Below are 112,284 nucleotides of genomic sequence, written 5' to 3' on the forward strand. Positions count from 1 at the left end.
CGACGCCCTTGCCCGCACCGTCCGGGTGGCCCGGGCGGAGCAGAACCTCTCCCTGGTCGGCCTCGCAGAGCGCTCCGGGGTCTCTCGGGCCATGATCGCCCGTATCGAACGCAGTGACGTCCAGCCGACTGCGGCCCTGCTCGCCCGCCTCTCCGCAGGCCTCGGCCTCACCCTCTCCGAGCTCATCGTGCGCGCCGAAAGCGAGGGGTCGCGCCTGCTCCGGGCGGTCGACCAGCAGGTCTGGAGAGACCCCGAGACGGGCTACTCGCGGCGAGCACTGTCACCCGGCACAGCAGCGGCCCTGGAGCTGGTCGACGTCTCGCTTCCGCCGGGCGCATCGGTGCACTACCCCGCAGACGCGTTCCGCTTCATCGACCAGCAGATCTGGGTCACCGCCGGCACTCTCGACTTCACCGAGGGCGCCGACCGCCACACACTCGAGGCGGGTGACTGCCTGCAACTCGGCGAGGCCGCCGACTGCACTTTCGCGAACTCGGGCTCGAGCGACTGCCGGTACCTCGTCGCGCTCGCCAAGACGTCGCGCCCGTAGGTCTAGTCGCTCCCCGCTCGCCGCTCCCGCGCGGAGAGAGGGAGAGCCCGGGTGAGCCGGGGTGCCCCTTGACCTCCAACCCGGCCTACGGGCGGGTGCCTCCGTACGCCACCGGCACGAGATCCAACCGAGCGTCTCCCGTCAGGATCAACTCCAGGATCGCGTCGGCGACCTGCTCGGGTGCATCGAACGTCGCACCGGAGGTCATCGCCTCGGCATCGGCTCGGCCGGCTCGAATCGAGCTGAGGAACTCGGTATTCGTGGCGAACGGGATCATCGTCGAGACGGTCACGCCCGTTCCCTCGAGTTCATTTCGGGCGATCGCCGAGAGCCGCTCGAGAGCGATCTTCGATGCGACGTAGCCGCCCGTGCCGGGAACATCCGCGAAGGTCGTCCCCGAGCTGACGTTGACGATGCAGCCGGCCCCCTGTCGCCGCATCGCCGGAAGCACCGCTTGCATCAGGGCGAGGGGTGCCACCAGATTCAGCTCGAGCACCCCGCGGAAATCGTCGAGCGAGATCTGCTCCGTCGTCGCCTGCAACCCTTGACCGGCATTGTTGACGAGAGCGTCGACGCGACCGAACGCATCCAGGGTGGTCTGCACCATCGCCGCCACCTGCTCCTGGTCGGTCACGTCGCATCGAACGGCGATCGCGCCGTCGAGCTCATCGGCGAGGGCGCTGATGCGATCCTCGCGCCGAGCCGCCAAGACGACCCTCGCGCCAGCCGCCGCCGCCGCTCGCGCCGTCGCCGCCCCGATACCGGACGACGCACCCGTGATGATGACCACCGAGTTGTCGATCTTCATCGTCTCCTCCTTCTCGACCGCCTAGCGGCCGTGTTTTGTAATTACGCTACTCATCAGTAGCGTAACCCCTCGGCACCGCCTAGGCTTTGTTCGTGACCGATTCGAACCGCCCCCCTGACGCCACACAGGTCGGCCGCCCCTTCGATCGTTCACGCGACGCGTTGATTCTCGAGGTGACCCTCGACCTCCTGGCCGAGCGGGCCTACGACCGGGTCACCCTGGATGACGTCGCCGCACGCACGGGCAAGGCCAAGACGACGCTGTACCGCCGATGGGCGACGAAAGACGATCTCGTTCTCGCGGCGATCCACTCCATCGGACTCCCTCCCGAGATCGAGCAGTTACCCGACTTGGGATCCTTGCGTTCCGATCTGCTCGCCGTCGTCGACTCCCCCTGGCTCGGCGGGCCCGATCGGCGCCTCGCCCTGTTTTCCGGCCTCACCTCGGCTGCACGAGCTTCGGAGCGCATCGCCGGGGCCGTCCGGGCGGAGGTGACCGAGCCGTACGGCGAGATCTACCGCCGCCTGCTGACCCGCGCGATCGACCGGGGAGAGATCTCCGCCGAGATGGCCGCGCGGGTGCCGATCGTCGCCGACGTGATCCCGGCGATGAGTACCCACTACCTGACCGCCGCAGACAGACCGGCGCAGCGCGACTTCTTCGTCGCCGTCATCGACGATGTCGTGCTTGCCGCGCTGCAGGTCGGGCGGGGCTGAGATGCAGCCCCGCCGAGTCGAATCAGGCGCACGGTAGGGCACCTCTCGAAAGTCGTCATTGACTCCAGAGTCAATTAGGTTTTTAGAGAGCCGCCTCCCCGCCAAGATTCGCGACAATCTCGCAAGGACCGAGACCATCACTACGGCAGGACGATGACCTTGCCGGACACCCGCCCGGCCGCACCCTCGGCGTGCAGCGACTGCAGCTCGGTCAGCGGGATCCGGCGAGTGACCTCGACCGTGAGCGCCCCCGAATCGACGAGGGACACGAGCTCAGTGAGGCGCTGTCGATTCGGGAGCACGAACACTGTCGCGGCCCGCACCCCTCGGGAGTCGTCACCGGGTGTCGGCATGAACGCGGTGGTGCTCACGACCGCTCCGCCGTCTCGGACCATTGCCACGGCGGCGGCAAATTCGTCGGGTTCGATGGGAGCGAGGTTCAGCAGAACGTCGACCTGCCCCTCGACGGCCTGGAGAACGTCGGTCTCGGTGTGGTCGATCACCTGATCGGCACCGGCGGCCTGCACCGCCGCTGCGCTGCGCGGGCTGGCGGTCGCGATGACGTGCACGCCGGCACGCTTTGCGAGCTGGATGGCGTATTTGCCGACCACACCGCCGGCGCCAACGATGAGCACCCGCTGACCCGCCTCGAGCCGCCCCTCATCGAAAAGCGCCTGCCACGCCGTCAGCGCCACCGACGGCAGTGCGGCGGCATCGGCCAGAGGGATACTCGTGGGCGCCGGCACGACCGCGTCGGCGGGGGCGACGACGTACTCTGCCGCGCCGCCGTCGCGTTCCATCGGCAGGAATGAGATCACCGGGTCACCGTTGGCCACGCCCGTGACACCCTCCCCGAGAGCATCGACCGTTCCGGAGACGTCGTAGCCCGGCACGTGCGGGAGTTCGATCGGGATCGGCAGGAACCCGGCGCGCATGCCGTTGTCGGCTGCGCTGTAAGCGGATGCCGCGACGCGCAACCGAACCTCGCCAGGGCCGGGAGCGGGCTGCTCGATGTCGCTGTAGCGGAGGACCTCGGGTCCGCCGACTTCGCGGTACTGCACTGCCTTCATGATGGATCCTTTCGTCAATTGCTTCGAATTCGAAGCGAATACCGGAAAGCTACCACTGCTTCGAACTCGAAGCAACAGCTACGATGGACACATGCCGGATTCGCCCACCACCCTCACCCCGACTCAACTCAGCGCCTATCTGGCATTCACCGAGGTGGGCGCACTGCTGCGACCGACCGTCGAGAAGCAGCTCCGTGACGTCGGCGGGCTGAGCTATGTGCAGTTCCAGCTTCTGGCGAGGCTCGGCGACACCGCCGACGGCCGTCAGCGCATGACCGACCTCGCCGACAAGGTCGTGTACAGCCGAAGCGGGCTGACCTACCAGGCACAGCTCCTCGAGCAGCGCGGGCTCGTGACGCGATCACCCTCGCCAGACGACGAGCGCAGCACCGTCGTCGCGATCACCGCGGCGGGGCGAAGCGTGCTCGCAGCGGTGTTCCCCGGGCACATTGGCACCGTGCACGACCTGCTGTTCGCTCCAATCACCGACGACGACGCGAAGGATCTCGCCCGCATCCTCGGTCGTATCAGCGAGCGACTCCGCACGAACCCGCCCCGCTCGGCGGCTCGGCGGGGCTCGAAATAGCACATGAACTAGTACCCGAGAGTCACGCTTGATTCCAGAGTCAATTAGCTTTCTTGATAGCCGCTCACCGGCCCAGGCTTCGCGAGAAGCCGATTCGGAACGATCCTGTCCACCAACAGAAGGATCCGGGCCTCCTGGTGATCCGGCCGCAATCGGGCGCCTCGCTGTAGCTCCACGAGGCCGTGCAGGCTCGCCCAGAGCACCTCGGTGAGCATTTCGACGTCGGCATCGCCGGCGTGAGGTTCCACCGCCGCCCTCAACTCGGCGAAGGCAGACGACGGCGCCGGCGACAGCGACGAGGCCGAACCGCTTCCGAAGTGCAGGCGGGAGGTTCGGCTGAACATCGCGTCGTAGACGGCGGGCGCATCGGTCGCAAAGGCGGCGTAGCGATGGGCCACGGCTGACAGCGCATCGCCCGAGGCGGCGGTGACGCGCGCCTCATGAAGGGCCTCGAAGAGCTCCTCGAAGCCCTCGAGGGCGACGGCATCGGCGATGTCGTCGAGCGAGGCGAAGTGCTTGTAGATGACCGGCTGGCTGTATTCGATCTCGGTCGACAGGCGCCTCGTCGTGACGGCCTCCCAGCCTTCGCTTTCGGCGATCGAGCGGGCCGCCGTCGTGATCAGGCGACGTCGCGCCGATCGGTCGCGGGCTCGACGCTCTTCGATTGTCATAGTCAACAGTAGCAGTGCTAGCAATGCGAGCACCAGTCTTGACATGGCGTTGCCGCAGGGGCTAGCGTCGCTAACGGTTAGCAACGCTAGCCATAATGAAGGAGCAGATCAGATGGAATCACGCACACTCGTCGAGACGTATCTCGAAATGCTGAACACCCACAACGCAGACCTCGTCGACGCGTTCATCGCCGACGACTACGTCAACCACAACGTCGTCGTCGCGGACGGCCGCGAGGCGAACCGAGCTTTCTGGAAGAACTTCTTCGCGGGGCTCCCCGATGTCGTCGTGACGATGGAAGACGTCATCGTCTCGGGCGACCGTGTCGTCGGTCGCTTCGTCTATCGAGGTACTCACACCGGCGACCTGCTGGGCATTCCGGCCACCGGCGCCGCCGTCGAGATGCGGAGCATCGACATCTGGCGCGTCGCGAACGGCCTCCTCGTCGAGCACTGGGATGAACTCAACCTCATGGAGGTCTTCCAGCAAGTCGGCGTCCTCCCCCAGCTCGGCGGCTCCGAGGCGGCGACGGCATGATCGCCCTCACGCAGGCTGCGGCACTCCTGGCCATCCTCGGTGTCGGGCTCGTCTGGGGCACGGACGCGTTCTGCGCCCTGGTGCAGCGCCCCGCACTCGCCCGCGTCGACGACGCAGCACTCACCACTGTCATGGGCAATGTGCACCGTTTTGGTGACCAACGGATGCCCGTCCCCGGGGTCGTGGGCCTCGTCGGATCCTTAGCTGCTGCTGTGCTGGCAGCGCTCACGGGACATGCCGCGACTGCGGCCTTGGCAGGCACGGCACTCGTGCTGCTCGTCGTCTGGCTCGTGCTCTACGCGCGCATCAGCGCGCCGATCAACCGCACGTTGACCGAGGCGGCAGACCGAGGCGAGACGCCGGCCAACGCTCGCACGCTGCAGGCGGGCTGGGATCGGATCATCGTGCTCCGCGCCGCCCTGCAGGGCATGGCACTGCTCGCACTCGGCCTCACCCTCATCGTCCTGTGAACGCCCGACGACTAAGCCCTCCGCCCGGTTAGCCAGAAGGAGTCATCAGGCTGCTGCGACAGCCAGCTCCGTGCGGAGGGCGATGAGCCCGTTTCGGAGGCGCGTCTTGATCGTGGCGATCTTCACGCCGAGCCGGTCCGCGATCTGGGCCTGGGTCAGAGTGTCGAAGTAGGCGAGTTCGATCGCCTCGCGCTGGACGGCCGAAAGGTGACACATCGCAGCGCGGACCTCGTCGTTCGCGAAGCGAATGTCGACGGTTTCCGAGACGACGTCGTAAGCCGCCTCCTGATCCCTGATGCCGACGCGCATGTCTCTGTCCCGCGACGACTGCGATGCGCGCACACGATCGATCGCTCGTCGGCGGGCGATCGTCATCATCCACGACCGCGCGTTGCCCTTCGAGGCCTCGAACTTTGCGGCGTTCTGCCACAGCTCGAGATAGACCTCCTGCGTCACCTCCTCCGACTGTGCCGGGTCGCGAAGGCACCGAGTGACGAGACCGAGGATCCGAGGCGCCGTCCGGTCATAGAGATCCGCGAAAGCACGGCGATCCCCACCGGCTATTCGGACAAGAAGATCATCATCGCTGGATCCAAGCGAATCGATCGAGGCCGCTAAGGAAGTCATTGGTTCCCGCCATTCGTCCTCCGCAGGATGGTTAGGGCCACGAGAGGACATCGCACTGGGGAAGATCCCCATAACGATCAGCCTAGAAACGGGCGTGCCGACCTCGTTGACCCCAGAAGAGGGGGCGAGGCGACGGACTGCCCCGGTTTTATGGGGATCTCCGTCCTGCGAGACCGAAATGTGACCGGCAAAATGATGCCTCATAGTCGTATCTGGGCGTCATGAAGACCCCCATCAACCTTCTTGGTCGACATCTCGGCCCGGCGGGGTACAGGCATGTACCCCAAATACGCTGCTGCCAGGGTGCGGCGAGAGCTTCCAGAGGACTGGAACTAGCTGAAGAGGGCAGCGGCAGGTGCGAGCTCGTGGTCCAGGAAGGTCCACATCCAGCCGAGCGCCCGCGCCCGGGTCAGCCCGGGGGCCTTCTGCGCGAGCTGTGTCGCGACACCGTCGCTGTATGCGGCGAGCTTGAGGGCGACCTCCGAGGCGTCCTCGGTCGCAAACACCCCGAGGTCGATACCGCGCCGGACGGCCCGCACGAGACATGCCTCCCAGATACGGATGCGCTCGGAGTACTCCTCAGCGACGGCCGGCTTCCGAGCCACCGCCGTCCAGTAGTCCGACCAGAGCCGCCAATGCGCCTCGGCCTCGTCACTGTCTTCGAAGAGCGGCTCGACCAGCATCCGCACACCGCGCACGGGGTCCGGCTCGGCGTCGACCGCCTTGATGATCGACGCGTAGAACCGATCCGTCTCGAGCACGACGACCTCGTTGAGAATCTCGGCGACGCTTCCGAAGTGATACGTGACGGTGCCGACCGAGACCTGCGCCTCGGCGGCGATGTCACGGAGCGTGGTCGCTCCGAGGCTCTTCTGGAGGATGACCTCCCGGGCCGCCTCGACGATCATCGCGCGGCGAACGGCAGGCTTTTCCCGCCGTGCCACGCTCACGCGGACGTCCGGGGAACGACCTCGTCGAACGAGCGATCTGCGACGAGCACCTCCGCCGCTTCGGGGCCACCGTCGCGCGCCCAGGCCCGCACGGTGTTGACGACGCGATAGGCATCGGCATCTGCCGTCACTCGCGAGGTCGTCTCGAGGCGGGCCCGCCACGACGGCTTCTCGAGGCCAATCGCCCACCGCGACTCGGCCACAGCGGATGTCGGGTCGCCCTCGGTGATCCGGTAGGTCTCTCGGCTGCTCTCGGTGAAGACGAGACCGTCGGGATAGAGGCGGGAGCCGCCGTAGCCCGGGTCGACATCGAGCACCCACTCTCCCGTCTCGACGTCGTGCGTGACGCTTCGCTGCGACAGGGGCGGAGCAGCATCTTCGTCCTCGGTCGGCGGCACGGCCCGGATCGCCATCGGCGTGGAGCGGGTCGCGGGCTCGAACTCCACTCCGTCGTCGTCGGTACGAGTCCATTCGGGGATCGTCACGCTGCTGCGCTCCGGCGACACGATCAGTGTCGCCTCCGCGGCGTGCGGCCAGATCCACGGCCAGTAGGCGCTCGACAGCGCGATGCGCAGCCGGTGCGCCGCGGGGAAGGAGTGCCCTGTCGAGACGAGCGACACTCGCACGACCTCCTCGACGCCGGGAACCATCGGGGTGTTCCCTGCTCGGCCACGTCGCTTGTTGAGGTTCAGCGCCCCGCGCGTGACGAGGGTCGAGCTGCCGTCCGGGGCCACATCGCAGAGCCGCACGACGATGTTGGCGTCGGGCACGTCGCTCGATACAGCTATGTCGACGAGCACGTTGCCCAGGATGTCGAGCCGGCCGTCGACGGGCAGGTCGAAGCACACCGAACGGCCGTCCTCGGCCCGCTGATCCGGTGGCAGATCGGTCGTGTTGCCGAACGGGAAGAAGCGTCCGGCGTCGGCACCGGTCTGCTGCGGCGAACGCACCACGACACCCGAGGTGGGGCGGGCTCCTGCGTCAAGACGCACGGGCGCGGGGCCGGCGAACGACGACAGCCCGACGATTCGAGGTGACGCGCACGATGCCGGTGCCGGCCACGAGGGGGAACCGACCCAGCGCCCGGTCCGCTCTTCGTAGTACGTCGACGGCGGCTCGGAGTCGTTGATCCATGCTCGGAGCGCCGGCTCGCGGGTGACGCCGGTATCGATACCTTTCAGCCACTGGTCCCACCAGCGGAGCGTCTCCTGGAGAAAACCGATCGACGGCCCGGGCGCGAACCCGCGGTCGGGGTACTGGTGCGACCAGGGCCCGATGATGCCCTTGACGGGCGCGGACAGGTTGGCGACGAGCCGCAGCACGGCGTCGCGGTACGGGTCGGCCCATCCCCCGACGGTGAGGACTGCGGCAGAGATCGCGGAGTAGTCCTCGGCGACGCTGCCGTGGCGCCAGTAGTCGTCGCGTTCCTGGTGCGCGAGCCACGTCGGCGTCATAGGCCGGTTGGACTCGAGCCGCTCGCGCCACCGGTCGACCCAGTCGTCGCCGACGACCTCGGGTCGCGGCGGCCGCGAGTTGAACGCGAACATCGTGCCGCCCCAGGCGGCCATGTCGATGCCCAGCACCGCGCCGCCCATGTAGTGCACGTCGTTGTCGTAGCGGTCGTCGGTCGAGCACACCGTCACGATCGCCTTGAGCGCCGAGGGGGCCCGGGCCGCGAGCTGCAGCCCGTTGAACCCGCCCCACGAGATCCCGAATACCCCGACTGCGCCGGTGCACCACTCCTGGGCGGCGATCCACTCGATGACCGCGACCCCGTCGTCGAGTTCTTGCACGGAGTACTCGTCGTCGAACAGGCCGTCCGACGAGCCGGATCCACGGATGTCGACGCGAATCGACGCGTACCCGTGCTCGGCGTACCACGGGTGCCGTTCGCTGTCGCGCGGGGCCGTCCAGTCGTCGAGCCGGTACGGCAGGTATTCGAGGAGCGCGGGGACGGGCACCCCCGACGAGGGAGCCCAGATCCTGGCGTGGAGGCGCACTCCGTCCGGCATAGGAATCCAGACGTCGCGCTCCGTCACCGTCGGCGACGAGGTCGCGTCGGTCATGCGTCCTCCCAGTTCCTGATGCTGTGCCCGTCACCGAGATCCCGCCAACCTCCGCCGGCCGCGTCGCGCCAGGTCGCCACGGCGTCCTGCACGTCCGGCAGCTCGGTCGTGCCGGGTTCGAGCGTCGCGTCGAGCAGCTGCCGAGTGTAGGGGTGGTTCGGTCCGGCGAAGACACGACCGGTCGGCCCGATCTCGACGATGCGACCGCCGGTCATCACGGCCACACGATCGGCGACGCCGCGCACGACGGCCAGGTCGTGGCTGATGAACAGGCAGCTGAGGCCCTTGTCGCGCTGCAGGTCGGCGAGCAGCTGCAGGATCTCGGCCTGCACCCGGACGTCGAGCGCGGTCGTGATCTCGTCGGCGATCACGAGCTGCGGCCCGGCGGCGAGCGCGCGGGCGATACCGACGCGCTGGCGTTGCCCACCCGACAGCTGCGCGGGGAGCCGAGCGGCGAACGACGGAGAGAGCCCGACCTCGGTGAGGATCTCGCCCACACGCTCGGCAGACGCCGTGCCGGTGAAGAGCTTCAGCGGCCTGGCGATGGCCGCTCCGACCGTCCGGCGCGGGTTCAAGGAGGTGTCAGCGTTCTGGAACACGAGCTGCACGGCACGGCGGAGGTCGAGAGACCGCCCAGACACCGGTTCGGCCAGATCTCCGGACACCCCGTCGCCGGCGAATCGGAAGGTGCCGGACTCCGTCGGGATGAGCCCCGCCAGCGCGGTCGCGAGCGTCGACTTGCCGCTGCCCGACTCGCCGACGACGGCGAGCGTCTCGCGCGGCGCGATGGTGAACGACACGTCCTGAACCGCCGCGGGCAGATGCCGGGCGTATCTGATGACGAGGCCGTCGGCCTGGACGACTGGGGGTGCGGGCGCGACGGTTGCCGGGTCGGTTTCCGCGGATCCTGCGCTCTCGGCGAAGCCGTTGGCAAGAGCCGGCGCAAGGGCTGCCCCGGGGATGGCCGCCAAAAGTTCCCGGGTATAGGCGTGCTCCGGCGTGGCGAAGAGGTCGGCCGTGGGGCGGTGCTCGACGACGACACCGTCGCGCATCACGGCGATCTCGTCGGCCATGCTCGACACGACGCCCAGGTCGTGGCTCACCAGCAGGATCGCCATCTCGAGCTCCACCGCGAGGTCTCTGATGAGCTCGAGCACCGCGGCCTGCGTCACGACGTCGAGCGCGGTCGTCGGCTCGTCGAGGACGAGCACCTGCGGCCGCGCGGCGATGGCCATGGCGATCGCGATGCGCTGCTGCTGGCCGCCCGAGAGCTGGTGCGGGTACCGCAGGACGATGGATTCAGGATCCGGGAGCCGCACTCGTCGCACGAGCTCCTGCACCCGGTCGTCGCCGCTCGGCAGCCCGTGGCTTTCGAGCGCTTCACTGAGCTGTCGGCCCACGCGCATGGACGGCGTCAGCGCTTGCCCGGCGTTCTGGGCGACGAGAGCAGCTGTGCCGCCACGGAGTGCCCTGGTGTCGACGGGGGAGAGCGCGAAGACGTCATCTCCGGCGACCTCCACGCTGCCGGAGACGATCCGCGAGCCGCGACGGAGGTGCGCGAGCAGTGCCCGGGCGACGGTCGATTTGCCGCTGCCCGACTCCCCCACGAGGCCGAGGGCCCGGCCCGGACGGATGTCGAAGCTCACCCCGCGCACCACTGGCACATCGGTGCGTCCAGCGGTGTACGAGATCGCGAGGTCATTCACCCGCACGACGAAGCCGGTCGTGGTCGGTACGTCGTCGACGGTCGTCGTCATGATGCGGCCCCCTGCTGTGCGCGGTCGATGCCGAGGGCCTTGCTGAGGCCGTCGGCGCTGAGGTTCAAGCCGATGACGAGAGTCGCCAGAGCGACGATCGGTGCCAGCGTGCCCATCGGAACCACGGTGAGCGCGGTGCGGTTCTCCTGCACCATGAGACCCCAGTCGGGCGTCGGCGGGTTCGCCCCGAAGCCGAGGAACGAGAGCGTGGAGATGAGGAGGACGATCCACGACGCCCGCATGGCGTACTCGACGAGCACGACGTCGAGGACGTTGGGGAGGATCTCGCGGAACACGATGCTCAGCGGTTTCTCGCCGCGCGCCCTGGCGGCGGTGACGTAGTCCTGCGTGATCACGGTTCGGGCTGCCCCGCGGACCACCCGGGTCACGGCGGGCGCGTAGACGACCGTCACCGCGAGCACGATGACCCAGAGTCCGGAGTCGAACACCGTCACGACGACGAGGAGGGCGAGGATCGACGGCACGCTCAGCAAGGCGTCGACGACGCGCATGACGACTTCGTCGAACCAGTTGTCCGCGTAGGCGGTGACGGCACCGAGCACCGTTCCGATGGCGACCGCGATGGTCGTGGCGAGGAACGTGACAAGCAACGCGTACCGTCCGCCGTTCAGCACGCGCGACAGGATGTCGCGGCCGTACTGGTCGGTGCCGAGCCAGTGCGACCACGTCGTGCCCGAGAGCACGTTCGTGGAGTCGGTCACGACGGGATCGTGCCCGGCGATGACCGGCGCGAGGAGCGCGAGGACGACGTGCAGGGCGATGAGGCCGAGGCCGATCGACAGCGCGGTCGAAGCGCGAAGCGGAGTCGTCCATCCGCGCAGACGGCCGCGGAAGCGGGTCAGCGGTGATGACTGAAGTGCGGCGGTCATGCGCGATCCTTCCTTGCGCTAGAGGTGTCTGCGGTAGCGGTGCCGACACTGGCCGCCGCGAGGGCGGCCGGGCGTCGAGCGGTACCGCGCGGTCGCGCACGGCGCCCCCGCTGCCTGGTGCGAAGCCGAGGATCAAGGGCCAGCGCGACGAGGTCCGCCGCCAGGTTGCAGACGACGTAGATCAGGGCGCTCAGCAGCGCGATCGCCTGGATCGTCGGGAGGTCTCGGTTGAAGACCGACTCGAGCATGAGCTTGCCCATACCCGGGTAGTTGAAGACGTTCTCGACGACGACCACGCCGCCGAGCAGCCAGGCGACGTTCAGCGCGACGACGTTGAGCGTCGGGAGGAGCGCGCTCGGGACCGCGTGCCGCCAGACGATCTGCCGCGTCGACAGGCCCTTGAGCTCGGCTGTCGTGATGAACTCCGACGCCATCACGTCGATGGTCGAGCTCCGGGCGGTGCGCACGATGTAGGCCGCCATCGCCAGTGTCAGAACGATCATCGGGAGCCACACCGACGGCAGGAGCTGCAGCACGGTCGCGTCACTCCCCCGCAGGACCACGGCGGGGAACACCGGGATTGCGATCGCGAACACCAGCACGAGGACGGTGGCGACCATGAACTCCGGCACGCTCATGACCACGAGGCTGATGAGCGAGATCACGTGGTCGCTCGCTCGTCCCCGACGGACCCCCGCGACGACTCCGAGGGTCAACGACACGGTGACGCCGATGAGCATCGCGGGAACGGCGATGAGCATGCTGTTGCGGAAAGCGACGAGGAGGGAGGGCCCGACGGGGTCGCCGCTCACGAGCGACGTGCCGAAGTCGCCGTGCGCGGCGCCGATCAGCCAGTTGCCGTAGCGGAGCCAGACGTTCTGGTCGAGCCCGAGCGACTCGCGGAGCGCCTTGACCGCGTCCGGTGTGGCGTTCTGGCCGAGGAGCTGCTGCGCGACGTCTCCGGGGAGCAACTGGATCGCGAGAAAGACGAACAGCGAGGCGAGAACGATCGTGAGGATCGCGGTGCCGATTCGTCGGAGGACGGTTGTCAGTACGGTCATTTGCGCAGTCCGATCCGGAGGTAGTCGAACTCGAAGCCGAACTCCCGGTAGTTGACGACGTCCCGGGATATCCCCACCAGCCGGTCACCGAACATCGGGGTCATGTCGGCCCCGTCCTCGATGATCACTCGCTGGGCGTCCTGGTAGAGCATCCGTCGACGATCGTCGTTCATGGTGGCGCGGGCGTCGTCGAGCAAACCGTCGAAAGCCGCGTTCGACCACGCCGACTCGTTGTAGCTGGAGCCCGTGCGGAAGATCTGGTTGAGCAGCTGGTCGATCGGCCGGCCGGTGAACCAGTAGCTCACCATGAGCGGCTTCTGCATCCAGATCTCGGTGTAGTACGAATCCGACGAGGCGTTCCGGACGGTCAGGTCGATACCCGCCGCCTTCACCTGGTCGCGGTACGCCACGGCCATCGGCGTGAACACCGACTCGTAGCTCGACGTGTAGATCGACGTCTTCATGTCGGAGCGCCCGGCTTTCTTGAGCAGCGCCCTCGCTTTGTCCGGATCGTAGACGCGCCGGTCATCGTCGAACGCCGCGAGGGTGGGCGGCACCGGGTTGTCCCACCCAGGTGAGCCGGTGCCCTGGAGTGCCGTCGCGACGATCACCTTCGGGTCGTAGGCGAATTTCATCGCCTGCCGGACCATTGGATCCTTGAATTCGGTGCTCGTCGCGAGCATCGGGATCGTGTACCACTGGGCGTTCTTGACGCGGGCCACTGTCGCGCGGCTCGACGCCGAGACGACCCGGGCCGTGGCGAAGTCGAGGTTCGTCTGCGAGATCAGGTCGATCTGCCCGGCGAGCAGGGCATTTACCCGGGCGGTGGTGTCTTGGATCGACGAGAAGTCGATGCCGTCGAGCGCGGGGCGGCCTGCGAAGTGGTCGTCGAACGCCTCGACGCTGCCGGAGCCGGCCGGCGCGAACGACGAGAGCTTGAACGGCCCCGTGCCGATGCCAGTCGTACCGATCGTCGCGATCTCGCCAGCCGGCACGATGTAGCACTGGTAGGCCGTGAGGAGCGACGGGAACTCCGCGTTCGGCTTGGTCAGGTCGAACCGGAGCGTGTACGGATCGGGCGCCGACATGCTGTTCTTGTCGAGCATGTCGCCGAGCACGCCCCCCTGCGGCGACGCGGTCTTCGGGTCGAGGATGTGCTCGATCGAGGCGATCGCGTCGACGGCCGTGAAGGTTTTGCCGTTGTGGAAGCGGACGCCCTTGCGGAGCCGGAACGTCCAGGTCGTCCCGTCGGGGGTCGCGCTCCACTCCTCCGCGAGGTCGGCGACCGTTTCACCCGCCTGGTTCTGCTTGACGAGGCGGTTGTAGAGCGCGCCGAGGTACTCGTACGCGGAGAGGCTGCTCGCGGAGTCGAGAGTCTCGGCGGCAGACGCAGCGGGGCGCGCGATGCGGAGGCGACCGCCTCGAGCAGCGATACCGGTCGCGGCACCCTCGGGGATGGTGGTGGACCGGGCACCGCTGGTGCAGCCGGTCAGCGTGAGAAGACCGAGACCGGCAAGACCTGCGGCACCGGTCAGCAGGGTTCGGCGACTCGGGCCGCGCTCGTGGTCGTTCATCGGGGAAGGGACGATGGGTGGCATTGGGGAGAACCCCTCCTGTCAATCGTTCTTGTGAACGATAGATGACATGAGCACCCGTCACCAGCCGACTTTGAGGCGTGCGCGTGCCACAGAGGGCGCCTCCGGTGCGCTCGGTGCCCCGCCACTGCACCGATCCAGGCGTGCTGGAGTGCTGAGATCGGCACGTCCTGAGTATTTACGAAAGCGTTACACCCGCGCTTCGTCAGACTGTCGTGACGCGCCAGGGGCGTGGCAAGCTGCGTCCATGGAAGACTCTCCCATCGCCCGATCGACTCTGTTAGATCAACACCTCGGCTCGGCCACCACCGTGTCTCACGTGGAAGTGCGCCGAATCTCGATCTCACCCTTCACAGTCGGCGGCGCGCACACGCACAACGGCCCCGTGTTCGGAGTGATCGAAAGCGGTTCCGCCACTTTCCAGATCGGCCAGGAAGACCAGATGATCCTGCGGGCCGGCGACGTCTTCTATGAGCCCGCCGACGTCGTCATCTCTAAGTTCGACACCGCCGACGAGGCTGTGGTCTTTCTCGGCTACTTCCTTCTCGGTGAAGGCGCAGCGCCCGAGATCACCTTCTCCCCGTAAGTGCCACGGGCCCTACAGATCCGGGTTGCCCACGGTGGGAATTAGATGCCTAGCGTCCATTTTTAGTCCACCATCCGCATCCATCACGCAAAGTACCGGTTCACCCCCGCGCAGGCAGCCATCGCTGTTGGGCCTATACAGGCGTCAATGGGTGTCGTAGACGTCGCGACGGTGACCGACGGTAACCACGACAACTAAGAGGACGTCGTCCTCGATTGTGTAGATGATCCGGTAGTTCCCCACCCGCACCCGCAGCCCCACCCGACCCTGCAACGCTTTCGCCCCGGGGGGTCTCGGGTTTTGCCCCAGGAGCGCGATGGCGCCCTGAACTCGACGGGCGTCTTGAGGGTCGATCTTGCGAAGCGCTTTGACGGCGGCCGGCCGCAATTCGATCCGGTACGTGCTCATTGCCAACCGAGGTCGGCCTTGACCTGATCCCAGGGTATGTTCGGCCCCTCATCAGCCATGGCCTCATCGAACGCGTGCACATCCTCGACGTCTTCGAGGGCGTCCATCAACCGGTCGTACTGCGCCGGGCTGATCATCACCGCCGCCGGTTTGCCATGCCGTTCCAAAAACACCGCCTCCGTGTGGGCGGTTTCTATCACTTCGGGCAGCTTCCCCCGGGCATCACTCACGCTGATCGTCGACATGTCCCCACTGTACAAAATGAGGGCAGTTTTGTACAAGCAGCGGAATCCTCGTTGCGTGATCGTGACTCGCGCGAGAGCGCCGATGGGTGACGATGGTGCTGTGCTGAAACGACGTACCCGACTCACTGCTACCGCGGTACTCTCTCTGGCTTTCCTGCCTCTCCTCTCGGCATGCAGCAGCACCCCCGCCGACCCCATCGCGGCGGCCCGCACTCTCGCGGATGCCCCCGGCTGGGTCAGTGCGCCCACCGGCACCGACTGCGGCGACGTCGATTTGACGGCCGATCGCGGCCTTCCCGACAAGGCCCTCAAATGCCTTTCCGATGCGCGATCCGCGGGCGACGAGGCTCGTCTCGCGTGGATCGAACTGACGACGGAGGGTGACCCGGTTCCCTACTTCGCCAAGACCGAGGAGTCGGGCCTGACTGTCGTGTCGACCTCGGCATACGACAGCCTCGGCCAGGGCGGGTGGAGCGAGAACGAGTGCGCTGGGATCGCAGCGCTCCGGACTTGCCTGGCCGACGCCGAGTAGAGCGGCCGGAGACGAGCGAGGTCGGAAATCAGCGCCCGGCGGGCCGGAGCTCGGGTGCCGGGATCCTTGTGTCTCTCGAAAAGAGGCTGAGTCACAGGGCCTCACCGAGCTGACGCTCGATGGGCACCGTGCCCTCGACGATGACATCGCCCGTGTGTGCGGTGGTGACGGTTTCGATGAGCACGATCTCGACCTCCTCGTCGGCGACGGGGTTGTGCTGCACGCCTCGGGGCACGACGTAGAACTGGCCCGGGGTGAGCGCGACCTCCTGGTCGTCGGGAAGCTGAATGCGGAGGGTGCCTGACACGACGAGGAACATCTCGTCTTCGGCGTCGTGGGCGTGCCAGACCAACTCGCCGAGGAGTTTCGCGACCTTCACGTATTGATCGTTCACCTTGCCCACGACGCGCGGGGTCCAGTGCGCGTCGACCTGCTGGAGTTCGCGAGCGACGTCGGTCTCATGGGGAGTGGTCATAGATCCATCGTGGGCCATGGGGCGCTCAGACGGTGATGCACCTGCCGAGGAGCACAAAGAAGTCGGGCGCAGGAGGCACTGTTGTTAATTCACTGTGAAGTGTTCTCATAGTGAAGCTAATGCGGTCGATGTGGGTGATGCTGAGTCCCTGCCCAAACGAAAGCGATCCGAGATGACATCACGCCACCAGCCCAAGCCCCGAGTCCTGATCACAGGAGCGAGCATTGCCGGCCCAACCCTCGCTTGGGGGCTAGAAAGATCTGGCTTCGAGGTCACCCTTCTCGAGCGATCGCCCCAGCAACGAGAGACCGGACAGAACATCGACATCCGAGGTATCGGCCGAGACGTCATTGCGCGAATGGGCATCCGAGACACCGTGATGGCCAACCTCACCGGGGAAGAGGGCACCCGCTACGTGGACGACCACGGACACCCGTACGCGCGCTTCGCGAAAGAGGAGGGCGAAGACGGCCCCACCGCGGAGATCGAGATTCTTCGTGGAAAGTTCGCCCAAATTCTCGTCGAGCTCCTCCCGTCCACTGTGGAGCTGCGCTACGGCGACTACATCGTCGGCGTCGAGCAAGACGCCTCGGGCGTCGACGTGACATTCCACGGCGGTGCCTCAGAGCGATTTGATGTCGTCGTCTCGGCCGAGGGGCGAAGCTCACGAACACGCCGCCTTCTGTTCGCCGACGAGACCGAGTATCGAGACTTCGGTGTCAGCATCGCTTACGGCACTCTCGACCGGGTGGTGGACGACGTCGATCAGTGGGACTGGTACACCGCACCCCGGGGTCGGGTCGCCTCGATCCGCCCTGACAACGAAGGCACCATGCGCGCGAGCATGTCGTTCGAATCCGAACCAATGGGCTTCGAGAAGCTCCCCGTCGAGGCGCAGCTCTCGATTCTCCGGGAGCGCTTCCGGGGAGCCGCGTGGAAAACGGAACGGATTCTCGACGGGTTCGACGCTCGGGCCAACGAGTTCTATACGCAGCGAATGGAGCAGGTCGTCGTCTCCCGGTGGAACAAAGGCAGAGTCGTGCTCCTCGGCGACGCTGCGTGGGGTTCCGGTCCGACGGGGATGGGCACCACCCTGTCTCTCGTCGGCGCTTACATCCTCGCGGGCGAACTCGCCAAGACACTCGTCAACCGTGCCGACACCCCGCAGCTCGCCTTCGCCCGCTATGAACGACTCCTCCGCGGCTACGCCGACAGCGCTCAGGGTCTTCCTCGCGGCGGGGCAAAACTACTGCACCCGTCCACCAGGGCAGGCGTCAGGGCCATGCAGACCGCGCATCGGATCGCTGCGTCGAAACCGGTCCGCCGGTTCGCGACAAACCACCTTCTCACCAGCGAGAAGAACGTCCCGGAACTGCCGAACTACCCGTCACTTCGACTCTGACCGTGCGCGCCGGCTACCGACCCACTGACAGCGTCTCTGCGGAGGTCCTCCTTGTCGCGATGGCCGTGACATTGACCTCCCATCCACAGAACCCGGAAGAATCAACGGCATGACTGATGTCAAAGCCCACGTTCTCGAGGCGTTGCGCCACTACGCGGTGAGCTACCAGGAATCCGCACACCACCTCGCAGAATGGATGGACCTCCCCAGCACCGACGGCGCCGCACTCGGAGAGATCCTCTGGGCGGAAAACGCAGGGCGCCCCCTTTTTCCGGCACAACTCAAAGACCGAATCGGGCTGACATCCGGAGCCACCAACGCGCTCGTCAACCGGCTGGAGGCACTCGACCTCGTCACCCGCAGCCGAGAAAGCAATGACCGGAGGATCGTCAGCCTCCGGGTCACGCAAAAGGCGCGAGACCGCAGCGACGGCTTCATTCGCAAACCTGCCCGAGAACTCGAATCCGCCCTCGACGAGTACACGCCGGAGGTTCTCGAAACGGTGCGGGGCTTTCTAGAGCGATTTGCGGCCATCCTCCCCACCGGCACGGATCACCGGCGGGAGTCGGGCGACGAGAACGCACCTGCGGCTGGGGCGCCGTAGCGCACGCCCGACCCCAGCCGGACCGCCTACCGCCGAGTCGAGAAGATCAAGGCCGTGGTATCACGCCACGTGCGGGATCGTATCGTTGCCGCGCCGCTGCCGAAGCCGACGACTACCGGGCCGCGCGCGCTACCCACTCGGCGATCAGCACCGCCGACGCATCGGTGATCTCTGTCACTGCGTACGACGTCGGCCACAGACCGGACTCGTCGTCGAGCGCAGCCATCCCACTGAAACCCAGGGTCGAGTATCGGGCCTTGTCGTCGATTCCACTTCGAAAGAACACGACCACCTTGCCGGCCTTTGCCCATCCGGGTTGGCCGTAGTACAGCTTGGGCATCAGATCCGGGGCGACTTCACCGACAATGACACCCAGCCTCTCGGCGAGAGACCGGTCAGGATCGCTCATCGCCGCTATCTTCTCCGCCACCGCATGCGAATCAGCAGCGGCTCGTGCTTCGGCGCTGAGCCGACGAGCGTCTGCCCTGTTCTCGGTGGCCCGCTGTGTGATGGCGGCTTTCTCTTCGGCCGAAAAGCTTTCTGACCCTGATCCGTTCACGAGAGGCCCTCCCTAGGCGTCAGCCCAGCATGCCCCGTGGAGAGGCGAATTCTCTGCACATTGACGCCCGCTAGGTCCGAGCTGCCCTCCCGGCACCTCTCGTGCCGAATTCTCTGAACCCAAACGCTCTGGCGAACGACGATTACGAAAGGGACGACGGCCGAATGCTCGTCACGTTCTCCATCAGGAGAGCGTCTAGGGCACGGTAGAGGTCGTCGGGATTGCCGTCCCAGGTCTCGTCGACGATCCAGGAGTTGGTGATGTGAGTCGCCTCGGTGGTGATCCGGCGGGCTTCACGGGTGATCTGCGCCTCGCCGAGTCGGGTGCCGAAGAACAGCCGGATCCTCGACTCCACCCGGGAGACGATGAACGGCCCCATGCGGGCATCGATCTTCTGGGCCATCGCGCCGATGCGCAGAGCCCGATAGAACAGACGCCGCTTCGCGTAGTGGTGAGCGAAGGCACTGAGAGGGGGCGTGTCGGAGGCCTCGATCTCGAACGTCGAGAGGTCGCGAATGCACGCGTCGAGGGCAGCCTCCACGAGGAGCTCGTCGGTCGAGGCGAAGGCGTCGACGACAGTCGCTTCATCGACACCGGCAGCGGCGGCAATCTCTCTCGCAGTAACCGCGGGAGTCCCCTCGCGCTCGACCACCAGGATTGCCGCGTCGAGAACGGCGGAACGGATCGCCGGGTCGATCGCCCCGGAAGGCTCGGCAGAAGTGACCATGTCGATCGACCCTCCCCCTGCGCCGCCGCGCTCGCATGAGCCGGACGGCACCCAACGCTAGAACCCTCCCGACGCGACGACAAGGTCGACCGCCCACCCAGTTGGAGGGTGGCAGGGCCCCCCTAAGCGTTTCCCGGGCCGGACGGTGCGTTTACAGTCGCGTCTTCGCCCCGCTCCAGCGCCGTGCGGATGTGGCCGAGCAGGGGAAGGGCATCTCGGAGCGTGCCCTGTTCCGCCGGAGTCAGGTCGCGCAAAATGCTGGTGAGAAGACCTTCGGCCGCCGAGTCGTAGACGTGGAGTTGCTCCCGCGCAAGATCCGTCAGGCCCACTTTGGTGCTGCGGGCATCCGCTTCGTCTGCGCGTCGCGAGACCAGACCGCTCCTTTCCATGGCAACGACGAGGTTGCTGACCGTCGGGCGCGCGAGTCCCAATTGCCGCCCGAGCACTGTGGGGCTCACCCACTTGTCGGGGAAGAGCCGGCGGAGCACCTCGATCTGGGCGTCAGGAATCAAGGGCAGGCCGGCGAGGGCCCGGGAGCTGTTCAGAAGCGTCCGGCGGAATGGACCGATCTCGTCGCTGAGGCTCCGCGCGATCGCGCTCAGGCCCGTCGGGTCTCCGGAATCGTCCACGCAGAGAGAATACGCGACCACAACAAAATAGGTTTGTAACAAACGCATTTCTGGGTGATAGTGGATTTATGAGTATTCACACCAGCGTCGCCAACCCCACCCCCGAGCAGGGTCTGGACGCAATCATCGGCCACCGGTTCATCTACACCTACGCGAACGGATGGCAGTACGAGATGTACGTCAAAAACGCCACCACGATCGACTACAGGATCCACTCCGGCATGGTCGGCGGTCGGTGGGTCAAAGATCAGCAGGTGGACCTCGTCGGCCTCGGCCGCGGGGTGTTCAAGGTGTCGTGGAACGAGCCGACCGGCACCAGCGTGGTGGTGAACGTCGTACCGGAAGACAGGGTTCTGCACGGCACCATCTTCTTCCCGCACTGGGTCGAACTCGACGGGTCCAAGACAGTCCTTTTCCAGAACGACCACCTCGAGCAGATGCGACGGTTCCGTGACGAAGGCCCGACCTACCCGATCTACGTCGTGCCCGAGTTCGCGCACATCACCCTCTTCGAATTCGTCGGAATCGACGACGAGACCATCATCGACACGGCACCCGGAGACCTGCCGGACGGCTTCGCAGACAGGAGCAACTGAGATGGGCGCCCGTGATGCCGAGGTGGCCCCCCTCACGCTCGCGCACAATGGGCACGTCATCCGCGGCCACGAATTCCGCCCTCGCGAAACCACCGCCGACGCCCCGTCCGTCCTAATCGTCCACGGCTTCGGCGACTCCCACGTCGGCCCGCAGCGCCTCTTCGTCCAGGTCGCCCGACGCCTGGCAGACGCCGGCGCGGTCGTCCGCGCCTACGATCGCCTCGGGCAGGGCACAAGCGACGGCGACTTCGCAGACATCACCCTCCGCGACGAGATCGATCAGGTGATCGTCATGGTCCGCGCATTCGCCGACGACCGCTCCGCCCCGGTTCATCTGGTGGCACACAGTCTTGGCGCCGTCGAATCCGCCATCGTCGCAGCCCGGCTCCCCGACCTCGTGGCCAGCGTCACGCTCTGGTCACCCGCGGGCGTCGTGGTCGACGACATCACGGTGAAAAACGAGATCCAGGGGCAGTCGCTCGAGTCCGTTGCCGAGAACGGCGGTTTCGACTTCGGCGGCCTGTGGCTCGGGCAAGCATTCATCGACGATGTCCGGAATGACCTCGACGTCTACGCCGAGGCGGCAGGCTACAGCGGCGGCCCCGTCGAGGTACTCCACGGCACCGCCGACCAGATCGTGCCGCTCGAATACGGGCAGCGTTACGCGGAGCTCCTCCCCGGGGCCTCCTTCACCGCCATTCCGGGCGCCGACCACGCCTGGTCGTCACGGCAACTGCGCGAGCAGCTCCTCGAGCACCTGCTGCCCTTCCTGAAACTGTCCTAGGACGGCAGCCCGATGCACGCCGCGCTCAGCTGGTCGGAACCACATCCCAGTGCTCGCGGATCAGACCGGCGTCGACCCGAAACAGATCGGCCGCGAGCAGGGGATCGCCCGGCTTGGCCCCGACCGTCTGCGAGAAGGTCCACACGATATCGCCGTCGGAGAGCGAGATGACCGACTGCTGCGCCGGGAACTGCGCACCGCTGCCGAACAACTGCTTGAGCGCCGCAGTACCGTTCGGCGCCACGGGATTGTGCTGCAGGTAGGCCGGATCGAAAGAACGGTCGAGCACGGAGACGTCGTGGTCACGGAACAGCGTGTCGTACGCCGAGACGGCGAAGGTCCGGTTGCGCTCCTCCTGCCGCTCCGACGGCGCCTTGGTCGGCTTCGCGGGTCGGTAGAGGTCGCTGAACATCGTGTTCGTGTTGCCACTGGCGGGCGTGCCGGTGGCAATCGGCTGGTCAAGCGACCAGTGCTCGACGACCTTTCCGTGGCGCATCCGGAAGAGGTCGACGGCAGCCTCGCCCCGCCGTTCGTCTCGCGGGTCGGGAGCGATCTGCCAGTGCACCGCGACCAGGTCGCCGTCGGCTGCCAGGTGTTTGACGACGGCGTGCGCGCCGGGGACGCGCTTTCGGTCTGCGGCGAATTGTGCGAGGAGACCTTCCGACCCCGACGTCGCGCCGGTCCCGTGGCCGACTGCGCCGGGGGCCACGAGCGCGGCCGCAAGACGCCGAGCGCTCGAGCTAGAAGGATCCGCGAACCCCCGCGAGAGGAGAGCGCGGATGGCGCAGGCGTTTCGCCGCTCGGCCGGGGCGTCCTGCCGATCGCCGCTCGTTCCGCCGCGCGCGGAATCGAGGGAGGCTGCGCCGGACGAATGAGCCACGGCAGGCGCGGCAATCGCGGTTCCGGAGACGACCAGTCCGGAGAGGAGGGCGGCACCCGTAATCACGGCGGTGCCGTACGCGCGGAATCGGTGCTTGATCATGGACTCTTCCTTCTCTCGTGTGGCTCGGAGGGAGGGATCCGGTCTCGCTGGTTGGCAGCGGCCGCAGAACCCCGGGCCATCGCGACGACGATAGAGCGCGACACCTCCCCCGCGGAAGGTACGTACCTTTTCGTAAGCTACTGACATGGACGTTGGAAACACGGCATCGCGGGCATCGACCGAAGCAAAATTGCAGACTTTCGCGAGGTTCCCCGCGGCGTGTCCAAGTCGAGTCGTCCTCAGTCATGTCACGAGCCGCTGGGGCGTGCTCGTCCTGCTCGCCCTGGAGCCGGGAAGCATGCGATGGGGCGAACTGCGCCGCACCATCGAGGGAATCAGCGAGAAGATGCTCGCCTCCACACTCCGCACTCTCGAACAGGACGGCATCGTTCATCGCGCCGCCCAGGCGAGCATCCCGCCACGCGTCGACTACTCCCTGACCGAGACCGGGACCGAACTCGCCGCCCGGCTCCTTCCGCTGATGGACTGGATTCTCGACAACGCGGATGCGATCGTCGCCCGACCTACTGTCACCACACCGGCCACAGACCCAGGAAGTCAACTCCACCAGTAGGCGACCCGCGGCAGTGTCGGGAGAAAGGCGCTGTGGGGAGAGAAAAAGCAAGGGGGGAGGAAAAAGCGAAGCCCCACACTCCTTGGAATGCGGGGCTTTGCCTTACTGCTGTCTCAACTCAGTTCTACTGTGTCACTTAGACACTGTGCGCTCGAAGGGACTCGAACCCCCAACCTTCTGATCCGTAGTCAGATGCTCTATCCGTTGAGCTACGAGCGCGCATTACTTTCGGCCGAATGGCCAGAGGAAACATTACACGAGGCCTGCCCCCGACGCCAATCGAGTCGGCCAGGCGAGCCAGCGTGAGCGGCCGCGCCGTCGGATCCTTGCGTTTTACCTGAACGTGGGCGGTGCAGTTGCTCACCGAGCATTGGGGGTCCGGGCAGAGGCAGTTGTCAGGGGGCGTGCGATTGGATGAGACAGTGAACGCCACCACTCTGCCTGCCTCGACGACTGCCCGTCGCCCGGTTCCGGCTCGGTGGATGCTCACGAGCATCGGATCGGCCGTCGCCCTCGGTGGCGTCTACGCCGTCGCGGTACTGACGAAGCCCGGTCAAGAGATCGAAGACTCCATCCTTCGATCGGTTGATGGCGGCACGCTCCTCAAATCCGGTCGGGCGCTCGATGCGATCTCGATTCCGGCGATCCTCGTGGTCGTCGGCGTCGTCGTGCTCATCGCTTTCGTGCGCCGCCGGCCCGGAGCGGCCTTCCAGTCGGCGTCCCTGATCGTAGGATCCATCGCGACCGCCCAGATCATCAAAGCCATTGCACCGCGCCCCGAGCTCACCGAGTCGACCCTCAGCAACAGCTTTCCCAGCGGCCATGTCACGATCGCCGTGGCCGGTCTCTTGGCTCTCTCGACTGCATTCGGGCGTCACCTCCGGCCGCTCATCATGGTGGTCGGGACCGCCTTCGCCGCCCTCGTCGCCGAGCAGACCGTCGCCTACGGCTGGCACCGCGTCAGCGACGTCTGCGGGGCATGCGCGGTTGCTCTGCTGTGGCTCGGCATCGTGCGGAGCGCCGCGGCCGTCTGGTCGCGCGACCGCCGCGACACCGTGGGCAAGAAGGCGCACGGCTTCACCTCGGCCGTTCTCGGGCTGGCACTCGTCGCGACACTGGCTGCCGCCGGCGCGATCTTCTCGATCGGCATCGGTGCCGACATGACTGTCACCATGTCGACCGGGCCAGGAGTGCTCGTCGGGGCGCGGCTGCTCTCGGCCGGCGTCGTCATCGCGACCGCCTGGCTGGCCTGGAAGCTCGATCGGTCGGTGTAGGTCGCTGGTGCTCTGGTCTGCCGCCCTGCCGCCCTGCCGCTCTGCCGCCCTGCCGGCTCGCTGCCGGCACGGGCTCGCCGAGATCGCACTAGTGGTCGCCTCGACCCGACCGTTAGTGCGATCTCGGCACCCCGGGCCCCGCGAGATGGCCACAAGTACGTGAAACGCGACCCCGCGTCGTAGTTCGGGCCACCTCACGCGGGCGGCACGAGCGTGAGCCCTACGCGGCCCCGAACAGCAACCCGAGCGCGTACGTCACAGCGGCGGCCCCGTAGCCGATCGCGAGCTGCCGCAGCGCCCGGCGGAGCGGCGACGTTCCCGAGAGCAAGCCGACCACGGCGCCGGTGCCGAGCAGAGCCAGCCCGACGAGCACCGCCGCGACCACGATCACGGTGAGCCCGGATGCCCCGAAGAACAGCGGGATCAACGGGATGATCGCCCCCGACGCGAAGAAGCAGAAGCTCGACACCGCAGCGCCGAGTCCCGACCCGATGGCCTCGTGCTCATCGACAGGCGAGTCGGCGGACGCCCGCGGCGCAGAATCAGAAGCAGAAGCAGAAGCACCCCCGACAGACGGCGCCACGACGGGCGCAACCAGCACATCGACCCCAGGATCCGGCACAACCCCGATCGCCCCAGTCCGCACCTGCAGTGCGCCGAGCACGTCCCGCGCGTGCGCCTCCGCCTCCTCGGGAGCCATTCCCCGCGCCCGATATACGAGCGCGAGCTCGTTGGCATCGACGTCGAGGTCGGGCAGCACGTGCTCGGCTTCGGGGTCGGGCGTCGACGCCGCGAGGAGTTCGCGCTGCGAGCTCACCGACACGTACTCCCCGGCGCCCATCGACAGCGCACCGGCCAGGAGCCCCGAGAGCCCGGTCACGAGCACGACAGCGTGCGACGCCCCGCTCGCGGTGACCCCGAGGATCAACGCCAGGTTCGACACGAGCCCGTCGTTCGCTCCGAAGACCGCCGCACGAAACGTGCCCGACAGCCGCGATCGCCCCCGCTCGGCGAGACCGCGCACGACCTCGCCGTGGATGCGCTCGTCGGCTGCCATCGCCTCGGTCGCGTCGGCGTCGGTCGCATACGGCGACCGCGCCTCGGCGCTCTGCACGAGGGCGAGCACGAAGATCGAGCCGAAGCGCCGGGCGAGAAACCCGAGGATCCGAGTGCGCAAGTCCGTCCGCACGGACCGCCCCACGCGGTCCCCCAGCAGGTCGCGCCAATGCTGCTCGTGCCGCCCCTCGGCGTCGGCGAGCGCCAGCAGGATGTCGCGCTCCTCGCCGGTTCGGCGCGCGGCGAGGTCGCGGTAGACGGCACCCTCGGCCCGTTCGTCGGCGAGGTAACGGCGCCACCGCCGGAGATCTGCGGGGCTGGGTTCCCTCACGGGCGTGGTCGCGCTCATGGGGTCAGGGTAGCGGTGCGCGGGAGGGGTGGTGCGGGGCTCGGCAACGCGGATCCTCGAGTTTTTGCATTTCGTGCACCTTCTTGCCGAACGCCCAGCTTCGGTGTTACGTTGCCCGAGGCCCACCCGAACGGGCCCGCCTGTGGCCCTTCCATCTGGGGGGAGGACGACGACGCAACGACGCTCATCTCCACTGAAGGATCACTCTGTGAAATCTTTGTCTCGAGGCACGGCGTTCGCCGTTCCGACCGTTCTCGCCATGACGTTCGGTGGGCTGTTGCTCGCCGCGCCGGCCCATGCCGCTGACGCCTTCGCCGTCACGACGCCCGCTCCCGGTGCGACCGGAGTGGCGCAGACGTTCCCGAACGTCGTTCCGTTCGAAGGCACCGGCGCTCCCGCCGGCGACAACGTGACCGTCAGCTACCTCGACGCCAACGGCGCCAGCCACAACGCGACCTTCGGCGGCTCGACCGTCGATGCCGCGACGGGACAGTGGAGCGGCAACGAGAACTTCGCCCAGCTCAGCCCCGGCCAGACCGCCGTGGTGGCGACGGTCACCGCAGTCAACGCGGGCGGCACCGTCGACTTGACCACGACGACTTCGTTCGAGCTCGCCGTCGCGCCGAACTCGTTGACGCCGTTCACGGTCACGAAGCCAGTGTCGAACTCGACCACCCCGGTCGAGAGCACGACGCCGACCTTCGAGGGAGCCGGCCAGGCCGGTGACACCATCACGATCACCTACGGCGCCCGCGCCGCGAAGACCGGCGTCGCCGCGACCACAGTCGTGAAGACCGACAACACCTGGTCGACCACGACCGACTTCAGCCAGCTCGAGCCGGGCGCGACCGAGGGCAGCGCTCTCGTCAACGAGACCGACCCCGCCGGCAACCCCGTCCCCGGCGCCGACCAGAAGCGCATCAATTTCGTGTTCCCGTCGGCCCCCGCTGCCGCCGTGCCCGCGTCGATCGCCGTGACGCCGACCAAGACCAGCGTGCTCGAAGCCTCGACCACCGGCGTCGCCGTCTCGGCCGAGGGCTTCAGCCCCGACGAGCAGGTCGTCGTCGCCGTCACCGATGCCAAGGGCACCGTAATCCCCCTCGCCGGCGATCGCCCCGCTCAGACATTCGCCAGCGACACTGACGGCTCGTACGCCGACGTTCTGCGTCTGCCGGCCAACCTCGTGGGCGGCACCTACACGGTCACCATCGTCGGCGTCCGCAGCGGCGTCTCCGTCAAGTCGTCGTTCTACGCTCTCGGTGCCCCGACGATCACCTCTCCGACCAACGGCCAGAGGCTTGTCGGCTCGACGGTCACCTTCGCCGGAACCGGAACCCCAGGATCCGACATCGGCGTGATCGTCCTCACCACGAAGGCGTACAAGGCCGCTCTCGCCCAGGCGAAGGCCGCTGAAGCCAAGTCGTCCGCATCGGCTTCGCGTCTGGCCTCGCCGCGCGCCGGAACCACCGCGACGCCCGCCGACCCGACCGCTCGCATCATTGTCGGCGCGAACGGCCGCTGGAGCGTCACCCTCGCCGCCAAGCCCGGCGACTACACGGCCGTCGCGATCTCCGCGCTGCTCGACGCGAACGGCGACCCGGTCGTCGACGCCGCGGGCACCCCGGTCGCGGCCGGCCCGAGCGCTCCGGTCGAGTTCACGCTGACCGCTGCGGTCGTCGCGCCGGCCGCCGCTGGCACGGGCGTGGACGGCGACGGAACGACGACGCTGGCCTACACGGGCTCCGACACCGCGCCGCTCGCGATCGGTGGCAGCCTCGTGCTGCTCGTCGGCGCCGGCCTGCTGCTGGCGGCTCGCCGTCGCCGCTCGGTCGAGGTGTAGTCGGTCGCACTGACTGCCGGAGGGCCCGTCTCGCGCGTTCGCGCGGGGCGGGCCCTTTCTTCGTTGCGGAAGGGCTCGTCGCGCGCGGCACCCGCCGAGATCGCAGTTGCGGTCGGGTGCAGGCGACCCCTACTGCGATCTCGGCGACGCCGCAGCCGCATCCGCAGCACGCCCTGCGCCCACCGCCAGCGCCTACGCTCAACTGATGCTGTACGTAGGAGTCGACCTGGCCTGGGGCGAGGGCAGCGACGCCAAGCCGGCGAACGAGACCGGGCTGTGCGCACTCACCGCAGAAGGACGCATCGTGGCGGCCGGGTGGGAACGCGGTGTCGAGGGCGTGGTCCGGTGGATCCTCGGGGTTGTCGCAGAGGCAGAGGCAGCAACCGGCCCGGGCGTCGCCATCGCCGTCGACGCCCCGCTGGTCGTGCCGAACGCGGTCGGCATGCGCGAGTCCGAGAAGCAGGTCGGTCGCGCCTACGGCCGGTGGAAGGTGGCGGCCAACCCCACGAACCAGGCGCTCGGCTGGCTGGCCGGGGTGCGGCTTCGCGACGCTCTCGAGCAGGCAGGGTTCGTGGTGGTGTCGGGTGTGCCGGATCCTGAGCCTCGTGACCGCGTGATGTTCGAGTGCTATCCGTACACGACTCTCGTCGGGGTCGAAGAACTCGGCTACGACGTCGAACGCCCGCGCTACAAGCGGCTCGACAAGGCGCTGCCGGCCGCTGAAGCGAGGGCGGCGCGTGCTGTGGCGACAGACGAGCTGGTGCGCCGCATCGGGCTGCTCGATACGTTCGATCCGCCCCTCGAACTCGCGTCGCACCCGGTCACCAAGGCGTTACTCGACGAGCCGTCACCGCTCTCCGGCCCCGGGCACAAGCACCGCGAAGACCTGCTCGACGCAGCCTTGTGCGCCTGGACGGCTTCGATCTGGCACCGGCACGGGCTGTCGCGGGTGCAGGTGCTCGGGCGGGACGAACCGAAGGATCCCTCGGGCCGACCGGCAACGCTCGTCGCGCCGTGCCGCCCGTCGCAGCGTCTGCCGTAGCGTCGCGGCGCTCGGCCCTGGCAGCTACAGCGCCTTGATCATCTCGTTCTCGAAGCCGTGCGGCGCAAGCTCGTACGGCAGCTTCCGCCCCGTCTCGGTAAAGCCGCGCCCCGCGTAGTAGCGGATCGCCCGCGCGTTGTCTTCGTGCACGTGCAGCGCCATCGCATTCGCGTGCCCCTTCGCCCAGGCCTCCACCGCGTCGAGCAGCGCATCGGTCACTCCGGCGGCGCGGCCCCGATGCGACGGCGCCACGTAGACGCCGACGAGCAGCGGGAATCCCGTCTTGGGCAGGTAGCCGCCCATCGTTCCGACCCAGGATCCGGTCGACTCGTCGATGGCAGCGAACGACGCTGACCCCTCGTCCGTTCCTCGGCGACCCCGCAGGCGCCATTCGGCCTCGGGGTGGTTCTCGGCCGTCGCCAGGGTCTCGCCGAACGCGATCGGGGTGTCTCGGAGCATCTCGAGCCGCAGCGTCCGGACCTCGCGCCAATCGGCTTCGGTGACGGGGCGGATGGTGACGGTGGTGCTGGCCATGTGTTCAGCCTAGGCGGGGGCCGACGTACTCGACCCGCGCCCACCCCCTCGAACGGCACAAACCCGCCCGGCCGGCACAAACAGCCCGGCTAGGCGGGGTGTTCGTGCCGATCGAGCGGGTCTGTGCCGCTGTGGCGGGTGGGGCTAGGCGGGTCGGGCTGCGCGGGTCGAGCTGGGCGGGTCGGGCTAGGCCTTCGAGCGGAGAACCGTGAACGAGGCGTCGCGCACGATCAGAGTCGACACGGGCGAGGCCACGTGCTGCTCCGGGTCGCTCGACGACGCGAGCTCCCACTCGCCGAAGGGCGCCTCGGGCACGGTGAACTCGACACCGTTCTGCGCCGCGTTCATCAGCACGGCAAAGGAGTCGGCTCCCTCGTGCCCGAGCACGAACATGACCGCGCGGTTCTCCGGATCCTGCCAGTCGGCCTCTTCGAACGGACGAGCGTCGGCCCGCAGGATCTCAACGGTGCGGGGCGAGTCGCCGGGCGCGGTGCGGAACCACGACGGGCGCAGTGCCGGCGCCGACTGACGGAGCGCGATCAGCGACGTGGTGAACTCGAGCAGGTCGCGGTCGACGGCCTTCCAGTCGAACCACGAGATCTCGTCGTCCTGGCAGTAGGCGTTGTTGTTGCCACCCTGGGTGCGGCCCATCTCGTCGCCGCCGAGGATCATCGGCACACCGGCCGACAGCAGCAGCGTCGCAAGCAGGTTGCGCTGCTGACGACCACGCCACTCGAGCACGGCCGCGTCGTCGGTGTCGCCCTCGATGCCGCCGTTGAACGACGCGTTGTTGCTCTCGCCGTCGTTGTTGTCTTCACCGTTGGCCTCGTTGTGCTTCTCGGCGTACGAGGTGAGGTCGCGGAGCGTGAAGCCGTCGTGCGCGGTGACGAAGTTCACGCTCGACAGCGGCGAACGGCGGTCGCCCTCGTAGACATCGGGGCTACCCAGCACACGCTGCGTAAAGGTGCCGAGCACGTCGCCCGAGCCCCAGTACTCGCGGGTGTCGTCGCGGAACTTCCCGTTCCACTCCGACCAGTCGGCCGGGAATCCTCCGACCTGGTACCCCGCGGTGTCCCACGGCTCGGCGATGAGCTTGACCGGGGCGAGCACGGGATCCTGGTGGCACAGATCGAGGAACGCCGAGTGCTTCTCGGCGTCGCCGTCCTGGCGGGTGAGGGTCGTGGCGAGGTCGAAGCGGAAACCGTCGACGTGCATCTCGGTGACCCAGTAGCGAAGCGAGTCCATGATGAGGCGAAGGGCGGCCGGGTGCCCGACGTTGAGCGAGTTGCCGGTGCCCGTGGTGTCGAAGTAGCTTCCGCGGTCGTCTTCGACCAGACGGTAATACGAGGCGTTGTCGATGCCCTTGAACGACAGCGTCGGGCCCTGGTGGTTACCCTCGGCCGTGTGGTTGAACACCACGTCGAGGATCACCTCGAGGCCAGCGGCGTGGAACGCCTTGACCATGGCCTTGAACTCGGCGACCTGCTCGCCCGCCTGACCCGACGACGAGTACTCGTTGTGCGGCGCGAAGAATCCGATCGAGTTGTAGCCCCAGTAGTTGCGCAGCCCCTTCTCGGCGAGAGTGTCTTCCTGGGCGAACTGGTGGATCGGCAGCAGCTCGACGCTGGTGACCCCCAGGTCGACGAAGTGCTTGATGGCCGCGGGGTCGGCGAGACCCGCGTACGTACCCCGAATGCTCTCGGGAACCTCGGGGTGCTGCTTCGTGAAGCCCTTCACGTGCACCTCGTAGATGACGGTCTCGTCGAGCGGGACGCGCGGAGCCTTGTCGCCCTCCCAGTCGAACGACGCGTCGGTGACGATGCACTTCGGCATTGCCGATGCAGAGTCGTCGTCGTTGCGCGTGAACGGGTCGTCGAACTCGTGTGAGAACAGCGCCTGACCCCACTCGAAGCCACCCTCGATGGCCCGCGCGTGCGGGTCGAGCAGCAGCTTGGCCACGTCGTGGCGAAGACCGTTCGCAGGATCCCACTCACCGTCGACCCGCAGACCGTACCGGGTGCCCACTTCGATGCCGGGCACGAACGCGTGGAACACGTAGCCCGTGCGCTCATCGAGCTCGTGCCGCGTCTCGGAGCCGGCCGCGTCGGATCCTTCGCCCGCAGAATCGAAGGTGCAGAAGTAGATGGCGGTCGCGGTCTCGGAGTAGACGGCGACGGTGACGCCACCGTCGACGACGGAGACGCCGAGGGGATAAGGCTGTGAGAGGGTCATGCCTTTAGTTCTACGGGTAACGGCTGTGCATCGGAACGCCGGCTTGTCCCCCGAAATGCCCCCATTCCGAGGTACCTCCGACCCGATCGTGCCACTCTCGGGGCATGAGCAAAGACAGTTCCTTCTCGAGTGATGGCCCCGTACTCGCCGACACCGTGCCGATCGACCTCCACGAGCTCCGCGCACTGCTCGACGAGGGTGGCTCGGCGGCGCTCTGAGGTTCGGCTCTGCAGTCTTCTGTCGGGCTGCTCCGGGGTTGGCTAGTGCGGTCGCCCGCTGAGATCCCGCAGCGTCACCGAGCGATACGCTCATCTGATGCCTGACTCTCGGCCGGACGCCCTCCGCATCGCTCTCGTGTGTCTGCACACCTCGCCGGCGTCCGACCCCGGCATCGGAGACGCCGGCGGCATGAACGTCGTCGTGCGCAACCAGGCCGCAGCGCTCGGCGCACTCGGCCACCACGTCGACGTTCTCACACGCCGATCGTCGCCCGACCAGCCCGCCACTAGCGACCTCGGCGAGAACGTCGTCCTGCGGTTTCTCGACGCCGGGCCGCCCGAGCCCGTCGCGAAGGGCGTGCACGAGAACTTCATCGGTGAGTTCCAGCAGGCCATGGAGCCGTTCGGTCCCTACGACATAGTCCACTCGCACCACTGGTTTTCGGGCATGGCCGCCCTTCCCTTCGCGCGGGCGCGAGGCCTGGCGCACCTGCAGAGCTTCCACTCGATCGCCGCCGATCACTCGACGCCCCTCTCGGAGGGCGAACGGCCCGAATCGCCCGGTCGCCTCACCGGCGAGGCCTGGCTCGCGAAAGAATCCGACGGGGTCATCGCCATCAGCGCCGCCGAAGCCGAGACCGTCGTGCACCGGCTCGGGGCCGATGCCGAGAACGTGCACGTCGTCTCGCCCGGAGTCGACGCCACCGTGTTCCGACCGACCACGCCGGGCTCGGTTGCCCCCTCGCCCTACGTCGTCGCCGCCGGTCGCCTCGACCCGCTCAAGGGCTTCGACCTGGCCATCGCGGCGGTCGCGGCGATCCCCGAGAGCATTCGCCCCGACCTCGTGATCGCCGGCGAGGAGTCGGTCGACTACCGCAGCTATCCCGACGAGCTTCGCGCCCTCGCCGAGTCGCTCGGCGTCGCCGACCGGGTCCGGTTCGTCGGCCCGCAGTCGCGCTCGGCTCTCGCCGCACTCCTCCGAGAGGCACGAGTCGCCGTGGTGCCGTCGCACTCCGAGACGTACGGCCTCGTCGCCCTCGAGGCCGCTGCCAGCGGCACACCGGTCGTGGCGGCGGCCGCCGGAGGCCTGCGCGAAGCCGTCGTCGACGGGGTGACCGGGATCGTGCTGCGGTCGCGCGAACCGGCCGTGTGGGCAGACGCGATCGCGGGGATCCTCGGCGAACCGGTCTATGCCGCCGCCCTCTCGACCGCCGCCCGCGTGCGGGCCGCCGGGCTCAGCTGGGCGCACTCGGCCGACGGGCTCGTCGCCTGCTACCGGTCGCTCGCGCGGTAGCTCGCTTCGCTAACCGTTTCACGCATCGCTTACCGTTTTTTCGGTTAGTCGTGCGTAAAACGGTGAGCGACGCTGCTTGCCTTCCAACTAGTCGCGTTTCGCACGTTTAGTCGCGGTAAAGCGCGACTAAACGGGCGAAACGCGACTAAGCGCCAGCGGGCGGGCCGGAGCCAGCCCTACTGGACCGCGGCAGTGAGTCGGCAGACGTTGTCCAGGATCCTCGAGAGCAGGGGCCGGTCGAGCCACTCGACGAGCGAGAGCTCTCGAGACTGAGCCCGGTAGTCGTCTTGCACCCGCGCGAGCTCCGAGACGAAACGGCGGCCGCGGATCATCACCGACACCTCGAAGTCGAGGCTGAAGGAGCGCATGTCCATGTTGCTCGACCCGACGACGGCGACATCGGAGTCGACGGTGAAGTGCTTGGCGTGGAGCACGATCGGCTTGCGGTACAGGAAGATGCGCACGCCGGCGCGCAGCAGCGTCTCGTAGTACGAGCGCTGCGCGTGATAGACCATGAACTGGTCGCCGATTTCGCATGCGAACAGCTGCACCTCGACTCCGCGCTGGGCCGCCGTCGTGATCGCGTAGAGCATCGAGTCGTCGGGCACGAAGTAGGGGCTGACGATGACGAGGCGTTCTTGCGCGCCGTAGACGAGCGCGTTGAACAGGCGCAGGTTGTTCTCGCCCTCGAAGCCCGGGCCGGAGGGCACGATCTGGCAGTCGAGCGTGTCGGGCTCTTCCACGTTGTGGATCGGGTCGGCTTCGCGCTGCAGGAGTTCTTCGGTCTCGGCGAACCAGTCGGTGATGAAGATGGCGTTTACACCGGCGACCACGGGGCCTTCGAGCTTCAGCATGAGGTCTTTCCACCGAAGGTGGCGTCGCTTGTTGGAGGCCTTGTTGTAGTCGGGGTCGACGAGGTTCTGCGATCCCATGAAGCCGACGGTGCCGTCGATCACGACCACCTTGCGGTGGTTGCGGAGGTCGGGGCGGCGCCGGAGGACGGTTCGCGCGTTCACCGGCAACATCGCGCGGTTGGGGATGCCGGTGCGCTCGAGCCACGCGAGGGTGTCTTTCGAGGCGGGGTTTCGCATCGTCGTCCAGTGGTCGTACAGCACGCGGACGGTGACGCCCCGCTTGTGCGCGTCTTCCAGCGCCTTACAGAACTCGACCGTGGCCTTGTCGTAGGCGAAGAGGTAGAACTCGACGTGCACGTAGCGCTCTGCCTTGCCGACGGCATCGGTCATGGCGCGCATCGTGGTGCCGAAGTCGGCCAGGATGTGCGCGTCGTTGCCGCCGACGAGGGGCATGGCGCCGAGCTTGCGGTTCAGGTCGACGACGGAGCCGAACCAGCGCGGCCAGCTCTCCTCTTTCGTCACGAGGTCGAGGCCCGATGTCGTGTCGATGATGAAGCCGTTGATCTCGGCCTGCTTTTCACGGCGCCCCTTCGGCAGGAGGGTCGAGCCAAAGAGGTTGAGCGCCATGACGCCGGGGATCGGCGCCGCGAAGATCGCGAGCAACCAGGCCAGCGCAGTCGTGGGGCGACGGTTGCGCGGCACCTGCATCACCGAGGTCACGCGCAAGAAAAAGTTGATCCCGACGACGATCTTGGCGATGGTCTTACCGAGGCTCTTCCACGTCATGGTCTGAGGCTAGCGCGGCGCGCGGAGTCGACAGGCTCGTCTGGCCGCAAAGCGCACGGGGTCTGGCCTGGAAGCGACTGCAGTCGGACTGCGTCTGTCCATTTCCGAGCGATCCGGGGTCGCGGTCACACCCGTTACACCTGACAGCGCACTGTGGCGGCGGATCACTCTCGAATTGGCACCGGCACACACGCTCACGCCTCCGACACCCGCCCGGCCTCCACCCGCCACTGCCGGTCGAGCCGAACCGTCTCGAGCATGCGGCGGTCGTGCGTGACGAGCAACAGGGTGCCTTCGTACGTGTCGAGGGCCTGCTCCAGCTGCTCGATCGCGGCGAGGTCGAGATGGTTCGTCGGCTCGTCGAGCACGAGCACGTTCACGCCGCGCGCCTGGAGCAGGGCGAGGCCGGCGCGAGTCCGCTCGCCGGGTGACAGCTCGTCGACGGGACGCCCCACGTGGTCGGCTTTGAGGCCGAACTTCGCCAGGAGTGTGCGGACCTCCGCCTGGGTGACGTCGGGAACGAGACCCTCAAAGACGTCGGCCAGAGGGCGTGGGCCGGTGAACACGCTGCGTGCCTGGTCGATTTCGCCGACAGCGACGGAGGAGCCGAGTGACGCGGTGCCGGACGTGGGCTCCTGTGCGCCTAGCAGCGCGCGCAGCAGCGTCGACTTGCCGGCGCCGTTTGGCCCGGTGATGCCGATGCGATCGCCGCCGTTGATCTGGAGCGAGACCGGGCCGAGCGTGAAGTCGCCCTGGGTGAACGTCGCGTCGGAGAGCGTCGAGACGACCGCCGACGACCGCGGCGCCTGACCGATCGTGAATTCGAGCTGCCACTCTTTGCGGGGCTCGTCGACCTCGTCGAGGCGGGCGATTCGGCTCTCCATCTGGCGCACCTTCTGCGCCTGCTTCTCGCTCGACTCGGACGCCGCCTTGCGCCGGATCTTGTCGTTGTCGGGTGACTTCTTCATCGCGTTGCGGACACCCTGACTCGACCACTCGCGCTGCGTTCTCGCACGGCCGACGAGGTCGGCTTTCGTCGCCGCGAACTCGTCGTAGGCGTCGCGCTTGTGCTGACGGGCGATCTCACGCTCGTCGAGATAGGAGTCGTAGCCACCGCCGAACAGCCGGTTCGACGCCTGCGCGAGGTCGAGTTCGAGCACGCTCGTGACCGAGCGGGCGAGGAACTCGCGGTCGTGGCTGACCAGGACGACGCCACCGCGGAGCCCGCGCACGAACTCCTCCAGCCGGGCCAACCCGTCGAGGTCGAGATCGTTGGTGGGCTCGTCGAGCAGCACGATGTCGAAACGCGAGAGAAGGAGGGCCGCCAACCCCACCCGCGCCGCCTGCCCGCCTGAGAGCGACGTCATCAGGGAGTCGGTGGTGACAGTGGTCGACGTGCTGCTGCCACTGCCACTCCCGCTCCCACCGATCGCGAGGCCCAGCTCGGCCAGCACGACGGGAATGCGCTCGTCGAGGTCGGCGGCCCCTGATGCCAGCCAGCGGTCGAAGGCGGTCGAATAGGTGTCGGCTGCCGCGTCGGAAACCGCAGGATCCGCGAGCGCGACCGCAGCAGCATCCATCTCCGCTGTCGCCGCCGCGCATCCCGTCCGCCTGCCGATGTAGTCGGCCACAGTCTCGTGCGGAACCCGCTCGTGCTCTTGTGGCAACCAGCCGATGAACGCGTCGGCCGGCGCGAGAGACACCGTACCTGCGAGAGGTTGCTCGACGCCGCCGAGGAGCTTGAGCAGAGTCGACTTGCCGGCGCCGTTGACACCGACCACCCCGATCACATCGCCGGGAGCGACGGTCAGGTCGAGGGAGTCGAAGAGCGTGCGGGCGGCATAGCCTCCGGCCAGCCCCTTGGCGACGAGTGTTGCGGTCATGGATCTATCGTCCCATCCCGGGCGAGAACGCCGGGGCGGTTTTCCACAGGTGCGGGCTAGCTGACCAACTTGTGCTCGACGAGAAGTCGATGGATCGCTTCTCGAACCAGTTCGCTCTGACTCCGACCGCTCTCTTCTCCCAACCGGGTGAACGCGTCGAACTCAGCCTCGGAGATCCGCGCCCGGACAGTGGGGGACGCTCCTTTCGGCGCGGTGCCGACTCGCGGCCGGCCTGATCTACGCATCGCTTCTTCGAGCGCGCTTTCGCTGCCGTACTGCTTCAGCATCAGGGCCCGGCCTCGCCGGGCCGCCGCGGCGCCCGTCGCCGTGTCAGCCGCCGCAGGCGTGGGCATCGAGGGATCGGTGAGACGACTCGCGAGCGCATCGAATTCATTGTCGGTGACTTCAGGCATTGCCATGCTCCTCTCGGCGACGACGAAACTTGGGGCCGAGCTCCATCGCGTGAAACACGACGGCCTCGCGTCCGTCGTCGTAAACAGTGACCAAAATCTCGATTTATCGATCGGTGTGGGCGTGCGGATGACCCAGATACAGCCAGACTTCACCCTCGTCAAGACTCTCTCCCGGCAATCGCTCGGTATAGGTCGCGTTGACGAGAGCGAAGATCTGATCAGTGCGGGGTATGCCGTGTTTGTCTGCAGAGTTCATCCAACGGGGTGCCATGCCGTGCACCTTAAATTGTAGCCGCTAATGACCGCTACGAATTTCCACAGGGGCGCCACAACCACCGAGCGGGGTTACAAGAAAGCGGACGGCCGCGTCAGCGACGCACGTGCAGCGGAATCCCCGCCGCGACGTCGCGCGCATCCGCCTCGGCGTCGCGCCCGATGCCGAGGATCGGCTCCACCACGCTGTCGATCACACGTGCGACGAACGCCTCGTCGAGCGGCAACTCGCGCTGGGCGGCGTGCTCGACGGCGAGCGCGTGCACGGCACGGGTGACGAACGCTGCGTCGTACCGCACCGGTTCTGCCTCGCCGCGCGCCACCCCGCGTCGCACGACCACGGTCAACGAGCGGGTGCGCTCGGTGTGGGTCGCCGCGTCGTAGGCACGCCAGATGTCGGGATCGCGCGAGATCGCGGCGATGACGTGGCGGAACTCGGCTGGCGGGTAGCCGATCGGGCTCACCCAGGTGCGCACGAGGGCTTCGAGGTCGGTGCGGAGTGCGCCCGTGTTCGGGATCGTCGTGTCGACATCGAACGCCGCCACCGCGTCTCGGACCAGCGACCGCTTGTCGTCCCATCGCCGGAAGATGGTCGCCTTGCTCGCCCCGGCCCGCTCGGCAACCCGGTTCATGGTCAGAGCGTCGATGCCGATTTCGGCGATCAGCTCTTGCGTCACACGCAGCAGCCGCTCTTCGACGAGCGGGTCGCGAGGCCGACCGACCTTGCGCGCTCCTCCGGATTCCACGGTCCAAAGCCTAGACCGCAGCCCCGGCACGCCAGAGACCAAAGGATCCGGCGGCCCCGTTCCCCAGACAACCCCAAGGCCGCACCGACCGAACTCGCCCCGGCCCGCGGCTCGGCCCGCCTCGTGAGTCGACCTTGCGAGGCCGGTGCCTACGTGCTCCCGGCGAATCGCGATCGCCTGCCTCTGGCGTTCTCGGTGGTGGCGCGCAAGGGGGTGTGATGAGGGGCCGGAGGGACGGCTGGTTTCGTCCTGGCGGATGACGTTCGGGCCGGATCCTGATCGATAGCGTCAAGACGTGGGAATCACCAGGAGAACGCTGCTCGTCGGCGCAGGATCAGCCGCCGCGCTCGTGGTTGCCAGTGGAGCTGCAGTCGAGGAACGACTTCTGCCCGGGCGGTCGACGTTGCACCGGGTGCTCGGATTGAACGGTCAGCCGGGAGCCGTGCCGGCAGTCGAGACAGGCCAGCTCGTCAGCGGCTCGTTCCAGTCGCAGGCTCGTCTCGGGCGGGAAGTCGGCTGGTCGGTGGCGTATCCCCCGGGCTCGTCGGCGAGCGCGGAGCTGCCCGTTACCATCGTGCTTCACGGATACAGCGGCACTCACGCGAACGCGTTCGGGGCCGGCCATCTCGGGCTCGACCGCTTTCTGGCCGCTCATGTCGATGGCGGCGGGCGCCCGTTTGCACTCGCCTCGATCGACGGCGGCAACACGTACTGGCACCGACGCTCGACCGGCGAGGACGCCGGAGCGATGGTGGTCGGCGAGTTCCTGCCCCTGCTCGCCGCCCGCGGTCTGGACGTGTCGCGGATCGGACTTCTCGGCTGGTCGATGGGAGCCTTCGGCGCGCTCCTCCTCGGGTCGCAGCTCGGTCGGACGAGGGTCGCCGCGATCGCCGCGGACAGCCCGGCTATCTGGCATGAGGCGTCGCAGGCCGCCTCGATCGCGTTCGACGGTGCAGCGGATTTCGCGGCGCACACCGTGTTCGGCCGCCAGTCGTCGCTCGACGGGATCGCCGTGCGTGTGGACTGCGGAACGGGCGACGGCTTCTTTCCGGCCGCGCGCGATTACGTGGCCGGGTTCGCGTCGCCTCCTGCCGGCGGCTTCGAGCCGGGTGGGCACGATCTCGACTATTGGCGGCGCATGGCTCCCGCCCAGATCGCTCACCTCGCCCACCACCTCCCCTAGCCGCGCGAGGAGGCTCGAGGCACCCCCGGCTGGCCAGACAACCCCCGGATGCCAGGCTCATTCTGGCCATCCGGGGGTGCGTCACGGCCGTGCGCGGGCACCGGGCACCGGCACCGGCACCGGCACCTAGCGGGGCAGCTTGATCAGGGTGTTCAGCACCCGCGTCGTCTGCAGCGGCCCGAAGTTGTCGTCGCTGATGAGGCTGATCTTGATGGTGCCGCCGGGGCCGCGACCGGTCAGCGCCATGCCCTCGTAGTTGTCGAGCAGCGGATTGGCCTGTGACTCAAGCGCCGTTGCACCCAACGTCGGCCCCTTGACGAGATCCGCCACGAGCGTCTTCGACAGGACCGCCGAGGCAGGCGCCGTCGACAGGTTCGCCACCCGGCTCACATCGGTCGCCCGCGCAAGCCCCGACACCGCGTAGAGCTTCACCGCATTGCCGCTGTCAGCCGCGAACGAGGCCTCCTCGACGACCAGGCGGTCGTCGTCGACGGCGACGATCTCGGGAATCCTCTGGCCCGCGCCAGCGCGGTAGCCGACCTGCTTCGCCAGAGACCAGGATCCATGGCTGCCCGCCTTGTACACCAGCAACCGGTGCGATCGGGTGTCGCCGTTCGCCGACACGTCGCCCGACAGCGCACCCTCCATTGCGGCCACGATCGTGCGCCCCTAGGGCGAGATGCTCAGTCCCTCGAGGGTGGCGTTCGAGGTCGCCTCTCCGGCGACGGCGGCACCGGACAGTCCGGCACCGCTGAGGGTCGTCCCCGTCACGGCGAAGCGCCCAGGCACCCGAAGCTGTGATTTCTGGACTCCATCACGGCCGAAGATTCGGATGGAGGGCTCGGTCTCGGAGCTGACGAGGTAGTCACCGTTCGGCAGCACCGCGAGGCCCTCGTTGTCGGCGGTCAGCCCCGTGTACGGGTCGCCGGTCGGAGTCTTGAGCACCAGAGGGGCTCGAACGACGGCGGGCTTTGCGAGGTTCCGCCCGATGAACCAGATGCGCGACGGGTCGGAGGCGTGGTTGTCGACGGCCGAGATCCACGACTTCGAGCGCGGGTCGTACGCCAGCGACGACAGCCCGCCCACGGTCGCGCCCTGGTAGTCGAGCTTGTCGAGCGAGTCGGAGTACCCCGTCGCGACGCCCTTCGGCGGAATGACGGCCGACTGCGGCTTCGGGGTACCGAAGAGTCGAACGACCTGCGGGTCGTGGTCGCTCACCTGGTCGGCGTACTCCGAGTTGGTGTGGATCACTTCGTACTGCGGGATGCCGACGCCCTTGCTGACCAGGATGTGGTCGAGCACCTCGCTGACACCCTGGTAGTCGTAGGTGTACTGCTCGTTGGCGGGCAGTGTGGTGATGAGGTCGGTCAGCGCAGTCTTGCCGTCGGCCTGGCCCGTCAGGGTCTTCATCGCCGGGCTGAACTGGTAGTCGTTCAGATCGCCGGCAACCACGACCGCGGCGCGCTTGTCGCGGGCGAGCACGGCGTCGACGAAGGAGTTCACCTCAGCGGCCTGGGCCTTGCGCTGCACCGCCGATGACTGCTCGGGGTATTGGAACCGCCCGTCTTGGCTCTGGTCGCCGCCTTTCGAGGCGAAGTGGTTGCCGACGACGAACACGCTCTTGCCCCGGAAGGTGAACTGCCCGACGAGCGGCTTGCGGCTCGACTTCCAGGCCGCGCTTCCCGGGTCGATGCGCCCCGGTGAGAAGGAGAGGCCGGGCTTGCCGTGCGTGCTCGTCACCGCTGTCGCCGTCGTCGCACGGTCGACGCCGCGTCGGCCGGAATCGACGAAGCTGACCCGCTTCGGGTTGAAGAGGAACACGATACGAATGTTGCCGCCCGGCTGCCCGCCGTCGGCGTCGTTCACGGGGTCGATCGAGCGGGTCGAATAGGCCGGGCCGCCAGCTGCCGTGATCGCGGCGGTGAGCTTGGCCAGGGTCTGGTCGGACGCCACTGTGCCGTCGTCGGTTGCTCCGGTGTTGTCTTGCACTTCTTCGACCGTGACGATGTCGGGCGAGGCGAGGTTCGTGACGATGCCCTTGCCGAGCGCGGCGTACTTCGCTGCGGAGTCGGTGGGGGTGAGGTTCTCGACGTTGTAGGTCGCGATCGACAGCTGGTCGCTCTTCGGCTTCGAGGCGACGCTCGGCTTCAGGTTCGCCGAAGCGACCGGGCCGAGGGTCGTGGCCGCGATGAGGTATCCGCCGTACTGGGAGTAGTCGATCGGCCCGACGGTCTCGCCGGTGAAGACGTCGCCGACGCTCACACCCGGGTTGCTGCCGTCGGTCGGGACGACCTCGAGTCGGCCGGAGGGCGTCGCGTTCTCGGCCGTGAGCAGCGCACCGCCGCGCTTCGAGCGCAGTTGATCGGGCTTGGTGGTGATGTACTGCTCCCCGTAGGCGTCGGACGGACCGATGACGCGGGCGTCGTCGACCCGGACCCGCATTCCCTCGACCGACTCGTAGTAGTCGAGGGCGGAGCGCGACGGCGTCAGCGCCGTCGTCTCGATGTTCGCCCCGCCGAGGTCGGGCGCGTAGGTGGCGGGGACGGTCGTCGGCGTGATGACGATCGGTGCCGGAAGCTCGTTGCCCGACGAGACGACAGTGGCCGTCGCCGAGGTGAGCTCGGTCACCGAGAGGTACGAGGTGGTGGCGAGCGTGGTGCCCGAGGCGATCGCGCGAAAGTCTTTCACGGTGGCCGAGACGAGGACCGAGTCGCCGACGCTGACCGTGGGGGCTTTGCCGGTGTACACGAACACGCCCTCGCTCGTGAGGGGATCAGCGTCTGGTGCGGGATCCTGCACCCAATAGCCCCTACTCGAACCGGTCGCCCTGATGGCCGTGACGACGCCGGGCACGTTGTCGACCTTCTGCCCGTCGAGAGGCGAGATCCAGGAGGCGCCCTGGATGTCGTGGATACGGACGCTGCCCGGCGAGGTGGCGGCCGATGCGGGATCGCCGCCGGGCGTCGCTCCGACGAGCACACCCCCGACGAGAGCCACCGCCCCGATCACCGCGCCGGCGACCGTTGACCCCTTGCGCGCCACATGACGCACCGAGCGACCGGGCTCGACCGGAGTCGCGCCGGCCATCGAATCGAAACCGACCTGTGGTTGTCGCATGACTCTCCCCTGAGAACCTCGAACGTGCTGGTTACAGACGATCAAAGCGCCTCGGGGTGAACCGCGGGTAGCCCCTCCACAGATTTCGTCCAAACTGGCCGAGCCGAGCGGCTGTGGAGGCGAGGATGGAGCCAGCGCCCGGTGGGGAGGTGGCGAGCGGGGCTAGGCCGGATCCTTGGGGTCGAGTTCGGCCTGGAGCTTCTGCAGCTTGGCCTGCTTCTCGTAGAACTCGATCTCGCGGTCGAGGTCGGCGAGCTGCTGCTCGGTCGTCGAAACCCGGTGGTGCCTCACGTCGACCGCGGTCGCGCCCGATCCGGGCGAGTGACGGCGCGCGTCGCCCAGCGGCACGTACTCGGGGCGCGGCCCGTAATCACGCCCCGCGACGAACCACGCGATGCTCCCGATCACGGGCAGCACGACCACCAGGAGGATCCAGATCAGCTTCGGCAGATGCTGCACCTGCGAGTCGGCACGCGTGATGATGTCGATGAGGGCGGCCGCGACCAGCAGAAAATAGAACGCGGAGAGCACGAGGTACATGCCGCTGATTCTATTGAACTGCTGAGAATCAGCTATCCCCCGAGCGGGTGAGAGCGGTTGTGGCCTCCGGGTGACGCGAGGGCAAGATCGCAAGTATCTCGGCGAGTTCCGTGACCGTCTCTCCAGACCACTCAGGATCCGCGGCACCGCCCTGATTGCCCGGGTGGTTGAGCCAGACAGCTCGCATGCCGAGGTCGGCCGCCCCGGGCAGCTCGGTGCTTCCGCCATCGCCGACATAGACGCACTGCTCCGGCGCCACCCCGAGGGCATCGGTTGCGACGCGATACAGCTCGGCGGCGGGTTTCTTAATGCCGTGCACCGCCGAGAACGCCGCCACGTCGAAGCGCTCGGCGAGGGCGCTCTCCGGCCAAATCAGCGCCGTTTCGATCGAGCAGTCGCTGACCAACCCGAGCGAATATCCACGGGCGCGAAGCTCGTCGAGCACGTCGAGGGCCCAGGTGTCGGCGAGCAGTCCGGCGGTCATCTCGGTGCGTCGCCCGGCGGCGCGAGTGAGGTCGTCAGCGCTCGGCGACCCGCCGAGCCTCGATGCGAGAGTGGCCAGGGTCTCTTCGAGAGTGCCGAGCTGACCGAGGGTGCGTGCGCGGAATGTCTCGCCGATGGCGGTTGCGAACGCGTCGGGGTCGACGCCGAGATCGCGGGCCACTTCGAGTGACACGTTGTCGCGGAGTTCGCGGGTGCCTCCCGGGGCGAGAGTGCCGAAGAGGTCGAAGAGTACGGCGCTGTATTCCATGCTCACATCTTGTCAGCCGCGCTGCCCCGTGTCGCCGCGTGACTGTCCCCTTTCTGCGAGTCCAGGGCCACCCACATCAGCACATCACGGACACCCGCCCACCGCGGCAAACGTGAATGCGGCGGGAGCGGCGAGGAGATAAGCGGCGCTGGCCGCACGTCCGCGGAGCGGACCCGACAAACACGCACAGCGCTGAAGGCGCGCAGCGCCGCGAGGCGCGCAGCGCCGCGAGGCGCCCGAAGAAACTGGCGCTGGCGAGAGGTATGGGTGCTTGCACCCTTACACGGAGAATCCAGTGCGGAGCCGGTGGGATTTGAACCCACGGTGCCCAAAAAGGGCACTCCACCTTAGCAGGGTGGTGCACTAGGCCGAACTATGCGACAGCTCCTTGACGCCCGCTTTGCGAACGCACGGCCTCTACTATACCGGGTGCCGAGTACGAACCGAGCCCATCGGATCCTCGGAGCCGTGTCCGCACTTATGCCCACAATTTTGCCCCCCGATTTGGGTGCGATTGTCCCCTTGTCCTCCTTTATGCGGACCCATAGAGTTTTGGTTACCAGCTGTTCACCCCGATGGTGAACCCCAAGGCCATGACCGCCCGAATCGGTCGAGGCCCACCAGAACGGCTGGTTCGCTCAGCAACGATGCTGTCGGCGCATAGCGCCCTGCGAGGCCGTTCACCCCTGATCTCGGCCTCGCAGGGTCTTCGCTCCCGCCTCCCCCGGGCGGTTGAGTGAGACACCGGGCCGCCCCGCGAGTTGGTTACTCGCGGGGCGGCCTTCTCTCGTGAACTCTGCCTAGAACTTGTAGGCCACCGAGCAGGTCTGGTCGGCTGCCGTCTGCCCGGTGAGGCCCGAGATCTCGGTCGCAGCCGGTGCTTTCGTCGCCGGTGTGGTGGGGGTGCTCGACGGCGTCGACGGAGCCGGTGGTGACGAGGATCCGGCCGCCCCGCCCGAGGAACCCGTCGACCCTGCGGCCCCCGACGACTCCGACCCGATGCCGGTGGAGCCCTTCGGAATCTTGAATTGCTTATCGGCTCTGATCGAGTCGAAGAGCAGCCCGGCCGTGGCGACATCGGGCTGGACCTTGCCGGCGTAGACACCGGTGCCGCCGGTCGACCCGGGGTACTGCACGAAGTTCACGTTGCCGAGCGGGAGGTCTTTGAGTGCCAGCCCGATCTCGATGAGCGTGCTCGGGTTTTTCAGGCTGTTGGAGAGGACCATGTTGCTCGTCGCGGCGCGGGCGAGCTTGTACAGCTTCGTCGGGCTCGACAGGGTGCCCGCCGACTTGATCGTGCGGAGCATCGACGAGAGGTAGACCTGCTGGCTCGAGATTCGGCCGAGGTCGGAGCCGTCGCCGATTCCGTGGCGGGTCCGGAGGAAGGCGAGCGCCTCGTCGCCCTGGAGGGTCGACGTACCGGCCGGGAGGTTAAGGTCGGTATAGGGGTCGGAGATCGGCTTGTTGACGCAGACCGGCACCCCGCCGATCGCGTTCGACATCTCGATGACGCCGTTGAACGAGATGAGCCCCGCGAAGGGGATGTCGAGGCCGGTGAGTCCCTTGACCGTCTGCACGACGCAGTTGAGCCCGCCGTACGAATAGGCGGAATTGATCGGCTGGGCGCTCATCGCGCTGTTCGTGCCGGTGCCGTCTTCTTTCTCGCAGGCGGGGATCGGTACGACGAGGTCGCGCGGGATGCTCACGGCCGTCGCGTTCGTGTGGTCGGCCGAGACGTGCAGCAGGATATTGACGTCGTTGAGGGTTGCGTCACGCTTGCCGAACTCCGCCGTGCTCTGCTTGGCGTCGTTGTCGGTGCCGACGATGAGGATGTTGAAGCCGCCCTCGTACGCTCCGATGCCGGTGCCCTGGAGCGCGGGCTCGGTCTCTTCGCCGGTGAGTGCGACGCCGTCGCCGATGTCGCTCTGGATCTGCTGGAGGGCGATCGCGCCGACCGAAACGCCGCTGACCAGGACGACGGCCGCGCCGACGGCGATCGTCTTGAGCACGAAGCCGGCCGGGCCGCGCCGGCGGAGGCGACCGTGACGGGCGAGGCCGTCGGTGGCAGCGGGGAGGCCCGGCGAGGCGGCGGCAGCCTGGCGGGCTGCGGCTTCTTCATGCGCTCGGCGAGCGGCACGACGGGGGCTCTCGGAGCGGTGGTTGTCGCTCACGGGGGTCCTTTCCTTCGGCGGCGGCGCGCTCCGGAGCCCAGAGGCTCTGATGCTGTGGCCGGACCCGAATCCGTACCGCAGAAGTCGCGCCGCTCGGTGGCGGCAAGGGTTGAGATTGTAGCGGGAGGGCCTGGCGTCCTGTCGAGCCCTCCAATCCAATTGGTCACCATTGGCGCTGTCGTCGCCTGCCCGAGGACGACATGATGAGGGAATGTCTCCCCGCGACCGCCTTCTCGCTGCTCTCGTCGCTGTCGCGTGGGGTCTCAACTTCCCGGCCACGGCACTGGCCCTCGAGCACTACCCGCCCTTCTTCATGGTGGCGCTCCGGTTCGCGCTTCTCGCCGTGCCGACGATCTTCCTCATCCCGAGACCGGCCATTCCGGTTCGCTGGCTCCTTGCGGTTGGCGGCTGCCTCGGGATCCTGCAGTTCGCTTTCCTGTACCTGGCGATGAATGCCGGGCTCGCGAGTGGTCTCGCGTCGATCGTGCTGCAGGCGTCGGCGCCGTTCACCGTGGTGCTCGCCGGGTTCCTCCTCGGCGAGCGCATCACGAAGCGTCAGGCGATCGGCATCGGCATCGCCGTGCTCGGGCTTCTGGCGATCGCGCTGCACCGGGCGCAGGTCGCGGCGATCCTGCCCGTGCTGCTCGCGCTCTGCGCCGCCCTCGGCTGGGCGCTCGGCAACGTCGCCTCCCGCCGGGCCGCCGCACCGAATCCCCTCCACCTCACCCTGTGGATGTCGGTCGTGCCGCCGCTGCCGATGCTCGCGCTCTCGCTGCTGTTCGAGGGCCCCCGCCGCATCGCCGAGTCGCTGGCGACCGCGTTCACGGCGGAGGCGCTCCCGGCCCTCGGCGGCCTCCTTTACGTCGTGATCATCGCGACGATCGTCGGCTACGGCATCTGGAACACACTGCTGTCGAAGTACCCGTCCAGCACGGTCGCCCCGTTCTCCATGCTGGTGCCGGTGATCGGCGTGCTGGCCTCCTGGCTCGTCTTCGGCGAGATCCCCGACGGGATCGAACTCTTCGCCGGGGCGTTCGTGGTCGGCGGAGTGCTCTTCGCCAGCTACCGGCGCCGGACCAAGCGCGCATTACCCGGTGTGACCTCGCCCGATGGGAATGGCACGGGGCCCGTTACTGTTTCGTCAGAAGCTTCAGGGACGGTGTGATTCCGTACCGGCGGTGACAGCCCGCGAACCCCGTGCGATCACGGGGCCGAATCGGTCAGTCGCTCTCGTTCGCGGGGGCGATCATTCCGGTGCCGACAGTGGGGCGGACGACCTCGTCGGGGCCGTCCGGCTCAGACAGTCTGGATGAGAGAAGCTCCCCCACAGGAGAACCATGAGCGCCATCCACTGGCTGTTCGACGCGACATTCACGATCCACGATCAGACCGTCCTCTGGCGCGAGGTGATCGGCAACCTGTTCGGCCTCTTCTCGGCCCTCGGCGGCATGCGTCGCAAAGTGTGGGCCTGGCCGATCGGAATCGCGGGCAACGCCCTTCTCTTCACCGTCTTTCTCGGTGCGGTCTTCGAGACGCCCAACCCGGTCAACCTGCTCGGGCAGGCCAGTCGGCAGATCATGTTCATCGTCGTCTCGATCTACGGCTGGTACCGCTGGAAGCACGCGCGCGACGGAGGCGGAGACGCGGTCGAACCCCGGTGGGCAGGTGGCCGGGCGCGGATCCTTCTCGTCGTCGCCCTCATCGGCGGCACCGCGGTCGTGACACCGATCTTCACCGCTCTCGGCTCGTACTCGCCGGTCTGGGCCGACGCGTGGATCTTCGTCGGCTCGCTGCTCGCCACCTACGGCATGGCGAAGGGCTGGGTCGAGTTCTGGCTCATCTGGGTCGCCGTCGACGTGGTCGGCGTGCCCCTGCTGCTCGGCGCCGGCTACTGGGCATCGGCGATCATGTACGTCTTCTATGGGGCCTTCACGCTGACCGGATTCTTCGTCTGGGCGCATACCCGGCGCGTGGCAGCGGTGCCGGTGCTGCCGGATCCTGAGCCGGTCCCCCTCGCCCGCTAGGTCGTTGTCGGGGGTCGGGCGTACCGTTGCGCGCATGACCAGCCCTTCGCTCACAACGGTCGGCGAGCTCCGTGCTTCGGGCCACGCCCAGAAGACCGTCCGTGCCGAGATCCGAGACAACCTCCTAGACGCCCTTCGCGAGGGCCGAGACCCGTGGCCGGGGTTGCACGGCTTCGAGTCGACCGTGATCCCCCAGCTCGAGCGAGCGCTCATCGCGGGGCACGACATCGTGCTCCTGGGCGAGAGGGGGCAGGGCAAGACAAGGATCCTGCGGACCCTGTCTGGTCTCCTCGACGAATGGGCGCCGGTCATTGCCGGCTCCGAGCTGGGCGAGCACCCCTACGAGCCGATCACCACGGTGAGCATCCGTCGAGCCGCAGAGCTCGGCGACACTCTGCCCATCGAGTGGAAGCATCGCAGCGAGCGCTACGTCGAGAAGCTCGCGACGCCCGACACGAGCGTTGCTGACCTGATCGGCGACGTCGACCCGATGAAGGTGGCCGAGGGCCGCAGTCTCGGCGACCCCGAGACGATCCACTTCGGGCTGATCCCGCGGAGCCACCGAGGCATCGTCGCGATCAACGAGCTGCCCGACCTCGCCGAGCGCATCCAGGTCGCGATGCTCAACGTGATGGAAGAGCGCGACGTGCAGATTCGCGGTTACGTGCTGCGCCTGCCCCTCGACGTCCTCGTCGTGGCCAGTGCGAACCCCGAAGACTATACGAACCGCGGTCGCATCATCACTCCGCTGAAAGACCGGTTCGGCGCCGAGATCCGCACGCATTACCCGACCGAGCTCGACGACGAGATCGCCGTGATCCGGCAGGAGGCCGAGCTGGCCGCCGAGGTGCCCGACTACCTGATCGAGATCCTCGCCCGATTCACCCGCAACCTTCGCGACTCGAGCGCCGTCGACCAGCGGTCGGGGGTGAGCGCCCGGTTCTCCATCGCGGGCGCCGAGACGATCGCCGCAGCCGCTCTCCACCGGGCGACCCGGCAGAGCGAGCCCGAAGCGGTCGCCCGACCGGTCGATCTCGAAACGGCCGTCGACGTGCTCGGTGGCAAGATTGAGTTCGAATCGGGCGAAGAGGGGCGCGAAGACGAGATCCTCGACCACCTGCTGCGCACGGCCACGGCCGAGACGGTGCGCGCGCACTTCCGCGGGCTCGACTTCGACGTGCTCGTCTCCGCCATCGAGAACGGCGTCATGGTCACGACCGGCGAGCAGGTGGCCGCTCGCGACTTCCTGGCGGGGTTGCCGTCGCTGGGCGAATCCGAGATCTACGACGACATCTGCGCACGCCTCGACGCCACCACCGACGGCCAGCGCGCCGGCGCCATCGAGCTGGCCCTCGAGGGCCTCTACCTCGGCCGTCGGGTGAGCAAAGAGTCGGGCGGGGGCGAGACGATCTATGGCTGACGCCGTGCTCACTCCCGTTGACCAGGTGCGGACGGTATCGCATGCCTAGAGCAAATCGGCGTCTCACGCGCGACTCTCGCTACGGTCGCTACACGGGTGGGCCGGATCCTCTGGCTCCCCCGGCCGACCTGACCGAGGCGCTCGACGCGATCGGGCAAGATGTGATGGCCGGCTACTCGCCCGAGCGGGCCCTCCGCGAGTTCCTACGCCGTGGTGGGGCCGACCGCCCCGGGCTCGACGACCTCGCCCGCCGGGTGGCCGAGCGCCGCCGTGAGCTCACCCAGAAGAACAACCTCGACGGCACGCTGCGCGAGGTCAAGGAGCTGCTCGACAAGGCCGTCCTGGCCGAGCGAAAGCAACTCGCCCGCGACGCCCTACTCGACGACACCGACCGCGCCCTCGCCGAGATGCAGCTCGACAGCCTGTCGCCCTCGCCGGCCGCCGCCGTCAGCGAGCTCAGCGACTACTCGTGGCAGAGCGCCGAGGCCCGTCAGAGCTACGACAAGATCAAAGAGCTGCTCGGCCGCGAGATGCTCGACCAGCGGTTCGCCGGCATGAAGCAGGCGCTCGAAGGTGCCACCGAAGCCGACCGCGAAGCGATCACCGCGATGCTCGGCGACCTCAACGCTCTTCTCGACGCTCACCGCGAAGGCGTCGACACCCCCGAGATGTTCGACGACTTCATGGCGAAGCACGGCGCGTTCTTTCCTGAAGGGCCCCAGAACGTCGACGAACTGATCGACGCCCTTGCCGCGCGCGCCGCCGCCGCCCAGCGCATGCGCAACTCCATGACGCAGGAGCAACGAGACGAACTCGACGCCCTGGCACAGCAGGCGTTCGGGTCCCCCGAGTTGATGCAGGCGCTCGGGCAGCTCGACGGCAACCTCCAGTCACTCCGCCCCGGCGAAGACTGGGGCGGGTCCGAGCGGATGGAAGGCTCCGAAGGGCTGGGGCTCGGCGACGGCACGGGCGTCTTCCAAGACATCGCCGACCTCGATGCGCTGGCCGACCAGCTGGCCCAGTCGTCGAACGGCTCACAGCTCGACGACCTCGACCTCGACGCGCTCACCCGTCAGCTTGGCGATGCCGCATCGGTCGATGCCCGCGCCCTCCAACAACTCGAGAAAGCACTGCGCGACTCGGGCGCGATCCAACGCGGCACCGACGGCCAGCTTCGCCTCACCCCGAAGGCCATGCGCCAACTCGGCAAGGCTCTTCTCCGCGACGTCTCGGAGGCACTCTCGGGGCGTCGCGGCAACCGCGACGTGCGACGCGCCGGCGCAGCGGGCGACCTCTCTGGCGCCTCGCGCGAGTGGGAGTTCGGCGACACCGAACCGTGGAACGTCACCCGGACGATCACGAACTCGATTACTCGTACGGCCGGTGCGGGGCTTCCTGCCGGCTCGCACGTGCGGATCGAGGTCGGCGACATCGAAGTGCTCGAGACCGAGGCCCGAACTCAGGCCTGTGTCGCCCTCCTCGTCGACACGTCGTTCTCGATGGCGATGGAAGACCGCTGGGTGCCGATGAAGCGCACCGCTCTCGCGCTTCACACGCTCATCACGAGCCGGTTCCGCGGCGACGACCTGCAGCTGATCGGCTTCGGGCGCCAGGCCGAGGTGATGGAGATCGAGAAGCTCGTCGGGCTCGAGGCCATGTGGGACAAGGGCACGAACCTCCACCACGCGCTCCTGCTCGCGAACCGCCACTTCCGCAAGCATCCGAATGCCCAACCGGTGCTGCTGATCGTCACCGACGGCGAGCCGACCTCGCACCTCGAGCCCGACGGCGAGGTCTACTTCAACTACCCGCCCGATCCGCTCACCGTCGCCTACGCCGTCCGCGAGCTCGACAACTCCATGCGGCTGGGCGCCCACACGACGTTCTTCCGCCTCGGCGACGACCCCGGCCTGGCGCGCTTCATCGCGTCGATGGCCAAGCGCGTCGGCGGTTCCGTCATTGCGCCGGAGGCCGACGACCTCGGCGCCGCGGTGGTCGGGTCGTACCTCGGGTCGCGGCAGGCGGGTGGCGCGGGTGGGTTCGGGGCCGGCGGGTTCGGGGCTGGTGGGTTCGGGGCCGGTGGCCTCAGCGACTATCCCGGCCGTTTTGGTGGGCTGTTCTAGCCGCGTGCGGCGCTGAAACAGCCCGATCGGCACAGACCCGCCGCCGAGTGCCGCCTAATGCTGCAGCAGATTGACCCCGCCCGACAATTGCCGCCACTCGCGGCCCGGCGTGGCGGCGGTCGCAGCGCCGGGCGGCCGAGGCCCGGCGTGGCAGCGGTCGCGCCGACCGGAACGTCGCCGAGTGCCGCCTAATGCTGCAGCGGACGGACCCCGAACGACATTTGCCGTCACTCGCGGCACGGCGCGACCGCGGTCGCAGCGGCGGGCGGCCGAGGCCCGCACGAGGCCCGGTGCCGCGACCGCCGCCGCGCCAGAGGGGCTAGAACAGAGGCCAGGGCACGGCCGGCATGTGCCCGTGCGGCGCCGGGAACCGACCCCGGGCGAGAAGACGATCGCAGCGGGCGGCGAGCGCGTCGACCTCTCTCACGCTGAGCAGCCCGTCGAGCGCTGTGCCGAGTTCGCCGCCGAGACCCTCGCGGATCCTTGTGGCGCCTGCCCGCTCGTCGTCGCTGAGTTCGTCGTCGATCCACCCCCACAGCACCGTGCGGAGCTTGTGCTCGACATGGAAGGTGAGGCCGTGGTCGACGCCATACCGGTGGCCGCCCGGCATCGCCAAGACGTGCGCCCCCTTGCGGTCGGCGTTGTTGACCAGCACGTCGAACACGGCCATGCGACGGAGTGCAGCGGTGTCTTCGTGGATCAGCGACACCGGTCGGTCTTCTTCGTCGTCACCGTCGAAGACGTGACGCCACCCGTCGCCCGGCACGGCGTCGGTGGGAACGAGGTCGACCGGGTCTTGCTCAGGGTCAATGTCTTGCCAGAGCTGCACCATGCCTTCACCGAGCGGCCCCTGGCCCAGCCACGTGTGGGGCACGATGTTCCAGCCGAGCGCCTCTGAGACCACGTAGGCCGCGACTTCTCGGTGGGCAAGGTTGCCGTCGGGGAAGTCCCATAGCGGTTTCTCGCCGGCGATGGGCTTGTAGACGACGGCCGTCTCGCCGATGGTGCCGAGGAAGGTGGCGTTCGACGCCGTTCGGATGCGGCCGGCGAGCTCGAGCTCACCGACCGGCGGTTCGACGGCGTTGGTGGTCACAGCAGGTCGTCGAGCGGAGGGCACGTGTGCCCTCCAGGATCCATCGGGGTCGCGCACAGAGGACAGAGCGGCCGACCCGCACCCACGACCTCGATCGTGCGCTTGGCGAATGCCCGCGCAGTCCCCACGGGGATCTTGACCCGCAGCACCTCGCTCGGCGGTGTCGCCTCGCCGAACTCGTCGCTGTCGTCGAAGCCGTCTTCGGAATCGTCGTAGGGGTACGCCTCGATGACGACCTGGGCGGTCGAGGGATCCCACCCCAACGTGATCGCCCCGATGCGGAATTCGGGCTCGACGGGTTGGTCGAGCGGCTCGTTGTCGACGAGCTCGATCGGCGTCGTGGCGGGGATCGTAATCGGGTTGCCCTCGGCGACCATCAGCTCGTCGAGGATCTCGTCGATCTTCGCGGCGAGAAGCTCGGACTGCTGCTTTTCGAGCGCGACACTGGTGACTCGCGAACCGGCGCGGGCCTGGAGGTAGAACGAACGGGCTCCGGGCTGGCCGATTGTGCCGACCACCAGCCGGTCGGGCCAGTCGAATCCGTGGACGATTGTGGGCATGCTGTCATCCTACGAGCGTCCGCCGACACTGGTTCGCAGTCGGGTTGACGGTCGAGTTTCACGAGCACCTGCAGCGTGATCGGCGGGTGCCCGAGCGGCCCGCCGCGCTGGCCGAACGGCCTGTCTCAGGCGGCTGGGTGCCCCGCGCCGCCGCCGACTGCGGCGTCGGCGTCCGGCTTGGCGACGCGAAGCCAGCTGAGATCGCCGGAGTCGGTGTTCGTCGCCATGACTTCGGGGCGGCTCGATCCGTAGCGGATGATCGAGACCGAGGCCGGGCCCACGCTGATGCGCTGGAACAGATCGAGATGCATGCCGAGGGCATCCGCCAGGATCGACTTGATGATGTCGCCGTGACTCACCGCCGCCCACACCGCCTGCGGCCCGAACTCAGCCTCGAACGCGGCGTCGTGCCGACGGATCGCCGCCACCGATCGCGCCTGCATCACCTGCATCGACTCCCCGCCGGGGAACACGGCTGCCGACGGCTGCGACTGCACGACCGACCACAGCTTCTCGCTCGCCAGTTCTTTCAGCGGCCTGCCCTGCCAGTCGCCGTAGTCGCACTCGGTAATCGCGCGATCGAGCGGCGTCTGCGGGTCGAAACCCTGGGCTCGCTGCGCCTCTACGACGAACTTGGTCGTCTGACGACACCGCTCGAGAGGGCTCGAGACCACGCCGACGAGGGGAACATCGGACAGGCGCTCGGCGGTGCGGAAGGCCTGCTTGCGTCCTACGTCGTCGAGTCGCACGCCAGCGGTGCGCCCGGCGAGGATGCCGCTCGCGTTCGCGGTGGTGCGCCCGTGCCGCACGAGGATCACTGTGGCCATTTGATCGACTCCGGCTTCTGGTCTGCTGGTGCGGAGGGCGTGGGATTCGAACCCACGAGACATCTCTGCCCACTTGTTTTCAAGACAAGCTCCATCGGCCGCTCGGACAGCCCTCCCGGGCGCGACCCTCGAGTCGCGACCATGACGATCTTATCCGACGTGCCTGCCGCTCCCTTCAAGAGGACCAGAGTTCGGCCCAGGAGGAGATCGCAGCAGGTCTGACCCTGCAGGCAGGAGGGCACGGCCGTGACGTTCCTTTTGACAGGAGCACCTCACCGCGGGGCCTTTCGGAAGGACCGACTAGCGCAGGGTGGCAAGCGCCGACGCGAGACCGTCGTCGACGTCGCTGCCGGTGCGCTCGGAGGCCACGTCGAGCACGTCGTCGGGCGCTTGGCCCATGGCGACGCCGCGACCGGCACGGGAGGCCCAGGTGAGCATGTCGATGTCGTTGCGGCCGTCACCGACCGCCATGACGCGCTCGGCCGGGATGTCGAGCCAGGTGCGCACACGCTCGAGCGCGGTCGCCTTGGTGACGCCGAAGGGCGCGATGTCGAGCCAGGCAGTCCACCCGACGTTGTAGCTGACCTTGTGAAGGCCCATGCTCTCGACGATCTCGAGAAACTCGTCGAGGCTGTGAGACGGCGACATCACGACGACACGGGTTGCCGCTACGCCGCAGAGCTCAGCGAACGTGGCCTCGCGGCTGGTCGGGGTGAGGGCGATCTCGGGGAACGCGCCGAGGTAGAGCATGTTGCCGTGGGCGTCTTCGACGGCATAGCCCGCACCTTCGAGTCGACCGTCGATGGTGGTCAACACCTCAGTCGGGTCGAACTCTTCGACAAAGACGGTCTTGTAACCATCGGAAGAGGTGTCGTCGCGCCCGAGGGTCATGGCACCGTTCGAGCAGACGACGTAGTCGGAGTCGAAACCGAGACGCTCGATCACGGGCAGGGTCATCGCGACGGAGCGCCCGGTGGCGATCATCACTTCGTGCCCGTCGAGCCGGAGACGCGTGATCTCGTCGGCCACCGCATCGCTGATCTGCCCGCCCTCGGTCATGATCGTGCCGTCGACGTCGAGTGCGACCAGCCAGGCGTCGTCACGACGCGGCCGAGGAGCGGGCGAGATGGTGGGCACGGAGAACGAGAGCTGGGACTCTGACGAATCGTGGCTCACGCGACCGGCTCCAAGACTTCGAGACCGCCCAGATAGGGCTGCAGGGCTGCCGGCACGACGACCGACCCGTCTTTCTGCTGGTGCGTCTCGAGGATCGCCACCATCCATCGGGTCGTCGCCAGGGTGCCGTTGAGCGTCGACACCGGCGCCGTCTTGCCCGACTCCGTGCGGTAGCGCGTGTCGAGGCGTCGCGCCTGGAACGTCGTGCAGTTCGAAGTCGAGGTCAGCTCGCGGTACGTGCCCTGCGTCGGCACCCAGGCCTCGATGTCGAACTTGCGGGCGGCACTCGACCCGAGGTCACCGGCAGCGACGTCGATCACGCGGTAGCTGAGCTCGCAGGCCTGCAGCATCTGCTCTTGGAACGACACCAAGCGCTCGTGCTCGGCCTCCGCCTGATCGGGGTGAATGTAGCTGAACATCTCGAGCTTGTTGAACTGGTGAACCCGCAGGATCCCGCGGTTGTCTTTGCCGGCAGCACCGGCCTCGCGCCGGTAGCAGGTCGACCACCCGGCGTACCGGATAGGCCCGTTCGAGACGTCGAGGATCTCGTCGGCGTGATAACCGGCGAGAGCCACCTCGCTGGTGCCCGTCAGATAGAGGTCGTCGGCGGGCAGGTAGTAGATCTCGTCGGCGTGCGAACCGAGGAACCCGGTGCCCGCCATGACCTCGGGCCGCACCAGCGTGGGTGTGATGAGGGGGGTGAAGTCTTCGGCGATGGCCTTGTCGAGGGCCATGTGCATGAGGCCGATCTCGAGGCGGGCGCCTACGCCGCGCAGGAAGTAGAAGCGCGAGCCCGACACCTTGGTGCCGCGCTTGATGTCGATCGCGCCGAGCTTCTCACCGAGGTCGGCGTGGTCGAGCGGCTCGAAGTCGAAGGTCTTCGGTTCGCCGTGAGTGCGGAGCGTGACGAAGTTCTCTTCACCCCCGGCAGGAACACCCTCGATGATCGGATTGGCGACCCCGCGCATCGCGACGTCGAACGCCTCGTCGGCCGCGGTCGATGCCGCCTGGGCCTCCTTGACGCGCGCAGCCAGCTTCTGCGCTTCGGCGACGAGCTCTTTCTTCTCCTCCTTGGGCGCCTTCGCAACCGTCTTGCCGAAGGCGTTCTGCTCGGCGCGGAGGTCTTCGTAGACGGCGATCGCGGCCCGACGCGCGACATCGGCGGCGAGCGCGACGTCGACGGCCTCGGTGGAGTCGCCGCGGGCGAGCTGGCTCTGCTTGATGCGGTCGGGGGCGTCGCGGAGGAGCTGGGGATCGATCACCCAGTCAGTCTAAGGAGTCCTCGCCCGGCGTCGAGGCGGAGACGATCGACCTGTGGGCAAGTCGTGGTCTTGGCCGCCGTTAACACCCCCGCCACACGACGGAGGCGCCCGTCGAATACGGTTGTGCCATGAGCCACCCATCCCCCGCCACCGCTGAAAGGGATGACGAGATGCACCCGGCCTCGCCCCGACCGGTCGCCGCAGTCGTGTACAACCCCATCAAGGTGTCGCTCGCCGACATCAAGAAGTCGGTCCGCCGTCACCAGCAGAAAGCCGGCTGGGGCGAAACCCTCTATTACGAGACCTCGATCGACGACCCGGGCGGCGGCATCACGCGCCAGGCGGTCGAGGCCGGCGCCGACATGGTGATAGCGGCGGGCGGAGACGGCACGGTGCGCTGTGTCGCCGAGGCGCTCCGCGGATCCTCGACGGCTTTGGGGTTGCTCCCCTCGGGCACCGGCAACCTGCTGGCGCGCAATCTCAAGCTCAGCCTGGACCACCTCGACAACGCGATCTCGACTGCGTTCAACGGCGTCGAACGCCAGATCGACCTCGGGGTCGTCGACATCGAGAATCCGGATGGCACGCGCGACCGCTCCTGCTTCGTCGTGATGGCCGGGCTCGGGCTCGACGCGCAGATGCTGGCGAACACGAACGACAAGCTCAAGGCGCGCGTCGGCTGGCTGGCCTACGTCGACGCCATCGCGAAAAGCCTCCGCGACAACAACTCCATCTCGATCCGCTACGACCTCGACGGCCTCGGCCGGAAGACGATGAAGACCCACACGATCATCATCGGCAACTGCGGGCTGCTGCCCGGCAACCTGATGCTGCTTCCCGACGCGGCCGTGGACGACGGCGTGTTCGACATCGTCGCGCTCCGCCCCGAACGCAAGATCGACTGGGTCGGCATCTGGCTCAAGATCGTGTGGGAGAACGGGATTCTGCGGCGCTCTCGAGCGGGTCGTCAGATCATGCGGCTCGCGCCCGACCTCAAGACGGTCCGCTATATGAAGGGCTCCGAGATCGTCGTGCGACTCGACTCCCCGCAGGATTTCGAGCTCGACGGCGACTCCCACGGCATGGCGGTGGCGATCCGCGCGTGGATCGACCCGCTGGCGCTGCGGGTGCGCGTTCCGGCGTAGGGCTGCTCGGCGCGGAGCCGCGGCATGATCCGACGCGGATCGGCCGAAGCGACCTGGCGCGCCGGGTCAGTACGGCCGAATCGCGTCGTGTCGCGACGCATCGCCGAATGCGGCGACTAGAGCTGCTCCGGCTCCCCCGCCACGAGACCGCGCAGCCAGTCGCGCGCCTCGACGAACGCCTGGTTGTCGTACCGCGGCGTGACCGTCACCTCACGTCGGTCGGCCCGCGGATATGAGCCGAGGAAGATCACGTTCGGACTGAACCGCTTGAGCCCGAGCAGCGCGTCGGCGACCCGCTCGTCGAGGATGTGCCCGTCGAGGTCGATCACGAATCGGTAGCGACCGAGGGCGTCTCCGATGGGGCGCGACTCGAGCAGGCTCATGTTGATGCCGCGCGTGGCGAACTGCTCCAGCATGTCGAGCAGGCCTCCGGCTCGGTCGTCGGGGAGCTCGGCGATGATCGACGTCTTGTCGGAGCCGGTGGCCGGCGGCACCGCCGACACGCGCCCCACGAGCACGAAGCGGGTGACCGCGTTCGGGTTGTCGCCGATTCCGTCGGCCAGCACCTCGAGCGGGTAGTGCTCGATGATTCCGGGTGGGGCGATGGCCGCGTCGGCCAGGCCGCCGACGACTTCGCCGGCGCCGACCGGTGGCAGCAGGGCGGCGGCGGCGGCGACGTTCGAGGTGGCCGGCAGGTGGCCGTGGTCGGGCAGCGCCCTCTCGAGCCATAGCCGGGTCTGCGCGTAGGCGACCGGATGCGCGTTGACGACCTTGACGTCTGCCAGCCTCGTGCCCGGTCGGGCCACGAGCACGAAGTCGACTTTGACGAGATACTCCCCGACGATCCGCAGGCCCGGAACGTTGGCCAGGGCATCCTGCGTCGCGCTAACCCCTCCGTCGATCGAATTCTCGATCGCGATCATGGCGGCCACACTGCGACCGGCGACGACGTCGGCCAGAGCCTCGCCCACGTTGTTGACGCTCCGCCAGCTCTTGCCCCGAGCCTCCGGAACCTGCTTCAGCGCCGCCTCCGTGAAGGTGCCGGCCGGGCCCAGGTAGCTGTAGGTCTCGAGCGGGTCGGGGGCGTGGTCGATCGCTGACATGGCTCAGAGCCTAGGGCAGGGCGACGAGCCCACGGATCCTTGTCTCCCCAGCAAAGACAGACACGAGGATCCGCCGCCGCACCTGTGGACAACCACGACACACGTCTGCCGTCAGTGCCACTATTGCTCACATGACCGATCGCGCCGGCACCTACGCCACCCCCGAAGACCTCATCAACCCCGAGGCCGTCTCGGCTGCCTATTACGAGCTGATCCCCGACGTGTCCGACCCCTCGCAGAAGGTCGTGTTCGGCACGTCCGGTCACCGCGGCTCATCGCTCGACGCCGCCTTCAACGAGGCTCACATCGCCGCCATCACGCAGGCGATCGTCGAGTACCGCACGGCGCAGGGCATCACCGGGCCGCTGTTCATCGGCCGCGACACGCACGCGCTCTCGGGCCCTGCCGAGCGCACAGCCCTCGAGGTGCTCGCCGGCAACGGGGTCACCGTGCTCGCCGACGCCGAGGGCGGCTATGTGCCGACGCCGGTCATCAGCCACGCGATCCTCGTCTACAACAACGACCCCGAGCACACCGATCGGGCCGACGGCATCGTCGTCACGCCGAGCCACAACCCGCCTCGCGACGGTGGCTTCAAGTACAACCCGCCGCACGGCGGCCCGGCCGACAGCGACGCGACGTCGTGGATCGCGAACCGTGCCAACGAGATCATCGCCGGCGGGAACGTTGAGGTGAAGAAGAGCATGGTGAGCCCCGGGCGCCACGACTTCCTGCGCGGGTATGTGATCGACCTCGCCAACGTGATCGACTTCGAGGCAATCAAGAAGGCCGGCATCCGCATCGGCGCCGACCCGCTCGGTGGTGCGAGCGTCGAATACTGGGCCGCCATCCGCGACGCGTACGACCTCGACCTCACCGTGATGAACCCTGGAGTCGACCCGACCTGGCGCTTCATGACCCTCGACTGGGACGAGAAGATCCGGATGGATCCGTCGAGCGCTTCCGTCATGGCGAGCGTCGTCGAGCGCAAGGACGAGTTCGACATCGTCACCGGCAACGACGCCGACGCCGATCGCCACGGCATCGTCACGCCCGACGAGGGGCTGATGAACCCCAACCACTACCTGGCCGTCGCCATCGATTACCTCTACAGCCACCGTCCCGACTGGCGTGCCGACGCCGCAATCGGCAAGACGCTGGTCTCGTCGTCGATCATCGACAAGGTCGCCGACTCTCTCGGTCGCCGACTCTGGGAGGTGCCGGTCGGCTTCAAGTGGTTCGTGCCCGGTCTCGTCGACGGCAGCGTCGCGTTCGGCGGCGAGGAGAGCGCCGGGGCGTCGTTCCTGCGCCGCGACGGCTCGGTCTGGACCACCGACAAAGACGGCATCATCCTCGCCCTGCTCGCCAGCGAGATCCTAGCGGTAACCGGCAAGACGCCGTCGGTGCTCTACAAAGAGCTCACCGAGAAGTATGGAGACCCGGTCTATCAGCGCATCGACGCAGCCGCCTCGAAAGAGCAGAAGGCTCGACTCGGCAAGCTGAGCGGCGACGACATCACGGCGACCGAGCTCGCGGGCGACCCGATTATCGCGAAGCTCAGCGAGGCTCCCGGCAACGGTGCCGCGGTCGGCGGGCTCAAGGTCGTGACCGAGAAGGCGTGGTTCGCGGCGCGGCCGTCGGGCACCGAAGACGTCTACAAGATCTACGCCGAGTCGTTCGAGGGTCCGGAGCACCTGAAGCGCGTGCAGGCCGAAGCGAAAGAGATCGTCGACGCGGCGCTCGGCGCCTAGTTCGGGGGCTGCCCGTCGGGCGGGTGCTCCGCTCTGGCGGTGCTCCACTCTGGCGTTGCGCCGAGTGCCGGCAAATGCGGGTGTGGCGGTCAGCCGAGCTGCGATTGGCGGCACTCGGCGGTGTCGCCGCCGGTGCGCGGGGCGGAACGACGCTGAGTGGCGCCAAATGCGGGCGTGGCGGCCAGCAGCGCTGCATTTGGCGGCACTCGACGATGTCGCCGCCGGTGCGCGGGGCGGGCTGACGCTGAGTGGCGCCAAATGCGGGCGTGGCGGCCAGCCGAGCTGCATTCGGCGGTGTCGTCGGGGGCGGGGCGGAGGAGGCGCACGAAATGGCCTGCGTGCCGAGATCCCGCAGGCGGGAGCGGAGATCAGGCCACCTGGCGCGGGTGACGCCGGGAGTGAGCGGGGGCGGGCCGGATCCTGCGTTCCTTGCAGGAGAGAAGCACCCGGCCCGGATGACGGGCCCGGGGAACCTCAGCTCAGAGAACGTTCGGCTGCTGCGCCCACCAGGCGGTGATGGTTCCGGCGACCCCGCGGGCCTGCTGCTCGCGCATCGCCAGGCCGTAGTCGCTGTCGATCGCTCCGGCGATCTTGACCGCCAGCGCCCGATCGCGCACGCCATGGCCGAGTTCGATCAGGATCGGCCGCACCAGGTCGTCGTACTCGCCGTCGGCGACGCGCGCCGGGCCGACGCCGATCGGATCCCACTGCCCCACGATCTCGGCCAACTCGAGTTCGAGCACGGTGAATCGGCTCCGGTCGGCGTTCGATCCACTGGCGGTGCGCATCCCGACAGTCTGCCGCATGCCAGAAGGTGCGCCGCGACGGAACCCCTCGCGGGCATACGCCAAACGGACTACCCGACCTGCCGCGGCAGGAGGGGTAGTCCGTCAGACGTGGTGCGGCGTAAAGGCGCCGAGCCGCAGCGGCGCAGCGACGCAGAGGCGCAGCCCCGAACTACTTGCCCGTCACCTTGCCCGGGTTGAAGTTGCGCTTCGGGTCAGCCGAGTCGAGCAAGCCCTGCATCAGCGCGAGGCCGGGCTGCGAGACGTCCTGGCCGAGCCAGGGGGCGTGCTCGAGACCGACACCGTGGTGGTGCGACACCGTGCCGCCCTCGGTGATGAAGGCGTCTTGGATCGCCTTCTTGACGATGTCGTATTGCTCGAGCGGCTGGTCGCCGTGCTCGAACGCGAACGTGAAGTAGAGGCACGCTCCCGAGTGATACGAGTGCGACAGGTGCGCCATGATGAGGCCCTGCGCGCCGATCTTCTCGAACGCGCGGTTCGCCGCGGCGTAGACGCCGTTGTACAGCGGGAGCAGCTTCGACCAGGGTGCAGCGGTCTCGGACACGTCGGCTGCGCCGCCGTGGTCGAGGAAGAAGTCGCGGAGGTACGGGGTGTCGAACTTCTTCTGGTCGTAGAGCACGCCGGGGCCCTTGCCGACGCCGAAGCCGCCGTGCTTCTTGACGATCTTGGCGACCAGCTTCTCGTTGCGGTCGACGTGCTCGTCGGAGCCCTCGTAGCCGATGAACGACAGGCAGATCTTCGAGAGGTCCCAGCCCTTCAGCTTCATGAACTTCTGCACGCCCTGGTTGAGGAGAGACGCGATGCCCTTGCTGGCCTTCGACGTCGCGAGCGACATCTCGGTCTCGAACTCGTTCGACACGCGCGTGATCGAGGGGTTCGCGTCGCTCTCGGCGATCGCCTGCATGGCCTGCAGGCCGGCCTCCCAGGTGGGGAAGAAGTAGGCGAGGATCTCACGCTTCTCGGGGATGCGGTGCACCTGGACGGTGACCTCGGTGATGATGCCGAGGCGTCCTTCGGATCCGATGATCATTTCTCGAAGCGACGGGCCCGTCGATGCCGACGGGACCGCGCGGATCACGACGACGCCGTCGGGCCGCACCATGCGCAGGCCCTTGGTGATGTCGGCGATGTCGCCGAACTTGTCGGACTGCATGCCCGAGGAGCGGGTCGCGACCCAGCCGCCGAGGGTCGAGTGGGTGAAGCTGTCGGGGAAGTGGCCGAGGGTCCAGCCCTTGGCGTTCAGCTGCTCTTCGATGGCCGGGCCCTGCGCTCCGGCCTGGATGCGAGCGATGCGTCCGTCGTCGTCGATGTCGAGCACGCGGTCGAGGCGCCCCATGTCGAGCGAGATGACGATGCGCTCTTCGGTGGGCATGGGCTCGAGCGAACCGACGATGTTGCTGCCGCCGCCGAAGGGGATGAGCACGAGGTCGTGCTCGACGGCCGCGGTCACGATCTTGGCGATCTCCGACTCGGTGGCCGGATAGACGACGGCGTCGGGGGTGCGCGGGAACACGCCGTTGCGGATCCGGATCAGGTCGCGGATGCTCTTGCCGTAGGTGTGGACGACGCGCTCCATGTCGCCGAGCACGACGTGGCCTTCGCCGACGATCAGCGAGAGGGCGCTCGAGACGTCGGCGGTGATGCGCGAGGCGGGGATCTCGAGATCGTCGAAGGCCGGAACGGCGGTGACCTCATCGGAGTGCAGGTCGACGCCGACCATCTTCTTCACGAACGGAGCGAACGCGGGCTTGTCTTCGTGGTGGAAGGCGACCCCCTCGACACCCCAGCCCCACCACTTCATGTGCTTGACGTCGGGCCCCTCGTCGGGGGCGGACGTCTGGCGGGGTTTCAGGTCGGTCACGGGCGGACTCCTTTGGACGGATCGGACTGACCGAGGATATCGGCCGAGTACTGGTTTCGAATGCGAAGAATCTCGTCGCGGAGACGTGTCGAGAAAGCGATGGCGGTCTCGTCGGGCTCGGGGCGCATCGGATCTCCGAATGCGACGCCGACGGGGAGGCGGCCGGGGCGCGGCCAGTGCGCTCCACGGGGGTGAGCGATATTGGCCCCGATCAGGGCGAGAGGCACGATAGGAACGTCACAGGCTGCCGCGAGACGAGCGGCGCCCGGCTTGAACGATCCCATCTCGCCGTCTTTGGAGCGCGTGCCTTCGGGGAACACCAGCACCGGAAAGCCCCGCTGGAGCAACGAGACCGCACTCACGGAAGGGTTCTCTCGGGCGGGCTTGGCGCGCTTCTTCGAATCGCGACGGCCACCCCGCTGAATCGGGAACGCGTTGAAGAAGAGAGAGGTCAGGCCGCGACGCCACCAGACGTCGAAGAAGTAGTCGGCGGCCGCTCCGGTCGCGAGGTAGCGCGAGAGCTTGCGCGGCAGGGCACTCACGATGAGCGGCGCATCGAGGTGGCTGGAATGGTTCGCGATAAGCACGAAGCCACCCTCGAGACCGATCAGCCGCTCTCGCCCGATGACCGTCACGTCGGTGATCGACCAGATCGTCGGCTTCATCACCCAGCGCTGGGCCACGAAGCGCACCGAGGCGTGCATGCGCGAGTTGAACCGGTCGCGGACGTCTTCCGCCGCTTCGCCGAGACGACCGCGCACGTCGGCCGCGGTGTCGTTGACCCGACCGGCCACCGCCCCGATCACCGACGCCGCGGTCGGCTCCGACCCGTCGGCGGCCTTCTCTTCGGGCAGGGCCTCAGGATCCGGGCGTTCGCCCTTCGACTCCTCCACGCTCATGCCTCCACCGGTTTCTTGCGGCCCGACGAGATCGCCGCCGAGACGCCTCGCACGGCGCTCTTCGGTGCGTGACGGAGCAACCCGACGAGCACTTTGTACCGAATGGTGGGTATGGAGATCACTTTGCCCCTGTCGACGTCGCGCAGACACGCGGTGACCAGTTGTTCGGCGTCGAGCCAGAGGGAGTTTGGGATGCTCGACGTGCGAATGGCGGCGCGCTGATGGAATTCCGTCCGCACCCAGCCCGGCAGGACGGCGGTCACAGTGACGCCCGTCCCCTTCAGTTCGACGGCCAGCCCCTCCGAGAACGACGTGACCCACGCCTTGATCGCCGAGTAGGCCCCCATCGCGAGCAGGCCCGCCGTCGACGAGACATTGACGATGCGGCCCTCTCCGCGATCGCGCATCGAGCGTGCCGCCGCGGCCGAAAGCACGAGCACTGCGCGGCACATGACCTCGAAACCGAGATCGAGACCTTCGACGTCGTGCGAGGTCAAGGGGATGTGCATGCCGAAACCGGCATTGTTCACCAGGAAATCGATCGGCCGGGCTGGATCCTCGAGCCGTGCCGCCACGCGGTCGACGTCTGCGCGCTGCGAGAGGTCGGCCGGAAAGAGCTCGACGCTCACGCCGAGACCGCGGAGGTCGTCAGCGGTCGACGCAAGCCTCGCCTCGTCTCGAGCGACGAGAACGAGGTCGTATCCCCTATGTGCGAGCTGGCGGGCAAATTCGGCTCCGATGCCGGACGTGCCCCCGGTCACGAGCGCTACAACCATGCCGCTTACGATACGGTGCCTACGGGGAGATTCGCGCATCGATCCCGGCTCAGACCCCCTCCGGAGGCACACGTTTCATGACCGACAGCCCGAATTCCGAGGCGGCAGGCCCCTTCGACATCCGTGAGTTCACACGGACGGCGCAGGGCAACTTCCGCGCCGACCTCGACCTCACCTCCTACGAGGCGCATCCCCTCGACGCCGAGACCCTCGAACTGGTCCGCTATCTGTCGAGGCTCGAGGCAGCGACCATGGAGCACCTGCGCAACCTGCTCGTCACGGCGACCCATAAAGACGCCCGCGTCACCGCGTTCCTCGTCACCTGGGCGTTCGAGAAGTTCTGGATGGCCGACGCCCTCGACGCCGTGCTCGGCGCGCACGGTCTCGATCGCACCCGCAACGTCGACGAGGGACCTCCCCGCACGGGTGCCGACGAGGCGATCCAGCGCTCCGGTCCGATCCGACGCGCCATCGCCGCCGTCGGGCTCGGCGCTCCCATCGTGGCCACCCACATGACCCTCGGACTGGTCGACGAGTGGATTCTCCGCGCGGCATATGATCATCTCCGCGCGACGACCGACTCGCCCGCGCTCCGCGACACGATCGGCAGGATCCAGATCATCAAGCAACGACACGAGGCCTTCTTCGCAGACGAGACCGAGTGGCGCCTGAGCGACTCCAAGCGCGCCGCCCGTCAGACGCGCGCGGCTCTCGCGACGGCGGCCTGGCCCATCGGCGGGGTCGAGCGCGCCGCCGCCGACCGCGACCGGTTCGAGGCATTCGTCTTCGCAGGATCCGACGGCTCGGCTCGTGCGGACGACATCGGGCGCCGCGTCGCCTCTCTCCCCGGCATGGATGCGCGCATCGGCCAGACGACCGCAAAGAAGCTGACCCCGTGAGTGCACTCGACTTTCCCGATTTCTCGACCGACCTCGGATCCTCGCATGTGTTCCTCACCGGCGGCACTGGCTTCGTCGGTCAGGCGATCCTCGAGCGGCTCCTCGCGAGCCACCCGGGCACCAGGATCACCCTGCTCATCCGTACCAAGGGGAGCACCTCGGGCGTCGACCGTCTTCGTCACGTACTGCGCAAGCCCGTCTTCGCCTCCTGGCGCGAGAGTGTCGGCCCCGACGGGGTCGAAGACGCGATCCTGAACCGGCTGAACGTGCTCGAAGGCGGTCTCGATGCCGTCCCCGAGCTGCCGGGCGACCTCGACGTCGTGATCCACTCCGCGTCGAGCGTCTCGTTCGACCCGCCCATCGACCAGGCCTTCGAGACGAACGTCGGCGGTGCCGTCGGCCTGTACGAGGCGCTGATCGCCTCGGGCACCGACCCGCACGTCGTCCACGTCTCGACCGCCTACGTCGGCGGCCTCCGCAAGGGCATCTTCCCCGAGGCCTCGCTCACCCACGAGGTCGACTGGCGCACCGAGTTCGAGGCCGCCCGTGCCGCTCGCTCCCGCGTCGAGCTGTCGTCGCGCCAGCCGGAAGTGCTGCGCCGCTTCATCGCCGAAGCCCGGGCCAAGCACGGCAAAGAAGGACCCCTCGCAGTCTCGCGCGAGGCCGAGGAGCGCCGCGTGGCCTGGGTCAAGGCGAAACTCGTCGACCACGGTCGCGCCCGCGCCGAGAGCCTCGGCTGGACCGACGTCTACACGCTCACGAAGGCCTTCGCCGAGCGCGCGGCCGAGCAGATGTGGGCGGCTCGCGGTCACCGCCTGTCGTTCGTGCGCCCGGCGATCGTCGAGAGCGCGCTCCGCCACCCGTACCCCGGCTGGATCGACGGCTTCAAGGTCGCCGACCCGCTGATCATGGCCTACGGCCGCGGCATGCTCCCCGAGTTCCCGGGCGTGCCCGACAGCGTCCTCGACGTGGTGCCGGTCGACTTCGTCGTCAACGTGATCGTCTTGGTCGCGTCCAACCCCGCGGCCGCTGGCGAGCCGCAGTTCTTCCACGTGTCGTCGGGCGCCAGCAATCCGCTGCCGATCCACCGGATGTTCACGAACCTCAGCATGTTCTTCACGGCCAATCCGCTGCCGACCGCCGACAGCGGCTCCATTGCCGCCGCGACCTGGCGCTTCCCGGGCGGGCGCAAGGTCGAACGCGCTGTCCGGCTCCAGGCGCGTCTCAATGATGCGCGCGAATCGGTCTTTCTGCGGCTGCCGTCCACCGACCGGACGCGAGAGGCCCTCGCCGGAGTCGATCGTCGCCGCGCCGACCTCGAGTCGTTGCAGAGCCTGACCGATCTCTATCGCCACTACATCCAGTCGGAGATCATCTTCGACGATCGCCGCACGAAGGCGCTTCAGGCCGCTCTGGTCGCCACCCAGCCGACCGAGGTGTCGGGCGACATCGGCTTCGACATGGCCGACATCCAGTGGGAGGACTACTTCCAGACCGTGCACTTCCCCGCGGTCACGACGATGACCCGGGCGTTCAGCGTTCGGCCCGCCTCGTCCGGCCCCGCGCTCGATCGCGAGCTGCCCCGCCGTAAAGACGTCGTGGCGATCTTCGATCTCGAGGGCACCGTCGTCGACTCGAACATCGTCGAGCAGTACCTCTGGGTGCGCGGCTCCGGCTTCGGCAAGGCGGCCTGGCCCGCCGAGGTGGCGAGTCTCCTCGCGTCGCTTCCCGGCTACCTTCGCGCCGAACAGCGCGATCGAGGCGAGTTCATTCGCGCGTTCCTCCGTCGATACGAGGGCATGCCGGTGACCCGCCTCGAAGAGGTCGTAGCTCGCGGCTACGCCCAGACGCTTCTCAAGCACACGATGCCGGAAGCCCTCGAGCGCATCGCCGCCCACCGCGCCGCCGGGCACCGCACCGTGCTCGTCACGGGCTCCATCGGAACACTCGTCTCGCCTCTCGCTCACCTGTTCGACGAGGTGGTCGCCGGGACGATGCATGCCCGTGACGGCATTTACACCGGATACCTTGCTCAGCCCCCGGTGGTCGACGAGGCACGAGCAGCCTGGCTGCGCCAATACGCCGAGCGGAACAGTGTCGATCTTTCAGCTTCGTACGGTTACGGTGATAGTCACGCCGACCTCGTCTGGCTCGAAATGCTCGGAAATCCAAGCGCCGTCAACCCGGATTCCAATCTGTCTCGTGAAGCCCTCCGAAGAAAGTGGAGAATCCGCGATTGGAAGCGCGGGCCGATCCAGCTAACCTCGAGTCACCTGAGGTCAGCGGGAGAAACCCCCGCAGGCGGCACCGACTAGGCACACCCGAGAGGAGTGGAAGAGGCATATGCCTCTTCCGACATACGATGGCATTCGATATCGACAAGTACGCTGCAGGCTCTGAACGCCTGGGCTGGGACGACCTCGATCTCGAGCACTTCCGCGAAAACCCGCTCTCGCCCGAGACGCTCCGCACTCTCCGCTACATGGCCGACGTCGAGTACCACACGGTCTGCTACACCCGCGATCTGCTCACGACCCCGTCGCATAAAGACGGCGAGATCTCGACGTTCATGACGATGTGGAACCGCGAGGAGTTCTGGCACGGCGAGGCCCTGGGCGCCGTCCTGGCTGTCCACGGAATCACCGTCGACTACGACGCCCTCCGCGCCTCCCGCCTCAAGCTCGGCTGGCGTGACCGCCTCGACCCAATCAAGCAGTCCATGCTCGGCAAGATCGTCGGCAGCGACTTCGTAGCCGTCCACATGTCCTGGGGCGCCGCAAACGAGTGGTCTGCCGTGAGCGCCTACAAGCGCATGGCCGACCTCGAGACCGACCCCGTGCTGGGCGAGCTGCTGCGGCGCATCGCCAAGCAAGAGACACGGCACGTCGCCTTCTACGTCTCGCAGGCTCGCGAGCGCCTCCTCAAGAGCAAGCGTGCTCAGAAGCTCACCCGCCTCCTCCTGTCGAAGTTCTGGGCCCCGGTGGGCTCGAGCATCATGGAGCGCGACGACGTCCAGTTCGTCTTCGGCCAGATCATGGGCGGCGTCGAGGGGCGCAAAGAGATGAAGAAGCTCGACAACAACATTGCGAGCCTTCCCGGCATGCAGGGCCTGACCATCTTCGAGAAAGCCCTCGACGGCCTCGGCGTGGCGGCGTAGCGCCTTCCTCCACGCAGGCGGTCTTTCCAGCGCGGACGAGTTGTCCACAGGGCTGACCTATGCCGCAGAGCCCCCGGTCGGAATCGACTAGCGTCGAATCCATGCCCACCGACACCGAGCTACCCGAGAGCGACGCACGACCGCGTCCCAACTCGGGTGCGCGTCGGCTTCCGGTCGCGGGCATTCTCGCCGTCGTGCTCGGTCTCCTCGTCGTTATCGGCAGCGCCTTCGGTGGCGAACTCCGATTCTCCGGCCCGCGCTGGAGCCTCGGGGGCTTTCCCACCGCCACACCGCCCGCCCCTCCGTCGCAGCCGGCTGACAACCCCACGGCATCGCCTCCGGCGACCAGCGGAGCATCCACGCCAGACCTCACTTGGCTCGTCGTCGTCGTGGCGTGCCTCGCCGCACTCGCCCTCGCGATCGTGGTCATCCGGTGGTGGCGCTCCCGTCGCCGCGATCGGCCTGCCGCTACCGCCGCGTCGCTCGACGAGTTGAGCGACCCCTCACCCCTCGCCGACGACCCGTCGATCGAGACCAGCGCCCCCTATCTGCGCCGGGGCCTGCGCCTTGCCCTCGATCTCCTCGACGGCGATCGCGCGCCGAACGACGCCATCGTCGCCGCCTGGCTGGGCCTTCAAGAGGCCGCCGAAGACGCCGGCTACTCTCGCCTCGACTCCGAGACTCCGACCGAGTTCACAAGCCGGATCCTTCGCCTGACCGGGGTCGACGGGGAGTCCCTCGGCACGCTCCGACGCCTCTACCTCGCCGTGCGATTCGGAGACGCCGTCGCGTCGCCTGCCGACAACATCACCGCACGCCAGGCGCTCGTCGTCCTCGAGGCCCAATGGGCCGAGCGTTCCGCCCACCCGGCCGACGACGGCGGTCACGCGTGAGCTTCCGCCGAACCCTGATCCTCTCGTCCGTCGCGGCGCTCGTCGTGGGTGCCATCGTCTACTTCTTCGGCCTCGACGTCGTCGGTTCCGTGGTCGTCAGCGTCGTCGCCCTCGGCGTCCTCCTCGTCATCGGCCTGACCTGGGAGTCGTTCGCCGGAGAGAACGCCCTTGCGTGGCCTCAACCGCCAATCCGCCGAACCCCGGGCGCGCGGCTCGACGTTGAAGAGCTCAGCTGGTCGATGAAGACCCGCGGCGGCGTCCAAGACCGCACCGTCGCGAGGGCCCGAGAGGCGGCCCGTCATCGACTGCTCTTTCTCTACGGCCTCGATCTCTTTGATCCGGGCGACCGACCCGAGATCGAGAAGATCCTGGCACCCGGCGTCGTGCGCACACTCCTGGTGCCGCGCGCCACAAATCTCGACCTGATCTCCTTCACCCGCCTCCTGAATGCCATCGAGGCACTCGGGTCGCCTACCGAGAGGCACACGTGACCACCTCCGCCCCCGCATCCCTCTCCATCGCCGAGGTCGCCTCGCTCAGCAGGCGAGTGCTCGACGAGGTCGGCGAGCTCGTCGTCGGCATGCGCGAGCCGCTCGAGCTCGCGTTCGCCAGCATCCTCGCGGGTGGCCACGTTCTCTTCGAAGACGTCCCCGGGCTCGGCAAGACCCTGGCAGCGCGGAGCATCGCGCAGGCGACCGGTCTCGACTTCCGTCGTCTCCAGTGCACGCCCGACCTTCTCCCCGCCGACATCACCGGCTCGTTCCTGTACGCCCCCGCCACGTCCGAGTTCGTCTTCCGCCCGGGCCCGGTCTTCACAGGCCTGTTCCTCGCCGACGAGATCAACCGCACCTCCCCGAAGACGCAGTCCGCCCTGCTCGAAGCCATGGCCGAGGGCCAGGTGACGGTCGAAGGCCAGAGCTTCCCGCTCCCCCATCCGTTCCACGTCATCGCGACGTCCAACCCCATCGAGTACGAGGGCACCTACGCCCTGCCCGAGGCGCAGCTCGACCGGTTCATGGTGCGCCTCTCGGTCGGCTACCCGAGCCGCGAGGGCGAGCAGAGAGTCCTCCTCAGCCGTGTGGCGCGACGCCGTGAGGTCGGGCGGATCAACGCGGTCATCGATCCCGAGACGCTCCTCGCCATGCAGGCCACGGTCGAGGGCGTGCACGTCGATCCCGACATCGCCCTCTACTGCGTCGACCTCGCCACCGCGACCCGCGAGAACCGCGACATCCAGGTCGGTGCTTCTCCTCGCGGCGCCCAAGGTCTCATGCTCGTCGGCCGAGGTCGCGCGGTGATGGACGGCCGCGATTTCGTCACGCCCGAAGACATCAAGGCGGCTGCCATCCCCGTGCTCGCGCACCGGGTGTCGCTCACTCCCCAGGCCTGGGCCGATGGCGTCGACGCCGCCCAGGTCATCGGCTCGATCGTCTCGCGGGTCGCCGGGCCTCCGGCGGTGGGCCGCGCAAACGACCCCGTCGACTCCTCGACTCCTCGATGAGCGACGCCCGACCCGGCGGGCACGCCGACCGCACCTCACTGCGGCCACGCTGGTCGCTCAATCCGGCGGTCGGGTACGCCGCCGCTGCCGCCGCGCTCCTGGCAGGCCTCGCCCTCGTCACCTCCCGCCCCGAGTTCGCCCTGATCGCCCTCCCACTCTTCGCTATCGTGGCGTTCGGGGTCGAGCGGAGGCCACGCCGCTCCGACGTCGTGACGACCACCACACGGCTGGCGCCCGACACGGATGCCACCGGTGTCGGCTACGACACCCGATTCGACCTCTCCGCCGATGTCGACGCCCTCGCCGTGGTCCTCGCCACCGCCGACGGAACGACGCACCGATTCGCTGTCACCCCCGAAACCGCGAGGCGCCTCATCGGAAAAGTGGCGGTCACGCACTCCGGGCCGCAAGAGATCCTGCGGCTGCACTACTCGGCGCTGGGCGCCGCCGGCGCCGCCTTCACCTCACCTGACGCGGGCCCCGCGAGCTCCCGTCTGGTGCCACCGCCGCGACTCCCCATCGACAGCCTTCCGCTGCCCCACCGAGTGGTGGGCATCACCGGGGCTCACGACTCCGCGACGCCGGGCGATGGCGGCGAGTTCCGCGATGTCGCGCTCTTCGCACCGGGCGATCGGCTCCGGCGAATCGACTGGAAGGTCACCGCCCGGAGGGCGCAGCTCCCCGGCGACCTCTACGTCCGCCGGACGTTCTCGACGGCTGACGCGATCGTCATGCTCGTCATCGACGACCGAGACGAGGTGAGCGCCGACATCTCTCGGTGGTCCGGGTCAAAAGGGCCCCTGACCTCCACGACGTCTCTCGACCTCGCTCGCGAAGCGGCGGCCTCATTAGCTTCCGCCTATCTCGCAGCGGGCGATCGGGTCGGGTTGCGCGACCTCGCCGGCACGGCGCGCTCGGTCGAGCCCGGGGGCGGCACGCGGCACCTGCAGCGTCTCCGGACCACAATCGCCACCGCGGCTCCGACCGGGCGCCCCGTGAAGACGACCCGCACGCCCATCGTCCCCGCCTCGGCACTCGTGGTGGTGATCTCGTCGTTCCTCGACGACCTCGCAGCCACCATGGCGGTGACGTGGGCCTCGACAGGCCATCGCGTTCTCGCCATCGACACACTGCCCCAGGTCGACGTAACCGCCGCAAGCCGCGAGGAGCGCACCGCGTTCCAGCTCCTGATGCTCGAACGCACCAGTCGTCTCGACGGCATGACAGCCTCCGGCGTCGAGCCCGTCCGCTGGGATGCCGCTCCCGGCTCCGCCGTGCCAGCCGTGCGACTGCGCGCCCTCACCCGCCCGCGGCGGATCCGATGAGCGACACGAACCGGGGCCGTGCGATGCCCACGAGCTTTCCCAACATCGGCCCGACCGTTCCCGCCCTCGCCCTCTCCGCTCTGACGTTCATCGCCGGAGCGGGCGCCGGCTTCCTCGTGCTCGGGGTGAGCGGCTGGCTCGTGGTGGCACTGCTGCTTGCGCTCGGTGCAGCGGCCGTGCCCCGCGGCCCCTTCGCCGCGATACTGATCGTGCTCCTCGCGGTCGCGCTGGTGGCGGGCGGTCGGCCCGGCTACGCGCCACCGCTGATCGGGCTGCTGGCAGCGGGGCACCTGCTTGTCGCTGTCGGATCCTTGTCTGCGTGGCTCCCGCGCCGGGCCTCAGTGCAGCTCGCTGTGCTGCGGCGCCCGCTGCTCCGCTATCTGGTCGTGCAGGTGGCAGCGCAGATCGTCGCCTTCGCGGTGCTCGCGCTCGTCCGCCCGGCCGGCGCTGAGGCGGGCTCGGTGTGGCTCGGGCTCGTCGGCGCGATCGCCGCACTCGCTCTCGCGGCCGTCGTAGCACCCCTGCTGCTGCGGCCTGCGCGCTGACGGCCGCTCGCGAGGTCCGTCTCGGCGCGCGAGGCACCCCCGGTTGGCCAGATAACCCCCAGATGCCGGGCCCGATCTGGCCGACCGGGGGTGCGTCACGGCACGTGACCTCCACACGCAGCTACAGCGAGGCGGGCACCTTGTAGAACCAGACCTTCGCGCCCGGGTGATCTTTCGTGATCGCCGTGTCGAGGTCGCGGTAGTCGTAGTCGAGGTTGTGCCCGACGAGCGAGATCTTCGAGCCGTCGATGGCGGAGACGATCATCACGTGGTCAGGAACGTCGTTGTTGTTCCAGTCGAAGTACGCGAGATCGCCGACCGACAGTTGAGAGCGCTGGTCGGCCGTGAGCGGGGTGAATCCGAGCGAGGGGTTGGCCTTGAGGTAGTTGTCGAATGCGGGTGCGTACCCCCACGTCTCGCTGTGGCCCGACGAGTTGTAGTGCCAGGAGTCGTTCTGCGCGAGGCCCCGGGCATCGAGCGCCTGGCTGACGAAGTTCTGGCAGTCGCCGCCGACCGAGTTGAAGTCGAGGTACGAGGCGTTGTAGGTCGGGGCGTTCCAGTGCGCGAAGGCGTACTGCATCTCGCGGTCGACGCCCGACGAGACCTTCCAGGTGTACGACGCGGTGGCGGCGGCACTGACGGGCTTCGACCCCGCGTACGCGACGACGTCGCCACTCGCCGGCTGGTAGTCGACCGAGCGCGGAACGACCGCAGTCACCTTGGAATCGCTGACGACCTTCACATCGGTTGCGTCTTCCGTGCCGATCTTGACGCGATCGACGGCACCGAGGTTCGACCCCGTGAGAGTGATCGTGGTGCCGCCCGTGACTCCGCCCACGACGGGCGAGACCTTCGAGACGGCAGCGGCTGCCGGTGTGGCGGACGCCCTGGGGGTGCCCTGGCCGAGGGTGGCGGGTGCGCTCACTCCGTTCGACCCGGCCGTGCAGCCGGCGAGGAGTGACACGGCGACCACCGTCACGATCAGGGTGGGGGCGATCCTTCTCGGCATACAGCAGACTCCACTCGTTTCGACGCCGTTCGGCGGGCGCCAGGATATCATCGACGGTTTTGCGCCCCCTGGTCTCTCCCCAGGCCATTCGGGCCAAGGATCCCAGCGCTTGCGTGGTCAAATTCCTGGCAGTCATGTAAATTTGCACCGCACGCAAAGATTTGCGCGACCGCAACGCCGGCCGTCACCGGATCAGTCACCACCATCGGATCAGCCACGGCTGCGTCAGTCACCACACCGCGTCAGCCACAGCCACAGCCACAGCCACAGCCACAACCACAGCACCAGTCATCGCCACAGCACCAGAGAGAGTCACATGTCCCGGGCAGATACAGCCGCACCAGAAACGGCACCCGTCGAGAAGCAGGGCCTGATGAACCACAGGCAGATCCTGTTCGTCATCTTCGGCCTCATGGCAGGTATGTTCCTGTCGTCGCTTGACCAGACCATCGTCGGAACGGCGATCCGCACCATCGGCGACGACCTCCACGGTCTCGATCACCAGGCCTGGGTCACCACCGCCTACCTGATCTGCTCCACGATCTCGACGCCGATCTACGGAAAGCTCTCCGACCTCTTCGGTCGTCGGCCGCTGTTCATCATCGCGATCGCGATCTTCATCCTCGGCTCGGCCGCCGCGTCGTTCTCCGATTCGATGTACATGCTCGCCGCCTTCCGCGGCCTGCAGGGTCTCGGCGCCGGTGGCCTCATGGCTCTCCCGCTCGCGATCATGGGCGACATCCTCGCTCCTCGCCAGCGCGCGAAGTACCAGGGCTACTTCCTTGCCGTGTTCGGCATCTCGAGCGTCATCGGCCCGCTGATCGGCGGTCTCTTCGCTGGCGCGGACGAGATCCTCTTCATCACCGGATGGCGCTGGGTCTTCCTCCTGAACGTGCCCATCGGCGTCGTCGCGCTCTTCATCGTGGGCCGGTTCTTGCACATCCCCGGTCAGAGCCGCAAAGACAACATCCGCATCGACTGGTGGGGCGCCGCGATGGTCATCGTGTCTGCCGCGCCTCTCCTGCTGGTCGCCGAGCAGGGCCGCATCTGGGGCTGGGGCTCGCTCAACGCCTGGGTCTGCTACGTCATCGGCGGGCTGGGCATCATCGCCTTCATCGTCGCCGAGCGCATGATGGGCGACGCCGCCCTGATCCCGCTGAAGCTCTTCAAGAGCCGCACCTTCTCGATGGCGACCATCCTCGGCGTCCTGGTCGGTTTCGGCATGTTCGGTGCGCTCCTCACCGTGCCGCTCTACCTGCAGCTCGTCAACGGGTCGACGCCCACCGAGTCGGGCTTCCAGATGCTCCCGATGATCCTCGGCCTGATGATCTCGTCGATCGTCTCCGGTCAGATCATCTCGCGCACCGGGCAGTACAAGATGTTCCCGCCGATCGGAACCGCGTTCATGATCCTCGGCTTCGCCTGGTTCTCGCAGGTGAGCTACGACAAGCCCTGGTACTACCTCTCGATCGGCATGGTGCTGGTCGGTCTCGGTCTCGGTCAGCTGATGCAGACGCTGACGCTCGCCTCGCAGAACTCGGTCGGACCGCGCGACATCGGTGTGGCCACGTCGTCGTCGACGTTCTTCCGTCAGATCGGTGGAACCCTGGGCACGGCGGTGCTCTTCTCGGTGCTGTTCTCCCGTCTCTCGACGACGATTCCGGAGTCGTTCCAAGACAAGACGCTCGCCGCCGCCCAGCAGAAGGCCCTCGCCGACCCGTCGGTGCTCGCCGACCCGAACAACTCGAGTCTCATCGCGCTGCTCAAGAAGGCCGCGTCGGGCGACACCTCGGCTCTCGGCAACGCCCTCAATGGCGACACGTCGTTCCTCAACAAGGCGGCGCTGGCTCTCAAGGCGCCGTTCCTCGACGGATTCGCCAACGCGACGGTGACGGTCTTCACTATCTCGCTGGTGGTCGTGGCCGTGGCATTCGTGCTGAGCTTCTTCCTCCGCCCGGCACCGCTCCGCACACGCTCGGCCCTCGACGAAGCGGCCCACCAGGACGCCACCGACGCTGCGGCATCCGACGCGCGTGACGCCGAAGAGACCGATCGGGCCGCACTTGCCGCGCAATCCGCCGCGAACACGATGGGCTCGCCGGTCTCTCCCGACACAGGAAGCATCCGGCTTCCAGGATCCGGCAGCTCGACCTCACACCACTGACGCTCTCGGCTCGCAAACGACGCCCCGGCCTTCTCCCAGAGCGGCCGGGGCGTCGCTGGTTCGCGGCAGGCGGCAGATGCGGCGGGGCGCGTGCGCCTGAGCTGAGGTGCACGGCGGATTCAGCTGCGGCTGCCGGATCCTGAATTCAGGTGCATTCGCCCTGCTGCCGTCGGCCACGCTCCTGAACTCAGGTGCACTCGCCGAGCAGCCCTGACATCAGGATCGTAGATGCGAATGTCTCCTGAGCTCTTGACGTCTGGGGCGATTTCGGCCTGACATAACGACCAGTGCGCCTGAACTCAGGATTCGCCACCGCCCCGCGAGCCCGGTGCACCTGAACTCAGGACGCCGCACAACGCGGTCCGGCGCAATCAGAACGTAACGAAACAGCGCGTCATTTACCGGCCCGCGAAATCTAGATTCAACAATCGAGTGACAGCATGGAGCAACCGACTCGCGAAGGACGTTCCATGGCTCTCACCCCGTACTCCCCGGATCCGCAGCTTCTGCGGACCACGTTCTCGTACTTCCCGTCCGGCGTCGTCGCCCTCGCCGCCGAGATCGAGGGTGCGCGAGAGGGTCTCGTCGCGTCGTCGTTCACCGTGGGCGTCTCGATGGATCCGCCCCTGGTGCTGTTCTCCGTGCAGAACACCTCGACCACCTGGCCGGTGCTGAAGCGCGCCGAGCGGATCGGCATCTCGGTGCTGGGCGAGACGCACGGCCAGACCGCCCGGCAGATCGCCGCGAAAGACAAGGCGACCCGGTTCGAGAACCTCGAGCTCGAGACCAGCGAGCAGGGTGCCCTTTTCGTTAAGGGTTCCCCGGTGTGGCTCGAGACGAAGGCCTACGCCGAGTACCCCGCCGGCGACCACACGCTGATCCTGCTCGAGGTCACGGGCCTCTACGCCGACGCGAGCGTCGAACCGCTCGTCTTCCACGGGTCTGCTTTCAAGCAGCTCCTGAAGACGGCCTAGAGAAAAGTCGCGCCGGGCAGGCGCTTGCGGATCACGTCGATGGCCTCGGCGTTGCCGTCGACCAGGACGAAGCGCCGCCCCAGTTCGGCGGCCGCAGCGCCGGTCGTGCCGGATCCTGCGAAGAAATCGAGCACCCAGTCGCCCTCGCGGGTCGACGCTTGAATGATGCGGCGCAGGATCCCGAGCGGCTTCTGGGTCGGATACCCCGTCTTCTCACGGCCCGTCGGCGACACGATCGTGTGCCACCAGACGTCGGTCGGCAGTTTTCCGCGTGCCGCCTTCTCGGGCGTGACCAGCCCCGGCGCCATGTAGGGCTCGCGGTCGACGGCCGTCGAGTCGAAGTGATACTTCGCCGGATCTTTCACGTAGACGAGGATCGTGTCGTGCTTCGTCGGCCAGTGGCTGCGGCTTTTAGCGCCGTAGTCGTAGGCCCAGATGATCTCGTTGAGAAAAGACGCCCGACCGAAGAGCGCGTCGAGCAGCACCTTGGCGTAGTGCGCTTCGCGGTAGTCGAGGTGGAGGTAGAGGGTTCCATCGTCGGCGAGCAAGCGCCAGGCCTCGGCGAGCCGGGGTTCGAGAAACGACCAGTAGTCGTCGAAGCGGTCGTCGTACTTCATCAGGTCGCCGCGGATGCGCTCGTACTGGACGCCCTTGAAGCCGGTCACCGCTCCCGTGCGCGACCCGCGGACGGAATGCGTCTCGTGACGGAATTGGCTCCGACCGGTGTTGAACGGCGGGTCAAGGTAGACCACCGTGAATGCGCCGTCGGGAAGGGCGGGAAGAACGTCGAGATTCTCGCCGTGGACGACGAGATCGGGTGACTCGGGGGTCCAGCTAACGGGCATCCCCCTATTGTGGCCGTCTGCGGTGTCAGGGCCGACCACCCCTCATGATGGCTGCGCCGGAGCCTGCTCTCACGACACCGGCGTATCGTTCACGGAATGAGTGTGGAAGTGCGTCACGACGAAGCCCAGAACCAGTACACGATCCTCGACGGAGACCGACCGGTCGGCTTCGCCGCGTACCAGATCACCGGCAACGAAATCGCGTTCACTCACACCGAGGTCGACCCTTCGGAGCAGGGCAAAGGACTCGCAGCGGTGCTCGTGCAGCACGCCCTCGACGACGTGGCGGCAAACACCGAACTCCGCGTCGTGCCCGCCTGCTCGTACGTCGAGATGTTCGTGAAGAAGAACGCGCAGTACGAAGAGCTCACCCGCCGCTAACGGTTCGGGCCCCTCTACCGATAGTGGCAGGAGGGGCACCTCTCCCCGTTCGGGTCGCACCCGATTGCGGACTTACGCACGCATCGCGCGTCGATCAGACTCACAGGGTGACCCTCGCCCATCAGCTCGCTCGTTTCGAGCTCATCCTCTCGTCGATCGACCCGGCTCTGCTCGCCTCGTTCGCGCCGGGCCTCGACGACGCCGGCGTCGAGTCACTCCGAGAGCAGATCGCGCCCAGGATCCTGAGCCCCCAGCTCGAGATCCTGTACCGCTGGCGCAGTGGCGGCCCGCTGCCCCTCTTCTTCGGTCGCGCCCTCCGCTCCCCCGCGCTCATCGCGGCACACGAGTCGGCCGACGACGAGGCCCGTGTCGATGGTGTCGCCGCATTCACCGTGGCGCTCGAACCCCGGCACCGCGATCTCTGCGTGCTGCTCGACGATCTGACAGAGGCAGCGGAAAGCGCAGGATCCGGCGCCCACGCCCGTCGTACCGCCCTGACCTCCGCGGCTCCTCCCGCTCACGAACCCCCCGGTATCCCCGACGAGGCGACCCACACCGTCGAAGAACTCGTCTTGGCGAGCGAGACCACCGACGTGGTCGGAACCGTGGAGGGCCGCATCACCGACCTGTGGAGCGCGACCGGCTACGCCGAATACCGCCTCGCCGACACCAGCGGAACCCTCGTGATCGGCATGCGCGACCTCAAGGCTGCGCCCGCGACCGGTCTCGGCGACGATGTCGTGATGACGGTGCGGATCCGCAAGGGAGCCGCTGCGATCACCGAACCGATCGACCCGCGCAGGCCGTCCATCCTCGGTGCGGTTCCGGCCGAGTACCTCGCCTATCGCGTGGCATGACCCGACCTGTTGACGCCTCGGCCGGGTTGCGCCTCGTCTGCTGCGGTCGGTTGGTGCCTCGCTGACGCGGCCGGTGGGGTGGTCGAAGACGCTCAGGGAACGCGCGCGAGCCACTCCGGCGTCGCGAACTTCGTGCGGACCAGCTCCTCCGCCTGAGCGAGCTCGTCGGCGGTGACGTGGCCCTCGGTCGCTCCGTAGAGTCCGGTGAACGTCTGCTTGAGCCGCTCGATCACCTCGGCACGGGGCAGTCCGGTCTGCGAGCGCAGCGGGTCGACGCGTTTGGCCGCGCTCGTGGTGCCCTTGTCGCTCATCTTCTCGCGGCCGATCCGCAGCACCTGCACCATCTTCTCGCCGTCCATGTCGTAGCTCATGGTCGCGTGGTGGAGGAGGGCACCGTTGCCCAGCCGCTTCTGGGCGGCCCCGCCGATCTTGCCCTTGGCGCTCGTGATGTCGTTGAGCGGCTGGTAGAACGCGTCGACGCCCATCGACTTGAGGCCGGTGATGACCCACTCGTCGAGGTAGGCGTACGAGTCGGCGAAGCTCATGCCCTGCACGAGGTCACCGGGCGCATAGAGCGAGTAGGTGACGATCGATTCGGCGTCCATGAACATGGCGCCGCCCCCCGAGACGCGGCGAACCACCTGGAAGCCGTACTTCTCGGCGTTCTCGGGATCGACCTCGTTCTTGAGCGACTGGAAGCTGCCGATCACGACGGCGGGCTCATTCCACTCCCAGAACCGCAGGGTCGGCCCACGGCGGCCGGCGCCGACCTCCTCGGTAAGCACCTGGTCGAGCGCGAGGTGGGTGTTCGGCGAGACGGGCCCGTCGTGGATGATCTGCCAGTCGTAGTCGCGCCAGGCGGTAGCGCGGCTCAGGCTCCGGCGGATCGCCACGGCGATCGCCTCGGGGCTCACGCCGAGCATGGTCGTGCCCTCGGGCAACCCGCGCCGCACGGCGGCTGCAATGTCGGCCGAGTCGGCTGCAGAGTCGAGCCCGTCAACCGATCGGTTGATGGCCTCCAGCGCCTCGTCGGGTTCAAGGAAGAAGTCGCCGGCGAGCCGGAAGTTCTCGATCCGACCGTCTTTCACGTCGAGGTCGACCACGACCAGCTTGCCGCCTGGGACCTTGTATTCACCGTGCATGCGTCGAGCCTACGACCGGGCGTCCAACCAGTCGATCAGGTCGCGGGTGACCTCCTCCTTGTTCGTCTCGTTGAAGATCTCGTGCCGCGCGCCGTCGTAGACGATCAGCTCGACGTCGGAGAACCCCGCGCGCGAGCGGTACGCCGCGACGAGCTTCTCGGCGCTCTTCGGCCCACCGAGCGGGTCATCGCCGCCGACCATCACGAGTAGCGGCACGTCATGGCGCGGGTTGCGGCTCGGCCGGCCGTAGAGACGCAGAGAGTCGCGCAGACCGAAGAGCGTGAGCACGCTCGCCTCCACAGCCAAAGGATCCGTCGACATCGCCTCGGCGACGGCCGGGTCACGACTGAGCCACTCGAACCCGGTCGTGCCGAGGTGGGCGTGACGTTTGTTCAGATCGCCGCCGTTCATGCTGAGCGGGGTGCGGTAGGCCGTGCCGGTGAGCACGACGGAGTCGTACTCGTCGGCGTGCTGATCGACGAGCATCTGCGCCATCAACGAGCCCCATGAGTGGCCGAGCAGAGTCACGGGGGTCCCCGGATTCTCGGCGCGGGCGAGGTGCGTGAGTTGCCGAACGGCTTCGACCGTCGCCGGATGGCCGCCGACCCCGAGGTGACCGAGGCGGCCGGATCCTTCGCCCCACTGGGCCAGGCCGGTGGCTCCGTGGCCGCGGTGGTCGTCGGCGTAGACGGTGTAGCCGGCCGCGGCGAGTGCCTCGGCCAGACGCTCGTACCGGAGGGCGTATTCGCCGACGCCGTGAGCGATCTGGACGACGCCGCGGGGTTCGGCCGTGTGTCCGGCTGCCGGCCAGACGTAGAACGTGATCGTGACGCCCTGGGCGTCGACGTAGCTGCGGGTGGTGTACACGGCGTCAGTCTGTCAGGAGGCGTGCGCTGCCGCGCTGCGTCGAATGCGCGAAATCCGCCCTCCGCGCGGGTGCGGAGGGCGGAAATCGTGCATTCGGTGGGCTGGCCTGGGGCAAAGACCGAAGGATCCGGGCGTCAGTCGTCGGAGCCGCCGTGTCCCCGCCCGCCACCGCCGTGGCGCCCCGAGTCGCTGCCGTGGTCGTCGTTGGCGTTGTGGGTCGCGGCGTCGGTGCCGTGATCGTCGTTGGCGTCGTGGGTCGCAGCGTCGGCGCCGTGATCGTCGTTCACGTCGTGGGTCGCGGCGTCGTCGCTCGTCGGCGTCGATGCAGCCGGCGCCGCTGTCGGCGCGGCCGTCGGCTGGGTCGCGACCGGCGTCGGGGTCGCGGTCGCCTCGTGGTGGCCGGAGTCGTCAGTGACAGCGTGGGTTGCGGCGTCGCTGCCGTGATCGTCGTTGACGTCGTGGGTGGCAGCGTCGTCGCGGCCGCGCCCGTGGTGGGTGTGGCCCTTCGGCACGGTCGTCGGCACGGCGGTCGGCACGCCGGTCGATCCGGTCGTCGGCACGGTTGTCGGCGCCACGGTCACGCTCGAGGCCGGCGACGGCGTGGTCGCGTCGTCGGCACCCTGAGATGCGAACGCGATTCCGGCCGAGCCGAGCACGAGGGCGGCGGCGGTTGCTCCGGTGACGATGATGAGATTCTTGCGGTTCATGGTGTCCTCCTTGTTGGATGCCATGACCTTCCCAAGAGGCTGCTGAACCGCTTCTGACCTTCCCTGAACGTCCGTTCAGCGCACGTCCGACTCACTCACCCGACTGCTGGCTGGGTGGGCTGCCTGCCATCGAATCCGGGCACGCGATCGGGCGGGGACTCTCGAAAACCGTGATTGACCCTGGAGTCAAATGACACGGGCCTGGAGCGATGTCGCCCGGCGCGCAGTTGACTCCAGCGTCAATGAGGAATTAGGAGACACCCGCTCTCGCCGAGAACGAACGGCGGGCGAGGGTGAGTGTCCACGATCTGCTAATCGTGGAGGCGGAACATCAGCAGATTGTGGACACTCACCCGGCGGGCGCAGGAGCGGGAGCAGGAGCAGGCGCGGGAGCGGGAGCGGAAGCACCAGCGGGCATAGCGGCGTCGACCGGCAGGGTGACCGTGAAGCGGGCACCACCGAGCGGACTGCCGGAGACAGCCACAACTCCACCGTGAGCGGCCACGAGACTCCGCACGATCGCGAGACCGAGACCACTGCCGCCGGATTCCCGAGCACGCGCCTCGTCGAGCCGCACGAAGCGCGCGAAGATACGCTCCCGGTCGGCGTCGGCCACACCCGAGCCGTCGTCATCGACCGTGAGCACGAGCTGTCCGTCCACTTCAGCAAGCGAGAGAGCAACGGTCGAGGTCGCGTGGCGTGCGGCGTTGTCGGCGAGGTTCCGGACGACCTGGCCGAGCATGCCGCGATCGCCGTCGACGCGGACGGGTGCGATGCCGGTCGCGTCGACCGTCACGAGGCCCGCCTTGCGCAGGCGTGCGGCCTCGGCCAGCACAATGTCGTCGACGTCGACCGGATGCATCGACGGCTCCAGCCCACCCTCGTCGGCCCGGGCCAGAATGAGCATGCCCTGCACCAGATCGGCAAGGCGCTGCCCCTCGGTGAGCACCGTGTCGGCCAGGAGCTCGGTCTCGATGCGCCCCGGGTAGGCCTGTGCCACTTCCGCGAGCTGCCGCATCACCGCCAAGGGCGAGCGGAGCTCGTGCGACGCATCCGAGACGAAACGCCGTTGCGCGCGCGCCGAGTCGTCGAGCCGGTCGAGCATGTCGTTGAGGGTGGAGGCGAGTCGGGCGATCTCGTCGTCGCCGCCCGGGCCGGGGATCCGGGTCGCGAGTCGAGCGGCCGTGATCCCCTCGACCTCCCGGCGCATCCGCTCCACCGGCCGAAGCGAGCGTCCGACCACGAACCAGGTGGTCGCCGCCATCACCAGGAGCAGCACCGGGATCACGATGCCGAGAGTCGTCACGGTCGCCCGCTCCGAGACCGCGGCAGCCGCGAGCGAACGACCGGCGACGACCACGAAGTCGACGTCGGCTCCGGCACCGCCATCACTCGCCGCAGTCGAAGAGGACGAAGAAGGAGACGAGGACGACGAAGACGAACCCGGAGTCGGACGTGCCGCGGTCAGCGTCGGCTGTCCGCTTCCGGGCGCGGGGGCGCCGACGTCGTCAGACCCGCCACCACCGGAACCACCGTCAGACCCGCCCCCACCGGAACCACCGCCCGAGCCACCACCTCCGGAGCCACCGCTCGACCCGCCGCTCCCGCTCGATCCGCCACCGGAACCCCCCGAGTCGTCCGACCCGCCGCCGCCCGAGTCGTCGGTGCTCGAGCCGCCGCCGCCGGATCCTGGTGTCGGTTCCGTGCTCCTCGTCGAGCCGTCGCCCGGCGGCGTGATCGTCACGGTCGGCGCCGGAGTCGACTGGTCGCTGCCCGACGACGTCTCGATCGCGTAGTTCTCGCCCGATAGCGACACTGTCCCCGAGCGCGCGGGCTCGGCGAGCGTCTCGTAGGCGCGGACGGCGACGGGGTCGCCCGAGACCCCGAGGATCCGCGAGCCGTCCGCCGACAGAACCGCCGTGACCGCCCCGTCACGCTCGCCCAGCCCGGCCACGGCCGCCGCCGGAGTGGCCCCTGATTCGAGCCGGGCCAGCACGCGATCGGCGTCGCTCACGGCCTCCGCTCGGACGCCCTGAGCGAGCACGGCGCGCTGAACGACCACGTAGACAGCCGACCCGCCGAGCAGCGTGATTCCGACGATCGCCGTGGCCGCGAGGGTGATGCGCAGGCGCAGCGATCCGCGCCGCGGGCGGAGCGAGCCCCTGGGCCCGCGCGAACCGGGTCGCGGCCGCTCAGCCACCGGTCCCCGCCAACCGGTAGCCGGCGCCGCGCACGGTCTCGATCGAGTCGCGCCCGAACGGCCGGTCGATCTTGTTGCGGAGGTGCCTGACGTAGACCTCGACGATGTTGTTGTCGCCCTCGAAGTCGTCGTCCCAGATGCCGTCGAGCATCTGTCGCTTCGTGACAACCTCGCCCGCCCGGCGCATCAAAAACTCGAGCACGGTGTATTCGCGCGTCGTCAACTCGATCGGGGTCTCCCCCCGGGTCACGCGCCGCGATGCCGGATCGAGCGCCAGGTCGCCGGCCGTCAGCACGGTCGGCCGTTCGCGCACGCCGCGCCGCACCAGAGCCCGCAGCCGCGCGAGGAGCACGGCGAACGAGAACGGCTTCGTGAGGTAGTCGTCGGCGCCCGTGTCGAGGCCCTCGACCTCGTCCCATTCGCCGTCTTTGGCGGTGAGCATGATCACGGGCGTCCAGTCGCCGTCGTCGCGGAGGGCGCGGCAGACGCTGTAGCCGCTCATTCCGGGAAGCATGATGTCGAGCACGATCGCGTCGTAGTAGTTCTCGCGCGCACGCCAGAGGCCGTCGGTGCCGGTCGCGGCGTGGTCGACGGCGATGCCCTCGGCTTCGAGCCCGAGGCGCAACCCCTGAGCGAGCCCCTGGTTGTCTTCGACGACGAGCACGCGCACGCTGCCTCCTGCGATCCGTGCCCACACACCGCGGGCACCTCCAGCATGGCGGCGATGCGCTGAAGCGGGGCTGAAATCGGCGCCGCGCCCTCCCCAATGCGCGAAAACCGCCCCCGGCCGCTGCGCCAGGGGCGGTTTTCGTGCACTCGCGGGGACGGACCGCAGGATCCGGCGGCCCCGACCCGAACGCGGCCGAGAGTGCGCACTTCGGCCTCTCGAAGCCTGCCGGACCCCACTTTCGGCACTTTCGGCCGGCCGCGGCTTCGGCGCACCCGCGGCACCAGCGGAACCCGCCGCCCACGCACTAGTGCGCGCTGTACCCGCCGTCGACGAGGTGGTACGACCCGGTGATGAACGAGGCGTCGTCGCTGAGCAGGAAGAGCGTGAGCGCGGCGACCTCGGCGTCGGTGCCGAGCCGGCCGGTGGCGTGCTGCGCCTCGAGCGCCGTGAGCTCGTCGGCGGAGAGCGACGAGCGGACGAGCGGCGTGTCGATGAACCCGGGGCCGACCGCGTTGGTGCGGACGCCCTGGGCGGAGTATTCGAGGGCGGCGACCTTGGTGAGGCCGATCAGCGCGTGCTTCGAGGCGACGTAGGCGGCGTTCTGGGCGATTCCGACGGAGCCGAGCACGCTCGACATGTTGACGATCGCGCCACCGCCGGCCGCGACGAGGGCGGGCAGTTGGTAGCGCAGGCCGTAGAAGACGCCACTCAGGTCGACGCCGACGACGCGATCCCACGCGGCGATGTCGTAGTCGCCGATTTTGGCGGGAGCGGCGCCGATGCCCGCGTTGTTGACAGCCAGGTGCAGCGCGCCGTACGTCTGCTGGGCGAATTCGACGGTCTTCTCGCTGTCTGCGGCGACCGACGTGTTGCCTTCGAATGCGCTGGCCGTTCCGCCGGCCCCGACGATCTCGTCGACGACCCGCTGGGCCGCGTCGAGCTTGATGTCGGTGACGACGACCGAGGCTCCCTCGGCGGCGAGCGCCTTCGAGATGCCCTCGCCGATTCCCGAACCGCCACCGGTGACGATCGCGACCTTGCCTTCGAACTTGCCCATCTCGGATCCTTCTCTCTTGACGACACTTGTTGTTTAAGCCTCAGAGTACGCCCGAGCCGTTTATTTAGCAAAGCTAATTTGTTAGGCTAACCATCGATGTCTGACACGAATACGGGTGCCCTGCGCACCGTTCCCCACGCCCAACTGGCGACCGACGTGCGCCAGGGCGTGCTCCGTCTCTCGCGGCGACTCCGGCAGCAGAAGGCCGACACGCACGTGAGCGACGCGCAGATGGCCGCGCTCGGATTCCTGCTGCAGAACGAGCCGCTCACGATCGGCGCCCTGAGCGAGCACGAGGGCGTCACTCCCCCGTCGATGAACCGCACCGTCAACGCCCTCGTCGAACTCGGCTTCGTAGAGCGCAGCGCCCACGCCGACGACCGCCGCAAAGTGATGCTCTGCACGACCCCCGCCGGCGCGAACTTCGTGCTCGAGACCCGGCGACGCCGCGACGAGTGGCTCGTGCCGCGGCTCGCGAAGCTCAGCCCCGACGAGCGGCGCACGCTGGCCGAAGCGACTCGCATCCTCCGTGAGCTGGGTCGCTCGTGAGCGCCATGTTCCGCTCGCTGAGCCTCTTCAACTACCGGCTCTGGTTCGGCGGCGCGCTCGTGTCGAACACCGGCACGTGGATGCAGTCCACCGCCCAAGACTGGATCGTGCTCACCGAGCTCACCGACCACAACGCGACAGCGCTCGGCATCACGATGGCGCTGCAGTTTCTGCCGCCGATCCTGCTGATCCCGATCACGGGCCTGATCGCCGACCGCTACGACCGCCGGCGCATGCTGATGTTCACACAGGGCGCCCTCGGCACACTCGGCCTCGCCCTCGGCCTCCTCGTCATCACCGGCGTCGTCCAGCTCTGGATGGTCTGGGGCTTCGCCCTCCTGCTCGGCATCGTGCAGGCGATCGACGCGCCCATCCGCCAGAGCTTCGTCTCGGAGCTCGTGCCGCCCGAGCACCTGTCGAACGCGGTCTCGCTCAACTCGGCATCGTTCAACGGCGCTCGTCTCGTCGGCCCCGCCGTCGCCGGCGTGCTCATCGCGACAGTCGGGTCGGGCTGGGTCTTCGTGATCAACGCGGCGTCGTTCCTGGCCGTGCTCGCCTCGCTGCGGTTCCTCCGCGTGAATCAGCTCCAGTTCAAGCCGAAGCTGAAGCGCGCAAAAGGCCAGATCAAAGAGGGCTTCCGTTACGTGCGGGGGCGCCCTGACCTCGTCGTCGTGTTCGTGATGATCTTCATCATCGGCACCTTCGGCATGAACTTCCCGATCTTCACGTCGACCATGGCGACGCAGGCGTTCGGAGTCGGAGCCAGCGGGTTCGGCCTGCTGACCTCGGCGGTGGCGGTGGGTTCGCTGGCGGGGGCCCTCCTGTCGGCCCGGCGTGAGCGGCCGCGGATGCGGATCCTCGTGCTCGCCGCGATCTCGTTCGGCGTCACCTGCACGGTTGCTGCGCTCATGCCGACCTACTGGAGCTTCGCCGCGGTGCTCGTGGCCGTGGGGCTCTCGTCGATCACGCTGATGACCACCGCCAACGGCACCGTCCAGCTCGGCGCCGCCCCCGAGATGCGCGGGCGAGTGATGGCCCTCTACATGGCGATCTTCACCGGCGGCACCCCGATCGGCGCTCCGATCGTCGGCTGGGTCGCGAACACGTTCGGCCCGCGCGCGGCGATCGGCGTCGGAGCCGGCGCCGGGTTCGCGGCGGCCGCCGTCGCGATCGTGTGGCTGGTGCGGCAGCAGCACCTGCGGCTTCGTCACGACGAGGGACTGCACTTCAGGATCCGACACGACGGCGACGGCCTCCCTGCCACGGCCTCCATCACTTTGCCGGCGGAGCCCGCCCGCCGCTGAGGTTGGCCCTGGGGGCGCCTCGGGTCGCTCGGCCCCGAGTGCGCTCCCGCGAGTGCCGCCCAATGCGCGTCCCGGCGTCGCTCGGCCGGCATTAGGCGGCACTGGGGGTTCGGCCCCGCTCAGGTGCGCGCCGACGCCCCCGCGAGTGCCGCCGAATGCGCTCGGCTGGCCCGGGCCGCCGGCATTAGGCGGCACTCGCGAGCCCGACCCCGCCGGCACCGCACGGCCGGGGCTTCCGCGACGCGGCAACTGCGCCTACAGTGCACGCATGACGATCGCTCACGTCAGGATCCGCCCCCACCCGAGCACAGATCCCCGTCGCGAAGGAGCGGCCCATGAGCAAGGCACGCCTCATCGGCACGGTTGCCGGCGTCAGCCTGGCGATCGGCGCCGGCCTCGCGATCTGGGCCTCGCAGACGCTCGGGGCCCAGGGCGCCTGGTCGCCGAAGGGCGTCGCCTCTGGCCACCTCGACTTCATCGTGGCCGTCGTTCTGCTCGTGGGAGTCGCCCTGCTCATCGCGGGCTTCATCATCGCTCTCGCCGCGGTGGCCGAGGCCTGGTCGGAGGCCCAGCGGGAGTCCCGCGAGCCCGCCCCGGATCCCGCCCGGGTGCCCGCCGAGCAGCCGACGCACCCCCGGTCGGCCAAATAACCCCCGGATGCCACCCCGAAAATGGCCAAACCGAGGTGCCTCACCGGCTGCGGGCGGGAGCCCGCGCGAGCCCAGGCGAGCAACCGGCCAGCGCGGGCAACCTAAGCTCGACGGCATGACACTCTTGCGAGCCGGCCTGGCCGTTGCGACCTCCGCCGTGCTGCTCGTCACGATGGGATGCGCCTCGCCGAGGGCGAACGCGCGGTCGTCGGATCCTGCGGTCGCTTCCACCGCGACTCGCACGCTGCCCCCGACGAAGGGCACCTTCGATTACCAGCTCGGCGGGTCGTACGCGCCCGCGAAAGGCGTCACCGTCGTGACGCGCGACAGCACCTCGACGCCCGCGAAGGGCGTCTACTCGATCTGCTACGTCAACGGATTCCAGACGCAGCCGGGGTCAAGCTGGCCGAGCAACCTCATTCTGAAGAACAAGGCGGGCAAGCCGATCGTCGATCCGGGCTGGCCCGACGAGCGCATCATCGACATCTCGACGGCCGCCAAGCGGACCGCCGCGAGCAAGCGCATCAACACCATGACCGACTCGTGCGGGGCCAAGGGCTTCCGGGCCGTGGAGTTCGACAACCTCGACTCGTACTCCCGGTCGAAGGGCAGGCTGACGCTGTCGAAGTCGATCGCGTTCGCGAAGCTCCTGGTGAAGCACACCCACGCGAAGGGTCTGGCGGCGAGCCAGAAGAACACCGGTGAGCTCGGCTCGCGCGGCAAGACGTCGATCGGCTTCGATTTCGTCACCACGGAGGAGTGCGACGTCTACAGCGAGTGCGGCTCGTTCACGAAGGTCTACGGCACGCACGTGCTCGACGTCGAATACACCGACGACCTCCGCGGCACGTTCGCTCAGGTCTGCGCTCGCAAAGACACCCCGCCGCAGACGATCCTCCGCGATCGAGACCTGACGACCCCGAAGAGCAAGGCGTACGTCTACCAGACCTGCTAACCGTCCCGGCGCCCCTACGCCTCGCGGGTGATCTCGACCGTCACGAAGAGTTTCGACGCACCCGAGCCGCCGTAGACACCGCGCAACGGCGGCACGTCGTTGTAGTCGCGTCCGTGCCCGACGACGACGTGGCGCTCTCCGATGTCGATGAGGTTTGTCGGGTCGTACCCGGACCAGGATCCGCAGAAGTACTCCACCCATGCGTGCGATTCGCCGGTCACAGTCTCGCGGAGCTCCGCGGTGGGCTTGGGGTGCAGGTAGCCCGAGACGTACCGCGCCGGGATCCCCGCCGACCGCAATGCACCCAGCGTTATGTGCGCGATGTCTTGGCAGACCCCGGCCTTCGCCTCCCAGGCCTCGGCCGCGGTCGACTTCACGTTCGTAACGCCCCGCAGATACGACACTCGATCACCGATCTCCTCGCAGATGCGGAGGGCGGCGTCACAGGGGGCGTTCGTCGCCGCGACGGCTTCGGCGGCGAGGGCCGCCACCTCGGCCGGCGGCACGGTGAGGGGCGTCTGCTCGAGCTGCTCGACGAACTCGGCCGATCGCGCGGCCGCCGTCACGAGGTCGGCCCACGACAGGTCGTGCGGCAGGTGCGGCGTGCCACGCACCTCGATGAGCGAGGTCGCCGAGAGCGAGAGCTCGGTGTGCGGCTGCAGCACCTCGAACGACGAGACACGCGTGCCCCAGTAGTCGAGGTACTCGTGCGCGCCCGAGTTCGGCTCGATGCGCAAGTGCGACGAGAGCACGAACTGCGTCTCGGTCGACGCCGGCAGCATGCGGGCCTCGTTGTAGCTGGCCTTCGCCTCGCCCAGGTATTGGAACCCGGTGACGTGGCGGATCCGAAGCCGGCTCACGAGCGCTCCCCCACCCAGGTCGGAGCGGCGGAGGTCGGGAAGTAGCGCTGGCGGATCGCCTCCGACGCGGCGGAGGTGGCGGCCTGGACAGCGTCCATGTGCTTCGGCAGATCGTCGAGGATCTCGGCGATCGGCTTGTATTCGAGCTCGGACCGCATCTGTCCCAGGATCCTGACCCCGGTATCTGACGACGAGGTGCGCGCGGTGCCGGGCTCGACCTCGCGCAGGCAGTTCTCGGCACGCGAGATGGCGAACAGCACCGACCGTGGGAAGAGGCGGTCGAGCAGCAGGAACTCGGCGGCGTTGCGCGCGCTCGGCACCCCGCGGTAGGTGCGGAGGTACGCCTCGTAGGCGCCGACCGAGCGGAGGATCGTCGTCCACGACGGGCCCGACGCCTCGGTCAGGGTGCGCGTGGCCAGCAGGCGGGCGGTCATGTCGGCACGCTCGATCGAGCGCCCCAGCGTGAAGAACTGCCAGACCTCGTCGCGGCTCGTCGCCGACTCGATGATGCCGACGGCGAGTGCCGACCGTTCGCGCACCCAGGCGAAGAAGTCGCTGACCTTCTCGCTCGACACCTTGCGCGGCATCCGGGCCCGGGTCGTGTTGAGGCACTCCCACAGCTCCGTCGAGACGATCTCGCGGGCACGCCGGGCGTTCTCGCGAGCGGCGCCGAGCGAGAACGCGATCGAGGCCGGGTTGTGCCGGTCGACCGCGAGCATCGTCAGCACATCGGCTCGAGTGAGCGCTGTGTCGTCGGGAGCCTCCGATCCCATCACCGAGAGGAGCGACCGGCACGCGGCGTCCTCTTCGATCCACGGGTCTTCGAGCAGCAACTGCAGATGGACGTCGAGGATCCGGGCGGTCCCGTCTGCCCGCTCGATGTACCTTCCGATCCAGAACAGGCTCTCGGCGATGCGGCTCAGCATGATGTCTCTTCCGTGTCAGACAGCTGACGTTGCTGTTGTTGGTGTTCCTGCTGCTGCTGCGACTGCTGGTCGCGTTTCGGGTCGTCGGCAGGCGACTGGTCGGGAACGTGCTCGGCGGCGACGATCGGGATCGACGAGGTCTGCGTAGCCTGCTCGCTGACGAGCTCGCCGACGTTGTGACCGCTGGTCCAGGTGCCCGCGTCGAGGCCGACCACCCAGGTGTCTTTCGAGCCGCCACCCTGGCTGGAGTTGACGACGAGCTGCCCCTCCGGCAGCGCGACACGGGTGAGACCGCCGGGGAGCACCCAGATGTCGTCGCCGTCGTTGACCGCGAACGGGCGGAGGTCGGCGTGCCGCGGGCGGAGCCCCTCGTCGACGAGCGTGGGAATCGTCGACAGCTGCACCACCGGCTGCGCGATCCACCCGCGAGGGTCTTTGAGCAGGCGACCGCGCAGGTCGTCGAGTTCGGCCTTCGACGCGGCGGGCCCGACGACGAGCCCCTTTCCGCCCGAGCCGTCGACCGGCTTGACCACGAGCTCGTCAAGGCGGTCGAGCACCTCTTCGAGGGCGCCCGGGTCTTCGAGCCGCCAGGTGTCGACATTCGGCAGGATCGCGTCTTCGCCGAGGTAGTAACGGATCAGGTCGGGCAGGTACGTGTAGACGAGCTTGTCGTCGGCGACCCCGTTGCCCACCGCGTTGGCGATGGTGACGGTGCCGAGGCGCGCCGCCATGAGCAGGCCGGGCGAACCCAGCACCGAGTCGGCGCGGAACTGCAGCGGGTCGAGGAATTCGTCGTCGACGCGGCGGTAGATCACATCGACGCGTTGCGGCCCCGCGGTCGTCCGCATCCAGACACGTCCGCCGGAGCAGTAGAGGTCGCGGCCCTCGACGAGTTCGACCCCCATCAGGCGAGCGAGAAGGGTGTGCTCGTAGTACGCCGAATTGAAGACTCCGGGGGTGAGAACGACGACGGTAGGATCCTCGACTCCCGTCGGTGCGCTCTTCCGCAGCGCATGCAGCAGTCGGTTCGGGTAGTCGCCCACCGGGCGGACCCGCATGGAGACGAAGAGCTCGGGAAGCGTCTGGGCCATCACCCGACGGTTCGAGATGACGTAGCTGACACCGCTCGGCACCCGCACGTTGTCTTCGAGTACGCGCCACGCACCCGCCTCGTCGCGGATGAGATCGATGCCCGAGACCTGGATCCTCACGCCGTTCGCCGGGTCGATGCCCGCGGCCTGACGGTGGAAGTGACTCGACGAGGTGATGAGCGACGCCGGGATCACGCCGTCGGCAACGCACCGCTGGGCTCCGTAGACGTCGGCGAGGAACGCCTCGAGCGCCCGCACCCGCTGCTTGATACCGCGCTCGACGGTGAGCCACTCGGCCTGCTCGATCACGCGCGGAACCGCGTCGAGCGGGAACGGCCGCTCCTCGCCGGCGAAGTCGAAGGTCACGCCCTGGGCGAGGTACGAGTCGGCGAGGGCGGCTGTCCGGCCACGGAGTTCGTCCTTCGTCATGCTCTCGAGAGCGGCATGGATCTCGCGGTACATACTGCGCGGATGCCCGGCCCCCTGGAACATCTCGTCCCATGCCGGTGATGAGCGGCGGCGGGTGTCTCGGCGTGCGACACCGGCGTAACCGTCGAAGAGGTCTCCCATGTCTCGAACCTAGGGGCCCGCTGTTGCGGGAGTGTTTCGAACAGTGGGCGGGGGCGTGACGCCGCGCTCGACCCGGACCGAGCTTGTACCCCGAAAAACTGACACCTGAGAACCTGCAAATGCGCTGTGGACTAGCGTTTCCTCAGTATTCGGGCAATCTCGAGTGCACGAGGCCCTCCGGCTTCGTCAGTCCATCTGGGAGGACACATAATGCGACCGAAATTCGTAGTAATCATCATCATCGCTTTCTTTGCCTACCTGCTGGGCGCAAAAGCCGGTACGTCTCGTTACAAAGAGATCACCAGCGCCTTCACCGGCGTCTGGAACGACCCCAAGGTCAAGAAGGCCCGCAAGCAGGCGAAGAAAGACGTCGCCAAGGGCCGCAAGATCGCCGCGAAGAAAGCCAAAAAGCGCTTCGCGTAATTCCTCACCTACCGGTGACAGCAACCCCACTTAGAAAGAGAGCACCATCGTGAGCTTCCTCGCATTCATTCTTCTCGGCCTCATCTGCGGCGCCATCGCCAAGGCGATCCTTCCCGGCCGTCAGGGCGGCGGCTGGATCGCCACCCTCGTGCTCGGCGTGATTGGCGCCCTCCTCGGCGGATGGCTCGGCGGCCTCATCTTCCACGTCGACTACAACGGATTCTTCTCGATTCAGAGCTGGATCATCGCCATCGTCGGCTCGCTCATCGTGCTCGTCATCTGGGGCGCGATCACCGGCCGCAAGGGCAGCCGCGCGTAGTTCGCACCGCTCGCCGAAGGGCGCCGTCACCTCTCGAGGTGGCGGCGCCTTTCGCCGTTTCATGGGGCGAAGTGACGCAGATCGGCCAATCCGACGCGGCGAGCCGGGTCGATAAGGCCGAAACGCGTCATAAAGCCGGCCTGCGCTCGGCCCCTCCCGGTCAGCCCACCAGGCCGAGCGAGACCTCCCACAGGCGGTCCGCCGAGGCCGAGTCGAGTGCATACGACTTCACTCCGACGCCGGGCTTCGCCTCGTCGAACGGCACCGCCTCATTGGCGTCTTCGAAATAGCGGCCGCTGACTCCCGCGACGAGCGGCGACGCGGCGACCAGCACCGACGTCGATGCGCCCTGCTCGGTCGACTTGAACGCCGGGTTGGGCTTGCCGTCGGCGTCGATCCAGCCCCGACGGGTGAATTCGGCAGGATCCATGTGCCGCTGCAGGTTCGTCATGATGCCACCCGGGTGCACGGCGTTGGCCGTGATCCCGTCGTCGGCCCATCGGCTGCCGGCACCGACCGCGAACAGCACGTTCGCCGTTTTCGACTGCCCGTAGCCGAGCCACGGGTCGTACTCGCGCGCCTCGAAGGCGAGGTCGTCGAACACGACGTCGGAGTAGTGGTGTCCGGTCGACGACAGCGACACGATGCGGGCGCCGTCCGAGGCCGCGGCGAGCGAGTCGTGCAGCGCGAGGGCCAGCGCGAAGTGCCCCAGGTGGTTGTTGGCGAACTGCAGCTCCCAGCCCTCCGGCGTGCGAGTCAGGGGCGTCGCCATGATGCCGGCGTTGTTCACGAGGATGTCGAGCGGAGCGTCGTAGGCGTCGGCGAAGGCGCGCAGGGTGTCGCGCTTCTGCAGGTCGAGGTAGGCGGCGTGAACCCTGTCGGAGCCGGTGGTGCTGCGAATGTCGGCGACCGCGTCGGATCCTGCGCTCTCGTTGCGGACGGCGAGCGTCACGTCGGCGCCGGCTCCCGCGAGCGCGCGAGCCGTCTCGAGCCCGATGCCCGAGGCGCCGCCGGTGACGACGGCGCGCTTGCCGGTGAGGTCAACTCGGTCGGTGATGCTGCCGTCGAGGATCTCGGCGGCCGTGGTCTTTGCCCCGAAGGGCGTGGTGAGACGTGTCATGCCCACAACGCTACGCCCGCGTTTCGGGCTCCCGCTGCCACAGCGTCACCAGGCCGCGGGCGTTCCGCGCCATGGCCAGATAGTGCCCGACGACTCCGAGCACGAACGACGCGAACCCGACCCCGACGAGCACGTCGTGCGCCCCGCTCACGGCCTCGCCGAACAGCAGCAGAAACAGCCCGGTGAACAGCAGCGCCGTTCGCACCTTTCCGACTTTCGACACACGAACGTCGGGCGCTCCGCCGAACGCGACGACGGCCCACGCCCCCGACAGCAGGTCGGGAATGAGCAGGATCAGCACCAGCTGCCACGGCACGATGTTCGACGCGGCGAACGCGGCGACCACGAAGACGACGGTCAGGCGGTCGGCCACCGGGTCGAGCCAGGCGCCGAGATTCGACATCTGGTTGAAGCGGCGCGCGATGAACCCGTCGACGAAGTCGGTGAGGAACACGACGAGCAGAGTGATGATCGCGGCCCAGAACTGGTGGGCGACGAGCAGCACCCCGAAGAGCGGCAACAAGAGGATCCGCACGGCCGAGATCACATTGGGCAGTGTGCGCCAATTGTCCTCGTGGAACAGCCGCTGCAGCAGACTCGATCCGCCCTCGGTGTTCGGGCTCGCCCCGGCGAACGACGAGTCGCCGAGCACACGGCGGATGTCGCCGGCGGTAAGCCGCACGACCACCGTTCGCAGCACCAGGTACACGATGCCGACAGCGATGAGCACGGCCATGACGAACCATGCGCCGACGCTTAGGTACGGCCGCACGATCGGGAACGACGCGCGTGCGAGCACTCCCACGCCGACGTAGAGGAGCGACCAGGCGACCGAGGCCACGACGCTCGCCCGGACGAACCGCGCCGGCGCGATGCCCGACGCGCCGGCGACCGCAGGAGCGAGCGCCCGCGGCACAGGCACGAGCCGCGAGAGCTGCACGGCGAGCGGGCCGTGGCGTTTCAGCGACGAGACGGCGACATCCCAGTGCTGCGCGCCGAGGCGGGCGACGACCGCGGAGTCGCGGGCACCGGCGGCACCACGGGTGCGCCCGAACCGGAAGCCGACGACGTCGCCGACGACCCGGGCGACGGCAACAGCGACGACCAGCCCGAGGATCCCAGGGACGGTCGCCGTGCCGCTCGCCGCAACGATCACTATCGGCCCGGCCGGAACGAACAGGAGGAGCCCCACCCCCGACTCCAGGAACGCCGCGACGACGGCGACAGCGAGGGCGATGCCGAAGGGCAGCACCGCGCGGGAGTCTCCCAGCCAGTCGACGATATTCACGTCGACCATTCTCTCTTCCCCGGGCGGTGCCCGCCGACCGCCCGGGTGCAGATGGCTTGCGCTAGTTTCCATCCGACAAGCGATCTCGTCCAAGCTCCTCCCTGGACCCTGGTCCCTGGGCTGGCCTGGAGCCTTGGGGCTGGACGATGCGACACTCCTCGCCGGGGAGTAGAGGGTCGGGACTTCTGCGGGGCGCAGTTTTCGTACCCCGTTTTGTACCCTACGGCTCTTATACGTCGCTGCCGAGTCGTGTGCAAGTATTGGCAAAAACCCTGATAAAACGCTGGTTTCTACTATTTACGCTGCTGGTGTGGCGTATCTTCGATGTACCCCCTGAAGCATTCGGGTCTTCGGGGAAGCGGGACCGCCATTTGGTTGCGGTTGCGTCTGTTCGGGCGGAACAGCCCCTTGGGTAGGGATCTGTTCCCCCGACCAGAATCCTCTCGTCTATGCACTTGCCTCGAGCGGCATGTCCACGCGTCGACTGGCCAGCACTTCGCTTCATATTGCGATGGGGGGATTGCCCACAGACGGCCCACATGGTGGTTTTCATGTCACGAGGCTGCGCCCGTCGCTGTCGGTGGGCTCGTGAGAAGCGTGTCGAGCAGCCCCTGAATAATGTCGTTGATGTCGACACCTTCCGGGTCGTACAGCCACTGAATCTGTGCGCCGTCCTGGGCCGCGATGAGTGTCCGGGCCGCCTCGTCCGGTTTCACGCCAGGAAGGAGGAGCCCAAGTTCTTGCAGGGCTTGGAACTCCGTCGTCATGTTGAGGACGATCCGTTCGTACCGGGCCCGGAACTGCTCGTGCAGGGGGTGACTGACGTTGGTCGCATCCACAGAAGTGCGAGCGAAGAGCGCTATGAGGCCGGGCACCGACTCGTTGTGCAGGGTGAGCCTGCGATAGAACTCCCGAAAGTCACGACGAGGAACGGACGCGTCGACGAGGCGGTAGACCTGTTGCTCCCGTTCCTCCAGAACGGCCTCGAGGAGCACCTCTTTCGACTCGAAATGATGGAGCAGGGTGGCATGGTTGACACCCGCGCCGGCGGCGATCTCGCGGATGCTGGTGCCGAAGAACCCCTGAGAGCCGAAGAGGTCGCCCGCCGTGGCGATGATGTGCGCGCGAGTATGGGCCCCACGCCGGTTGGTCGGTGGACCACTTCGATGCACGGCAGCGTTGGGACGAGAAACGGTCACCCCCTGAGTGTAGGAGGTGACCGTTCTCAGCCCAGCGGGCGTCGTGCCATCGTTCTAGCGGAGGACCGCCACCGCCTGCTGGCGGATATCAGCGGAAGACGAGCCAACACTAACGGCGGTCTTTCCCGTGGGAGTTGCCCAGACGTCCTTCGCGGAGTTCCAGTACGCGAACGCTCGTGCATTGAGCTTGACCGTGATCGTCTTGGACTGACCAGGACGCAGGGTGACCTTTGCGAAGCCCGCCAGCTTCTGCGGTGACGTCGCGACCGTCTTCGACGGCAGCGTGCCGACATACACCTGCGCGGTCTCGGTGCCCGTGCGGGTGCCGGAGTTCGTCACTCGAACCTTCGCAGTGACCGATGCAGGTGCGCCTCGGGTGACAGTCTTCTTCGAGGTCGCGACCGCGAACTTGCTGTAGCCGAACTTCGTGTAGCTCAGACCGGTACCGAATGCGAACTGCGGGGCGATCTTGGCAGCGCGGTACGCCTGGTAGCCGATGTTGACTCCGTCGACCGTAGCCGTCCTGTCGAGTCCGGGGAACGAGGCCGGTGCCGAAGTCGGAGTCGCCGCGTCGTTCTTGGCGAACGTGACCGGCAGCTTGCCCGACGGGTTGACGTCTCCGAAGAGGACGCGAGCGATCGCGGTGCCCTGCTCTTGTCCGCCGTACCAAGCCTCGAGGACGGACGGTACCGACGCGAGCCACGGCATGTTGACGGAGCCGCTTGTCGTCAGGACGACGACGGTGCGGGGGTTCGCCTTCGTGACGGCCGCGATGAGCGCGTCTTGCTCGTTCGCCAGGGTCAGGGTCTTCTTGTCGCGACCCTCGCCGACGTAGTCGCGGGCGAAGACGACCGCGACGGAGGCTGCCTTCGCAGCGGCGACAGCCTTTGCAACCGCGGGAACGACGACCTGTGACGGGTGAGTCCAGGTCATGACGAGGTCGGCCGAGCTCTCCTGGTCGGGGTCGGTGGCGTCATTGGTGTATTCGACGCGCAGCTCGTGCGCCTCGCCCTTGGCCAGGCGCAGGGTTGCGCCCGTGTCGGTGCGAACCGCGTGAGGATCGGACCCGTCGATGATCTGCTTTCCGTCGAGGAACAGGCTCGAGCTGCCGAAGCCGGTCAGCGACAGGGTGTAGGCACCGTCGGCAGGAGCCGTGATGGTCCCCGTCCAGCGCGCCGACAGCGGGCCGCCGAAGTTGTAACCCGGAACGGCGGGCACAGAGGATCCGTAGAGCCCGGGAATCGCGAGGAAGCCGGCACTGAGCGCGACCTGCTTGTCGGTGCGAGTCACGTTGGGGGTTCCCGAGGTGTCTCGGCCGAACCAGTATTCCGCCTTGAGCCCGGAGGCCGTCGGGTCGGACGCGGGGGCCATCACAGACGACGGAACCGCGGCGCCACTCAAGGAGTGAGCCGGGCCAACCGGATCGGTACCCGGCGTGAACGAGACGACCGCCGAGGATCCTAGACGCTTCTTGATTCCGGCGAGCGGAGTCACCGAGGCGGTCGGCTTCACGACCGAGCTGCCGCCGCCGGTGGCGAGGGCGTCGGCGTCAGCACCGATCACTGCGACCGACTTCGTCTTGGCCGGGTTGAGGGGCAGGACGGCAGAGCGCGATGCGGTGCCCTTCACGGCGCTGTTCTTCAGGAGAACCGCGGACTTCTCGGCGATCTGCCTCGCCGCGGCGCGGTCTGCGCTCACGGTCAGAGGGCTGGTGCCGACGGGTCGGTCGAAGGATCCCATCGCGAACATCGTCCGGAGGACACGGTGGACCTTGTCATCGACCGTGGCGCGAGACACCTGGCCGTTGTTCACGGCGTCGATGAGAGGCTGACCGAAGTAGCCGGCGGCAGGGAACTCGACATCGAGGCCGGAGTTCGCGGCGGCGACGGTGCTGTGAGCTGCGCCGTAGTCCGTCCGAATGAACCCCTTGAAGCCGTAGCTCTTTTTGAGGATGTCGAAGACCTCGGCGCTCTCGCAGGCGTAGACGGTGTTGACCTTGTTGAAGGAGCACATGGCCGAGCCGACGCCGGCCTTGATCGACGCCTCGATGGGTGCCAGATACGTCTCGCGAAGCGCTCGCTCGCTGACGGTGACGTTTCCGTCATTGAGTCGACTGGTCTCTTCGTTGTAGACGGCGGGATGCTTGATGGTCGCGACCACGTCGTGAGACTGCACCGCCTTGATCTCCGGTCCGATGAGCGCGGAGGCGAGGGCGGGGTCTTCACCGAGCGCCTCGAACTGACGGCCCCAGCGAGGATCCCGGACGAGGTCGCCGGTCGGCCCCAGGAGTCCGTTCTGGCCGGTTGCCCGTACCTCCTTGCCGAGCACGTCGCCGTACGCCGATGCCATGGCGGTGTCCCAGGTCGCACCGAGGGCGATCGGGGCGGGAAGAGCGGTCGCCTTGCCGTCGTTCGTCGCCGCGTTCGTGACGCGGACGCCCGATCCTGCGTCCGTCAGAAGCAGTGCGGGGATGCCGAGCCGGGCGAGAGGGGCGATGTAGAACGCCGTCTCTCCGCTGAACTCGCCGTGCAGTCGGGAGACCTTCTCCTCGAGGGTCATCTTGGCCATGAGGAGGTCTGCCCGCTTGTCGGCGGGCAGCTTGCGGTTCATCCAGGTGCCGTCGACGGGAGCCACCTCGGTGATGCGGCCGGACCCGTTGCGAATGGCCTTCTCGGCCTTCGCGGCGTTGGCCGCGCGGCCCTGTGCGGCATGAGCGGGGGCGTGGGAGGGAGCGGCCTGCACGGCGGAAGCGCCGCCGAAGGTGCCGACGAGCACCAGCGCGCAGGTTGTCGCGGTGGCCGCCAGCAGCGACCTCCGCTTGTTTTCGTGAGCCAAGAAAGAGGCCTTTCGGGAGGTGTAAATGTCGCCTGGGGAAGGTGCGACACCGCGGCCGTGGCCGGTAGGGGCTCCCGCTGCTGCGTCTTCGGGTGGCAGCGGCAGAACAAGCCCGATCGCGAGAGGACGACGACCGCCCCCGTTCGGGGCACAGTGAAGTTATCAAGTTTCTATGCGGTTATCAACCAAGCGGTTGATTTCTCTACCTATGAGGCGCATCGAGTTCGAAAGCGCACCGCGGCCTGGTCACGAGTGATGAAATGGCGCCATGGACACTGAGGGACGCACAGAGGACGCTCCGAAAGCAGACCCATTCGATCTGGCTCGATTTGTCTCGGCTCAAGACGACCGTCAGACGTACACGACCGCCCTTCGTGAGATCGGGCGCGGTCGGAAGTCGTCTCACTGGATGTGGTTCGTCTTCCCCCAGGTGGCAGGCCTCGGACGAAGCGCGACCGCGCAGCAGTTCGCAATCAGCTCGCTCGAGGAAGCACGAGCGTTCCTTGACCACCCCGTGCTCGGACCACGATTAAGAGAAAGCGCCCGGGCCATCGCAGCAGCCCCAGGGCAGTCAGCAGATGCTGTTCTTGGGAGTGTCGATGCGCAGAAACTGAAGTCGTCGATGACTTTGTTCCTGCGCGCCGCCCCTGACGACCCGGACTTCGTGGAAGTGCTGGACCGGTGGTTTTGCGGAGACGTCGACGATGCTACCGACCGGCAACTACGCAACCGGTGAGAGGTGTCACGGATTCGAGGCGAACCGGCGCGCTGCGGCCATGATCGTTGTCGCTACGGTTTGCACGGGCTCGTTTCGGTACAACGCAGACGAGAGCTCCCGTTGAAGCTCTGCGTTCTGCTCGGCGCTCAGGCCGGTGGCCGAGATCGAATCGGTTTCGGTGTCGTAACTGATTTTCATGTGCGTTCTCCATTCGCTCGACTCCGGAAATCCCGTCGAAGGGCGTCTAGTTCCACGACGGCTAATCGGGACTCTAGGCACTTGCCTCTCCACGTGCCCGGGGTTGACAGGTGCCCGATCCCGACGCCAAGGTCTGAGACCTGACCTAGACGCGAAAAGGTCCTGAGCGGGAGGTTCGATGGACAGCATCGGTGTCCTCGGACTGGGCCGAATGGGCCTTCCCGTGGCTCTTCGATTCGTGGCTGCGGGATATCCCGTGTGCGTCTTCGACCCCGACACGAACCGAGTCCGGTTGGCGGAGTCGCACGGCGCAGTCGCCGTAGCAGGCGAGTACGAGGTGGCGTCCCGGTCCGACATCTTGGTGACCGTGCTGCCAGGTCCGCCCGAACTTCGCCGCGCCATGCTTGGTCCCGGCCAGGCGGTCACTGGCCTGGAGGCGGGCGCTTGCTGGATCGATCTCACCAGCAACGACCCGAGAGTCGCGACCGAAGTCGCTGCTGCCGTCACGGCGGTAGGCGCGTTGAGCCTGGGTGCGCCCATGGCAGGGGGCCCGGCCGACGCGGCAGCTGGCACCCTTCGCTTCTACATCGGAGGATCCGAAGACGCTTTAGCGCGCGCAGCGCCCGTCCTCGAGGCGCTCGGCGATCCGAGCAACCGCGTGGACACAGGCGGGGATATTGCTTCCGGATACGTCACCAAACTCATGGCGAACACGCTCTGGTTCGGGCAGGTCACCGCCGTCACGGAAGTCCTCCTTCTCGGACAAGCCCTCGGCCTTGACCTTGAGACCCTTCGCAGCGCGCTCGAGACAAGTGCCGGAGGCAGCCACTTCATGACCCATCACCTCGACGCGCTCCTTCGCGGCGACTACATGGAATCGTTCGGTATCGACCGGATCGTGGAAGAACTCGACACCGTCACAGACCTCGCCGCAGCGACCGAAACACCCGCTGGTGTCACCGGGATGGTGGCGACGCTTCACAGGGAGGCCTCTGACCGATTTGGTCCGGTCGACGGGGAGCTGCTCGTTGCGAAGCTCCTCGAACAGCGAGCAGGCCGGCTCCTCCGGGCGAAACTGCCCCGTCCGATCACCGGCGGCGGAACAAGCGCGCCCCAATCTGAATCAGGCGAACCAGAGAGCTAACCCGAAAACTGCGGGAGAAATCAACCCCCCTTCGACATTGGTCTGTCCGAGCCGCGCGCGACGAGTGTGAAGACTTCACCACTTGGCGTGTCCGCGCGGGTGGAATCGACGAAAGGGCCCTCGTGTCCACTTATCTTCCCGAGAACGAACCCGTTTCCTCGACGCCCCTCTACGACCAGGGTGGGTATTCGCAGCCGGTCACCACAGAGGCTCAGGCGTCTGACGACAGCGAATCCTCGTCGTCGACTGACGCTGCAAAGGCCAAGGCCGGTGCCGCGAAGGAGCAGGCGGGCCAGGTCGCTGGCGATGCCAAGGACGCCGCGTCGAACGTGGCCGGAACCGCGAAGGAGCAGGCCGGCGAGGTGGCATCCGAAGTCAAGAGCCAGGCCAAAGACCTCTACGGTCAGGCCACCTCGCAGTTGAAGGAGCAGGCCGGAACGCAGTCGCAGAAAGTCGCCGAAGGACTTCGGTCCGTTTCAGGCGAGCTCTCGTCGATGGCCGACAAGTCCGACGGCAACGGCATCGCGTCCGAGCTCGTCCGCAACCTCTCCGGCCGCGCCGGATCGGCTGCATCGTGGCTCGACGGCCGCGATCCCGGCTCACTCCTCGACGAGGTGAAGCAGTACGCGGCCCGAAAGCCCGGCGCATTCATCGCGATCGCGGCGGGGGCCGGGATCCTTGCCGGTCGTCTCGCGAAGTCGCTGGCCGCCGAGGCCAAGAGCGACGACTCCTCGAGCACGGGTCACCAGTCCCCGGCGAGCACCGCGTCCTCCGACGCCGCTCACGCTCCCGTCACCGGCGAACCGGCTCCCGGATACAGCCGCAGTGCCGAGTCGTTCGGCGTGACACCCGTCGAGGCCGGTACCGCCCACGTTGCACCGACCCCGTCGTTCGACGACATCGTCGACGGAGCCGACACCGCGCACCTGCGCCCGTACTCGGGTGACCAGCGATGACCGACCCGTCGATCACCCCGGAAGAGAAGGCTGCGACCACATCGCTCGGCGACCTCCTCACCGGTGTGTCGAAAGACATCTCGACGCTGTTCCGTCAGGAAGTCGAGCTGGCAAAGGCCGAACTGACCGAGTCCGCGAAGAAAGCGGGCAAGGGCGCGGGCATGTTCGGCGGCGCCGGGCTGACCGCCTTCTTCGCACTGCTGTTCCTGTCGATCGCGGCCTGGTGGGGTCTCGGCTTCGTGCTGAACAACGCCCTCTCGGCTGTCGTCATCGCCGTGATCTACGCCATCGTCGCGTTGATCCTGTTCCTTCGCGGCAAGAAGGAGCTCAAAGAAATCAACGGAGCACCGAAGACGGTCGACTCCCTCAAGAAGATCCCCGAGACCGTGAAGCCGGGAGGCCACGCATGAGCATCGCAGACAGCACCAACGACAAGAAGACGCCCGACCAGATTCGCGCCGAGATCGACGCGACTCGTGCGGGGCTGGGCTACGACGTCGACGCGCTCGCCGACAAGGTCGACCCCAGCCAGATCGCCCACCGTCAGGCCGAGAAGGTCAAAAGCCGCTTCACGAACGCGAAGGAGTCGGTCATGGGCGCCGTGCACGACAAACATGACACCGCAGGATCCGCGGCCACGAACGCGACCGACACGGCCAAGCAGGCTGGGCAGCAGGCCGCCGACAAGGTCAAGGGCAACCCTCTCGCCGTCGGGCTCGTCGCCTTCGGCGCCGGCTGGCTGCTCTCGTCTCTGATCCCCGCAAGCGACAAAGAGCAGCAGCTCGCCGGACAGGTCAAGGAGAAAGCTGCTCCCTTGGTCGACGAGGCGAAGAGCGCCGCGCAGGACGTCGCGCAGAATCTCAAGGGACCGGCCCAGGACGCCGCCGCGTCGCTCAAAGACACGGCCCAGAGCGCTGCCGGAACGGTCAAGGACGAGGCCCAGGGCGCGGCCTCCGATGTGAAGGACAGCGCGCAGGGTTCGGCTGACGAGGTCAAGAACTCCTAGAGCGCCTCTACAACACAGAACCCCGTCACGCTGGCAGTGCGTGACGGGGTTCTGTCATCTCACGAACGGAGAACGATCAGTCGTCCGTTTCGGTAGCGCAGGTGATGGCTTTCTTAGCCGCCGATGATTCGGCGGTGAAGGTAGTCGCAGCGGCTTTCGCGGCGGTGGAGTTCGACTGTGCATCGCCATTCACGGCGTACAAGGTCGAGTCGAACGACTTGTCCGCCGGATCCTTGTCGGCCGCCCACAGCCCGACGACGTCTGACAGGGTTCCGTCTTCACCCAGAGGCGCCGAGACGTACCAGCCACCGTCCCCTTCGGCGACCCAGCCCACCCGTGCCGGACCGGAACTGGAAAGGTCGGTCAGGGCCGCCAGCGTGCTGTCGGAGGCGAGGTCGCAGGCGTTTTTGTTCGCCTGGGCCGGGTTGGTGCGGGAATCCTCGGCATCGTTCTGATCGCCCGCCGGGTCGAGGTTCTGGGCGCTGGGGGCACACGCGGAAAGCAGCAGGCCCGCTGCGATGGCGATCCCTACCGCGCCGAAAGACCTCACAGCGCGAACGCTCCGTTGAGTTGGAGGGTGAGACCGGAGGGGTTGTCGATCGGTGCGCCGTCCGGGTCTGTCCCCGTCTCCGGGTCGACCTCGTCCGGCTCGGGAACGGAGGTGGGCCTCGGGTCGCTCATTCGGGCTCACCGCCCGACGTCGTGTCGCTGTCTTTACCAGGGTCTTTTGTGGCGTCGCCGGACGGTGACCCGTCGGCGAGATTTTCGGTGTGCTTCTTCTGCTCCTCCGTCGGGTGCGAAGAGCCGTCGGGCGTGGCGCTGTTTCCTGAAGTAGTCATACAACGACCGTACGCTCGCATGCCGATCACGCGACCGGGCTTGACCCGGCCAGACTTCACCACCAGGGTGTGCTGTTTCGCGCAGCGCACTCCTTACGCCGGCCGGACTTCATTGCGCGGCACGAATTGGTCAGGAGAGGCTGCGCGGTACCGGTGGATCAGCTGACAAGTGCCCGGTGAGGTCTTCGCCCCACACTTTGTACGTGTTCCGGTACCGGTTCTCCTCCGACTCCGGGCGCCACACGGACGTCGTCAACTCATCCGGGAACCCTGCAACCACAACAGCCGGGTAGTCCCGGGCGACGAGTCGTGTGCGCATGTTCAGGAGGCGACCCTGCAATCCCGCGGCGACCCGTGCCGGTCGAGAAAGGCTCCCAGCGTTATCCAATGGCGGGATCTCGCCAACGATGACCTGCGCGCCACAGGGCAGTGCCCGCATGAGTGCGTTCAGCGTCTCTCGAAGATTCTGATCCCAGACGATAGGGCTTGTCACTCGAAGGGCATCCGTAATTCCTACCAGGACAACGACGGCGTCAACCCCCTGCAGGCGCTCCGACATTCTTGCCACCACGGCGGGTGCGTCTTGGATCCTCGACGTCGGCAAAACAGAAATCGACCAGCTCACTCCTCTGCGCGTTATGTGCGATCGGTGCCGAGCAAAGAACGCCGGCAACGACAACTCGTGAGTCCGAACGCCCAATGACAACTCACCACGCTCCCCCAGAAATACGATGCGGTCCGGATCAGCACCAGCCACCACCCCCTCCGCCGGGTCCTCCGGGTAGATATCCCCATCTGCGTCGCGCCGACGGAAGAGGAACTCCACGAAACGAGCACCACGAGATGGCGCAACCAGCAGGGAATGGACAACAGCCTTGGTTCGGGACATGACAGCTCCTCGCCCACGACAGCGGTGCGGGTCGGGTCCCCACCGCCCTGGCGGGCACGCAACGGAAACGCGACGCTACCCTCGCCAGCAGACGACTCACTGAGATGCCCTGTCCCCCGGTCCGCGCCTTCTGCCCGAGCCGGCAGAATTGTCCTGTCGGCTGTACCTGCATCAGCGCTACAACCGCCGCCCGTGTACCGTGCACCGCATGACTGGCTCGCCTCCGGCACAACCCGACCCGAACTCCGACCTCACTCAGGCGGGTCTTGTGGTCATCGCGGAGGCCACGGCACTCCATGACGATGACCCGGTCGTTATCGACGCCGCCCGAGAGAACCTCCTCGACACCGTCGACGAACTCGTCGACGAGCCCCTCACACCACGCCAGGAGGAAGTGGTCGAAGCCATTTCGATCGCGGCCGGCACGCTTACCGCTGGACTGTCCGGAGCCCTCGCCAGCGTCCGAGAAAAGCCCGTCGCAGACGTCCTCACCGGTGCCGCCGCCACCCTGTTCACCCCAAATAACCCGCGTCCCGGAGATGCTTCCACCGGGGAGTAGAGGGCATGGGGAGTCGGCCGTTCATACACCGAACCTTCTGTGATCCGATCTCCAGCGGCCCTTTGGCGCCTGGAATCCGCCTCCAGCGTTCACTCCTGACGGTTCTCCCCGGCCAACGGCCGGGCTGCACGCGGTTTCTCGGCGGGAACGCGGTCGTGGGCCCAATCGACCGCGTGACCGGTGGTTCCGGGGAGTTCCGTGCTGCTGTCGCGCGGGGGTTCGTCAACGGCGTAGAGACCCCGGCCGGAGTCGGCTGCCTCGTAAAGGGCAGCAAGCCAGGTGGGATTGATCTCGGGCATCCGGCCACCCGCGAATTTGAACCGCAACCCGATGTTCGGGGACAGCCAGACGGTCGCGCGGCCGTCACCCGTCTCAGCAGGTTCCCGCCAGGAGAACATCAAGGACTCGTTTTTGCGGAATTTGTTCACGATGACTATTTGCAGGTGGGCGAGGAGACGGTCTTCGACTTTGAACTCGAGGATTTCCCCGTCGTAAACGATGTAACCCATGGGTGGGGAGCTGCTTTCGTGCACGGCCTAGTCGTCGTCCGACGGGGTCTGGGCCGGGAGAGGTGTGCGGGTGACACCCTCGCACTGCGCCATTGCTCCGCATCGCCGCACCGAAATGGTGGTTGGGAACCACGCTCAGGGTCGTGGTCAGCAGGAGCTCTCCTCTACCTCCGGAGCGTAGACCGTTCTGCGGTGGCGTGGGGCCGCAGCGTACGACCGCACACCCGGTGCCGTCGACCTTGATCCTCGCTCCGGAACCACACCTAGGGGTTCTTGTCCGTAAGACCAGGTCTCAACAACCGGCGGGTGCCAACACCATGGGAGATGGGAGCGTGCACCCTCCGAGTGACTCCCTTTTGTGGGCGGGGGTACGGTGCAACGATGAGCGACAACAAAGAGACCACGACCTCCACCCACACCTCGGACGACGGCGAAACCACCGAGAAAACCACAACAACTGAGACGCACGAAGAGACGACCTCCACCAGCAGCAGCAGCGACGACTAATCGTCGAGGTGCTTGCGTGGTGAAACCCGTGCTTGCGGCCGGGGGTGGGTGTGCCTGAGGGCGACAGCGTCTACCAGCTGGCAGCCCGCCTCCGCCCGGCACTTGACGGGCACACGCTTACCGACGGAGAGATTCGCTCCGGAAACGCTGCCGGCGCTGAAGTCACGGGGTGGCGGATCCTCGAGCACGACACCCATGGCAAGCACCTCCTGACCCGGTTCGACAACGGCCACACCTTGCACACCCACCTGCGCATGCAAGGCTCCTGGACCGTCAGCGTGAAAGGCAGAACCCTCCCCCGCCGGATCCTGCCCGACGTGCGAATCCGACTTGTCGTCGATACCGGCACCACCGTCTGGGGCATACGGCTGCCCGTCGTCGACCTCGTCCCCACCGGGGCTGAAGACACTCTCGTTGGACACCTCGGGCCCGACCCCCTCCGTTCCGACTGGGACCCCGACGACGCCGAAGCACGGTTGAACGCCCGACCCCAGCAGCCAGTGATCCACGCGCTTCTCGACCAGCAAGTCATTGCGGGGTTGGGAAACATGTGGGCCAACGAGATTTGCTATCTGCAAGGCCTCTATCCGTGGACCCCCACTGGCGACGTCGACACTCGACGGTTGGTCGACCGAGCCGCGAGAGGCCTAACCGCATCCGTCACGATCCCGGGCATGTTTCAAACGACCACCGGAAACCGGCGCCGAGGCGAACGACACTACGTCGTTGGCCGGGCCGGCCGCCCCTGCCTGCGATGTGGCACACCCGTCGTCGCCACGGCCGAAGTCCCGAACGATCCGCAACAACGCCGAACATGGTGGTGCCCACGCTGCCAACCCGCACCGGCCTGAGGGCGCCAAGCGGCCTGGTGGTGCCGTCGGCGCGGAATGGGGAGATGTGCAGGTCGTCGCTGTGGGCCATGGCGGTGATGCGGTCGGTGGGCCAGCTGGCCATAGTCATTCCTTTTCTCGAGTGACGAGCGTCGCGTGGGGTCAGCCTGCGGTGTCGCCCTCGTGGACGCGGTACCCCTGCGGGGCTCGGGGTGTGTAGTGCTCGGTCAGGTCGGCGATGTCCGTATCGGTCAGCTCGACGGCTAGGGCTGCGACTGCATCGTCGAGGTGGTGTGGCTTGCTCGAGCCGACAATGGGGGCTGCGACGACGGGGTTTGCAAGCACCCAGGCGAGAGCAATTTGCGCCATCGGCACGCCGTGGCGGGCGGCGACGCGGGCGACAGCATCGATGATGGGTTTGTCTCGTTCTCCGGTGTCGCCCCAGAACCGGTCAGCGGTGGGGTCGTTCGAGCCGCGGGTGGTGCTCTGATCGCCCCACGGCCGTGCCAGGCGCCCTTTTGCAAGGGGCGACCAGGGGATGCTGCCGACACCCTGGTCAGCGAGAAGGGAGAACATCTCCCGTTCCTCCTCGCGCTGCACGAGGGAGTACATGTCCTGCATGGACACGAAGCGGGTCCAGCCGTTCACGGTGGCGGTGTACTGCATCTTGGAGAACTCCCACGCGTTCATCGACGAGGCACCGAGATAACGCACCTTGCCCGCTTTGACGACGTCGTGGAGGGCTTCCAACGTTTCTTCTATCGGGGTCTCGGGGTCGAAGCGGTGGATCTGGTACAGGTCGAGGTAGTCGGTGCCGAGTCGTGTCAGCGATCCGTCGATCTGTTCCATGATCGCTTTGCGGGAAATTCCGGAGCCGCCGGGGCCGTCGTGCATGGGGAAGAACACTTTGCTGGCCAGGACGATGTCTTCACGGCGGCTGTATTCGCGGATAGCGTCTCCGACGATGGTTTCGGAGGTGCCGTTGCTGTAGACGTTGGCGGTGTCCCAGAAGGTGACGCCGAGTTCGACCGCTTGCCGGAAGATCGGGGCGGCGTCCTCCTTGCCAAGGGACCAGCCATTGAAGCCAGTGGAGGTGTCGCCGAAGCTCATGCAGCCCAGCGCGATCCGGCTGACTTTAAGGCCGGAGGTTCCGAGTCGGGTGTAGTCCATGGTGTTGTCCTTTCACGCTTTCGCCGGGTGGGCGGTGGAGGTGCGTTCGGTGGGGAGGAGGAGGCCGCCACGGCGGCCAAGGAGCCAAACGGTGAAGGCGAAACCGGCGAGCGTCGCGCCGCCGATAGCGACGGCACTCCAGCCGCCGGTAGACCAAAGGAGTGTGGCGAGGCCTGAGCCAAGTGCTCCGCAGATGAAGTTGTTGGTCACGAACGCTGTGTTGATGCGACTGCGGGCTGCTGGGTCGACGAGGAACATCCGGGACTGGACTGTGATGTTGTGTCCCTGGATGGCGATATCGAGGACGAGGATCGCGACGATGACGGCGATCACCGATGACGCTCCGAGGCCCGCGATGACGAACGCTACGATCACGCCGACCCAGGCGATGCCGATGGTTGGCATCGCGAGACCCCGATCACTCAGGCGGCCCGCGCGTTGCGCGGTCACTGCGCCGGCGAGGCCGACGAGTCCGAAGAGGCCGATCTGGGTGACCGTGAAATTAAACGGAGGGGCGCTGAGCAGGAATGTCAGCGCCGTCCAGAACAGGGTGAACACTCCGAACGACGTGCCGCCAAGAATGAGGCTCCACTGCACGGCCCTTTCCCGCTTGACGATGGCGAAGACGGACCCGATCAGCGCCGGGTATTTCATGGTGGTGCGTGGTTCCAAGTGCGGGATTGCGAAGTACAGCAGCACAGCTAACAGAAGCGACAGCCCTGCTGCGGTGAAGTAGATAGCCCTCCAGCCTGCGGCACCGGCTATAAGCCCCGACACTGTTCGGGACACCAGGATGCCGATGAGGATGCCGGATACGACGGTTCCCACGACTCTTCCCCGGTCCTGGTCGCTGGCAAGGTCGCCAGCAAGGGGCACCAGGATCTGCCCTGCGACGGTCGTGAGCCCCACGAGGGCGAGGGTAATGAGCAGCACGGCGAAGGTCGGGGCGAGGGCGCTCGCGACAAGGGCGACAGTCACGCACAGCAGAGCGGCGGGGACGAGGATCCTGCGGTTCAGCACATCGCCGAGCGGTACGAAGAGTAAGACGCCAACGGCGTATCCCACCTGGGTCGCCGTGACGAGGAGACCGGCAGATGCGGTGTCGGTCTTCAAATTCTGGGCGATGAAATCGAGCAGCGGTTGCGACCAATAGAGGTTGCCGACCGCGGCCCCTCCCGCGATGGCGAATAGGAGGGTCAGTCGTTTGTTCATGGAGAAGCCCTTTCAGCATTCGCGGGCGGGGTGCGATCAGGGGCGGTGGTAGTCGGCGTCGCCGACATGCTCGAGCCACGTCGTGGTGGACGCCGGGTCTGCAGCATTGTCGAGCATGGCGAGGTGCTCCATGAAGTCCTCCGGGGTGGCACCGTGCCAGTGTTCCTCTCCCGGCGGGGTGTAGATCGTGTCTCCGGGCCTCACTTCGAGCACGACGCCGTCGCGGGTTCCGATGAGACCCACTCCCTCGGTGATGTGGAGGGTCTGTCCGTGGGCGTGGGAGTGCCAGGCCGTCCTGGCGCCGGGGAGGAAGCGTACCTTGGCGACGACCATACGCTGGGTGTCGTCCTGGGGGCTGGCGATGGCATCGAGGTACACGTCGCCGGTGAATTGCTCGGGCGGATTTTTGACCGTGGGTTTTTTCTGCATGAGATGCATGGCAGTCCTTTTCGTTTAGACGTTCTTCGGCGAGGCCGGGTTCGGTAGGGCGTCCGTCTTCTCGAGGCGGGTAGCGCTCCAGCTGGCCAGGAGGCGCAGGGATTCTTCAGTGCGACTGCCCGCCGCTGCGGTGTAGATGAGGAAGTTCAGCCCCGGTTCTGCCATCAGCTCCATCGCTTCGTAGACGAGGTGGAGGTCGCCGACGACGGGGTGGCGGAAGTATTTGTCACCGTTGGCGTGGTGCCGGACGTTGTGGGCGCCCCATCGGACCCGGAATTCGTCGCTGAGGGTGGAGAGTTCACCGATGAGGTCTTGCAGTCCTTTGTCGCGAGGATTGCGGCCGGCTTCGGTGCGGAGGATGGCGACGTTGATGTCGGCCGACATGGGCCAATTCGGGTAGAAGAGTTCGGATTTGTCGCGGTGCAGGAATGCGTACTTGGCCAGGTTCACCGGCCGCTCGGGGAGTTCGTACATATCCGAGTACAGTGCCCGGAAAAGGGCGTTCTCGGCGATGACGTCCATTCGGCCGTTCCGGACGAAGGCGGGGCTGGTCGTGATTGCGTCGAGAGCCAGCTGCAGCCCCGGGCGGACACTTTTCGGCACCTTCGCGTTGGTGCGGAGGGCGCGGACCGGGGATTCGTTGGCTGCCTTGGAGAGATCCATCAGATGCGCCCGTTCGGCGCCGTCGAGCCGGAGGGCATCGGCGATGGAGTCGAGGACGCTGTCGCTGACGCCAGCGAGGTTGCCGCGTTCCACCCGGGAGTAGTACTCCACGCTGACACCGGCAAGGAGGGCTACTTCATTGCGGCGCAGGCCGGGGACTCGCCGGTTGCTGCCTCCTGGCAGGCCGACCTGTTCCGGGGTGACGCGGGCGCGGCGAGAAATCAGGAAATCTCGAACGTCGTCCCTGTTATTCATGACCATCACGCTACGGCGGCCCACGCCCGGGTGGGGTGTTCTATCGAGACACCTCTCCGCCCAGTCGGGGCGACGGTTGCCGGACATGATGCTTTGCTCCGTCCGTGCCTACTGCCGCAGCAGCTCCTCGTCCCAGAATCGAGTCCCGCGGTCACACCGCGATTAAGTCGGGTCAGCTGGCTCGGGTGAGGGCGGCGAGCTGCCGCAAGCGTTCCGCACTGCTGCTTTCGGGGTCGGCGGTCCAGAGGACGGTCTGCTGATCCGGGTCC

111 protein-coding genes, 3 tRNA genes and 1 pseudogene (2 of these 115 running past the window's edge) are annotated in these 112,284 nt (G+C 67.6%); 49 read left to right on the top strand and 66 right to left on the bottom strand.

What is annotated here, in order from left to right; genetic code table 11:
* Positions 1-550: the 3' portion of a helix-turn-helix domain-containing protein gene (locus VH571_RS02885; protein WP_423263225.1), read on the top strand. 17 nt of this gene lie to the left of the window's left edge; 550 of the gene's 567 nt are visible here — the last part of the coding sequence; the start codon falls outside the window, past its left edge; it ends in the stop codon at positions 548-550.
* An 85-nt stretch (positions 551-635) separates the two neighbouring features.
* Here the strand turns inward: VH571_RS02885 and VH571_RS02890 are convergent, their stop codons facing one another.
* A complete protein-coding gene (locus VH571_RS02890; RefSeq protein WP_423263227.1) occupies positions 636-1,358 on the bottom strand; it encodes an SDR family NAD(P)-dependent oxidoreductase in 723 nt (240 codons plus the stop codon).
* Between the two features lie 92 nt (positions 1,359-1,450).
* On the opposite strand from VH571_RS02890, the gene VH571_RS02895 reads away from it, so the two are divergent.
* Entirely contained in the window at positions 1,451-2,074 is a 624-nt protein-coding gene (locus tag VH571_RS02895; protein WP_423263228.1) for a TetR/AcrR family transcriptional regulator, read from the top strand.
* A gap of 140 nt (positions 2,075-2,214) precedes the next feature.
* Here VH571_RS02895 and VH571_RS02900 read toward each other — a convergent pair whose 3' ends face one another.
* Positions 2,215-3,144 (bottom strand): NADP-dependent oxidoreductase, encoded by a 930-nt coding sequence (locus tag VH571_RS02900; protein WP_423263229.1) that lies wholly within the window; start codon positions 3,142-3,144, stop codon positions 2,215-2,217.
* Between the two features lie 91 nt (positions 3,145-3,235).
* Here VH571_RS02900 and VH571_RS02905 point away from each other — a divergent pair, with 91 nt between their 5' ends.
* Positions 3,236-3,730 carry a MarR family winged helix-turn-helix transcriptional regulator gene (locus tag VH571_RS02905; RefSeq protein WP_423263230.1) on the top strand — a complete coding sequence of 165 codons (495 nt, stop codon included), beginning with the start codon at positions 3,236-3,238 and terminating at the stop codon, positions 3,728-3,730.
* 44 nt (positions 3,731-3,774) lie between these two features.
* Here the strand turns inward: VH571_RS02905 and VH571_RS02910 are convergent, their stop codons facing one another.
* Complete coding sequence (locus VH571_RS02910) at positions 3,775-4,401, bottom strand: TetR/AcrR family transcriptional regulator (protein ID WP_423263231.1); 627 nt, start codon at positions 4,399-4,401, stop codon at positions 3,775-3,777.
* A 112-nt stretch (positions 4,402-4,513) separates the two neighbouring features.
* On the opposite strand from VH571_RS02910, the gene VH571_RS02915 reads away from it, so the two are divergent.
* Entirely contained in the window at positions 4,514-4,939 is a 426-nt protein-coding gene (locus tag VH571_RS02915; RefSeq protein ID WP_423263232.1) for an ester cyclase, read from the top strand.
* The gene (locus tag VH571_RS02920) at positions 4,936-5,409 is read left to right on the top strand and encodes a DUF1772 domain-containing protein (protein WP_423263233.1); all 474 of its coding nucleotides are present in this window, start codon (positions 4,936-4,938) and stop codon (positions 5,407-5,409) included. The genes VH571_RS02915 and VH571_RS02920 overlap by 4 nt, the downstream gene beginning before the upstream one ends.
* A 45-nt stretch (positions 5,410-5,454) precedes the next feature.
* Here VH571_RS02920 and sigK read toward each other — a convergent pair whose 3' ends face one another.
* From sigK to VH571_RS02955, 7 genes are all read right to left on the bottom strand, one after another.
* Positions 5,455-6,240 (bottom strand): ECF RNA polymerase sigma factor SigK, encoded by a 786-nt coding sequence (gene sigK / locus VH571_RS02925; RefSeq protein WP_423263234.1) that lies wholly within the window; start codon positions 6,238-6,240, stop codon positions 5,455-5,457.
* A 128-nt stretch (positions 6,241-6,368) separates the two neighbouring features.
* Positions 6,369-6,980 carry a TetR/AcrR family transcriptional regulator gene (locus VH571_RS02930; protein ID WP_423263235.1) on the bottom strand — a complete coding sequence of 204 codons (612 nt, stop codon included), beginning with the start codon at positions 6,978-6,980 and terminating at the stop codon, positions 6,369-6,371.
* 2 nt (positions 6,981-6,982) lie between these two features.
* On the bottom strand, positions 6,983-9,052 hold the full coding sequence (locus tag VH571_RS02935; RefSeq protein ID WP_423263236.1) for a CocE/NonD family hydrolase: 2,070 nt from the start codon (positions 9,050-9,052) through the stop codon (positions 6,983-6,985).
* Entirely contained in the window at positions 9,049-10,809 is a 1,761-nt protein-coding gene (locus tag VH571_RS02940; protein ID WP_423263237.1) for a dipeptide ABC transporter ATP-binding protein, read from the bottom strand. Before VH571_RS02940 ends, VH571_RS02935 begins: the two co-directional genes overlap by 4 nt.
* Entirely contained in the window at positions 10,806-11,699 is an 894-nt protein-coding gene (locus tag VH571_RS02945; protein ID WP_423263238.1) for an ABC transporter permease, read from the bottom strand. The genes VH571_RS02940 and VH571_RS02945 overlap by 4 nt, the downstream gene beginning before the upstream one ends.
* Positions 11,696-12,760: an ABC transporter permease gene (locus tag VH571_RS02950; protein ID WP_423263239.1), complete on the bottom strand. Its 1,065-nt coding sequence runs from the start codon at positions 12,758-12,760 to the stop codon at positions 11,696-11,698. The genes VH571_RS02945 and VH571_RS02950 overlap by 4 nt, the downstream gene beginning before the upstream one ends.
* Entirely contained in the window at positions 12,757-14,334 is a 1,578-nt protein-coding gene (locus tag VH571_RS02955; protein WP_423263240.1) for an ABC transporter substrate-binding protein, read from the bottom strand. Before VH571_RS02955 ends, VH571_RS02950 begins: the two co-directional genes overlap by 4 nt.
* Positions 14,335-14,602: 268 nt before the next feature.
* Between VH571_RS02955 and VH571_RS02960 the strand changes: the two genes are divergently transcribed.
* Positions 14,603-14,941, top strand: coding sequence for a cupin domain-containing protein (locus VH571_RS02960; RefSeq protein WP_423263241.1), 339 nt, complete (start codon positions 14,603-14,605; stop codon positions 14,939-14,941).
* Between the two features lie 144 nt (positions 14,942-15,085).
* On the opposite strand, the gene VH571_RS02965 is transcribed toward VH571_RS02960, so the two are convergent.
* Both VH571_RS02965 and VH571_RS02970 read right to left on the bottom strand, forming a co-directional pair.
* Positions 15,086-15,349, bottom strand: coding sequence for a type II toxin-antitoxin system RelE family toxin (locus VH571_RS02965; RefSeq protein ID WP_055960716.1), 264 nt, complete (start codon positions 15,347-15,349; stop codon positions 15,086-15,088).
* On the bottom strand, positions 15,346-15,594 hold the full coding sequence (locus tag VH571_RS02970; RefSeq protein ID WP_055962313.1) for a type II toxin-antitoxin system Phd/YefM family antitoxin: 249 nt from the start codon (positions 15,592-15,594) through the stop codon (positions 15,346-15,348). The genes VH571_RS02965 and VH571_RS02970 overlap by 4 nt, the downstream gene beginning before the upstream one ends.
* A 100-nt stretch (positions 15,595-15,694) precedes the next feature.
* On the opposite strand from VH571_RS02970, the gene VH571_RS02975 reads away from it, so the two are divergent.
* A complete protein-coding gene (locus VH571_RS02975; RefSeq protein WP_423263242.1) occupies positions 15,695-16,126 on the top strand; it encodes a hypothetical protein in 432 nt (143 codons plus the stop codon).
* A 91-nt stretch (positions 16,127-16,217) separates the two neighbouring features.
* Here the strand turns inward: VH571_RS02975 and VH571_RS02980 are convergent, their stop codons facing one another.
* Positions 16,218-16,601 carry a cupin domain-containing protein gene (locus tag VH571_RS02980; RefSeq protein WP_423263243.1) on the bottom strand — a complete coding sequence of 128 codons (384 nt, stop codon included), beginning with the start codon at positions 16,599-16,601 and terminating at the stop codon, positions 16,218-16,220.
* A gap of 172 nt (positions 16,602-16,773) precedes the next feature.
* On the opposite strand from VH571_RS02980, the gene VH571_RS02985 reads away from it, so the two are divergent.
* Together VH571_RS02985 and VH571_RS02990 are read left to right on the top strand one after the other, a co-directional pair.
* Positions 16,774-18,003, top strand: a complete 1,230-nt coding sequence (locus VH571_RS02985; RefSeq protein ID WP_423263244.1) for an FAD-dependent monooxygenase — start codon at positions 16,774-16,776, stop codon at positions 18,001-18,003.
* Between the two features lie 109 nt (positions 18,004-18,112).
* Positions 18,113-18,607: a MarR family winged helix-turn-helix transcriptional regulator gene (locus VH571_RS02990; protein ID WP_423263245.1), complete on the top strand. Its 495-nt coding sequence runs from the start codon at positions 18,113-18,115 to the stop codon at positions 18,605-18,607.
* 112 nt (positions 18,608-18,719) lie between these two features.
* Here the strand turns inward: VH571_RS02990 and VH571_RS02995 are convergent, their stop codons facing one another.
* The 3 genes from VH571_RS02995 to VH571_RS03005 all read right to left on the bottom strand — a co-directional run bounded on the left by VH571_RS02995 (position 18,720) and on the right by VH571_RS03005 (position 20,570).
* Positions 18,720-19,016 (bottom strand): hypothetical protein, encoded by a 297-nt coding sequence (locus VH571_RS02995; RefSeq protein ID WP_423263246.1) that lies wholly within the window; start codon positions 19,014-19,016, stop codon positions 18,720-18,722.
* A 292-nt stretch (positions 19,017-19,308) separates the two neighbouring features.
* Positions 19,309-19,893 carry a TetR family transcriptional regulator gene (locus VH571_RS03000; protein WP_423263247.1) on the bottom strand — a complete coding sequence of 195 codons (585 nt, stop codon included), beginning with the start codon at positions 19,891-19,893 and terminating at the stop codon, positions 19,309-19,311.
* 122 nt (positions 19,894-20,015) lie between these two features.
* On the bottom strand, positions 20,016-20,570 hold the full coding sequence (locus VH571_RS03005; RefSeq protein ID WP_423263248.1) for a MarR family winged helix-turn-helix transcriptional regulator: 555 nt from the start codon (positions 20,568-20,570) through the stop codon (positions 20,016-20,018).
* A gap of 20 nt (positions 20,571-20,590) precedes the next feature.
* Between VH571_RS03005 and VH571_RS03010 the strand changes: the two genes are divergently transcribed.
* Together VH571_RS03010 and VH571_RS03015 are read left to right on the top strand one after the other, a co-directional pair.
* Positions 20,591-21,118 (top strand): phenolic acid decarboxylase, encoded by a 528-nt coding sequence (locus VH571_RS03010; protein ID WP_423263249.1) that lies wholly within the window; start codon positions 20,591-20,593, stop codon positions 21,116-21,118.
* 1 nt (position 21,119) lies between these two features.
* On the top strand, positions 21,120-21,902 hold the full coding sequence (locus VH571_RS03015; RefSeq protein ID WP_423263250.1) for an alpha/beta hydrolase: 783 nt from the start codon (positions 21,120-21,122) through the stop codon (positions 21,900-21,902).
* Between the two features lie 25 nt (positions 21,903-21,927).
* Here the strand turns inward: VH571_RS03015 and VH571_RS03020 are convergent, their stop codons facing one another.
* Positions 21,928-22,884, bottom strand: a complete 957-nt coding sequence (locus VH571_RS03020; RefSeq protein ID WP_423263251.1) for a nuclear transport factor 2 family protein — start codon at positions 22,882-22,884, stop codon at positions 21,928-21,930.
* Positions 22,885-23,029: 145 nt separating this feature from the next.
* Here VH571_RS03020 and VH571_RS03025 point away from each other — a divergent pair, with 145 nt between their 5' ends.
* Positions 23,030-23,458, top strand: coding sequence for a winged helix-turn-helix transcriptional regulator (locus VH571_RS03025; protein WP_423263252.1), 429 nt, complete (start codon positions 23,030-23,032; stop codon positions 23,456-23,458).
* Between the two features lie 146 nt (positions 23,459-23,604).
* Here VH571_RS03025 and VH571_RS03030 read toward each other — a convergent pair.
* Positions 23,605-23,677 (bottom strand) — tRNA-Arg (locus VH571_RS03030).
* A gap of 203 nt (positions 23,678-23,880) precedes the next feature.
* On the opposite strand from VH571_RS03030, the gene VH571_RS03035 reads away from it, so the two are divergent.
* The gene (locus tag VH571_RS03035; RefSeq protein WP_423263253.1) at positions 23,881-24,732 is read left to right on the top strand and encodes a phosphatase PAP2 family protein; all 852 of its coding nucleotides are present in this window, start codon (positions 23,881-23,883) and stop codon (positions 24,730-24,732) included.
* 220 nt (positions 24,733-24,952) lie between these two features.
* Here the strand turns inward: VH571_RS03035 and VH571_RS03040 are convergent, their stop codons facing one another.
* The gene (locus VH571_RS03040) at positions 24,953-26,137 is read right to left on the bottom strand and encodes a VIT1/CCC1 transporter family protein (RefSeq protein WP_423263254.1); all 1,185 of its coding nucleotides are present in this window, start codon (positions 26,135-26,137) and stop codon (positions 24,953-24,955) included.
* A gap of 208 nt (positions 26,138-26,345) precedes the next feature.
* Here VH571_RS03040 and VH571_RS03045 point away from each other — a divergent pair, with 208 nt between their 5' ends.
* Both VH571_RS03045 and VH571_RS03050 read left to right on the top strand, forming a co-directional pair.
* Positions 26,346-27,977: an LPXTG cell wall anchor domain-containing protein gene (locus VH571_RS03045; RefSeq protein ID WP_423263255.1), complete on the top strand. Its 1,632-nt coding sequence runs from the start codon at positions 26,346-26,348 to the stop codon at positions 27,975-27,977.
* 205 nt (positions 27,978-28,182) lie between these two features.
* Positions 28,183-29,019, top strand: a complete 837-nt coding sequence (locus tag VH571_RS03050; protein ID WP_423263256.1) for a DUF429 domain-containing protein — start codon at positions 28,183-28,185, stop codon at positions 29,017-29,019.
* Positions 29,020-29,043: 24 nt separating this feature from the next.
* Here the strand turns inward: VH571_RS03050 and VH571_RS03055 are convergent, their stop codons facing one another.
* Both VH571_RS03055 and glgX read right to left on the bottom strand, forming a co-directional pair.
* The gene (locus VH571_RS03055) at positions 29,044-29,553 is read right to left on the bottom strand and encodes a GNAT family N-acetyltransferase (protein WP_423263258.1); all 510 of its coding nucleotides are present in this window, start codon (positions 29,551-29,553) and stop codon (positions 29,044-29,046) included.
* A 186-nt stretch (positions 29,554-29,739) separates the two neighbouring features.
* Entirely contained in the window at positions 29,740-31,785 is a 2,046-nt protein-coding gene (glgX, locus tag VH571_RS03060; protein WP_423263259.1) for a glycogen debranching protein GlgX, read from the bottom strand.
* Positions 31,786-32,100: 315 nt separating this feature from the next.
* Between glgX and VH571_RS03065 the strand changes: the two genes are divergently transcribed.
* Complete coding sequence (locus VH571_RS03065; protein ID WP_423263261.1) at positions 32,101-33,297, top strand: glycosyltransferase; 1,197 nt, start codon at positions 32,101-32,103, stop codon at positions 33,295-33,297.
* A 176-nt stretch (positions 33,298-33,473) separates the two neighbouring features.
* Here VH571_RS03065 and cls read toward each other — a convergent pair whose 3' ends face one another.
* The 4 genes from cls to VH571_RS03085 all read right to left on the bottom strand — a co-directional run bounded on the left by cls (position 33,474) and on the right by VH571_RS03085 (position 38,252).
* A complete protein-coding gene (gene cls / locus VH571_RS03070; RefSeq protein ID WP_423263263.1) occupies positions 33,474-34,937 on the bottom strand; it encodes a cardiolipin synthase in 1,464 nt (487 codons plus the stop codon).
* 194 nt (positions 34,938-35,131) lie between these two features.
* Positions 35,132-36,820, bottom strand: coding sequence for an ABC-F family ATP-binding cassette domain-containing protein (locus tag VH571_RS03075; protein WP_423263265.1), 1,689 nt, complete (start codon positions 36,818-36,820; stop codon positions 35,132-35,134).
* A gap of 56 nt (positions 36,821-36,876) precedes the next feature.
* Positions 36,877-37,233 carry a ribbon-helix-helix protein, CopG family gene (locus VH571_RS03080; protein ID WP_423263266.1) on the bottom strand — a complete coding sequence of 119 codons (357 nt, stop codon included), beginning with the start codon at positions 37,231-37,233 and terminating at the stop codon, positions 36,877-36,879.
* Between the two features lie 368 nt (positions 37,234-37,601).
* Positions 37,602-38,252 (bottom strand): TetR-like C-terminal domain-containing protein, encoded by a 651-nt coding sequence (locus VH571_RS03085; RefSeq protein ID WP_158613161.1) that lies wholly within the window; start codon positions 38,250-38,252, stop codon positions 37,602-37,604.
* A gap of 295 nt (positions 38,253-38,547) precedes the next feature.
* On the opposite strand from VH571_RS03085, the gene VH571_RS03090 reads away from it, so the two are divergent.
* Positions 38,548-39,435 (top strand): alpha/beta hydrolase, encoded by an 888-nt coding sequence (locus VH571_RS03090; RefSeq protein ID WP_423263267.1) that lies wholly within the window; start codon positions 38,548-38,550, stop codon positions 39,433-39,435.
* Between the two features lie 126 nt (positions 39,436-39,561).
* On the opposite strand, the pseudogene VH571_RS03095 reads toward VH571_RS03090, so the two are convergent.
* From VH571_RS03095 to VH571_RS03115, 5 genes and pseudogenes are all read right to left on the bottom strand, one after another.
* Positions 39,562-42,552 (bottom strand): annotated as a pseudogene (locus VH571_RS03095) (esterase-like activity of phytase family protein).
* Between the two features lie 162 nt (positions 42,553-42,714).
* Entirely contained in the window at positions 42,715-43,092 is a 378-nt protein-coding gene (locus VH571_RS03100) for a PLD nuclease N-terminal domain-containing protein (RefSeq protein ID WP_084816042.1), read from the bottom strand.
* 28 nt (positions 43,093-43,120) lie between these two features.
* Positions 43,121-43,843, bottom strand: coding sequence for an HAD family hydrolase (locus tag VH571_RS03105; RefSeq protein WP_423263268.1), 723 nt, complete (start codon positions 43,841-43,843; stop codon positions 43,121-43,123).
* Positions 43,844-44,141: 298 nt separating this feature from the next.
* Positions 44,142-44,231: transfer RNA gene (locus tag VH571_RS03110), tRNA-Ser, on the bottom strand.
* Between the two features lie 412 nt (positions 44,232-44,643).
* Positions 44,644-46,014: an LCP family protein gene (locus tag VH571_RS03115; protein ID WP_423263269.1), complete on the bottom strand. Its 1,371-nt coding sequence runs from the start codon at positions 46,012-46,014 to the stop codon at positions 44,644-44,646.
* Positions 46,015-46,225: 211 nt separating this feature from the next.
* Between VH571_RS03115 and VH571_RS03120 the strand changes: the two genes are divergently transcribed.
* The 4 genes from VH571_RS03120 (at position 46,226) to VH571_RS03135 (ending at position 51,581) form a co-directional block, all read left to right on the top strand.
* On the top strand, positions 46,226-47,179 hold the full coding sequence (locus tag VH571_RS03120; protein WP_423263270.1) for an EamA family transporter: 954 nt from the start codon (positions 46,226-46,228) through the stop codon (positions 47,177-47,179).
* A gap of 172 nt (positions 47,180-47,351) precedes the next feature.
* Entirely contained in the window at positions 47,352-48,038 is a 687-nt protein-coding gene (pnuC, locus tag VH571_RS03125) for a nicotinamide riboside transporter PnuC (RefSeq protein ID WP_423263271.1), read from the top strand.
* 34 nt (positions 48,039-48,072) lie between these two features.
* On the top strand, positions 48,073-49,458 hold the full coding sequence (locus VH571_RS03130; RefSeq protein WP_423263272.1) for a magnesium chelatase: 1,386 nt from the start codon (positions 48,073-48,075) through the stop codon (positions 49,456-49,458).
* Between the two features lie 41 nt (positions 49,459-49,499).
* Positions 49,500-51,581 carry a vWA domain-containing protein gene (locus VH571_RS03135; protein WP_423263273.1) on the top strand — a complete coding sequence of 694 codons (2,082 nt, stop codon included), beginning with the start codon at positions 49,500-49,502 and terminating at the stop codon, positions 51,579-51,581.
* A 319-nt stretch (positions 51,582-51,900) separates the two neighbouring features.
* Here the strand turns inward: VH571_RS03135 and VH571_RS03140 are convergent, their stop codons facing one another.
* From VH571_RS03140 to serS, 6 genes are all read right to left on the bottom strand, one after another.
* Positions 51,901-52,674, bottom strand: a complete 774-nt coding sequence (locus tag VH571_RS03140; protein WP_423263274.1) for an SCO1664 family protein — start codon at positions 52,672-52,674, stop codon at positions 51,901-51,903.
* Positions 52,671-53,234: a DUF3090 domain-containing protein gene (locus tag VH571_RS03145; protein ID WP_423263275.1), complete on the bottom strand. Its 564-nt coding sequence runs from the start codon at positions 53,232-53,234 to the stop codon at positions 52,671-52,673. The genes VH571_RS03140 and VH571_RS03145 overlap by 4 nt, the downstream gene beginning before the upstream one ends.
* 125 nt (positions 53,235-53,359) lie before the next feature.
* Positions 53,360-54,061 carry a histidine phosphatase family protein gene (locus VH571_RS03150; RefSeq protein WP_055960871.1) on the bottom strand — a complete coding sequence of 234 codons (702 nt, stop codon included), beginning with the start codon at positions 54,059-54,061 and terminating at the stop codon, positions 53,360-53,362.
* A gap of 31 nt (positions 54,062-54,092) precedes the next feature.
* Positions 54,093-54,177, bottom strand: a tRNA-Ser gene (locus VH571_RS03155).
* A gap of 184 nt (positions 54,178-54,361) precedes the next feature.
* Positions 54,362-55,237 carry an HAD family hydrolase gene (locus VH571_RS03160; RefSeq protein WP_423263276.1) on the bottom strand — a complete coding sequence of 292 codons (876 nt, stop codon included), beginning with the start codon at positions 55,235-55,237 and terminating at the stop codon, positions 54,362-54,364.
* Positions 55,234-56,499, bottom strand: a complete 1,266-nt coding sequence (gene serS, locus VH571_RS03165) for a serine--tRNA ligase (protein WP_423263277.1) — start codon at positions 56,497-56,499, stop codon at positions 55,234-55,236. The genes VH571_RS03160 and serS overlap by 4 nt, the downstream gene beginning before the upstream one ends.
* 128 nt (positions 56,500-56,627) lie before the next feature.
* On the opposite strand from serS, the gene VH571_RS03170 reads away from it, so the two are divergent.
* Complete coding sequence (locus VH571_RS03170) at positions 56,628-57,644, top strand: diacylglycerol/lipid kinase family protein (RefSeq protein WP_084816050.1); 1,017 nt, start codon at positions 56,628-56,630, stop codon at positions 57,642-57,644.
* 116 nt (positions 57,645-57,760) lie between these two features.
* On the opposite strand, the gene pheA is transcribed toward VH571_RS03170, so the two are convergent.
* Positions 57,761-58,747 (bottom strand): prephenate dehydratase, encoded by a 987-nt coding sequence (pheA, locus tag VH571_RS03175; protein ID WP_423263278.1) that lies wholly within the window; start codon positions 58,745-58,747, stop codon positions 57,761-57,763.
* Between the two features lie 131 nt (positions 58,748-58,878).
* Between pheA and pgm the strand changes: the two genes are divergently transcribed.
* Positions 58,879-60,498, top strand: a complete 1,620-nt coding sequence (gene pgm / locus VH571_RS03180) for a phosphoglucomutase (alpha-D-glucose-1,6-bisphosphate-dependent) (RefSeq protein ID WP_423263279.1) — start codon at positions 58,879-58,881, stop codon at positions 60,496-60,498.
* Between the two features lie 479 nt (positions 60,499-60,977).
* On the opposite strand, the gene VH571_RS03185 is transcribed toward pgm, so the two are convergent.
* The 4 genes from VH571_RS03185 to VH571_RS03200 form a co-directional block, all read right to left on the bottom strand.
* Positions 60,978-61,286 carry a hypothetical protein gene (locus tag VH571_RS03185; RefSeq protein WP_423263280.1) on the bottom strand — a complete coding sequence of 103 codons (309 nt, stop codon included), beginning with the start codon at positions 61,284-61,286 and terminating at the stop codon, positions 60,978-60,980.
* Positions 61,287-61,455: 169 nt separating this feature from the next.
* Positions 61,456-63,165: an FAD-binding oxidoreductase gene (locus tag VH571_RS03190; RefSeq protein WP_423263281.1), complete on the bottom strand. Its 1,710-nt coding sequence runs from the start codon at positions 63,163-63,165 to the stop codon at positions 61,456-61,458.
* Positions 63,162-64,064: a lysophospholipid acyltransferase family protein gene (locus tag VH571_RS03195; RefSeq protein WP_235480979.1), complete on the bottom strand. Its 903-nt coding sequence runs from the start codon at positions 64,062-64,064 to the stop codon at positions 63,162-63,164. Before VH571_RS03195 ends, VH571_RS03190 begins: the two co-directional genes overlap by 4 nt.
* On the bottom strand, positions 64,061-64,840 hold the full coding sequence (locus VH571_RS03200) for an SDR family NAD(P)-dependent oxidoreductase (RefSeq protein WP_423263282.1): 780 nt from the start codon (positions 64,838-64,840) through the stop codon (positions 64,061-64,063). Before VH571_RS03200 ends, VH571_RS03195 begins: the two co-directional genes overlap by 4 nt.
* Positions 64,841-64,917: 77 nt before the next feature.
* Here VH571_RS03200 and VH571_RS03205 point away from each other — a divergent pair, with 77 nt between their 5' ends.
* From VH571_RS03205 to VH571_RS03240, 8 genes are all read left to right on the top strand, one after another.
* Positions 64,918-65,739 (top strand): hypothetical protein, encoded by an 822-nt coding sequence (locus tag VH571_RS03205; protein ID WP_423263283.1) that lies wholly within the window; start codon positions 64,918-64,920, stop codon positions 65,737-65,739.
* Complete coding sequence (locus tag VH571_RS03210) at positions 65,736-68,054, top strand: HAD-IB family hydrolase (RefSeq protein ID WP_423263284.1); 2,319 nt, start codon at positions 65,736-65,738, stop codon at positions 68,052-68,054. The genes VH571_RS03205 and VH571_RS03210 overlap by 4 nt, the downstream gene beginning before the upstream one ends.
* A gap of 47 nt (positions 68,055-68,101) precedes the next feature.
* Positions 68,102-68,896, top strand: coding sequence for a hypothetical protein (locus tag VH571_RS03215; protein ID WP_055960887.1), 795 nt, complete (start codon positions 68,102-68,104; stop codon positions 68,894-68,896).
* A gap of 101 nt (positions 68,897-68,997) precedes the next feature.
* The gene (locus tag VH571_RS03220) at positions 68,998-69,789 is read left to right on the top strand and encodes a DUF4129 domain-containing protein (RefSeq protein ID WP_423263285.1); all 792 of its coding nucleotides are present in this window, start codon (positions 68,998-69,000) and stop codon (positions 69,787-69,789) included.
* Positions 69,786-70,280: a hypothetical protein gene (locus VH571_RS03225; protein WP_423263286.1), complete on the top strand. Its 495-nt coding sequence runs from the start codon at positions 69,786-69,788 to the stop codon at positions 70,278-70,280. Before VH571_RS03220 ends, VH571_RS03225 begins: the two co-directional genes overlap by 4 nt.
* Positions 70,277-71,290: an AAA family ATPase gene (locus VH571_RS03230; protein ID WP_423263288.1), complete on the top strand. Its 1,014-nt coding sequence runs from the start codon at positions 70,277-70,279 to the stop codon at positions 71,288-71,290. The genes VH571_RS03225 and VH571_RS03230 overlap by 4 nt, the downstream gene beginning before the upstream one ends.
* Positions 71,287-72,615: a DUF58 domain-containing protein gene (locus tag VH571_RS03235; RefSeq protein WP_423263290.1), complete on the top strand. Its 1,329-nt coding sequence runs from the start codon at positions 71,287-71,289 to the stop codon at positions 72,613-72,615. Before VH571_RS03230 ends, VH571_RS03235 begins: the two co-directional genes overlap by 4 nt.
* Complete coding sequence (locus VH571_RS03240) at positions 72,612-73,160, top strand: hypothetical protein (RefSeq protein WP_423263291.1); 549 nt, start codon at positions 72,612-72,614, stop codon at positions 73,158-73,160. Before VH571_RS03235 ends, VH571_RS03240 begins: the two co-directional genes overlap by 4 nt.
* Before the next feature lie 121 nt (positions 73,161-73,281).
* On the opposite strand, the gene VH571_RS03245 is transcribed toward VH571_RS03240, so the two are convergent.
* Positions 73,282-74,169, bottom strand: a complete 888-nt coding sequence (locus VH571_RS03245; protein ID WP_423263293.1) for an amidase domain-containing protein — start codon at positions 74,167-74,169, stop codon at positions 73,282-73,284.
* A gap of 316 nt (positions 74,170-74,485) precedes the next feature.
* Here VH571_RS03245 and VH571_RS03250 point away from each other — a divergent pair, with 316 nt between their 5' ends.
* Together VH571_RS03250 and VH571_RS03255 are read left to right on the top strand one after the other, a co-directional pair.
* A complete protein-coding gene (locus VH571_RS03250) occupies positions 74,486-76,333 on the top strand; it encodes an MDR family MFS transporter (RefSeq protein ID WP_423263295.1) in 1,848 nt (615 codons plus the stop codon).
* A 470-nt stretch (positions 76,334-76,803) separates the two neighbouring features.
* Positions 76,804-77,307 (top strand): flavin reductase family protein, encoded by a 504-nt coding sequence (locus tag VH571_RS03255; protein WP_055960904.1) that lies wholly within the window; start codon positions 76,804-76,806, stop codon positions 77,305-77,307.
* Here the strand turns inward: VH571_RS03255 and VH571_RS03260 are convergent.
* A complete protein-coding gene (locus VH571_RS03260) occupies positions 77,304-78,152 on the bottom strand; it encodes a DNA-methyltransferase (RefSeq protein WP_194602500.1) in 849 nt (282 codons plus the stop codon). The two genes, VH571_RS03255 and VH571_RS03260, sit on opposite strands and share 4 nt — an antisense overlap.
* 108 nt (positions 78,153-78,260) lie before the next feature.
* On the opposite strand from VH571_RS03260, the gene VH571_RS03265 reads away from it, so the two are divergent.
* A complete protein-coding gene (locus VH571_RS03265) occupies positions 78,261-78,533 on the top strand; it encodes a GNAT family N-acetyltransferase (protein ID WP_423263296.1) in 273 nt (90 codons plus the stop codon).
* Positions 78,534-78,640: 107 nt separating this feature from the next.
* Positions 78,641-79,390 carry a hypothetical protein gene (locus VH571_RS03270; protein WP_423263297.1) on the top strand — a complete coding sequence of 250 codons (750 nt, stop codon included), beginning with the start codon at positions 78,641-78,643 and terminating at the stop codon, positions 79,388-79,390.
* Positions 79,391-79,482: 92 nt separating this feature from the next.
* Here the strand turns inward: VH571_RS03270 and VH571_RS03275 are convergent, their stop codons facing one another.
* The 6 genes from VH571_RS03275 to VH571_RS03300 form a co-directional block, all read right to left on the bottom strand.
* Positions 79,483-80,532, bottom strand: a complete 1,050-nt coding sequence (locus VH571_RS03275) for a lipoyl protein ligase domain-containing protein (RefSeq protein ID WP_423263298.1) — start codon at positions 80,530-80,532, stop codon at positions 79,483-79,485.
* A 9-nt stretch (positions 80,533-80,541) separates the two neighbouring features.
* Positions 80,542-81,399, bottom strand: a complete 858-nt coding sequence (locus VH571_RS03280) for an alpha/beta fold hydrolase (RefSeq protein WP_423263299.1) — start codon at positions 81,397-81,399, stop codon at positions 80,542-80,544.
* A gap of 134 nt (positions 81,400-81,533) precedes the next feature.
* Positions 81,534-82,106, bottom strand: coding sequence for a hypothetical protein (locus VH571_RS03285; protein ID WP_423263300.1), 573 nt, complete (start codon positions 82,104-82,106; stop codon positions 81,534-81,536).
* A 349-nt stretch (positions 82,107-82,455) separates the two neighbouring features.
* The gene (locus tag VH571_RS03290; RefSeq protein ID WP_423263301.1) at positions 82,456-84,306 is read right to left on the bottom strand and encodes a sensor histidine kinase; all 1,851 of its coding nucleotides are present in this window, start codon (positions 84,304-84,306) and stop codon (positions 82,456-82,458) included.
* The gene (locus VH571_RS03295) at positions 84,299-84,976 is read right to left on the bottom strand and encodes a response regulator transcription factor (RefSeq protein WP_423263302.1); all 678 of its coding nucleotides are present in this window, start codon (positions 84,974-84,976) and stop codon (positions 84,299-84,301) included. The genes VH571_RS03290 and VH571_RS03295 overlap by 8 nt, the downstream gene beginning before the upstream one ends.
* Positions 84,977-85,280: 304 nt before the next feature.
* Positions 85,281-86,033 (bottom strand): SDR family NAD(P)-dependent oxidoreductase, encoded by a 753-nt coding sequence (locus tag VH571_RS03300; protein WP_123940923.1) that lies wholly within the window; start codon positions 86,031-86,033, stop codon positions 85,281-85,283.
* Positions 86,034-86,129: 96 nt separating this feature from the next.
* Between VH571_RS03300 and VH571_RS03305 the strand changes: the two genes are divergently transcribed.
* The 4 genes from VH571_RS03305 to VH571_RS03320 all read left to right on the top strand — a co-directional run bounded on the left by VH571_RS03305 (position 86,130) and on the right by VH571_RS03320 (position 89,491).
* Complete coding sequence (locus VH571_RS03305) at positions 86,130-86,582, top strand: MarR family winged helix-turn-helix transcriptional regulator (protein ID WP_123940921.1); 453 nt, start codon at positions 86,130-86,132, stop codon at positions 86,580-86,582.
* Entirely contained in the window at positions 86,579-87,886 is a 1,308-nt protein-coding gene (locus tag VH571_RS03310; RefSeq protein ID WP_423263303.1) for an MFS transporter, read from the top strand. The genes VH571_RS03305 and VH571_RS03310 overlap by 4 nt, the downstream gene beginning before the upstream one ends.
* 335 nt (positions 87,887-88,221) lie before the next feature.
* Positions 88,222-88,536 carry a DUF6479 family protein gene (locus VH571_RS03315; protein WP_423263304.1) on the top strand — a complete coding sequence of 105 codons (315 nt, stop codon included), beginning with the start codon at positions 88,222-88,224 and terminating at the stop codon, positions 88,534-88,536.
* Between the two features lie 115 nt (positions 88,537-88,651).
* Positions 88,652-89,491 carry an endo alpha-1,4 polygalactosaminidase gene (locus VH571_RS03320; protein WP_423263305.1) on the top strand — a complete coding sequence of 280 codons (840 nt, stop codon included), beginning with the start codon at positions 88,652-88,654 and terminating at the stop codon, positions 89,489-89,491.
* Positions 89,492-89,505: 14 nt separating this feature from the next.
* Here VH571_RS03320 and VH571_RS03325 read toward each other — a convergent pair whose 3' ends face one another.
* The 3 genes from VH571_RS03325 to VH571_RS03335 are packed head-to-tail and all read right to left on the bottom strand — an operon-like array spanning position 89,506 to position 92,938.
* Positions 89,506-90,351 carry a transglutaminase family protein gene (locus tag VH571_RS03325; RefSeq protein WP_423263306.1) on the bottom strand — a complete coding sequence of 282 codons (846 nt, stop codon included), beginning with the start codon at positions 90,349-90,351 and terminating at the stop codon, positions 89,506-89,508.
* Entirely contained in the window at positions 90,348-91,277 is a 930-nt protein-coding gene (locus tag VH571_RS03330) for an alpha-E domain-containing protein (protein ID WP_123940911.1), read from the bottom strand. Before VH571_RS03330 ends, VH571_RS03325 begins: the two co-directional genes overlap by 4 nt.
* Positions 91,271-92,938 (bottom strand): circularly permuted type 2 ATP-grasp protein, encoded by a 1,668-nt coding sequence (locus VH571_RS03335; protein ID WP_423263308.1) that lies wholly within the window; start codon positions 92,936-92,938, stop codon positions 91,271-91,273. The genes VH571_RS03330 and VH571_RS03335 overlap by 7 nt, the downstream gene beginning before the upstream one ends.
* A 210-nt stretch (positions 92,939-93,148) precedes the next feature.
* On the opposite strand from VH571_RS03335, the gene VH571_RS03340 reads away from it, so the two are divergent.
* Positions 93,149-93,361 (top strand): hypothetical protein, encoded by a 213-nt coding sequence (locus tag VH571_RS03340; RefSeq protein WP_055960935.1) that lies wholly within the window; start codon positions 93,149-93,151, stop codon positions 93,359-93,361.
* Between the two features lie 49 nt (positions 93,362-93,410).
* Positions 93,411-93,680: a GlsB/YeaQ/YmgE family stress response membrane protein gene (locus VH571_RS03345; protein WP_423263309.1), complete on the top strand. Its 270-nt coding sequence runs from the start codon at positions 93,411-93,413 to the stop codon at positions 93,678-93,680.
* Between the two features lie 160 nt (positions 93,681-93,840).
* On the opposite strand, the gene VH571_RS03350 is transcribed toward VH571_RS03345, so the two are convergent.
* From VH571_RS03350 to VH571_RS03365, 4 genes are all read right to left on the bottom strand, one after another.
* Positions 93,841-94,800 carry an SDR family NAD(P)-dependent oxidoreductase gene (locus tag VH571_RS03350; RefSeq protein WP_423263310.1) on the bottom strand — a complete coding sequence of 320 codons (960 nt, stop codon included), beginning with the start codon at positions 94,798-94,800 and terminating at the stop codon, positions 93,841-93,843.
* A gap of 10 nt (positions 94,801-94,810) precedes the next feature.
* Positions 94,811-96,097 (bottom strand): CDP-alcohol phosphatidyltransferase family protein, encoded by a 1,287-nt coding sequence (locus VH571_RS03355; protein WP_423263311.1) that lies wholly within the window; start codon positions 96,095-96,097, stop codon positions 94,811-94,813.
* 545 nt (positions 96,098-96,642) lie between these two features.
* Positions 96,643-97,287: a TetR/AcrR family transcriptional regulator gene (locus tag VH571_RS03360; protein WP_423263312.1), complete on the bottom strand. Its 645-nt coding sequence runs from the start codon at positions 97,285-97,287 to the stop codon at positions 96,643-96,645.
* A gap of 54 nt (positions 97,288-97,341) precedes the next feature.
* Positions 97,342-100,122, bottom strand: a complete 2,781-nt coding sequence (locus VH571_RS03365) for a glycoside hydrolase family 3 protein (protein ID WP_423263314.1) — start codon at positions 100,120-100,122, stop codon at positions 97,342-97,344.
* A 268-nt stretch (positions 100,123-100,390) separates the two neighbouring features.
* Here VH571_RS03365 and VH571_RS03370 point away from each other — a divergent pair, with 268 nt between their 5' ends.
* The 5 genes from VH571_RS03370 to VH571_RS03390 all read left to right on the top strand — a co-directional run bounded on the left by VH571_RS03370 (position 100,391) and on the right by VH571_RS03390 (position 104,144).
* Positions 100,391-100,858: a DUF1810 domain-containing protein gene (locus VH571_RS03370; protein ID WP_423263315.1), complete on the top strand. Its 468-nt coding sequence runs from the start codon at positions 100,391-100,393 to the stop codon at positions 100,856-100,858.
* Positions 100,859-101,216: 358 nt separating this feature from the next.
* A complete protein-coding gene (locus tag VH571_RS03375) occupies positions 101,217-102,182 on the top strand; it encodes an NAD(P)-dependent oxidoreductase (RefSeq protein ID WP_423263316.1) in 966 nt (321 codons plus the stop codon).
* A 122-nt stretch (positions 102,183-102,304) separates the two neighbouring features.
* Positions 102,305-103,138, top strand: a complete 834-nt coding sequence (locus tag VH571_RS03380) for a hypothetical protein (protein WP_423263317.1) — start codon at positions 102,305-102,307, stop codon at positions 103,136-103,138.
* Positions 103,135-103,548 carry a phage holin family protein gene (locus tag VH571_RS03385; protein WP_123940883.1) on the top strand — a complete coding sequence of 138 codons (414 nt, stop codon included), beginning with the start codon at positions 103,135-103,137 and terminating at the stop codon, positions 103,546-103,548. The genes VH571_RS03380 and VH571_RS03385 overlap by 4 nt, the downstream gene beginning before the upstream one ends.
* Positions 103,545-104,144 (top strand): DUF3618 domain-containing protein, encoded by a 600-nt coding sequence (locus tag VH571_RS03390; RefSeq protein WP_423263319.1) that lies wholly within the window; start codon positions 103,545-103,547, stop codon positions 104,142-104,144. Before VH571_RS03385 ends, VH571_RS03390 begins: the two co-directional genes overlap by 4 nt.
* A gap of 76 nt (positions 104,145-104,220) precedes the next feature.
* Here VH571_RS03390 and VH571_RS03395 read toward each other — a convergent pair whose 3' ends face one another.
* From VH571_RS03395 to VH571_RS03410, 4 genes are all read right to left on the bottom strand, one after another.
* Complete coding sequence (locus tag VH571_RS03395) at positions 104,221-104,694, bottom strand: hypothetical protein (RefSeq protein WP_423263320.1); 474 nt, start codon at positions 104,692-104,694, stop codon at positions 104,221-104,223.
* Positions 104,691-104,825: a hypothetical protein gene (locus VH571_RS03400; protein ID WP_423263321.1), complete on the bottom strand. Its 135-nt coding sequence runs from the start codon at positions 104,823-104,825 to the stop codon at positions 104,691-104,693. The genes VH571_RS03395 and VH571_RS03400 overlap by 4 nt, the downstream gene beginning before the upstream one ends.
* On the bottom strand, positions 104,822-104,983 hold the full coding sequence (locus VH571_RS03405; protein WP_423263323.1) for a hypothetical protein: 162 nt from the start codon (positions 104,981-104,983) through the stop codon (positions 104,822-104,824). The genes VH571_RS03400 and VH571_RS03405 overlap by 4 nt, the downstream gene beginning before the upstream one ends.
* A 130-nt stretch (positions 104,984-105,113) precedes the next feature.
* On the bottom strand, positions 105,114-105,872 hold the full coding sequence (locus VH571_RS03410; protein ID WP_423263324.1) for a hypothetical protein: 759 nt from the start codon (positions 105,870-105,872) through the stop codon (positions 105,114-105,116).
* 208 nt (positions 105,873-106,080) lie between these two features.
* Here VH571_RS03410 and VH571_RS03415 point away from each other — a divergent pair, with 208 nt between their 5' ends.
* Positions 106,081-106,431, top strand: coding sequence for a hypothetical protein (locus tag VH571_RS03415; RefSeq protein ID WP_123940875.1), 351 nt, complete (start codon positions 106,081-106,083; stop codon positions 106,429-106,431).
* Positions 106,432-106,520: 89 nt separating this feature from the next.
* Here the strand turns inward: VH571_RS03415 and VH571_RS03420 are convergent, their stop codons facing one another.
* A complete protein-coding gene (locus VH571_RS03420) occupies positions 106,521-106,940 on the bottom strand; it encodes an ATP-dependent DNA ligase (protein WP_423263325.1) in 420 nt (139 codons plus the stop codon).
* A 381-nt stretch (positions 106,941-107,321) separates the two neighbouring features.
* Here VH571_RS03420 and VH571_RS03425 point away from each other — a divergent pair, with 381 nt between their 5' ends.
* Positions 107,322-107,447, top strand: a complete 126-nt coding sequence (locus tag VH571_RS03425) for a hypothetical protein (RefSeq protein WP_423263326.1) — start codon at positions 107,322-107,324, stop codon at positions 107,445-107,447.
* Between the two features lie 50 nt (positions 107,448-107,497).
* Positions 107,498-108,298, top strand: a complete 801-nt coding sequence (locus VH571_RS03430) for an Fpg/Nei family DNA glycosylase (protein ID WP_423263327.1) — start codon at positions 107,498-107,500, stop codon at positions 108,296-108,298.
* Between the two features lie 141 nt (positions 108,299-108,439).
* Here VH571_RS03430 and VH571_RS03435 read toward each other — a convergent pair whose 3' ends face one another.
* The 5 genes from VH571_RS03435 to VH571_RS03455 all read right to left on the bottom strand — a co-directional run.
* Positions 108,440-109,447 carry an aldo/keto reductase gene (locus VH571_RS03435; RefSeq protein WP_423263328.1) on the bottom strand — a complete coding sequence of 336 codons (1,008 nt, stop codon included), beginning with the start codon at positions 109,445-109,447 and terminating at the stop codon, positions 108,440-108,442.
* Positions 109,448-109,459: 12 nt separating this feature from the next.
* Positions 109,460-110,659: an MFS transporter gene (locus VH571_RS03440; RefSeq protein ID WP_423263329.1), complete on the bottom strand. Its 1,200-nt coding sequence runs from the start codon at positions 110,657-110,659 to the stop codon at positions 109,460-109,462.
* A 36-nt stretch (positions 110,660-110,695) separates the two neighbouring features.
* Positions 110,696-111,097: a (R)-mandelonitrile lyase gene (locus tag VH571_RS03445; protein WP_423263330.1), complete on the bottom strand. Its 402-nt coding sequence runs from the start codon at positions 111,095-111,097 to the stop codon at positions 110,696-110,698.
* Between the two features lie 15 nt (positions 111,098-111,112).
* Positions 111,113-112,015, bottom strand: coding sequence for a helix-turn-helix transcriptional regulator (locus tag VH571_RS03450; protein ID WP_423263331.1), 903 nt, complete (start codon positions 112,013-112,015; stop codon positions 111,113-111,115).
* A 172-nt stretch (positions 112,016-112,187) separates the two neighbouring features.
* Positions 112,188-112,284: the 3' end of a helix-turn-helix domain-containing protein gene (locus tag VH571_RS03455; protein WP_423263332.1), read on the bottom strand. 746 nt of this gene lie beyond the right edge of the window; only the last 97 of its 843 coding nucleotides appear in the window; its start codon lies off the right edge, out of view; it ends in the stop codon at positions 112,188-112,190.

This window comes from Frondihabitans sp. 4ASC-45 (assembly GCF_049472575.1).
Lineage (GTDB): Bacteria > Actinomycetota > Actinomycetes > Actinomycetales > Microbacteriaceae > Frondihabitans.

Coding starts and splice junctions, on each gene's coding strand:
- VH571_RS02890 (WP_423263227.1), bottom strand. CDS start 1,358: ATGAAGATCGACAACTCGGTGGTCATCATCACGGGTGCGTCGTCCGGT.
- VH571_RS02900 (WP_423263229.1), bottom strand. CDS start 3,144: ATGAAGGCAGTGCAGTACCGCGAAGTCGGCGGACCCGAGGTCCTCCGC.
- VH571_RS02905 (WP_423263230.1), top strand. CDS start 3,236: ATGCCGGATTCGCCCACCACCCTCACCCCGACTCAACTCAGCGCCTAT.
- VH571_RS02910 (WP_423263231.1), bottom strand. CDS start 4,401: ATGACAATCGAAGAGCGTCGAGCCCGCGACCGATCGGCGCGACGTCGC.
- VH571_RS02915 (WP_423263232.1), top strand. CDS start 4,514: ATGGAATCACGCACACTCGTCGAGACGTATCTCGAAATGCTGAACACC.
- VH571_RS02920 (WP_423263233.1), top strand. CDS start 4,936: ATGATCGCCCTCACGCAGGCTGCGGCACTCCTGGCCATCCTCGGTGTC.
- sigK (WP_423263234.1), bottom strand. CDS start 6,240: ATGAGGCATCATTTTGCCGGTCACATTTCGGTCTCGCAGGACGGAGAT.
- VH571_RS02935 (WP_423263236.1), bottom strand. CDS start 9,052: ATGACCGACGCGACCTCGTCGCCGACGGTGACGGAGCGCGACGTCTGG.
- VH571_RS02940 (WP_423263237.1), bottom strand. CDS start 10,809: ATGACGACGACCGTCGACGACGTACCGACCACGACCGGCTTCGTCGTG.
- VH571_RS02945 (WP_423263238.1), bottom strand. CDS start 11,699: ATGACCGCCGCACTTCAGTCATCACCGCTGACCCGCTTCCGCGGCCGT.
- VH571_RS02950 (WP_423263239.1), bottom strand. CDS start 12,760: ATGACCGTACTGACAACCGTCCTCCGACGAATCGGCACCGCGATCCTC.
- VH571_RS02955 (WP_423263240.1), bottom strand. CDS start 14,334: ATGAACGACCACGAGCGCGGCCCGAGTCGCCGAACCCTGCTGACCGGT.
- VH571_RS02960 (WP_423263241.1), top strand. CDS start 14,603: ATGGAAGACTCTCCCATCGCCCGATCGACTCTGTTAGATCAACACCTC.
- VH571_RS02965 (WP_055960716.1), bottom strand. CDS start 15,349: ATGAGCACGTACCGGATCGAATTGCGGCCGGCCGCCGTCAAAGCGCTT.
- VH571_RS02970 (WP_055962313.1), bottom strand. CDS start 15,594: ATGTCGACGATCAGCGTGAGTGATGCCCGGGGGAAGCTGCCCGAAGTG.
- VH571_RS02980 (WP_423263243.1), bottom strand. CDS start 16,601: ATGACCACTCCCCATGAGACCGACGTCGCTCGCGAACTCCAGCAGGTC.
- VH571_RS02985 (WP_423263244.1), top strand. CDS start 16,774: ATGACATCACGCCACCAGCCCAAGCCCCGAGTCCTGATCACAGGAGCG.
- VH571_RS02990 (WP_423263245.1), top strand. CDS start 18,113: ATGACTGATGTCAAAGCCCACGTTCTCGAGGCGTTGCGCCACTACGCG.
- VH571_RS02995 (WP_423263246.1), bottom strand. CDS start 19,016: ATGAGCGATCCTGACCGGTCTCTCGCCGAGAGGCTGGGTGTCATTGTC.
- VH571_RS03000 (WP_423263247.1), bottom strand. CDS start 19,893: ATGGTCACTTCTGCCGAGCCTTCCGGGGCGATCGACCCGGCGATCCGT.
- VH571_RS03005 (WP_423263248.1), bottom strand. CDS start 20,570: ATGCGTTTGTTACAAACCTATTTTGTTGTGGTCGCGTATTCTCTCTGC.
- VH571_RS03010 (WP_423263249.1), top strand. CDS start 20,591: ATGAGTATTCACACCAGCGTCGCCAACCCCACCCCCGAGCAGGGTCTG.
- VH571_RS03015 (WP_423263250.1), top strand. CDS start 21,120: ATGGGCGCCCGTGATGCCGAGGTGGCCCCCCTCACGCTCGCGCACAAT.
- VH571_RS03020 (WP_423263251.1), bottom strand. CDS start 22,884: ATGATCAAGCACCGATTCCGCGCGTACGGCACCGCCGTGATTACGGGT.
- VH571_RS03025 (WP_423263252.1), top strand. CDS start 23,030: ATGGACGTTGGAAACACGGCATCGCGGGCATCGACCGAAGCAAAATTG.
- VH571_RS03040 (WP_423263254.1), bottom strand. CDS start 26,137: ATGAGCGCGACCACGCCCGTGAGGGAACCCAGCCCCGCAGATCTCCGG.
- VH571_RS03050 (WP_423263256.1), top strand. CDS start 28,183: ATGCTGTACGTAGGAGTCGACCTGGCCTGGGGCGAGGGCAGCGACGCC.
- VH571_RS03055 (WP_423263258.1), bottom strand. CDS start 29,553: ATGGCCAGCACCACCGTCACCATCCGCCCCGTCACCGAAGCCGATTGG.
- glgX (WP_423263259.1), bottom strand. CDS start 31,785: ATGACCCTCTCACAGCCTTATCCCCTCGGCGTCTCCGTCGTCGACGGT.
- VH571_RS03065 (WP_423263261.1), top strand. CDS start 32,101: ATGCCTGACTCTCGGCCGGACGCCCTCCGCATCGCTCTCGTGTGTCTG.
- cls (WP_423263263.1), bottom strand. CDS start 34,937: ATGACGTGGAAGAGCCTCGGTAAGACCATCGCCAAGATCGTCGTCGGG.
- VH571_RS03075 (WP_423263265.1), bottom strand. CDS start 36,820: ATGACCGCAACACTCGTCGCCAAGGGGCTGGCCGGAGGCTATGCCGCC.
- VH571_RS03080 (WP_423263266.1), bottom strand. CDS start 37,233: ATGCCTGAAGTCACCGACAATGAATTCGATGCGCTCGCGAGTCGTCTC.
- VH571_RS03100 (WP_084816042.1), bottom strand. CDS start 43,092: ATGTACCTCGTGCTCTCCGCGTTCTATTTTCTGCTGGTCGCGGCCGCC.
- VH571_RS03105 (WP_423263268.1), bottom strand. CDS start 43,843: ATGGAATACAGCGCCGTACTCTTCGACCTCTTCGGCACTCTCGCCCCG.
- VH571_RS03120 (WP_423263270.1), top strand. CDS start 46,226: ATGTCTCCCCGCGACCGCCTTCTCGCTGCTCTCGTCGCTGTCGCGTGG.
- pnuC (WP_423263271.1), top strand. CDS start 47,352: ATGAGCGCCATCCACTGGCTGTTCGACGCGACATTCACGATCCACGAT.
- VH571_RS03130 (WP_423263272.1), top strand. CDS start 48,073: ATGACCAGCCCTTCGCTCACAACGGTCGGCGAGCTCCGTGCTTCGGGC.
- VH571_RS03135 (WP_423263273.1), top strand. CDS start 49,500: ATGCCTAGAGCAAATCGGCGTCTCACGCGCGACTCTCGCTACGGTCGC.
- VH571_RS03145 (WP_423263275.1), bottom strand. CDS start 53,234: ATGCCCACAATCGTCCACGGATTCGACTGGCCCGACCGGCTGGTGGTC.
- VH571_RS03150 (WP_055960871.1), bottom strand. CDS start 54,061: ATGGCCACAGTGATCCTCGTGCGGCACGGGCGCACCACCGCGAACGCG.
- VH571_RS03170 (WP_084816050.1), top strand. CDS start 56,628: ATGAGCCACCCATCCCCCGCCACCGCTGAAAGGGATGACGAGATGCAC.
- pheA (WP_423263278.1), bottom strand. CDS start 58,747: ATGTCAGCGATCGACCACGCCCCCGACCCGCTCGAGACCTACAGCTAC.
- pgm (WP_423263279.1), top strand. CDS start 58,879: ATGACCGATCGCGCCGGCACCTACGCCACCCCCGAAGACCTCATCAAC.
- VH571_RS03185 (WP_423263280.1), bottom strand. CDS start 61,286: ATGCGCACCGCCAGTGGATCGAACGCCGACCGGAGCCGATTCACCGTG.
- VH571_RS03195 (WP_235480979.1), bottom strand. CDS start 64,064: ATGAGCGTGGAGGAGTCGAAGGGCGAACGCCCGGATCCTGAGGCCCTG.
- VH571_RS03200 (WP_423263282.1), bottom strand. CDS start 64,840: ATGGTTGTAGCGCTCGTGACCGGGGGCACGTCCGGCATCGGAGCCGAA.
- VH571_RS03205 (WP_423263283.1), top strand. CDS start 64,918: ATGACCGACAGCCCGAATTCCGAGGCGGCAGGCCCCTTCGACATCCGT.
- VH571_RS03215 (WP_055960887.1), top strand. CDS start 68,102: ATGGCATTCGATATCGACAAGTACGCTGCAGGCTCTGAACGCCTGGGC.
- VH571_RS03220 (WP_423263285.1), top strand. CDS start 68,998: ATGCCCACCGACACCGAGCTACCCGAGAGCGACGCACGACCGCGTCCC.
- VH571_RS03235 (WP_423263290.1), top strand. CDS start 71,287: ATGAGCGACGCCCGACCCGGCGGGCACGCCGACCGCACCTCACTGCGG.
- VH571_RS03240 (WP_423263291.1), top strand. CDS start 72,612: ATGAGCGACACGAACCGGGGCCGTGCGATGCCCACGAGCTTTCCCAAC.
- VH571_RS03245 (WP_423263293.1), bottom strand. CDS start 74,169: ATGCCGAGAAGGATCGCCCCCACCCTGATCGTGACGGTGGTCGCCGTG.
- VH571_RS03250 (WP_423263295.1), top strand. CDS start 74,486: ATGTCCCGGGCAGATACAGCCGCACCAGAAACGGCACCCGTCGAGAAG.
- VH571_RS03255 (WP_055960904.1), top strand. CDS start 76,804: ATGGCTCTCACCCCGTACTCCCCGGATCCGCAGCTTCTGCGGACCACG.
- VH571_RS03260 (WP_194602500.1), bottom strand. CDS start 78,152: ATGCCCGTTAGCTGGACCCCCGAGTCACCCGATCTCGTCGTCCACGGC.
- VH571_RS03275 (WP_423263298.1), bottom strand. CDS start 80,532: ATGCACGGTGAATACAAGGTCCCAGGCGGCAAGCTGGTCGTGGTCGAC.
- VH571_RS03285 (WP_423263300.1), bottom strand. CDS start 82,106: ATGAACCGCAAGAATCTCATCATCGTCACCGGAGCAACCGCCGCCGCC.
- VH571_RS03300 (WP_123940923.1), bottom strand. CDS start 86,033: ATGGGCAAGTTCGAAGGCAAGGTCGCGATCGTCACCGGTGGCGGTTCG.
- VH571_RS03305 (WP_123940921.1), top strand. CDS start 86,130: ATGTCTGACACGAATACGGGTGCCCTGCGCACCGTTCCCCACGCCCAA.
- VH571_RS03315 (WP_423263304.1), top strand. CDS start 88,222: ATGAGCAAGGCACGCCTCATCGGCACGGTTGCCGGCGTCAGCCTGGCG.
- VH571_RS03320 (WP_423263305.1), top strand. CDS start 88,652: ATGACACTCTTGCGAGCCGGCCTGGCCGTTGCGACCTCCGCCGTGCTG.
- VH571_RS03330 (WP_123940911.1), bottom strand. CDS start 91,277: ATGCTGAGCCGCATCGCCGAGAGCCTGTTCTGGATCGGAAGGTACATC.
- VH571_RS03335 (WP_423263308.1), bottom strand. CDS start 92,938: ATGGGAGACCTCTTCGACGGTTACGCCGGTGTCGCACGCCGAGACACC.
- VH571_RS03340 (WP_055960935.1), top strand. CDS start 93,149: ATGCGACCGAAATTCGTAGTAATCATCATCATCGCTTTCTTTGCCTAC.
- VH571_RS03350 (WP_423263310.1), bottom strand. CDS start 94,800: ATGACACGTCTCACCACGCCCTTCGGGGCAAAGACCACGGCCGCCGAG.
- VH571_RS03355 (WP_423263311.1), bottom strand. CDS start 96,097: ATGGTCGACGTGAATATCGTCGACTGGCTGGGAGACTCCCGCGCGGTG.
- VH571_RS03370 (WP_423263315.1), top strand. CDS start 100,391: ATGGACACTGAGGGACGCACAGAGGACGCTCCGAAAGCAGACCCATTC.
- VH571_RS03375 (WP_423263316.1), top strand. CDS start 101,217: ATGGACAGCATCGGTGTCCTCGGACTGGGCCGAATGGGCCTTCCCGTG.
- VH571_RS03385 (WP_123940883.1), top strand. CDS start 103,135: ATGACCGACCCGTCGATCACCCCGGAAGAGAAGGCTGCGACCACATCG.
- VH571_RS03390 (WP_423263319.1), top strand. CDS start 103,545: ATGAGCATCGCAGACAGCACCAACGACAAGAAGACGCCCGACCAGATT.
- VH571_RS03400 (WP_423263321.1), bottom strand. CDS start 104,825: ATGAGCGACCCGAGGCCCACCTCCGTTCCCGAGCCGGACGAGGTCGAC.
- VH571_RS03405 (WP_423263323.1), bottom strand. CDS start 104,983: ATGACTACTTCAGGAAACAGCGCCACGCCCGACGGCTCTTCGCACCCG.
- VH571_RS03410 (WP_423263324.1), bottom strand. CDS start 105,872: ATGTCCCGAACCAAGGCTGTTGTCCATTCCCTGCTGGTTGCGCCATCT.
- VH571_RS03415 (WP_123940875.1), top strand. CDS start 106,081: ATGACTGGCTCGCCTCCGGCACAACCCGACCCGAACTCCGACCTCACT.
- VH571_RS03420 (WP_423263325.1), bottom strand. CDS start 106,940: ATGGGTTACATCGTTTACGACGGGGAAATCCTCGAGTTCAAAGTCGAA.
- VH571_RS03425 (WP_423263326.1), top strand. CDS start 107,322: ATGAGCGACAACAAAGAGACCACGACCTCCACCCACACCTCGGACGAC.
- VH571_RS03435 (WP_423263328.1), bottom strand. CDS start 109,447: ATGGACTACACCCGACTCGGAACCTCCGGCCTTAAAGTCAGCCGGATC.
- VH571_RS03440 (WP_423263329.1), bottom strand. CDS start 110,659: ATGAACAAACGACTGACCCTCCTATTCGCCATCGCGGGAGGGGCCGCG.
- VH571_RS03445 (WP_423263330.1), bottom strand. CDS start 111,097: ATGCATCTCATGCAGAAAAAACCCACGGTCAAAAATCCGCCCGAGCAA.
- VH571_RS03450 (WP_423263331.1), bottom strand. CDS start 112,015: ATGAATAACAGGGACGACGTTCGAGATTTCCTGATTTCTCGCCGCGCC.